Source organism: Arthrobacter crystallopoietes (genome assembly GCF_017603825.1).
Classification (GTDB): domain Bacteria; phylum Actinomycetota; class Actinomycetes; order Actinomycetales; family Micrococcaceae; genus Crystallibacter; species Crystallibacter crystallopoietes_B.
The window spans coordinates 1139576-1254918 of record NZ_CP072014.1 but is presented as its reverse complement, the minus strand read 5'-3'; the positions used below and the strand labels follow the sequence as shown (position 1 = coordinate 1254918).

102 protein-coding genes, 1 tRNA gene, 1 other RNA gene and 1 pseudogene (2 of these 105 running past the window's edge) are annotated in these 115343 nt (G+C 64.5%); 53 read left to right on the top strand and 52 right to left on the bottom strand.

Annotated elements, in window-relative coordinates; genetic code table 11:
• From J5251_RS05825 to J5251_RS05795, 7 genes are all read right to left on the bottom strand, one after another.
• Positions 1-123, bottom strand: partial view of an amidohydrolase gene (locus J5251_RS05825; protein WP_208575470.1) — the beginning only. 1545 nt of this gene lie to the left of the window's left edge; the window shows 123 of its 1668 coding nt (coding positions 1-123); it begins with the start codon at positions 121-123; the stop codon falls past the left edge of the window.
• A 13-nt stretch (positions 124-136) separates the two neighbouring features.
• Positions 137-970 (bottom strand): ATP-binding cassette domain-containing protein, encoded by an 834-nt coding sequence (locus tag J5251_RS05820; RefSeq protein WP_208575469.1) that lies wholly within the window; start codon positions 968-970, stop codon positions 137-139.
• Complete coding sequence (locus tag J5251_RS05815) at positions 967-2703, bottom strand: dipeptide/oligopeptide/nickel ABC transporter permease/ATP-binding protein (RefSeq protein ID WP_208575468.1); 1737 nt, start codon at positions 2701-2703, stop codon at positions 967-969. The genes J5251_RS05820 and J5251_RS05815 overlap by 4 nt, the downstream gene beginning before the upstream one ends.
• On the bottom strand, positions 2696-3727 hold the full coding sequence (locus J5251_RS05810; RefSeq protein WP_208575467.1) for an ABC transporter permease: 1032 nt from the start codon (positions 3725-3727) through the stop codon (positions 2696-2698). Before J5251_RS05810 ends, J5251_RS05815 begins: the two co-directional genes overlap by 8 nt.
• Positions 3728-3754: 27 nt before the next feature.
• Positions 3755-5161 carry an amidase gene (locus J5251_RS05805; RefSeq protein ID WP_208575466.1) on the bottom strand — a complete coding sequence of 469 codons (1407 nt, stop codon included), beginning with the start codon at positions 5159-5161 and terminating at the stop codon, positions 3755-3757.
• Positions 5162-5239: 78 nt separating this feature from the next.
• Complete coding sequence (locus J5251_RS05800) at positions 5240-6814, bottom strand: ABC transporter substrate-binding protein (protein WP_208575465.1); 1575 nt, start codon at positions 6812-6814, stop codon at positions 5240-5242.
• Between the two features lie 37 nt (positions 6815-6851).
• Positions 6852-7328: a DUF3237 domain-containing protein gene (locus J5251_RS05795; protein ID WP_208575464.1), complete on the bottom strand. Its 477-nt coding sequence runs from the start codon at positions 7326-7328 to the stop codon at positions 6852-6854.
• Between the two features lie 211 nt (positions 7329-7539).
• On the opposite strand from J5251_RS05795, the gene J5251_RS05790 reads away from it, so the two are divergent.
• The gene (locus tag J5251_RS05790) at positions 7540-8271 is read left to right on the top strand and encodes a TetR/AcrR family transcriptional regulator (RefSeq protein ID WP_208575463.1); all 732 of its coding nucleotides are present in this window, start codon (positions 7540-7542) and stop codon (positions 8269-8271) included.
• Between the two features lie 249 nt (positions 8272-8520).
• On the opposite strand, the pseudogene J5251_RS05785 reads toward J5251_RS05790, so the two are convergent.
• Positions 8521-9297: pseudogene (locus J5251_RS05785) on the bottom strand (type 1 glutamine amidotransferase domain-containing protein).
• A 208-nt stretch (positions 9298-9505) separates the two neighbouring features.
• Positions 9506-10396, bottom strand: a complete 891-nt coding sequence (locus J5251_RS05780; RefSeq protein WP_244250812.1) for a LysR family transcriptional regulator — start codon at positions 10394-10396, stop codon at positions 9506-9508.
• An 84-nt stretch (positions 10397-10480) separates the two neighbouring features.
• Between J5251_RS05780 and J5251_RS05775 the strand changes: the two genes are divergently transcribed.
• Positions 10481-11368, top strand: a complete 888-nt coding sequence (locus J5251_RS05775; protein WP_244250811.1) for an EamA family transporter — start codon at positions 10481-10483, stop codon at positions 11366-11368.
• A gap of 172 nt (positions 11369-11540) precedes the next feature.
• On the opposite strand, the gene J5251_RS05770 is transcribed toward J5251_RS05775, so the two are convergent.
• Entirely contained in the window at positions 11541-12524 is a 984-nt protein-coding gene (locus tag J5251_RS05770; protein ID WP_244250810.1) for an MBL fold metallo-hydrolase, read from the bottom strand.
• Between the two features lie 637 nt (positions 12525-13161).
• On the opposite strand from J5251_RS05770, the gene J5251_RS05765 reads away from it, so the two are divergent.
• Entirely contained in the window at positions 13162-13782 is a 621-nt protein-coding gene (locus J5251_RS05765; protein ID WP_208575461.1) for a recombinase family protein, read from the top strand.
• Positions 13783-13946: 164 nt separating this feature from the next.
• Here J5251_RS05765 and J5251_RS05760 read toward each other — a convergent pair whose 3' ends face one another.
• Positions 13947-15770, bottom strand: a complete 1824-nt coding sequence (locus tag J5251_RS05760; protein ID WP_208575460.1) for a hypothetical protein — start codon at positions 15768-15770, stop codon at positions 13947-13949.
• Positions 15771-16112: 342 nt separating this feature from the next.
• Between J5251_RS05760 and J5251_RS05755 the strand changes: the two genes are divergently transcribed.
• The 3 genes from J5251_RS05755 to J5251_RS05745 all read left to right on the top strand — a co-directional run bounded on the left by J5251_RS05755 (position 16113) and on the right by J5251_RS05745 (position 20433).
• Positions 16113-16406, top strand: a complete 294-nt coding sequence (locus tag J5251_RS05755) for a hypothetical protein (RefSeq protein ID WP_208575459.1) — start codon at positions 16113-16115, stop codon at positions 16404-16406.
• A gap of 139 nt (positions 16407-16545) precedes the next feature.
• Positions 16546-18663, top strand: coding sequence for a hypothetical protein (locus J5251_RS05750; protein ID WP_208575458.1), 2118 nt, complete (start codon positions 16546-16548; stop codon positions 18661-18663).
• 567 nt (positions 18664-19230) lie between these two features.
• Positions 19231-20433, top strand: coding sequence for a hypothetical protein (locus tag J5251_RS05745; protein WP_208575457.1), 1203 nt, complete (start codon positions 19231-19233; stop codon positions 20431-20433).
• Positions 20434-20657: 224 nt separating this feature from the next.
• Here the strand turns inward: J5251_RS05745 and J5251_RS05740 are convergent, their stop codons facing one another.
• On the bottom strand, positions 20658-21005 hold the full coding sequence (locus J5251_RS05740) for a hypothetical protein (protein WP_208575456.1): 348 nt from the start codon (positions 21003-21005) through the stop codon (positions 20658-20660).
• A 356-nt stretch (positions 21006-21361) separates the two neighbouring features.
• On the opposite strand from J5251_RS05740, the gene J5251_RS05735 reads away from it, so the two are divergent.
• Positions 21362-21811: a hypothetical protein gene (locus J5251_RS05735; protein WP_208575455.1), complete on the top strand. Its 450-nt coding sequence runs from the start codon at positions 21362-21364 to the stop codon at positions 21809-21811.
• Positions 21812-22093: 282 nt separating this feature from the next.
• Here J5251_RS05735 and J5251_RS05730 read toward each other — a convergent pair whose 3' ends face one another.
• Positions 22094-22270, bottom strand: a complete 177-nt coding sequence (locus J5251_RS05730) for a hypothetical protein (protein WP_208575454.1) — start codon at positions 22268-22270, stop codon at positions 22094-22096.
• Positions 22271-23454: 1184 nt separating this feature from the next.
• Here J5251_RS05730 and J5251_RS05725 point away from each other — a divergent pair.
• The 4 genes from J5251_RS05725 (at position 23455) to J5251_RS05710 (ending at position 28439) form a co-directional block, all read left to right on the top strand.
• A complete protein-coding gene (locus J5251_RS05725; RefSeq protein ID WP_208575453.1) occupies positions 23455-23874 on the top strand; it encodes a competence protein CoiA in 420 nt (139 codons plus the stop codon).
• A gap of 138 nt (positions 23875-24012) precedes the next feature.
• On the top strand, positions 24013-25143 hold the full coding sequence (locus tag J5251_RS05720) for a hypothetical protein (RefSeq protein ID WP_208575452.1): 1131 nt from the start codon (positions 24013-24015) through the stop codon (positions 25141-25143).
• Between the two features lie 129 nt (positions 25144-25272).
• A complete protein-coding gene (locus J5251_RS05715) occupies positions 25273-26040 on the top strand; it encodes a glycerophosphodiester phosphodiesterase (protein ID WP_208575451.1) in 768 nt (255 codons plus the stop codon).
• An 854-nt stretch (positions 26041-26894) separates the two neighbouring features.
• Positions 26895-28439 carry a GAF domain-containing sensor histidine kinase gene (locus J5251_RS05710; RefSeq protein WP_208575450.1) on the top strand — a complete coding sequence of 515 codons (1545 nt, stop codon included), beginning with the start codon at positions 26895-26897 and terminating at the stop codon, positions 28437-28439.
• A gap of 92 nt (positions 28440-28531) precedes the next feature.
• Here the strand turns inward: J5251_RS05710 and J5251_RS05705 are convergent, their stop codons facing one another.
• On the bottom strand, positions 28532-29155 hold the full coding sequence (locus J5251_RS05705) for a TetR/AcrR family transcriptional regulator (protein WP_208575449.1): 624 nt from the start codon (positions 29153-29155) through the stop codon (positions 28532-28534).
• A 35-nt stretch (positions 29156-29190) separates the two neighbouring features.
• Positions 29191-31509 (bottom strand): aminotransferase class III-fold pyridoxal phosphate-dependent enzyme, encoded by a 2319-nt coding sequence (locus J5251_RS05700; protein WP_208575448.1) that lies wholly within the window; start codon positions 31507-31509, stop codon positions 29191-29193.
• Positions 31510-31721: 212 nt separating this feature from the next.
• Here J5251_RS05700 and J5251_RS05695 point away from each other — a divergent pair, with 212 nt between their 5' ends.
• The gene (locus J5251_RS05695; RefSeq protein WP_208575447.1) at positions 31722-32498 is read left to right on the top strand and encodes an SDR family NAD(P)-dependent oxidoreductase; all 777 of its coding nucleotides are present in this window, start codon (positions 31722-31724) and stop codon (positions 32496-32498) included.
• A gap of 25 nt (positions 32499-32523) precedes the next feature.
• Positions 32524-33993 (top strand): APC family permease, encoded by a 1470-nt coding sequence (locus J5251_RS05690; RefSeq protein WP_208575446.1) that lies wholly within the window; start codon positions 32524-32526, stop codon positions 33991-33993.
• A 343-nt stretch (positions 33994-34336) separates the two neighbouring features.
• Here J5251_RS05690 and J5251_RS20565 read toward each other — a convergent pair whose 3' ends face one another.
• Positions 34337-34972 carry a hypothetical protein gene (locus J5251_RS20565; protein ID WP_348272967.1) on the bottom strand — a complete coding sequence of 212 codons (636 nt, stop codon included), beginning with the start codon at positions 34970-34972 and terminating at the stop codon, positions 34337-34339.
• A gap of 480 nt (positions 34973-35452) precedes the next feature.
• On the opposite strand from J5251_RS20565, the gene J5251_RS05680 reads away from it, so the two are divergent.
• The 4 genes from J5251_RS05680 (at position 35453) to J5251_RS05665 (ending at position 41058) form a co-directional block, all read left to right on the top strand.
• Complete coding sequence (locus J5251_RS05680) at positions 35453-36907, top strand: sodium:solute symporter family protein (RefSeq protein WP_208575445.1); 1455 nt, start codon at positions 35453-35455, stop codon at positions 36905-36907.
• A 67-nt stretch (positions 36908-36974) separates the two neighbouring features.
• The gene (locus J5251_RS05675; protein WP_208575444.1) at positions 36975-38654 is read left to right on the top strand and encodes an amidohydrolase; all 1680 of its coding nucleotides are present in this window, start codon (positions 36975-36977) and stop codon (positions 38652-38654) included.
• Complete coding sequence (locus tag J5251_RS05670) at positions 38651-39646, top strand: CobW family GTP-binding protein (protein ID WP_208575443.1); 996 nt, start codon at positions 38651-38653, stop codon at positions 39644-39646. The genes J5251_RS05675 and J5251_RS05670 overlap by 4 nt, the downstream gene beginning before the upstream one ends.
• A 113-nt stretch (positions 39647-39759) precedes the next feature.
• A complete protein-coding gene (locus J5251_RS05665) occupies positions 39760-41058 on the top strand; it encodes a M20 family metallo-hydrolase (protein ID WP_208575442.1) in 1299 nt (432 codons plus the stop codon).
• A 513-nt stretch (positions 41059-41571) separates the two neighbouring features.
• Here J5251_RS05665 and J5251_RS05660 read toward each other — a convergent pair.
• From J5251_RS05660 to xsc, 5 genes are all read right to left on the bottom strand, one after another.
• Positions 41572-42060 carry a class F sortase gene (locus tag J5251_RS05660; protein WP_244250809.1) on the bottom strand — a complete coding sequence of 163 codons (489 nt, stop codon included), beginning with the start codon at positions 42058-42060 and terminating at the stop codon, positions 41572-41574.
• Between the two features lie 258 nt (positions 42061-42318).
• Positions 42319-42732, bottom strand: a complete 414-nt coding sequence (locus tag J5251_RS05655) for an excalibur calcium-binding domain-containing protein (RefSeq protein WP_208575440.1) — start codon at positions 42730-42732, stop codon at positions 42319-42321.
• 589 nt (positions 42733-43321) lie between these two features.
• Positions 43322-43714, bottom strand: coding sequence for a RidA family protein (locus J5251_RS05650; protein WP_208575439.1), 393 nt, complete (start codon positions 43712-43714; stop codon positions 43322-43324).
• A 95-nt stretch (positions 43715-43809) separates the two neighbouring features.
• Positions 43810-45201 (bottom strand): NAD(P)/FAD-dependent oxidoreductase, encoded by a 1392-nt coding sequence (locus J5251_RS05645; RefSeq protein ID WP_208575438.1) that lies wholly within the window; start codon positions 45199-45201, stop codon positions 43810-43812.
• Between the two features lie 145 nt (positions 45202-45346).
• Positions 45347-47155 (bottom strand): sulfoacetaldehyde acetyltransferase, encoded by a 1809-nt coding sequence (xsc, locus tag J5251_RS05640; protein ID WP_208575437.1) that lies wholly within the window; start codon positions 47153-47155, stop codon positions 45347-45349.
• Positions 47156-47167: 12 nt separating this feature from the next.
• On the opposite strand from xsc, the gene J5251_RS05635 reads away from it, so the two are divergent.
• The 6 genes from J5251_RS05635 (at position 47168) to J5251_RS05610 (ending at position 52895) form a co-directional block, all read left to right on the top strand.
• On the top strand, positions 47168-47362 hold the full coding sequence (locus J5251_RS05635) for a hypothetical protein (RefSeq protein ID WP_208575436.1): 195 nt from the start codon (positions 47168-47170) through the stop codon (positions 47360-47362).
• Positions 47350-48189 carry an IclR family transcriptional regulator gene (locus J5251_RS05630; RefSeq protein WP_208575435.1) on the top strand — a complete coding sequence of 280 codons (840 nt, stop codon included), beginning with the start codon at positions 47350-47352 and terminating at the stop codon, positions 48187-48189. Before J5251_RS05635 ends, J5251_RS05630 begins: the two co-directional genes overlap by 13 nt.
• 2 nt (positions 48190-48191) lie before the next feature.
• Positions 48192-49160, top strand: coding sequence for an AAA family ATPase (locus tag J5251_RS05625; protein WP_205676771.1), 969 nt, complete (start codon positions 48192-48194; stop codon positions 49158-49160).
• A 14-nt stretch (positions 49161-49174) separates the two neighbouring features.
• Positions 49175-50905: a cobaltochelatase CobT-related protein gene (locus tag J5251_RS05620; RefSeq protein WP_139004224.1), complete on the top strand. Its 1731-nt coding sequence runs from the start codon at positions 49175-49177 to the stop codon at positions 50903-50905.
• Between the two features lie 260 nt (positions 50906-51165).
• On the top strand, positions 51166-52077 hold the full coding sequence (locus J5251_RS05615) for an Ltp family lipoprotein (protein ID WP_208575434.1): 912 nt from the start codon (positions 51166-51168) through the stop codon (positions 52075-52077).
• Between the two features lie 452 nt (positions 52078-52529).
• A complete protein-coding gene (locus J5251_RS05610) occupies positions 52530-52895 on the top strand; it encodes a PH domain-containing protein (RefSeq protein ID WP_139004004.1) in 366 nt (121 codons plus the stop codon).
• 2 nt (positions 52896-52897) lie between these two features.
• Here J5251_RS05610 and J5251_RS05605 read toward each other — a convergent pair whose 3' ends face one another.
• Together J5251_RS05605 and J5251_RS05600 are read right to left on the bottom strand one after the other, a co-directional pair.
• Positions 52898-53971 carry a DNA polymerase IV gene (locus J5251_RS05605; RefSeq protein ID WP_139004003.1) on the bottom strand — a complete coding sequence of 358 codons (1074 nt, stop codon included), beginning with the start codon at positions 53969-53971 and terminating at the stop codon, positions 52898-52900.
• A gap of 144 nt (positions 53972-54115) precedes the next feature.
• Positions 54116-54760: a TetR/AcrR family transcriptional regulator gene (locus J5251_RS05600; RefSeq protein ID WP_139004002.1), complete on the bottom strand. Its 645-nt coding sequence runs from the start codon at positions 54758-54760 to the stop codon at positions 54116-54118.
• A gap of 63 nt (positions 54761-54823) precedes the next feature.
• Here J5251_RS05600 and J5251_RS05595 point away from each other — a divergent pair, with 63 nt between their 5' ends.
• Positions 54824-56155 carry a glycosyltransferase gene (locus J5251_RS05595; RefSeq protein WP_208575433.1) on the top strand — a complete coding sequence of 444 codons (1332 nt, stop codon included), beginning with the start codon at positions 54824-54826 and terminating at the stop codon, positions 56153-56155.
• 40 nt (positions 56156-56195) lie between these two features.
• Here J5251_RS05595 and J5251_RS05590 read toward each other — a convergent pair whose 3' ends face one another.
• Entirely contained in the window at positions 56196-57323 is a 1128-nt protein-coding gene (locus tag J5251_RS05590) for a PLP-dependent cysteine synthase family protein (protein ID WP_139004000.1), read from the bottom strand.
• Positions 57324-57452: 129 nt separating this feature from the next.
• Here J5251_RS05590 and J5251_RS05585 point away from each other — a divergent pair, with 129 nt between their 5' ends.
• The 4 genes from J5251_RS05585 to J5251_RS05575 all read left to right on the top strand — a co-directional run bounded on the left by J5251_RS05585 (position 57453) and on the right by J5251_RS05575 (position 60987).
• A complete protein-coding gene (locus J5251_RS05585; RefSeq protein ID WP_244250808.1) occupies positions 57453-58073 on the top strand; it encodes a FadR/GntR family transcriptional regulator in 621 nt (206 codons plus the stop codon).
• Positions 58040-58132: a hypothetical protein gene (locus tag J5251_RS20560; RefSeq protein WP_348272979.1), complete on the top strand. Its 93-nt coding sequence runs from the start codon at positions 58040-58042 to the stop codon at positions 58130-58132. Before J5251_RS05585 ends, J5251_RS20560 begins: the two co-directional genes overlap by 34 nt.
• A gap of 232 nt (positions 58133-58364) precedes the next feature.
• On the top strand, positions 58365-59669 hold the full coding sequence (locus J5251_RS05580) for an MFS transporter (protein ID WP_205676770.1): 1305 nt from the start codon (positions 58365-58367) through the stop codon (positions 59667-59669).
• Positions 59670-59721: 52 nt separating this feature from the next.
• Positions 59722-60987 carry an alpha-hydroxy acid oxidase gene (locus tag J5251_RS05575; protein ID WP_139003999.1) on the top strand — a complete coding sequence of 422 codons (1266 nt, stop codon included), beginning with the start codon at positions 59722-59724 and terminating at the stop codon, positions 60985-60987.
• An 83-nt stretch (positions 60988-61070) separates the two neighbouring features.
• On the opposite strand, the gene J5251_RS05570 is transcribed toward J5251_RS05575, so the two are convergent.
• The 8 genes from J5251_RS05570 to J5251_RS05535 all read right to left on the bottom strand — a co-directional run bounded on the left by J5251_RS05570 (position 61071) and on the right by J5251_RS05535 (position 71889).
• Positions 61071-62147: a YeiH family protein gene (locus tag J5251_RS05570; protein ID WP_139003998.1), complete on the bottom strand. Its 1077-nt coding sequence runs from the start codon at positions 62145-62147 to the stop codon at positions 61071-61073.
• Between the two features lie 76 nt (positions 62148-62223).
• Entirely contained in the window at positions 62224-63801 is a 1578-nt protein-coding gene (locus tag J5251_RS05565) for an APC family permease (protein ID WP_139003997.1), read from the bottom strand.
• A 43-nt stretch (positions 63802-63844) separates the two neighbouring features.
• Positions 63845-64897, bottom strand: coding sequence for a phosphate acetyltransferase (pta, locus tag J5251_RS05560; RefSeq protein ID WP_139003996.1), 1053 nt, complete (start codon positions 64895-64897; stop codon positions 63845-63847).
• A gap of 50 nt (positions 64898-64947) precedes the next feature.
• Entirely contained in the window at positions 64948-66318 is a 1371-nt protein-coding gene (locus J5251_RS05555) for an aspartate aminotransferase family protein (protein ID WP_139003995.1), read from the bottom strand.
• A gap of 134 nt (positions 66319-66452) precedes the next feature.
• The gene (gene alr, locus J5251_RS05550; protein WP_139003994.1) at positions 66453-67634 is read right to left on the bottom strand and encodes an alanine racemase; all 1182 of its coding nucleotides are present in this window, start codon (positions 67632-67634) and stop codon (positions 66453-66455) included.
• Positions 67635-67805: 171 nt separating this feature from the next.
• Complete coding sequence (locus tag J5251_RS05545; protein WP_240792929.1) at positions 67806-69347, bottom strand: PLP-dependent aminotransferase family protein; 1542 nt, start codon at positions 69345-69347, stop codon at positions 67806-67808.
• Complete coding sequence (locus J5251_RS05540; RefSeq protein WP_208575432.1) at positions 69340-70233, bottom strand: universal stress protein; 894 nt, start codon at positions 70231-70233, stop codon at positions 69340-69342. The genes J5251_RS05545 and J5251_RS05540 overlap by 8 nt, the downstream gene beginning before the upstream one ends.
• 138 nt (positions 70234-70371) lie before the next feature.
• Entirely contained in the window at positions 70372-71889 is a 1518-nt protein-coding gene (locus tag J5251_RS05535) for a helix-turn-helix transcriptional regulator (RefSeq protein ID WP_139003991.1), read from the bottom strand.
• A gap of 131 nt (positions 71890-72020) precedes the next feature.
• Here J5251_RS05535 and aceA point away from each other — a divergent pair, with 131 nt between their 5' ends.
• Together aceA and aceB are read left to right on the top strand one after the other, a co-directional pair.
• Positions 72021-73337, top strand: coding sequence for an isocitrate lyase (aceA, locus tag J5251_RS05530; protein WP_208575431.1), 1317 nt, complete (start codon positions 72021-72023; stop codon positions 73335-73337).
• 83 nt (positions 73338-73420) lie between these two features.
• Positions 73421-75055, top strand: a complete 1635-nt coding sequence (gene aceB, locus J5251_RS05525) for a malate synthase A (protein WP_208575430.1) — start codon at positions 73421-73423, stop codon at positions 75053-75055.
• 209 nt (positions 75056-75264) lie between these two features.
• On the opposite strand, the gene J5251_RS05520 is transcribed toward aceB, so the two are convergent.
• The 3 genes from J5251_RS05520 to J5251_RS05510 form a co-directional block, all read right to left on the bottom strand.
• A complete protein-coding gene (locus tag J5251_RS05520; protein ID WP_139003988.1) occupies positions 75265-75762 on the bottom strand; it encodes an SRPBCC family protein in 498 nt (165 codons plus the stop codon).
• Positions 75763-75775: 13 nt separating this feature from the next.
• Positions 75776-76108: an ArsR/SmtB family transcription factor gene (locus tag J5251_RS05515; RefSeq protein ID WP_074700080.1), complete on the bottom strand. Its 333-nt coding sequence runs from the start codon at positions 76106-76108 to the stop codon at positions 75776-75778.
• A gap of 65 nt (positions 76109-76173) precedes the next feature.
• Positions 76174-76824 (bottom strand): CG0192-related protein, encoded by a 651-nt coding sequence (locus J5251_RS05510; protein WP_208575429.1) that lies wholly within the window; start codon positions 76822-76824, stop codon positions 76174-76176.
• Between the two features lie 147 nt (positions 76825-76971).
• Here J5251_RS05510 and J5251_RS05505 point away from each other — a divergent pair, with 147 nt between their 5' ends.
• The 3 genes from J5251_RS05505 (at position 76972) to J5251_RS05495 (ending at position 80428) form a co-directional block, all read left to right on the top strand.
• Positions 76972-78417 carry an amino acid permease gene (locus J5251_RS05505; RefSeq protein ID WP_139003986.1) on the top strand — a complete coding sequence of 482 codons (1446 nt, stop codon included), beginning with the start codon at positions 76972-76974 and terminating at the stop codon, positions 78415-78417.
• A 16-nt stretch (positions 78418-78433) separates the two neighbouring features.
• Positions 78434-79135: a DsbA family oxidoreductase gene (locus J5251_RS05500; protein WP_208576056.1), complete on the top strand. Its 702-nt coding sequence runs from the start codon at positions 78434-78436 to the stop codon at positions 79133-79135.
• Between the two features lie 78 nt (positions 79136-79213).
• Positions 79214-80428, top strand: a complete 1215-nt coding sequence (locus J5251_RS05495; protein WP_139003985.1) for an MFS transporter — start codon at positions 79214-79216, stop codon at positions 80426-80428.
• A 3-nt stretch (positions 80429-80431) separates the two neighbouring features.
• Here J5251_RS05495 and J5251_RS05490 read toward each other — a convergent pair whose 3' ends face one another.
• The 5 genes from J5251_RS05490 to J5251_RS20275 form a co-directional block, all read right to left on the bottom strand.
• Positions 80432-81106 carry a LytR C-terminal domain-containing protein gene (locus tag J5251_RS05490; RefSeq protein ID WP_208575428.1) on the bottom strand — a complete coding sequence of 225 codons (675 nt, stop codon included), beginning with the start codon at positions 81104-81106 and terminating at the stop codon, positions 80432-80434.
• Positions 81099-81398, bottom strand: a complete 300-nt coding sequence (locus J5251_RS05485) for a type II toxin-antitoxin system VapB family antitoxin (RefSeq protein WP_074700083.1) — start codon at positions 81396-81398, stop codon at positions 81099-81101. Before J5251_RS05485 ends, J5251_RS05490 begins: the two co-directional genes overlap by 8 nt.
• A 73-nt stretch (positions 81399-81471) precedes the next feature.
• Positions 81472-83139 carry a multicopper oxidase domain-containing protein gene (locus J5251_RS20280; protein WP_244250807.1) on the bottom strand — a complete coding sequence of 556 codons (1668 nt, stop codon included), beginning with the start codon at positions 83137-83139 and terminating at the stop codon, positions 81472-81474.
• Positions 83136-84719: a multicopper oxidase domain-containing protein gene (locus J5251_RS05475; protein ID WP_139003983.1), complete on the bottom strand. Its 1584-nt coding sequence runs from the start codon at positions 84717-84719 to the stop codon at positions 83136-83138. Before J5251_RS05475 ends, J5251_RS20280 begins: the two co-directional genes overlap by 4 nt.
• Positions 84712-85137, bottom strand: a complete 426-nt coding sequence (locus J5251_RS20275) for a hypothetical protein (RefSeq protein ID WP_244250806.1) — start codon at positions 85135-85137, stop codon at positions 84712-84714. The genes J5251_RS05475 and J5251_RS20275 overlap by 8 nt, the downstream gene beginning before the upstream one ends.
• Positions 85138-85502: 365 nt before the next feature.
• On the opposite strand from J5251_RS20275, the gene J5251_RS05465 reads away from it, so the two are divergent.
• The 3 genes from J5251_RS05465 (at position 85503) to J5251_RS05455 (ending at position 88603) form a co-directional block, all read left to right on the top strand.
• Positions 85503-86414, top strand: coding sequence for a hypothetical protein (locus J5251_RS05465; protein ID WP_139003982.1), 912 nt, complete (start codon positions 85503-85505; stop codon positions 86412-86414).
• 100 nt (positions 86415-86514) lie between these two features.
• Positions 86515-87543, top strand: a complete 1029-nt coding sequence (locus tag J5251_RS05460; RefSeq protein WP_139003981.1) for an isopenicillin N synthase family dioxygenase — start codon at positions 86515-86517, stop codon at positions 87541-87543.
• 154 nt (positions 87544-87697) lie between these two features.
• Complete coding sequence (locus J5251_RS05455) at positions 87698-88603, top strand: oxygenase MpaB family protein (RefSeq protein WP_139003980.1); 906 nt, start codon at positions 87698-87700, stop codon at positions 88601-88603.
• 23 nt (positions 88604-88626) lie between these two features.
• Here J5251_RS05455 and J5251_RS05450 read toward each other — a convergent pair whose 3' ends face one another.
• On the bottom strand, positions 88627-89121 hold the full coding sequence (locus J5251_RS05450; RefSeq protein ID WP_139003979.1) for a DUF4188 domain-containing protein: 495 nt from the start codon (positions 89119-89121) through the stop codon (positions 88627-88629).
• A gap of 76 nt (positions 89122-89197) precedes the next feature.
• Here J5251_RS05450 and J5251_RS05445 point away from each other — a divergent pair, with 76 nt between their 5' ends.
• The gene (locus tag J5251_RS05445; protein WP_139003978.1) at positions 89198-89761 is read left to right on the top strand and encodes a TetR/AcrR family transcriptional regulator; all 564 of its coding nucleotides are present in this window, start codon (positions 89198-89200) and stop codon (positions 89759-89761) included.
• Between the two features lie 65 nt (positions 89762-89826).
• On the opposite strand, the gene J5251_RS05440 is transcribed toward J5251_RS05445, so the two are convergent.
• Positions 89827-89911, bottom strand: a tRNA-Ser gene (locus tag J5251_RS05440).
• Positions 89912-90048: 137 nt separating this feature from the next.
• Between J5251_RS05440 and ffs the strand changes: the two genes are divergently transcribed.
• The 3 genes from ffs to recR all read left to right on the top strand — a co-directional run bounded on the left by ffs (position 90049) and on the right by recR (position 94255).
• An RNA gene (gene ffs / locus J5251_RS05435) (signal recognition particle sRNA small type) lies at positions 90049-90144 on the top strand.
• 63 nt (positions 90145-90207) lie between these two features.
• Positions 90208-93636, top strand: coding sequence for a DNA polymerase III subunit gamma and tau (locus J5251_RS05430; protein ID WP_208575427.1), 3429 nt, complete (start codon positions 90208-90210; stop codon positions 93634-93636).
• 22 nt (positions 93637-93658) lie between these two features.
• Positions 93659-94255 carry a recombination mediator RecR gene (gene recR / locus J5251_RS05425; RefSeq protein WP_139003976.1) on the top strand — a complete coding sequence of 199 codons (597 nt, stop codon included), beginning with the start codon at positions 93659-93661 and terminating at the stop codon, positions 94253-94255.
• 6 nt (positions 94256-94261) lie between these two features.
• On the opposite strand, the gene J5251_RS05420 is transcribed toward recR, so the two are convergent.
• On the bottom strand, positions 94262-95041 hold the full coding sequence (locus tag J5251_RS05420) for a GntR family transcriptional regulator (protein ID WP_208575426.1): 780 nt from the start codon (positions 95039-95041) through the stop codon (positions 94262-94264).
• A 329-nt stretch (positions 95042-95370) separates the two neighbouring features.
• On the opposite strand from J5251_RS05420, the gene ehuB reads away from it, so the two are divergent.
• The 5 genes from ehuB to J5251_RS05395 all read left to right on the top strand — a co-directional run bounded on the left by ehuB (position 95371) and on the right by J5251_RS05395 (position 100056).
• Positions 95371-96297: an ectoine/hydroxyectoine ABC transporter substrate-binding protein EhuB gene (gene ehuB, locus J5251_RS05415; RefSeq protein WP_139003974.1), complete on the top strand. Its 927-nt coding sequence runs from the start codon at positions 95371-95373 to the stop codon at positions 96295-96297.
• Positions 96298-96306: 9 nt separating this feature from the next.
• Positions 96307-97038 (top strand): ectoine/hydroxyectoine ABC transporter permease subunit EhuC, encoded by a 732-nt coding sequence (gene ehuC, locus J5251_RS05410; RefSeq protein ID WP_139003973.1) that lies wholly within the window; start codon positions 96307-96309, stop codon positions 97036-97038.
• Complete coding sequence (gene ehuD, locus J5251_RS05405) at positions 97035-97688, top strand: ectoine/hydroxyectoine ABC transporter permease subunit EhuD (protein ID WP_139003972.1); 654 nt, start codon at positions 97035-97037, stop codon at positions 97686-97688. Before ehuC ends, ehuD begins: the two co-directional genes overlap by 4 nt.
• Positions 97672-98517, top strand: coding sequence for an ectoine/hydroxyectoine ABC transporter ATP-binding protein EhuA (gene ehuA, locus J5251_RS05400; RefSeq protein ID WP_139003971.1), 846 nt, complete (start codon positions 97672-97674; stop codon positions 98515-98517). Before ehuD ends, ehuA begins: the two co-directional genes overlap by 17 nt.
• 252 nt (positions 98518-98769) lie before the next feature.
• A complete protein-coding gene (locus J5251_RS05395) occupies positions 98770-100056 on the top strand; it encodes an aspartate kinase (RefSeq protein WP_139003970.1) in 1287 nt (428 codons plus the stop codon).
• Positions 100057-100149: 93 nt separating this feature from the next.
• Here the strand turns inward: J5251_RS05395 and J5251_RS05390 are convergent, their stop codons facing one another.
• The gene (locus tag J5251_RS05390; protein ID WP_208575425.1) at positions 100150-100368 is read right to left on the bottom strand and encodes a hypothetical protein; all 219 of its coding nucleotides are present in this window, start codon (positions 100366-100368) and stop codon (positions 100150-100152) included.
• A gap of 51 nt (positions 100369-100419) precedes the next feature.
• Positions 100420-100629, bottom strand: coding sequence for a hypothetical protein (locus J5251_RS05385; RefSeq protein WP_074700100.1), 210 nt, complete (start codon positions 100627-100629; stop codon positions 100420-100422).
• 98 nt (positions 100630-100727) lie between these two features.
• On the opposite strand from J5251_RS05385, the gene J5251_RS05380 reads away from it, so the two are divergent.
• On the top strand, positions 100728-101171 hold the full coding sequence (locus tag J5251_RS05380; RefSeq protein ID WP_139003968.1) for a MarR family winged helix-turn-helix transcriptional regulator: 444 nt from the start codon (positions 100728-100730) through the stop codon (positions 101169-101171).
• 83 nt (positions 101172-101254) lie between these two features.
• On the opposite strand, the gene J5251_RS05375 is transcribed toward J5251_RS05380, so the two are convergent.
• On the bottom strand, positions 101255-104299 hold the full coding sequence (locus J5251_RS05375) for a S8 family serine peptidase (protein ID WP_244250805.1): 3045 nt from the start codon (positions 104297-104299) through the stop codon (positions 101255-101257).
• A gap of 334 nt (positions 104300-104633) precedes the next feature.
• Here J5251_RS05375 and J5251_RS05370 point away from each other — a divergent pair, with 334 nt between their 5' ends.
• Together J5251_RS05370 and J5251_RS05365 are read left to right on the top strand one after the other, a co-directional pair.
• Positions 104634-105593: a 3-methyladenine DNA glycosylase gene (locus tag J5251_RS05370; protein WP_208575424.1), complete on the top strand. Its 960-nt coding sequence runs from the start codon at positions 104634-104636 to the stop codon at positions 105591-105593.
• A 4-nt stretch (positions 105594-105597) separates the two neighbouring features.
• A complete protein-coding gene (locus tag J5251_RS05365) occupies positions 105598-106164 on the top strand; it encodes a hypothetical protein (RefSeq protein ID WP_139003966.1) in 567 nt (188 codons plus the stop codon).
• A 75-nt stretch (positions 106165-106239) separates the two neighbouring features.
• On the opposite strand, the gene J5251_RS05360 is transcribed toward J5251_RS05365, so the two are convergent.
• Complete coding sequence (locus tag J5251_RS05360; RefSeq protein ID WP_208575423.1) at positions 106240-106410, bottom strand: hypothetical protein; 171 nt, start codon at positions 106408-106410, stop codon at positions 106240-106242.
• 191 nt (positions 106411-106601) lie between these two features.
• Between J5251_RS05360 and purS the strand changes: the two genes are divergently transcribed.
• From purS to J5251_RS05340, 4 genes are all read left to right on the top strand, one after another.
• Positions 106602-106874, top strand: a complete 273-nt coding sequence (gene purS, locus J5251_RS05355; protein ID WP_139003965.1) for a phosphoribosylformylglycinamidine synthase subunit PurS — start codon at positions 106602-106604, stop codon at positions 106872-106874.
• A complete protein-coding gene (gene purQ, locus J5251_RS05350; RefSeq protein WP_208575422.1) occupies positions 106874-107656 on the top strand; it encodes a phosphoribosylformylglycinamidine synthase subunit PurQ in 783 nt (260 codons plus the stop codon). The genes purS and purQ overlap by 1 nt, the downstream gene beginning before the upstream one ends.
• Positions 107656-110046, top strand: coding sequence for a phosphoribosylformylglycinamidine synthase subunit PurL (gene purL, locus J5251_RS05345; RefSeq protein WP_244250804.1), 2391 nt, complete (start codon positions 107656-107658; stop codon positions 110044-110046). The genes purQ and purL overlap by 1 nt, the downstream gene beginning before the upstream one ends.
• Before the next feature lie 322 nt (positions 110047-110368).
• The gene (locus J5251_RS05340) at positions 110369-111580 is read left to right on the top strand and encodes a serine hydrolase domain-containing protein (RefSeq protein WP_244250802.1); all 1212 of its coding nucleotides are present in this window, start codon (positions 110369-110371) and stop codon (positions 111578-111580) included.
• A gap of 11 nt (positions 111581-111591) precedes the next feature.
• Here J5251_RS05340 and J5251_RS05335 read toward each other — a convergent pair whose 3' ends face one another.
• The 4 genes from J5251_RS05335 to J5251_RS05320 all read right to left on the bottom strand — a co-directional run bounded on the left by J5251_RS05335 (position 111592) and on the right by J5251_RS05320 (position 113463).
• Positions 111592-111912, bottom strand: a complete 321-nt coding sequence (locus J5251_RS05335) for a putative quinol monooxygenase (RefSeq protein WP_139003962.1) — start codon at positions 111910-111912, stop codon at positions 111592-111594.
• A gap of 65 nt (positions 111913-111977) precedes the next feature.
• Complete coding sequence (locus J5251_RS05330; RefSeq protein WP_244250801.1) at positions 111978-112529, bottom strand: DUF1990 family protein; 552 nt, start codon at positions 112527-112529, stop codon at positions 111978-111980.
• 2 nt (positions 112530-112531) lie between these two features.
• Positions 112532-113074: a hypothetical protein gene (locus J5251_RS05325; RefSeq protein ID WP_208575420.1), complete on the bottom strand. Its 543-nt coding sequence runs from the start codon at positions 113072-113074 to the stop codon at positions 112532-112534.
• The gene (locus J5251_RS05320; protein ID WP_208575419.1) at positions 113071-113463 is read right to left on the bottom strand and encodes an MmcQ/YjbR family DNA-binding protein; all 393 of its coding nucleotides are present in this window, start codon (positions 113461-113463) and stop codon (positions 113071-113073) included. The genes J5251_RS05325 and J5251_RS05320 overlap by 4 nt, the downstream gene beginning before the upstream one ends.
• A 184-nt stretch (positions 113464-113647) precedes the next feature.
• Between J5251_RS05320 and J5251_RS05315 the strand changes: the two genes are divergently transcribed.
• The gene (locus J5251_RS05315; protein WP_208575418.1) at positions 113648-114487 is read left to right on the top strand and encodes a DUF1206 domain-containing protein; all 840 of its coding nucleotides are present in this window, start codon (positions 113648-113650) and stop codon (positions 114485-114487) included.
• Positions 114488-114556: 69 nt separating this feature from the next.
• Here J5251_RS05315 and J5251_RS05310 read toward each other — a convergent pair whose 3' ends face one another.
• Positions 114557-115343, bottom strand: partial view of an LLM class flavin-dependent oxidoreductase gene (locus tag J5251_RS05310; RefSeq protein ID WP_208575417.1) — the 3' portion only. Its footprint extends 620 nt past the window's final position; the window shows 787 of its 1407 coding nt (coding positions 621-1407); its start codon lies beyond the right edge, outside the window; it ends in the stop codon at positions 114557-114559.

Sequence of the window (115343 nt, the reverse complement as noted above, 5' to 3'; positions counted from 1 at the left end):
GACCTCATCGTCGGTACCGACGGCGGTAATCCGTCCGCCGCTGACTGCGACTGCGGTGGCGTTGGGATGGAGCCGGAGGCCGTCAAAGACCCTGCCGGAGTGGAATATCCAGTCGGTGGACATGGTGGCCTTTCGCTTAGGCGTCGATGTTGAAGGCTGGTCCGCCGGGGACGGATGCGATCAGCTGCTGGGTGTACGGGTGCTGGGGGACGTCGTAGATGCGGTCGACGTCGCCGGATTCGACCACGACACCGCGGAAGAGGACGGTGACCTGGTCGCTGACGTGGCGGACGACGGCGAGGTTGTGGGAGATGAAAAGCATCGTCAGCCCCAGGTCCTCGCGCAGGTCGGCCAGCAGGTTGAGGATCTCGGCCTGTGTCGTCAGGTCCAGGGCCGAGGTGACCTCGTCCGCGATGATGAGTTCGGGCTCGACTGCTAGGGCACGAGCAATGGCGATGCGCTGACGCTGCCCGCCCGAGAACTCATGCGGGTACCGCTCGGCTGCTTCGCCTGGCAGGGAAACTTTTTCGAGCCAGTGCCGGATGGCGTTGCGGTGCTTCCGCTGGTCCGCCCGCCGCGGGTCGATCGCCTCGGCTAGTGTCTGGCCGATGGTGCGGCGGGGACTCAGCGAAGAGTACGGGTCCTGCGGGATGAGCTGGACCCGCCGGCGCATGGCGAGGCGCTCTGAGCGGGACAGGGCGCCGAGGTCTGTGCCCCCGACGCGGATTCTGCCAGCGGTGATCGGCATCTCGCCGACAAGGGCCTTGCCGAGGGTGGTTTTACCGGAACCGGACTCACCGACGAGGCCGACCGTCTGGCCCTGCCTGATCGTAAGGTCGACGTCGTCGAGAATCTGCAGGTAACGGGTCCCGGTCCCGACGCCGACCGAGAGCTTCTCGACCGAGAGCATGGTTCCTGTCAGTCCGGCGGGATCGGTCTCGCCCGCCATGTGGTTGCTGGTCTGGGTCATCGCGTGGTCTCCGGTTCCTCGTCAGGCGTCCAGTGGGCGGTACGAAGCCGGCCGCTTTCGCCGGTCATGCTGGGCGAAGCGGACAGCAGGGCTTTGGTATAGGGGTGCGCGGCGCGGCCCTCCTTGAGGTCGGTCCCCGTGAGCCGCTCCAGAATCCTGCCGCCGTGCATGACCAGGACGGTGTCGCAGAGCTCCTGCACTACGCCGATGTCGTGGGAGATGAACAGGATCGCGGTTCCATGCTCCTTGTTGTAGCGGCGGAACTTGCGCAGTACGTCCGCCTGGACGGTCACGTCCAGCGCGGTGGTGGGTTCGTCCGCGATCAGCAGCCTCGGTTCGGTGACCGTGGATGCGGCAATCATGGACCGCTGCAGCATGCCGCCGGAGAGCTCATGCGGGTGCTGGGTCATGCGCAGCTCGGGCTGCTGGATGCTGATTTCGTCGAGGGCGGCGACCATCGTGGTGTGGGCCTCTTGGCGGGACTGCTTCAGGTGGACCCGGGAGACCTCGGTCAACTGCGGCCCCATGCGCAGGGCTGGGTTGAACGTCGACCCGGGATCCTGGTAGACCAGCCCGACGTTCAGGGCAAGGGCGCGGGAATCCGAGGTGGTGAGCAGGTCGAGGTCCCCGAGGCGCAGCGTGTGTGCGGAAGGGGTTAGTCCCTCCGCTAGCAGGCCGGCGATGGACATTGCGGTCATGGACTTGCCGGAGCCAGATTCCCCCACGAGCCCGACGACCTCCCCGGGCTGCATGCTGAAGGACACGCCCTTAACGATCTCCGCGCCGGACGGAGCGATGACCTTGAGGTTGTCCACCTCGAGCAGGGCCTCAGGTGCTGGTGCTGCGGATTCTGGCTTGGACAGGCGCTTGCGGGTCGGGAACAGGCTGCGGGCGGTACGCCGCGGATTGGCGGCTGCGGCGAGCCCGTCGCCGATGAGGACGGCACCGAGCCCGGTGATCACGAGCATGATCGAGGGGGCCACGACCTGCAGCGGCTGGACAAAGATGGCGATGAGTCCCTCGTTGAGCAACCGGCCGAAGTCGTATTCGGGGCTTTGGACGCCGAGCCCGACGAACGACAGGCTGGAGATCTCCAGTAACGAGAGGGCAAACGCCGACGTCGACATCACGAACAACGGCTCGGCCATGTTCGGCAGCAGGTGGCGGGTGACGATCTTGTGGGACGGGGTGCCCAGCAGGCGCGCCGTGGCGATGTAGTTGCGGTGGGCGATCGAGGCGGCCAGGTTTGCGGTCAACCGGGCGAACGCGGGGATGCCGGCGAGGCCGATGGCAATGACGGCCGTCATGCTGCCGGGGCTGAGGATCGCCGCGATCAGCAATGCGAAGATCAGCGAAGGGTAGGCGACCGCGGCCTCGATTAGCCGCAGCGCGGGCTCGCGGATCCACCGCTGTGCCAGCCAGACGGACGAGCCGATGAGGATGCCGCCGATGACAGAGATGGCAGTGGCGCCAAGCGACATCAGCAGCGTCAGCCGGGTTGCCACGAGCGAGCGAGCCAGGATGTCCCGGCCAAATTCGTCGGTACCGAACCAGTGTGCGGCGCTGGGGCCGAGCCGGGAGTCCGCGGTGAGATTCTCCGCGGCCGGAGTGAGGAAAATGGGGGCCAGCACGGCGACAAGCACCATGGTCCCCATCAGTGCGAGGCCGGCGATGAGGCCGGCGTTCCAGCGGAAGCTGCGGCGCACGGCGCCGGAGGAGGTGGTCTTAGCCATGGGTTTTGGCCCCCAGAGTGCGTGGGTCGATGATGCCGAGGATAACGTCCACCAGCAAGTTCAGGAGAGTCGCGATGATGCCGACGACGATGATGATCCCCTGCACCAGCGGGTAGTCACGGTAGATGATGGCCTGGATGATTTCGTTGCCCAAGCCCGGGTAGCTGAAGACGGTCTCGATGATGATGGCGCCACCGAGCAGGCTGGCCAGGATCAGGCCGGTGAGGGTCAGCGTGCTGGTCAGGAGGTTGGGCAGCGCGTGCAGCAGGTGCAGGCGCAACGCCGGCAACCGGCGTCCGCGGGCCGTGCGCATAAAGTCCTGTTCCAGGACGACGGCGGTCTCCTGCCGCACTACGCGGGCGACCGCACAGGTCGGTCCGACGGCGAGGGCGGCGACCGGGAGGATCAGGGCCTCGAAGCTGTTGGCGCCGCCGGCGGGCAGGACACGCCAAATGATCGCGAATAGCACGATCAGCAGGGTGGCAGTGACGTACGGGGGTAGCGAGGCGAAGAACCCTGCGACGTTGCTGAAGCCCAGGTCGAGCCAGCGGCGGCGGCCGCCGCGTGTGAGGACGCCAACGGCCATGCCTGCGGGCACTGCCACGAGCAGGACGATGACGATCGCGGCGAAGGCGAGCTGGGCAGTGAACGGCAGCTTGCCGGCGATGATGCCGGTTACCGGGTCGCCGAACCGGAACGAGTTGCCCAAATCCAGCTGGAGCAACCCGCCCACGTAGTCCATGAAGCGGACCGGAAGCGGGTCATTGAGCCCGAGGTCCTGGCGCAGGCGTTCGACGGCGGCGGCGCTGGCGTCCGGACCGGCGATGGCCAGGGCCGGGTCACCGGGGATGAGCGGGACGACCATGAATGTCAGGACGACCAGTACGAACAGGGACAGCAGGAGCCCACCGGCGCGACGCAGGGCGAAGTCCAGCCAGGGCGAGGACGAGAGCCGGCGCCGCAACGGCGACCTATCGGCGGACCGGGCGCGCGGAGCACCCGGGATTTTGGCGGTAAGGGTCATGTCGGTAGTTCCTTCCGGGGGTGCCGCTTAGGCGTAGGCCGGGGCGATCGCGCCGGTCCAGCCGACGTGCCGTTCGACCGCGCTCCCGAGCCGGATGAGCGTCGCTTCCTGGTAGGGGCCAGCGACGATCTGGGCGCCAACGGGCAGTCCGGAGGCGGAGGTATGGACCGGGAGGCTGATGGCGGGCAGGCCGGTGATGTTGCAGAACGAGGTGAAGGAGATCATCTGCAGCTCGGTCTGTCGCGGGCCGGCGGGGTCATTGTTGGCCTCGTTGTAGACGGAACCGACGAGCGGAGTCTCGCAGGCCATGGTCGGGGTGACGAGGACGTCGAAGTCCCGCCCCCACTGTTCGATAATCTCCCGGGACTCGAGCTGCAGCAGGGCGGAGGCGCGCGCGTAGTCTCCGGCGCTGCGCCCGGCCGCGGTGGCCAGGCGGTGGGCAATGTACGGATCCACCCGCGACGGATCATCGTAATCGATAGCGGCGAGCGAGGCGCCGATGATCATCTGGAACCCGTCGATGGCCTCGCGGGAGAATAGTGTGGGTGTCACTGGGTAGACGTCATGGCCCATCCCCTCGAGGATCCCCGCGAGCCGCGTCGCGGCGGCCGCGCACTCGGCATCCACGGGCACGCCGGTGGGCGCCGTCAGCAGCAGTCCGACGCGCAGCCGGCCCGCGTCTGCGCCGACTTCGCGGGAAAAGGGCCGCTCGGGCGCCGGCGCCGAGTACCATGCCAGCGGATCCGGCCCCGCCATGACGTCGAGGATCGAGGCGGCGTCCTCCACGTGGCGCACAATGGCCCCTTCGGTGGTGGAGTGTTCCCAGCCGAAGACGCGCTGCGGCACGCGGCCGCGGCTGGGCTTGAGGCCGACCAGTCCGCACGCAGACGAGGGGACGCGGATGGAGCCTCCGCCGTCGGAAGCATGTGCGGCAGGTGCCAGCCCGGCGGCCACCGCGGCTGCGGCGCCGCCGCTGGAACCGCCGGGGGTGCGGCGCACGTCCCACGGGTTGCAGGTCGCGCCGTGGCGGGCGTTCTCCGTGACCGTCAGCGGACCGAGCTCCGGACTGTTAGTACGGCCCATAAACAGGAAACCGCCGGCGGTCAGCTTTTCGGCGCTCAGGTCGCTCTCCGTCTGGTGCGCATCCGACATGGCCAAGGACGAATGCGTGTTCGGCTGTCCGGCGACGCTGGTCAGATCCTTAATGGGCAGTGGCACTCCGTGGAACGGCGGCAGGTCGCCGCCATCCATGACGGCCTGCTCTGCGCGCTTGGCGGCAAGCCGCACATCCTCGTCGTTGCGCCACACGATAGCGTTGAGGGTCGGGTTGAGCGCCTCGATTCGGTTCAGGTAGAGGTCGGCGACCTCTACGGGGCTGACTTGGCGGGTGCGGATTTGGGCGGCCAGGCTGACCGCCGAGCTGAAGGGATCCATGGTGTTTCCTCAAGTTTTGGGGTGGCGCCGGCGCCCGCACACAGTCTTGCGGTGCGCCGGCGCCGGGCCTCGATGGGGCTACTGGGTGATTCGCAGGATGGGGTCGTCGATCGTGGTGCCACGGTGCGAGACTTCGAAGCCCTCGGCGGCGACGGTCAAACGCGGATTATTGCTCAGCGGGATGGCATCCGCGTTCGCGATGAGGCTGTGCATGCTCTCTTGCAGTGCCGCGCAAGCGGCAGCCTCATCCTCTGCGGTCCGGAAGTCCTCGAACGCCTGCTCTGCCTCGGCATTGTCTGTGGCCCCAACATTGGCGCCACCCTCCTGGATGGTGGGTCCGACGAAGGCCGTCAGGGGGTTCGCCATGGTGCCGGGGAAGTTCAGGTCAGCGTACATCGTCATGTCCCACGAACTGGGTTCGCCGAAGACCTGGCCGATCCAGCTCCCGACGTCCGAGTTCTTGAGGGTCACGTTTGCGCCGGCCGCGCGGAGCTGCTCCTGGATGTACACGTTGCCGGACCCCTGGGGGCCGGCGATGTTCGGCCCGACTAGCCGGATGTCGACACCCTTGAGGACCTTCTTAGCCGCCTCGGGGTTGCTCTTGATGACGGGTGCCTCCTCGGGTGCGGCGCAGGTGGTGCCCTCGGCGACGAGTGACCGGCTGGTCTGGCCGTGGCCGTTCGATGTGATGTCCTCGAAGGTCTTGGCGTCCAGGACCTGGGCCACGGCCTTTCGAATCTCGGGGTCTCGGAAGGGGCTGCCTTCGCGCTGGTTGAAGACGACGAAGAAGTCGCTGAAGGGCTGGGCAGCGACCGTGTAGGCCGGCTCGTTCTGGAAACGCTCCATGAGGGCGCCGTCGATCTGGATGATGTCGAGCTGGTCGCTCAGGAGGAGGTTGGCCTGGGTGTTGCGGTCGGCGACGACGTCGAACACCAGGTTCTTGGCCGGGACTCCGGCGACCTCGGAATTGTACTGGGGCCACGCGTCGTAGTCGTCGCGGAGGGTAAAGGTGTAGGAGACCCCGTGCTGGCGGTCGCTGAGGACGTAGGGGCCGGATTGGGCGCCCTCGGCCGTGCCGTCGGCAAGGGCCTTCGGGTCTTCGAGTCCCGCAGGGCAGATGACCCCGGCGCTGGACATGGCCAGGCCGGCGAGCAGGTCGGGCCACGGCTTCTCGAGGGTAACGTCGACGGTGCCGGCCTCGTCGTCAGCCTGGATCGTGGCGGTGTTTCCCGGCCCGAAGACCTGGCCAATGACCGGCGAGGCTGTCTTCGGGTCTGCCAGGTACTCGAGGGAGTCCTTGACTACGGTGGGCGTAATGGGCGTCCCGTCGGAGCACGTGATCCCGTCGCGGAGCGTGAATGTAGTGCCCGTCGGACGCACATCCCAGGATTCGGCGAGCCCGGCAGCGAACTCGCCGCCGTTGTCCTGGCGAACGAGGGTGTCAAAGCCCATCCGTGCCATCCAGAAGTCCGGCAGACCGAGGGTCTGGGTCGGATCGAAGGAAGTAGGCACTTCCAGCGTCGTGCGAATGGTGTCGGTGGACATCTCGCCGCCGGCGGCGGGCGACCCGCTCGAGGAGCCAGTGGTGCAGCCGGCAAGGGCCAGCGATCCGGCGGCCACGCAGGCTAGGGGCAGAAGGGTCTTGATTCGCATATGGGTCTCTTCCGTGGGTGGGTGGTCGCGGGGCGGGTCAGGCTGTGATCTCGTAGACGTCGATGCTGGTGTTCCCGTCGAAAACGCGGGCGCGGCCGACGAAAGCAGAGCGTGTGAGCCATTGCAGCTCGGGGGCGGCGGTGCGGAAGACCGGTGACGTCATGAAGTAACCCATGTGCTGTGAGTCGCCGGTCTCGCCGTCGAGGTGGCGCAGGATGCCGGTGTTCACCACGTCGACATAGTGTCCATCCTGCGTGCGGATGCCGTAGCGCGCCTCAACCTGGAATGCGTCGTCCGCCCGGGCGGTGCACCAGTCCGCGCCACCGGCCACGACGTCGCCGGCAAGTTCCCCACTCACGTGCCCACCGGTGATCGGGATCAGCTCGAGCTGTTCGGCGGCCCGGCCCATGAGCGGGATGTACGGATCCACCCGGGCCACGATGGTGAAGGCGTAACGGAGGGCGGGGACGGGTCCGGCGACGGCGGCAGCTGTCCGCGTACTTGTACTGGTCATGGCATTGTCCTTGGTTAGTTCCGGGCCGGAATAAGCTCCGGCGGCAGGGACTCCCGGCGAAGTGATCCGGGACACAAGCATGATCATGCCCTCCAGTGAATTGCGTTGTCAATGGCATTCACTAACTGTTACCGTGGAACTTCCACCGAGGAGGCTGTCCTAGAGACACCCGGCTTTAGACTCGGTACCAGAACATCCGCAGGGAGGCACCATGACCACCACCGAAGAAGAGCCGGCAGCCAAGGCCGCCCGGACGGCGCACCGGCTCAACCGCGGCTCCCTGACCCGCCAGTCAATCGTGGCGGCCGCCCTGCGGATCCTGGACGAAGACGGCAACCCGGGGCTGACGTTCACCCGGCTAGGCAAGGAGCTCGGCGCCTCGCCCACCGCGATGTACCGGCACTTCCCCAGCCGTGATGAGATCGTCATTGCCGTGGCCGACGAGCTCATTGGCATGTCTATCGAGGGATACGAGCCATCCGAGTCGTGGGCGGATTCGCTCCGAGACCTCGCCTACCGCGCCTGGCGGACATTCGCGGAGCATCCGGCGGCTGCTATGCAGACGTTCTTCCGGCTGACCCGTGGACCAAACGAGCTGCGAGCCGTCGATGCTGTCCTCGAAGCCATCCACCACGCCGGCTGGACCGGGCACGAAGCCGTAATTCAGTACCACGTATTCAGCAATCTGGTCCTCTCTGCCAGCGGCACACATGCCGCGCGCATCGCCGTGCGCGAAGAGTCCGAGGCCAACGGTGACGTCGAGTGGAACCAGGAGTATCAACCGGCGCGTCCAGAGGAATACCCCTACGTAGTGGCCGCACGTGAGGACCTGCGGACCATCAACTTCTTCGAGATCTACCGGGCCCAGGTCGAAGCGGTGCTTACCCAAATGGAACGGAAGGCACCTAGGGAAGAGTCACGCCCGGCAGCCAGCGACCGTTGACGAGTATGACTTTAACGCTTGGCCGCGGCATTCTGTGACCGCTCGGTGTCGCAACCCGAGGCTTTGAGTCTTCTTGCATGGCATGCGTTTCGAGCCGCTGCCTAAGGTTAGGAGGGGAACCGGCCGCCCGTTCGTTCGATACTCGATTTGTGAAGTGGCCGCAGATCGTAGAGCGCGGAACCTGAAGCAGGTCCGCGATGTGTTGGACAATGTGGTTGCCGGCACGTACGCCAACTGGCGCTGTGGGTGTTAGTGCTCCGCTTCTGCGGCAGCCCTCTTGGCGTTTTTCTCGGCGTCCTTCTCGGCGCGCAGAGTCTCCGTCTCGTGCTGTTTCTCGGCTTTTTCCTGGTGGATGACCTCCGCAAGGAGCTTCTCCATCTCCTTTGCCACGCCGGCGGCTGAAGCCGGGTTCTGGCCGGTCACCAACCGGTCGTCGACCGCAACCTTCTCCTGAAAGACATCAGCGGAGACGTGGGTGGCGCCCTGTTCCTCAAGTCGGTCTGCCAAAAAGAACGGGATGACCTTTTCCTTCCCTGCGGCGACCTCCTCCTCGTTGGTGAAGGCCGCTACCCTCCGGCCCTCGACGAGGCGAAGCCCGTTCTCCAATTCCACGTTCAGCAGGCCGGCTGGCCCATGACAGACCGCGCCCACCACGCCGCCGGCGTTGTAGACGCTGGCCACTAGATTCTGCAAGCCTTCGCTATCCGGGAAATCTCACATGGTGCCATGACCTCCCACGAGGAAGACTGCGTCGTACTGACCGGGATCAACAACGTCGACGCGTGCAGTGTTATAGAGCCCAGCGCGCGTGACCTCGTCCTTCGTGAAGGCAACCTGGATAGGATCTTCCGAGTCCACCTCGTCACGCGGTGGCTGGCCGCCTTGGATGGACGCGAAGTCGACGAAATGCCCGGAATCCTTGAAGACCTTCCAGGGATGTGCCGCCTCGGCCACGTTGTAACCGGTCTTCTCGCCAGTATCGCCGATCTCGGAAACGCTGGTCAGTACCATGAGGATTTTCTTCATGAAGTGCTCCTGTCGTCTAGATTCCACCCTACGCCTGGCCTAGATTCAGACCTTCCCTATGTCATAAAAATGTACGAGTTCGTTCGCGCGCGATGACCTTCTATGCCGTGGCAAGGGCACCTTGCTGGGAGGCGAAATGGCCAAACCTCGGTGATTGGAAAACCAAGGCTTGTAGCGGTACCCGTTCCTCACGGCGGCGGGAGGGCGTCTAGCGCGCTCCCGACTCCAGGCGGGCAAGCACGTAACGCAACGGCGGCCATGTGGTGCGCCCTTTCCTTGTATGGGCGTAGGCGCGTAGCCGGACTTCGGGCTGGGCGAGCGGGAGAATTACGACGCCGGGTGGCGGCTTCCTGTCCGCAGGCAGCAACCCGACGCCCATGCCGGCAAGGATCAGGTCTTCGACGAGGTCGAGGCTGTCTGCTTCGTGGCGCAGGCGGGGTTCGAAACCTGCAAGGGAACCGATAGAGCGCACCACCACTTCATCGGCCCGGTTGCGGGAGTTGCCTACCCAGTCACGGTCGCGGAACGCTTTGAAAACCTCCGGGGCGTTGCCTTGCACTGTTTGCTTGTCACGCGCGGGGACGCCGAGTCCCCAGGGCGTGGACCAGAGGGGAACCCTGTCGAGCCGGGGATCGTCGAGCTCCGGAGCGAGGTTGTAGTCGTAGGTCAGCGCGAGGTCGGTCCGGTCCGCCAAGAGCATTTCAATCGCCTCAGCGGGCTCGTGTTCCTGCACGGCAATCCTGAGCGCCGGATGACTGACCGCGGCCTCTTTGACGGCGGGGATGATGTTCCTGCGGATTGCGGTGGCGAAACCAGCCACCCGGAGGGTGCCCGACGGAGCCGCCTCCGGATCAAGATCCGCCCGCGCCGCCTCGACTGCAGCGAGGATAGTGGCCGCATGCTCGGACAGGCGCAGTCCAGCCGGCGTGAGGCGCACTCCCCTGCCCTCAGGTTCCAGAAGGACCGTGCCCGTTTCGCGGGCCAGCAGTGCGATCTGCTGCGAGACCGTCGAGGTCGTAGTGCCGAGCAGGTCCGCCACTTCCCGCATCGACCCACTGCGCGAGAGCTCAAGCAGCGTCCGCAACCGTCGAATATCCACGCTTCTGATTGTCCATGTTTTGTGAACGGTATGCACGCAATCATCACGTGGACGTAAATAGAGGATTCCGGTTCTACTAGTGGGATGACCACTGGGCTCCGCATCTCCGGCACGACCTCCGGCACCGCCATGGCGTTCGCCGCCATGTGCTGCGTTCAGATAGGTCTGGCCGTTTCCGTGGGACTCGTGGACCGGCTCGGCGCCGGAGGTGTCGCGTGGCTTCGCCTTGCGTGGGCCGCCGTGATCCTGGTTGCCATCGCACGCCCCTGGCGGATCCGCTTCAGCTCGACGGCGTTGCGCACCTGCGTCATGCTCGGCGTCGCCACGGCCGGCATGACCATCCTGTTCATGGCCGCGGCCGAACGGCTACCCTTGGGCACCGCTGTCGCGCTGGAGTTCCTCGGCCCGCTGGGCGTGGCCTTGGTGCGCGGCCGAGGGGTGTCGCGCCTGTGGGCGCTGGTAGCCGGCGCAGGCGTCGTCGCATTGACCGAGCCATGGCATGGCCAGACCGACGCCGTTGGCGTGCTCTTCGCACTGGGTGCGGCCCTTTGCTGGGCCGCCTATATCCTCCTGACCCAGCGGGCGGGCGACGCCGCCGAAGGACTGGGCGCCTTGGCTGTGTCCATGCCGGTCGCGGCGCTCGTCGCGACATTCACGGTGGGGCCGGAAGCGTTCGCCCATCTAGACTGGCGCCTGCTGCTGGCCGGCGTCGGACTTGCACTGTTGCTGCCGGTAGTGCCGTTCAGCCTCGAACTGCTGGCCCTGCGCCGGCTCACCGCCGCGGCCTTCGGCACGCTGATGTGCCTGGAGCCGGCCATCGGCATGGTCGTCGGCCTCACCTTCCTCGGTCAGGTTCCCAGTCCCTTCGCGATCCTCGGGATCGCCCTGGTCATCGCCGCCGGCATCGGCGCCACCCGCACCGGAAACCGCCCTCCGGTTACCACCAGCCCCGAAACCCTGCCCGTCATATAGCCGACTACAACTACGGAATCCGCTCGCAGCAGACGCCGTATACACGACACACTGCCGCCCCATAGGGTCGGCCTTGACCAGAGTCCTGCAATCGCTCAGCACAGAGCAGCGCCGGTGCTTTCAGGCCGTTGCAACGGAACCGAAAGCACCGGCATCCTTAGTTTGCGTGAGGTTACCGGGCCCGTGCCATCGCCCCGATGGGGATGGAATCCAGATCCTCGCCTACGATCAGCTTGCCAGAGAAGTTATCACCGGCCCGTTTGAATTCTTTGACCGGCCAGTTGCCCGGAACCATGTGGTTCAGGACCAGCGTGCTGACGCCGGCCTGCTCGGCAATCACACCGACCTCTTCGATGGTGGTGTGGGCGCCCTTGAGGTGTTGGTATTCCGCTTCTGCCGCTGCATCGCGGGGCTCCGGATGACGTTGAGCGATCCACTGCTCGGCGATGACCTCGTGCACCAGAACGTCCGCGCCGGCGGCCAATTCCACGAGATTCTCGCTGGGACCCGTGTCGCCGGAAAAGACGACTGTTCCAGTGTCAGTCTCGAACTTGAACGCGAACGCAGGGAACACGGGCGCGTGTTGGACCAGCGTTGCCGACACCTTGACCCGGTCATCCTCGTAGAAGCTGAACGGCGACATGCGCGGATGCGGGTTCCCGTTCGGGTCTTTGCCGTACCCCGCCGGCAACGCGATGTCGCGGCCGGCGAAGATCTTGTCCGGCGTCGGGTAACCGCTGTCAATCACCCGGTCGTTGAAGTCCGTCGCGAAAGTCCGGACCATCATGTCGATCGTTTCCCCAGTGCCCGGTGTCGGGTTCTCCGGCGCCACAACCTCAGTCATTTCCTCGCCCTTGTAGTTCACCGGCAGAGCGCCGCGGTTACCCGGGCCCCAGATCTCCACAATCCTGTCCCTCCGGGACAGGCCGTTCTGCAGACCCGTGCCTAAGATTCCGTACAGGTCCGCGATATGGTCCGAATGCAAGTGCGTGAGGAACACCGCCTCGAGTCCGTCGAGAGGGCCCTGCATGTCCTTGTCCCAGGTGCCCAGACGGGCGTCCTTGATCTGGCGTCCCACTCCGTGTCCAGCATCGATCAGGTAGTAGCGGTCTCCGACAACGACCGCGGAAGCCACACCTGCCCGGTCGGTTTCCATCCACCACGGGGGTCCGCCTGACGTTCCCAGCAAGATCAGTCTGTTCTTCGCATCCGAAGTCAGGGCCTTGCGGCGAGGGCCTATACGAGAGTTTCCGGACTGGGGCGGTTGGGCAGCACCGGCCAGGGCCGGCGCGAGCCCGGCTACGGATAAAGAACCAAGAATGGCGCGTCGTGACACGCGTTTAGTTTCTGGCGTCCTGGCCATGGTGGATCTCCTTGCATTCACGGGGCAGCGCCCGCGGCTCACTGGTTTGAAACTGCCGCCGTAAAAACATGCGCGGGCAGCAGTTAGGCCTATCCATATTAGGAGCAGGACACTAAGAATGTTAAAGACTCATTCCCCGCTCATTGATACGCCTTAGCTATATAAAGCCGATAGGGCGCTATCGCAGGCCTCTCCCTGCCAAACGACCGACTCATGGCGTGCGAATGGTCTGGTTATATTTCCTGAAGGAGAGCTGGAAGTGTGACCACACGGCAGGCGCCGACTCCGTTGCGTCCAATTGGAGTACACCTCAACCTGACGTCAGGCGCGCATCGAATAAAGCGTCAGAATAGAGTACAAAATAGCCTTTCTTGACGCTTGCTTCACAAACTCTTAGATTTCAAGCTGACAAATATGGGTTGGAGGCGCGGTGGCGGGGCAACGAGTCGGGTACGTGCGAGTCAGCACCTTAGAGCAAAACGAACAACGCCAGCTCGAAGGCCAGCCACTCGACCGGGTGTTCACCGATAAGGCCTCCGGCCGGGACACTGCCCGACCACAACTTGTCGAACTCGTCCGCTTCGCCCGCGACGGAGACACCGTCGTCGTACACAGCATGGACCGGCTCGCTCGAAACCTGGACGACCTGCGGTCCCTGGTTCAGAAACTGACCGCCAAGGGCGTCCGAGTCGAATTCGTCAAAGAAGGACTCGTCTTCACCGGCGAGGACTCCCCCATGGCCAACCTCATGCTTTCGGTCATGGGGGCCTTCGCCGAGTTCGAACGCTCCCTTATTAAGGAGCGCCAGCGCGAGGGAATCACCCTGGCTCGCCAGCGGGGCGCCTATCGCGGTCGGAAGAAGACCCTCTCCCCGGAACAGGCCGCCGAATTGGTGCGCCGTGCCGCGGCCGGCATCCCGAAGGCAACGCTGGCCAAGGACTACGGCATCAGCCGAGAAACGGTCTACCAGTACCTGCGTCAAGCCACCATAGCGACAGCTGATGATGCGTCGCCGGCCTCTGCCTCTGCCTCTCTCCTGCCTGAAGCATGATCGAAGGCGGCCGGAGGCGCATGTCCTCGCGCAACTCGCCCTAGCCGGCCCGCTGGGATCCTCCAAGGTTGCCCGTCATCTCCCCACCGTCAGGTCCGGCCATGAGCCGAACTGCGGCAGAACCGTGAACGAAAGTTAGCCCAGCTGTAACTCGAAATTGGAGGTTACGACTCTTCCTCGGTCCGGGCGTCCTCGTCCGCGCAGCTCATGCCTGAACTGATCCGATCCATACGTGCGGTCCAGGTCTTCTCTTCTCGCTGGATCAGAGCCGCGCCCGATTCGCCGTTTTTGAACCAGGTGAGGGCGATGTCCAAAGCGGTTTTCGAAGTGCACTCCGCATAATTGCGGATGCTGTTTAGGGTTGTCTCATCCAGCAGTAGGCCATGGTTGACCGCGTTCCGAACGCGTCGATGCCGAGCACGGAGCAAGCCTGTTTCGCGCCACGTCTCGTCAAGGAGCTGCCGCTCCCGGTCAGGAACAGTGCAGATTGCAAGCGCATCCTCCAGGTCTGCGCGCTTAAGTTCGGACATCGGAAGTGCGCGTATTTCATCTTGCAGTGCAACAGCCTTTGCGACGGACACCAAACGGATTCCACCTCGGCTGTATTTGGAAATTTTCCGTTCGAGCTCATCTCGGCCTGCGTTTGGTCCGCGTGACCATGCTTCCTCCAATGGAGCCATCAGTTGGCCAGCGATCCGACTGTCAGCGCGCCTGAGGGCTTCTCGACGCTGGAGGGAAGTAGCCAATTCTGACGCACGCACGTTTAGTACGGATGCGAAGAGTTCCATCGCGTGGTCCTCGAGCGCTGTTGCTACCCGGGGCGTGACGCGACGGGCCCCGTAAAAGGAAACGTCGCGATGATCAGTCATCCGTGCCTCACGTAGCGACGTCAGCGCCTCAACAAACTGCTCGGGCATGGGCTCTTTGGCCAGCACATCGGCAAACTGATCTGCGACAATACTGAGGATCTCGCTTGTGCCGCCAATCCCATAACTGTCATCGTCGAGGGACCTAGACTGGCGGACAGTGAGTCCGCCCGATGAGCTGCGAGACCTTCCGTCAAGGAGGATGGCAGTTGCACCCGCGCTTTGCCACGAGACGCCGCCTGCCTCGACAGCGATACTTATTAGCGCCTCAATTCGTCGCCTGGCTTCCTCCGCCGCGCCGGCCACCTGCCGTTCCCCGAGATCGACGCGTACAGGCGTGAGTCTGTTTTCCCGTTTCAGCGCTTCGCTATGGAGGTCGTCGAGCCAGTGGACGTCCTCGCGAAGTTCGCGCAACTCTGCGCGTTCCGGAAAGTCATGCCATTTGTGCTCAAAAGCGTTCGGAAGCGCCCAATCCGCTCGGAGGAACGTCATCGGGCCTATAACCTTCCGCATCCCCGAAAGAAGAGCGCGGGAATACACCGTCCATACGACTACCCGTCCTACCGGTGGGGCAACGAGGATTTCTCTCGCCATTTCAAGTCGGTGTTCTTCAGTCAGCGGTTCAAGAATCTGTACGTCGCGCTCCCAAGCCAATTGTTCCTCGGTGTTGACGAGTGCATCGGCTGCGTAACTGAGTAATGAGAAGGCGCCGTGGGCGGCAGGGCCAACTTGAGAAGCAACGATAGCCGACAGCTTGCGCAATGTATCGCTGGTCTTCCCAGGGACCTTCGCGGCTGCGCAAAGATCCCAGAACGCCTCCGCGATGGCTACTTCTGAGTGCCAAATCTCATTGAACTGATCGGCCGTAGCGATAATGGCCTCTTGGTTACCGTCGAGGCGCAGGTCGTGCAGCAAAGGGGCGACTAAAGTACCAAGCCGTCCCCCGACGGCTTCAGACTGTGCCTTGATCTCAGTTCGCAGAGAAGCGCGATGACTTGTCGAAGACCTCGAATTCCACGTCGAAACATCGCCAGTTTGAACGTAATCGCCGAGTTCGGCGACAGCTTCACCCAGGGTATATGGGCGGACAGTCCGATGCGGAAGGGGAAGAACTTCCGCCACCGATAGAAGCCAGTCATTGACCGTTGCAGTCGGCCGAACACGCACCACTTCATCTCCGATCGTTGAGTGGGTACATCTTGGCATCGATTCGGCGGCCTAAGCCAACGAGGATCCGACTGGCCCACGATCGCAGCATTCCCGGCTAGCTGCGAGACTCTAGAAAGAGGCCGGCGTGCCGATAAAATGCGCTGCCATCGCGTAGTCGCGTTCAGTCTCCTGAGCAAGCTCAGCCCCGTCGCAACCCTGTCATTGTGAGGGCTGCAAGTCTCGCCTACCTCCCGTTAGGGTTGATCGCAGGTACTCTGGCCATTTGTCAGAGCTTTCGACTTGCCAGCTGGGGTCATGATCCAAACGATTCATGAGTTCGTCTTTCGGAAACCCGCACTCGAGAAAGAGCCTCAGGAAGATCACGTTCTTGAGTCGCTTGTGGTGCGGGAAGAGTTTGCCAGTAGCCCAAGGAAGGGATTCCTGTGGATTGGTCGAGGTCAATCTGATCCAGAATCTCTACCCGACGGTCAGGACAGTTGGTTGAAGGACGGCCAGCCCTCGGCCGAGTGGGCGATGCCCAACTCCCATGATCGCGCCCATGCGCTACTCACAGGACTGCCGTCTTCACGCTCGGGTGAAAGCAGCTGAATCTTTGGGTCGGCTTGCTTCCGGAGTGATTCCTCCGTCATGACCGACCGTTAATAGTCGCATCCATTCCCAGCTACAATTTCGGCAGCAGTCCGAAGCTTTTTGGCCTGTATGGGTAAACCTTTCAGTTGGGGGAAACTTGAATAGCACTTTTGCACTGTCGCGCGCGCGGCAGTCTCTCTACGCAATGCTCGTCGCGGCCGTCCTTGCTGTCGGATCGCTGGCTGGAGCTATTCCCGCACACGCAGCCGATGCATTCCTGCAAGGGCGGGTCGTGGACGCGGAGGGTAAGCCACTTTATGGCATTCAGGTTTCGGCTTTCAGCGGCCCAGACGCCGGAGTCTCGGGAGTACCTGCCGATACGACTGGAACTACCAATACGCTCGGCCAGTACAGCCTCGCCCTGTCCAGCGACCGTTCCTACCGCCTCCGGTATGCCGACACCCAGACCCGTCTGGACGGTCCCTACATCACGGAGTGGCACCAGGACGCAGCTGGGCCCGAAACAGCCGTTCCAGTCGCCGTCACTTCCCCCGGCATAACGCTGCCGGACACGTCCTTGGCTGCACCTGTCCTCGAGCAGTTCACAGATGCCCCGGTGCCAGTCCTCAGCGGCACAGGCGCTCCAGGAACGGTACTCACCGTGGACCCCGGCACCTGGAGCCCCGAGCCGGTCCTGACCTACGCCTGGCACCGGAACGGAGCCTTTGTTGGCAGCGGAACCAGCCTGACCGTGAGCCCGTTTTACGGTGGCGGGAACATAACCGTGAAGGTCACGGCCAAGAAGTCGGGATATGCCACCACCACCCGTGAATCCGCTCCGGTGTCTGTGCCGCTGTCCGAATGGGATCCGCCTGCTCCAGCAATCACCGGCGCCCCACAAGGCGGAACAGTGCTCAACGCCGACATCGGCCTTGTGGCTTACCCGGCTACATATGAATTCCAGTGGTTCGCTGACGGAGCGCCAGTCACTCCGAAGGGATCCTACTACCGCTCCTATTCTCCTGAGACTGCGGACGCAGGCAAGCGCTTGACCGTCCAGGTCACTTGGTCACGCCCCGGATTTCACACGGTTACGCGCACCTCCGCGCCGACCCATCCCGTCGTGCTTGCGGTCTTTGAGCCGGGAATCCCGACGATCAGCGGAACCACGAAAGTCGGACACACGCTCACTATGGACCCAGGCATCTGGAAGCCGGCACTGGTTCAGAATAACTACAAGGTCGAATGGTTGCGCGACGGTGACGTGGTTGACATGCAGTGGATGGACCCCTGGTATTTCCACACTGCCGCTGGCAAGTACACATTGACCGCCGCCGATCTGGGCAAGACGATCAGTGTCAAAGTCACGTCCCGGCGGATCGGATACGAGACCACATCAAAGACATCAACTCCCACTGAGCCTGTTGCCATAGGCACATTTAACCCAGCATCTCCGACTATCAGCGGGGTCCCGACCGTCGGTCACCGTTGGGCCGTGAACTCCAAAGGGTGGGCTTCAGGCACAACCTTCAAGCACCAGTGGTACCGGGACGGACTAGCGGTTAAGGGAGCAACGAGGCCTGAGTTTTATCCGACTGTCTACGACCTCGGCAGGCACACCTACAGTGTCAAAGTGACCGGATCAAAGGCCGGCTACACCACTCTCACGAAGACGTCCGATCCCTTCACCGTAACGGTCGCTAAGGGAACGTTCGGGAACGCTGAACCTGTCGTCGTCGCACCTACCGGAACGAAGAAGGTCGGGTATACCTTGACCGCCCCGGAAAGTGCCGTCTACTGGTCCGGCCCGTCAGTTCCCTCGGACGAGACGCACACCATGCGCTATCAGTGGTACCGAGGCAGCACCGCGATCAAGAGTGCGACCGGCAAGACCTACAAGCTGACCGGTAGCGACGCGGGCAAGACGATCAAGGTACGACTGGCAACCAGCCTCCCAGGGTACAACACGTCCTACCGCTACTCGAAGGCCACCACGGCCGTTGCCAAGGGCACCCTGAAGGTGTCTAGCCCGACGGTCTCCGGCACGAAGAAGGTCGGCTACCGTCTGACGGCCAACCCGAGGACTTGGACGGCCGGCACAAAGTTCACCTACCAGTGGTACCGCTCAGGCAGGGCAATCAAGGGCGCCACCGGCCGTACCTACAAGCTGGTCACTGCCGACCGCTACGACACGATCAAGGTAAAGGTCACCGGTTACCAGACCGGGTACACCACTGTGGCGAAAACGTCGGCTGCAACCTCCAAAGTCCGGTAGCCCGCTCCTTGGACATTCTCCGGGCGTGGCATGGACGAGATGGTTCATGAACAAAAGGAAATACAGTGCCACAGCCCTGCAAGACATGAAGCCGCCAAATTGAGCTTCAAAGAACCGCCATTTTTAACTAACAGAAAGACGCTGGCGATGCCGCTCCCCCGGTCCCACCAAAGGTCTTCCTTTTAATTGTTGAGAATGGTCCGAGTGAGACATATTGATGAGACAAGCCGGCGCCAAAAAATTCGCGATGACCTGCCGAGAGGCAGCCCGTCTGTCCATACCTCAGCAAAGGGTCGTATTTGAGATGCCAGGGAGCAATCGACTGCCGGCCGGGCCGGAGGTCTTGGCCTAGAGGAACTCTCCCACGCCTGCAGCGCCCGGCGGGGCTTCCTCCCACCTAGGAGAGGCCAGGCCGGTACTTATCGCTCGGGGCAATTACTGGTTTCTGTCCCGAACACTACTCGAATGCCGCAGATCCGCTTCGATTCCATTGCCGCTGTCTGGCCAGCCTGCTAGTGTCGCCCTAATCCCGCGCGCGCGGGCCCATCCCGAAGAAGAGAGTTCATCATGCGTTTTTCTTCATTGGTGGCCGCGACGACGCTGGGACTCGTCGTCGCACTGGCACCAGCCGGTCCGGTATTCGCTGGTCCCGCCGAACGGCAGGCCAACTGTACGGCCCTGGGCGGAACGCTCACCGGCACCGGCAATAACCAGGTCTGCACGGTCACGACTGTTGTCGTGGGTCCTGATGTTCCATCAGGGGCTCCGACGACCACTTTCAGTGCCGACCGCCCCGTGGGTGATCCTGTCACCGTGGACACATCGCTTCCAGCCCGCCAGCCAAATCCCACGGTAACAACCGAGGAACGCAACGTCGGCGACGCGACTGTCGTGAGGACCGAGCGCGCCGGCACCCCGGTGGTGACCGAAGAAGAGCGCAATGCCGGCGAGGCTGTCAGCGAGGACGTTATTGTTCCCGGCACGCCAACGTCCACAACAAGGACGGAGCGGGGCACGCCGACGAGCACCGAGACGCCCACGACCACCAACTGCCGCAGGGTAAACAACGAGCGGGCCGCAAGGCCCGTGGAGAGATGCGAGCGGGCCGTCCTGACCACGACGACGACGCCCACAACGATCGTCACCACGACAACCACCCCGCAGGAACGGGTCACCACGACCACCCAGCCGCGGGAGACGCTGATCACCACGACGACGCCGTACACCGAGGTCTTCACCAGCACCCAGCAGCGTGAATTGTGCACCACCACGACATACCAGACGATGATCGCCACGATGACGACGCAGCAGACGGAGCGCACGGCGACCACCTCGCAGCCGACAACCCGGACCACGACCACCACGACCACCACGTTCAACTTCCCCCGCGGCACTGACATCCCCACCCCCACCGGCGCCCCGGTGGTGACGACCTCAACGGCTCCAGGGACTCCAGTGGTAACGGAAGCAGAGGTTCCGGGCACCCCGATCGTGACCACCGGAACCCGGCCCGGCGATGAGGAATCGGACACCGAGTGCGCGCCGATCGCCCCGATGGTAACGGTCACCGAGGGGGAAACGAGGCAGGAAGTCATGACGGAGACCGTGCCCGCCGAGCCGATTGTCACCGTGACCCGTGAGAACATCGAGCCGCTTGTCGCCGAGACCGAAGCCCCGGGAGCGCCAATCGTGACCACCGACGTCCGCAGCACAGGCGAGACCTGCTACAACAACCCCTCTAACGCAGAGCAGCGGGGCAACCGCTGCTAAGCGATAGCCCAAATCAAACCACCGACGGCCCGTCTTCCATTCAGGAGGGCGGCAGCCGTCATGATTATGCTCCGATTTCTCCGGGGTCTACACGAGCGAGTTTTCGGGGTCGGTAAAAGGACGTAGCTCGGCTTCAATGTTTTCCGTTATCTGGGCGACCGTCTCGAGCCGGGGCGGGCCGTTTCAGGTGATGTCGACTGCGGCCCAACCCACCCGACACAGCGTCATAAGCCACGGAGGACAACCTGACTGCAAGTAAGGAGACGGCGAACAGCCTTCGCTCTGAGGAAAGTAACTCCCTGACGCTGGAGATCCTCGAAGTCGAGGAGTACGAAGTCGTCACTAATGAGCTCAACGGCTGAGCGCATGGATTCAGCTGGTCGAATGCGGCACGTCCCGTAGCCGACCCGGTATGCAACTTCCGGCTCATCCAGCAGCTCTTCACTCAGATCAGACGCATCCGCGACATCAACCAGCTCACCGCCATCACCGCCGAAGTCGTCGAAGCCGCCAGCGAAACTCTGCTCATCGGCACCTGATCGCGCCATATCACGCCCCCAATTCAGCGCCATTTATCGCAGAAAGTTACATGCATGGACTTTGTGCCACTTCGAGAGACGGACGTTCGGGAGATCCCGCCGTCTCAATAGGCGGTCCTTTGCTAAGACGGAACACCTGACTGGACGCACCTCTCCACTTATGGGTGACTGACAAGTTCGTACACATTAGGAGTGCCGGGTCCCCAACCACCAGCAAAATCACGGCGGCTGCTATCAGGCATGCCAGGGCCGACCACAATGCCTACCGCACCCGTCAGGAGCGCCACCGCGAGGGCACCAATCCACGAACTGCAAAAGTCAGCATCCTGCACTGCTACGACATCGGGCAGTGGACAAGAAACGTCAGATGCGTGTGTAGAGGTGAAACTATGAAAAAACTCATCGCACCTCTTGCTCTTGCTGCCGCCCTTGCCTTGACGGGGTGCGGCGGAGCAGACACCAGCCCGACCGGTGCTGCCGATTCCAAGGCCGCTGAAGAAGCACCCCAGGCTCCTGACCTGACAGGCGTATGGAAGCAGAGCAACCCCGCCAGCGAGGACTCTTACCAGCAAGCAACAATCACCGCGGACACAATCACCGTCGAATGGGTTACCGACGGCGGCGATACGACCTCGATTTATTGGGTTGGAACGTTCGAAGCGCCAACCGACGCGAGCGAACCGTACACATGGACCTCAGAGAGGGATGCTTCGGCAACTGACTCCGCGATCCTGGCATCCACCGATGACACCAAAGAGTTCACGTACGAAGGTGACACCATCAGCTACAAGGTCAGCGCGCTTGGAACCACGACCACGGTTGATCTAAAGAAGAACTAACACCAGCGAGAGACGCCCCCGGCGAGCATTGCGCTCCTCGGGGGCATCCTGCTTACCATCCACGAACAGGACGCCGAGGGGCGCAAGCCAAGTAGTGCTAGCGAATGAACCTTAGCTTATATGGCAGCGCGCCCGTTCGAATGTCAGCCGAGATTGGAGCGGCCGCCGGCAAGAGGCGAGAAGAGTGTTGCAGGCTGATCCCTGTCCCAGGGGAAAGTCCCCCGGCATTGATACCGCTTCGATGCTCGCGGACTGATCCGGGCCGTCACTGGCGGTGAGCAATCAGAACTCTTCTCCCAGCATCCCCACGTATGCCCGGGGCAGCTCATCCTCTTGGCGGGACAGCTCGTCACCTAGCCGGCGTTCCGCAGCTGACAGCGCGTACGCCACATGGATGCCTTCACGTTTTAGACCCAAGAGAAACTTGCCGCCCGGGTTTACGGCGCCGTCATTAAGCACGAAGACAACTGTTAGGGAACCACTGTCGTGATGGTGTCTAACTTCCCAATCGGGTTCCCCTGCAGGTCCTTCACATCGACAGACTTGCGCGCAATGATCTTGTCACTCAGACGGATTCTTGCGTTTCCGGCCAGGGTGACTTTTCGGCCGTCCTGACGCGTCATGTGCACTGGAATCCACGTGAGTTTCTGGAGTTTCCTAGGCATTTAGCTTCTCCCTTTCCACCCCCGATCATATGAACCCATCCAGCTCGAAGTATGTAAGGAGCTCCTTCGTCAGCTAGTTATGTTTCGTGTCCTTTGCTGAGATTGCCGCGAGCGGGCCACCCCAACCGTCGCGATCGCCCAACTCTTCAAGGTCGCCAGCAGTACGGTGAACCGCCTTGTCCAAGGAAGTCCATTGCCCGTGACGTTTTGAGCTACGGCCCGCCATTTACAGCGCTAACCAGCTTCTCGAGCGAATCGGAACTAGCAGCGATCTCCACCTCGCCCTTTTCCGTCACCAAGATCATTGCTTGGATCCCTACGCCTGTGATGTACTTCCTGTCCTTGCCCCTGATCGGACGACGTCCGGGAAGCACCTCCAGTGCACACATCGTTGTGGGGCGCCCGGACGGTTCCAAGGTGTCATACACGGCCGGCTGAAAGTCTAGCCACTTGGGTTCGATCGCAAAATTTGTCACTGAGTTGTGGATCTGTGATGAGCTGAAGTTACGTAATGCATACAGTCATAAACGGTGGTTAAAGACGATTGGTAACTTTGCAGGCTTGGGCGGGCTCGGATCAGTCGGAACAAGGTGAGCAATCCGGCTACGGAATCAAACCAGGTCGAGACGGACGTCTGAGGTTTTTGAAAGCTCAGCTGCTTAGGATGACCGGCATGAGGGAGTGGATACGCCGACATCCCAAGTTGGCAGTGACATTTGCACTGCTATAACGGCGCGTATGACACGCGGGCACTGCATCGGTTCATGCCATAGCAATATTGGGTTCCCAGAAATGGCCCACGAGGAAGCTGCCGCCCCTGCTGGACGGGTTCTCCGCATTCCTCCAGCGCCATGGGAAAGTCTCGGTGATTCTGTCAGTAGTGGATGAGACAGTGTTGTCAGCTAGGTTAAGTGCCTGTCGTCCACGCTGATCAAAGGAAACCAGCCTGGGTGATGTTTGACGTTGGGGGAAAGCGTTATGCCATTGGCGGCGGAGTTTAACGGTCAGAGAATCGAAGCGAATCAGCTCTCGGTTGATGAATGGGCGGCTCTAAAGTCCAGGTATAAACAAGGCACTCTTGTGATGACCTGTGGGCAGCCCGGCATACCAAAGAACTCGAAACTGCAGTTTCAGTATTTCGCACACAAGCCCGGAGCGGACTGCACACTCCACACCGGCGGCCCGGAAAGTCCTGAACATCTTGCCCTCAAAGCGGCGGTTGCCTCAGCGGCGAAAGCAGCCGGATGGGTTGCCATCATCGAATACCCTGGCCCCGATCGCAACTGGATTGCTGACGTCTTAGCAGAAAAAGACGGAAGACGAGTCGCTGTAGAAATTCAGCTTTCCGGACAACAGCCGCAGGAATTCCACCGGCGGCAAGAACGCTACGAGGCCTGAGGGATTGAGTGCATCTGGCTAGTAGCACCCCACAACCAACAGAACGCAGCCTCAGTTCCATCCTTCGTGATCAAAACTGCCCCGAATGACGTCCTCATCGAATTGCCCCCAACTGACCTTGGAGATGCGGGTGGGGACTTGGAGCTGACCGCAGCTGTCCGCAAAATATTGACTGGGCGGTACAAATCGTTCATTGAGGCCACCGTTGCCGCCTTTAGCATCTCGACCGGCATGAAGAAGTGCTTCCGTCCTGAGTGCCGGGCATGGATGACTATCTGCTATCTCGAGCGTCTACAAGTTGAAACACGCTGTGGTCTGAGAGGCACAATCGGCGCAGAATACTTCGGCCGGCTGCACCTGGAAGACAGGGTTGAGAAGGCGGCTTGGCCGGCTATTATCAAGGCGCTCTATGCAGACAGTGACTTGGCCAGACCCGCACCGCTGCGGCATAAGAACAGCACAATGGCTGGGCACCCTTACCTCGGCTATACCTGTCCCAGCTGCGGATATCTTCAGGGCGACGTTCCCATGATGGATGAAATTCGAAACTGGTACGAGTACGTCATTCCAGAGACTGCCACTATTCCGATCAAGAAGACGGCGTTACGGGGTGCGCATTTGTGTCAAGACAAGGGCGCCGGTTTATGCAGCCAGACTCCTACAGACCCAACTGCTGCGTCATTTCCTGATGGGCAGATAGGGAGAATCTGGCTCAGCCGGAAGCTTCTGACCGATGTTCTTGCCCCCATTCCTCCCAGAGGGACCAGAGCGGCGGCTAAGGCAGCGGAATCCGGCTCACGGTCTGGCAATACTAAACGCAGGGAAGACAGTCTCCCTACAGCGGCGGCGCCGATCAGGGAGACCCCTGGCCTGGTGCGGAACCAAGCACTCGAGACTGACCCAAGCACCGCTCCGCAAGGGGCCGTGCCAGAAGCGGCAGATACAAGTAAACAGCTCGACGAGCTTAACCTTGCCCAAGTGCCTTCCGTCCAGCAGGAGGGCTGGGCTGAAGTTCGCGTCCGGACCTTGGCCTCCAGAACTCGTTCAACGCAGGAAGTTGCGGACATAACTGGAATCAAGCCCGTAAACTACATGACCCGCGAAGAGTTGTCCCATGCCGTACTCATCGCACTTACCCTCCTGGAAAACGGCAATGTACTAGATGTTTCGGCTGCTCGCCGAAGACAGGGTCTGCATGACAACCTTCCCGATTTGCTGGGGGAACGTTACCCAAGAGGAAAAGTCCCCCCGAGCGATCCTCCGACGTAGCATCCACTGCGGCTCGAGAGCTCCAACGCCGATAACGGCGCATATGTCTGGCTGGGATCTATTCATAGGTCTCATAGGTCGTCAGGATCGGTGTGCCGGCTCCGGTTCACTGGACTATAGGCTTATGCGGTGAAACGAACTTCCATCCTCGTGCTCGTGCTTGCGGTGCTTCTTTCCTCCTGTACACCAGCGCCGGAGCCCGTTCTGGTAGCGCATCGGGGCGGCGCTGTCGCTTATCCGGAGTCCTCGATGGAGGCATTCGCGGCGGCGGCGGAATCCGGGTACCCCCTCGAGTTCGATCTCCGGGCGCTGAAAGACGGAACACTCGTCCCGTTACACGACCGGACGGTTGACCGCACTATGACAGGGGTATCAGGGACGCCAGCGACAATCACCGCGAAGGCCTGGGAGAAAGCGTCCATCCGCTCTGCCGTGAACGGAAAACCCGGTACGCCCACAACATGGGACAAGATTCTGCAAACCTATGGTCAGGACAACATTCTCGTGCCGGAGCTCAAAGACCCCAGCGTTGATGTCGAGAGATTCGCCGGCACTGTTCACGAACACGGCCTCAAGGACAACGTGATTGTCCAGACGTTCGACTACAGCACCGCCAGGAAGTTAGCCGCCACCGGACTCAATACGCTGTACCTGACGACAGAATCGACCGAGATAAACCCGAAAGCCGTGGTCGCAGACGGCATCGAATACATCGGGCCAAGCAAAGACACCCCTTCGGACGAAATTAGCGCAATGAAGGACGCGGGCCTGAGCGTATGGGCATGGACTGTCAATGACCCCAGCGTCGCTCATGCGCTTTTCGAGACAGGAATCGACGGGGTTTTCACGGATGACCCCTGGGCAATGTCCGATTATTTGGAATCCGTAGGCCAGTAGCACCCCTGCTCTCGGGGCTGACAATATACAGATAACAGCATTTCCGACGACGGCCAATGCTTTGTCCGCTTTTTCACCGATAGTTCGCTTCTTGACCAAGCCACAACAACGGACGAGACGATGGATGTGTCGCTGGAGTCAAGTAATCGGCTTCAGCGCTTCATTCTGCTGCCAGTTCCAACCCCTCACACCGATAACAGTGCATAAAACTACGCGATAATGATTTCAGTGACTCGTTCTCCAGATCGCTCACACTCATCGAGGTCGCTGGACTGAATGTCGCAGGCCCCAGGCCAGGGGGCATCACACCGGCTCTACTCCAGTACCAGGGCACTGATGAGGCCGCCGCCCCACGAAATCCCGGCCATCGTGGTCAGTCACTTCTTCGGACAGGCGTTGTCGCAGTAATTCCTTTTTCAATACCCAGGAGACAGCAGTAGCCGTCCTGTGCTGCTGTGGCCGACGAAGCAATGGATTGTCCCGCCCCAGCATCTGCCATCGACAGCTCTAACCGCTTCATCGGCATGGATGCGACCGTAGCGGACTTTTGGCGGTTCGCAATTAGCGACCTATCGCTGAGACAGGGACCCCAAGCCTGAATGTGAGCTGAATAAGTCCGCCGGGAATAGAGCGCCGCTTCGAAGCAATCAAATAGACCTTTGGGCAACGTCTAAGGCCGTGCTGCTAGCCCTGGATCTGGTTGGTCAGGCGCTTCTATCCGCTTCTAACCAGTTGAGTTGTCCGAGGTATGGGTTCTTGAAGCGGGTACCTGGCCCGTTACGACGGCCGGGCGTGAATAACGGCAAGGTGGAACGCAGTCAGCTGGCTGTGGCGGAGGAGTTTAGGGTGGGTAGATGAATGTTGAGGATCCCGCACGCAGGAAGAGCCGTTTGGAGGATCTGCAGGCCGCTACCGCCTTGGGTGCACAGGACCGTACGCTGACCGTCGCCCTGGAACGGATGGTCGAATTTTGTAGCAAGACGGTCGGCGCCGATTTCGGTGCACTGGAGATTGCCGACGAAAGCGCCGACGCATCAGGGCGGTTCATCGCTGTCGACGCGGCTAACGGCAGTCCTGCCCGCCTGCCGGGAGCCAGCGCCGCTAATGCGGATGCGGACCGGATCGCTGGGGGCCGGTTGAGCCTGAACGTACCCATCCGCGCCCAAGACATCATTTACGCTCACCTGCGCCTCAGCCGGCACGAGGGCAGCCCTGGCTTCACCCCAAGAGACGAAGCACTGGTGGCTTCCTTCGCCGAGCTAGCCGGTCTCGCCATCGACAACGCCTGGCGGCGCCGCCACTGGTTGCGAATCTCCTTGAACCTCACCCGGGACCTTCCGGCCGCCCCCGAAGGCGAAGCCGGGCTGATCGTCCAACACGCGTTGGCGGCCTCCGGTGCCGACTTGGTGCTGCTGGCCTCGCCGGCCTCCGATGACAGCGGACCGCGCTGCCGAGCGGTGGCAGGACCCCATGCCGCCTCCGGTGACTGGCCGAACCTTGCGATCAATCCCGGCCCGTTGCAGCAGGCTCTGGAGATGGACACGCCACTGCTCTGCGCGGCCGCGGACCTGTTGAACAGTGGAGGCGAGGGTCTGGCGGCGGCCGTCATCGCTCCGGTGAACCGCCACAGCCCCAACCCGGGCCTGCTCATCCTGTGCCGCAGCGCGGAGGCAGACCAGTTCCCGCCGGTCGACGTCGACATGACAGGAGTTTTCTGCGAACACGTTTCGTTGGCTCTGGAACTCGCCCAGGGCCAGCGGTCCCGGGAACAACTGATGCTTTTCACCGACCGGGACCGCATCGCGCGCGACCTTAACGATCTGGTGATTCAGCGGCTATTCGCCGCCGGACTGGAAATGCAAAGCCTGCGCCGCTTCACGCCGGACGAAACCGTGCAGCGGCGGATAACAGACCTGACAGCCGCGGTGGACGACATCATCAGGCAGGTCAGGGACTCCATCTATGCCCTCAGCCCCGATCCCGACGTTCAAGAGAGCCTCAGCGCCCGGATCGTCCGCGTAGTCCACGAAGCCACCAGCACTTCCGGCTGTGTACCCCACCTGCAATTCGAGGGCCTGGTCGATAGCGCCCTGCTCGGACCGGCCGGACGGCATTTGCTCGCAGTCCTGACCGAGGGCCTGAACAACGCGGTCCACCATTCACGGGCACAAACCATTAGTATCTGTGTCTCGGCAACAGACGACCTGATCAGTCTAACCATCGACGACGACGGCCGAGGAGTTACCGTGCCCGGAAACAGCGGCAGGCTTGGCACCCTCGAACAGCAGGCCCGCGCGCTCGACGCGACACTGACCGTCAGCAGCAACCCGGGACAGGGCACCCATCTGCGATGGGAAGCTCCTGCGGCAGCAAACAACCGGCGAACCCGGCCTCGATAACGGTGCTTCCGTCGCGCTGAACGGGAAGACAAATGTGTACCTGCCGCCGTCAGGCAGGAGTTGGTAAAAGGGCTGCTGGAAATCCTGGTCGTTCAGATGCGGATTGCTTCCAGCAGTTGCCGGAACGCGGCAAGGCGGCGTGGAGCGGTCGAGGGATCGCGGGAGGTATCGATTCCTGCTTCGCGAATCGCGCCGACGAGGAGGGCCGCGATCGCTTCTACATCGAGTTGTGGTGACACTTCGCCGGACTCCTGGGCCTGTAGCAGTCCGGCAATCAGGGCGTCGAGGGTGCGCTGGGATCCGGTGCCGCGGCGTTGCATGCCGACGAGTTGGGGGCCCGAGACGTTGTAAAAGAGGCCGAGCTCGCGTTGAGCGGAGAGTCCGAGCATGGCCCGCGGGTACGCGCAGAGCCGGTCGATCCAGTCGCTGTGCCGGGCGGCGTCGCGTTCGGCTGCCTCGATCAGGTCCCGTCCGACCGCTTGGTACGCCTCGGCGATGAGATCGGCACGGCCGCCGGGAAAGTGCGCATACAGGGTAGCCCGTGAAGCCCCTGCCCGTTTGGTGATGCGCTCGATGGTCGCGGCGCCGAGTCCCCCGGCGCTGATGACGGTAATGACAGCGCGGACCAGGTCCTGGCGGGTGCGCAGCTGCTGGCGTTTCCGCAGCGAGACCGAAGGTCCCGCATGTTCATCATCGAGCCCGGGCTCATCAGACATGTTTTGGCTCTGCGCCGCTGACGGGTAGGTGGTGTTCATGCCCGTCCCGCCAGGCTGTGGGTCTCGGCGACGAGCGCTGAATCGAGGGCGTCGATGACCCGGTCGAGTTCCACCTTTTCGATGACGAGGGGCGGGCGGATCTTCAGGACGTTTTCGTGAGGCCCAATGCGGCTGATCAGGATGTGTTCGCGCAAGAGCGCCTCGACGATGCGTTTGGCCAGTGCGCCGTCGGGCTGACCGTGTTCGTCGACGAGGGCCAGGCCGAAGAACAGGCCGCGGCCCTTCGCGGCGGCTGCGTGCCGGTGGCCTGCCACGAGCGCATCCAGGCGTTCTGCCACGTGGCGTCCGAGATCGCCGGTGCGGGAGATGAGGTCCCGGTCCCTGATCTCGTTCAGGACAGTGTGTCCGGCTGCTGCTGCGGCAGGGGTGCCGGCGAAGGTGTTGAAGTACAGGTTGGCGCTGCTGAAGTCCTCGAGGATCGCGTTGCTGGTGACGACACCTCCAAGGGGGTATCCGTTGCCCAGCGGTTTGCCGAGGGTGACCAGGTCCGGGTTGATTCCGGTGGCCTGGTGGCCCCACCAGACGTCGCCGAGGCGTCCGAGGCCGACCTGGACCTCGTCGGAGATGACGAGGCCGCCGGCGGCGTGGACACGTTCGACGAGCCCGGCAAGATAGCCTTCAGGGAGCCGCGGCAGGCCTTCGGTGGTGAAGGCCGGTTCGATGAGCAGGGCTGCTATGCCGTGCCCGGCCTGCTCGAGCGAGGCGATCGCCGCGTCGATCTCGGCGAACGCTGTCTCCAGCCGCCGATCGGGATCTGTGGACCGGGGATCGTCGAGGTCGGGAATGCTGATGGCGCGGACGTGCTCGCCGAACGGTTCGGAGACCGGCAGTCCGGTCGTCAGCGCGGCCAGCGTGATCGTGTTGCCGTGGTAGCTGTGGTCGGTGACCATGATGCCGCTGCGGTTAGTCCGGTGTCGCGCGATGCGCAGCGCCAGTTCGTTCGCTTCGGATCCGCTGTTGGTGAAGTAGACGCGGTCCAGCGGAGCGTCGAAGGTCGCGAGCAATTGTTCGGCGTACTCGACGACCGGCTCGCTCAGGTAGCGGGTGTGGACGTTATAGGTGCGCATTCGCGCCCATACGGCATCCGCAACGCGGGGATTGGCATGCCCGACCTGCGGCACGTTGTTGTAGGCATCGAGGTAGCGGTGGCCGTCGGCGTCGGTCAGCCAGACGCCTTCACCGGCGACGAAGTGCCGCGGCCGGTCGTAGAAGAGCGGGGAGTAGGGGCCGATGGTCTCCGCGCGCCTCGCGAGCAGGAGCCGGTCACGGTCGGGCAAGGGATCCCCTTCAGGCGTCGTGGGATTGCTGGTGAATTCGCGGCATAGTTCCAGGACGACCGGCAGGACTTCGGCACGCAGGAACGCGCTGGTCTCGTCCTCGGGGCGTTCGGCGGCCCATCCCAGGTAGGTGAGGCCGCGGGCGAGGATGAGGGCATCGAGAGCCGTCCGGGCCTGCTCCGGGATGACCAGATGCCGTTCATAGCCCGCGAGCAGGGCGTTCCGGTACTCCTGCGCGCGCGGATGGCGGTGGTACCAGAACAGCACGGTGGCGAGGTCGAACAGCCACCACCCCTCACCGAAGTCGTCAAAATCAATGAGGGTGAGTTCCCCTCGGGCGAGGAGGATGTTCTCCGGGGTGAAATCCGAATGAATGACACCGTAGACGTCGGGGCCAGTACCAAGGTTCTTCAGGGTCCGTCGGATCCCGTCCATGGCCTCCCCGATCACTGCACGGTCATCCTCCATCTCCGCCAGCCTGCGCGGGTCACCCCACAGCGGAGCCTGCCCCACCAGGCCATCAGCATCCCAGGCCGGGCGCGCGTAGCCCGGGACAGCTCCCAGCTCCCGGGACACGAGGTGGAAGCGGGCGCAGAAATCCCCGAGCTTTTCGAACGCCCCGGTTTCCAATTGCTCCGTCCCCGTCCACGCTTCAATGGCGTCCCCCAGCGGTGCCGAATCTTCGACCCACCGCTGGACATCCACCTGGTGATTCCGGCCTTGCCCGTCGGCAACGACCGCGAAGAGTTCACCATTGGCGGCGGGGACGACCTCGGAAACCCGTACGCCGGCTTCGCGCAGGGCAAGCATGTACGCATTCTCCGTGCGCACTTCAGCGTTACTGCGATGCCCATGCCGGTGGACACGCAGCGCATATGAACTCCGGGCATCCGCTACACGGAAGACCACGTTCTCCCGGCGCTTCACGAAATCGACCGACGCATCGGCGCCGATTCCAAAGGACGGCAGGGCCGCCCGGGCGACGGACAGCGCGGCCTCGCGGGACAGGTTCGTCATGGTGATCCTTTCGATAATGCCCCTCACGGGCCGAGCTTTGCTTCTGGAATTAATACTGGCATCGCAGACCGCTTCTCGAAATACCATTCTGATTTCCATACTTCGATTCTGGAAATTAGACATGTATTCCCATGACCTGAATCACACGGGTAAATTCGCTGCACGGCGGTCCAATCGGGCCGGTACGGAGCGAACAGAGCGGAGTAGAAAGCATGACGGCCCAACCCACTGACAACGGACTTCCCCGGCGGGTAGTCGTTACGGGCGGATCCTCGGGGATCGGCCTGGCCGTCGCGCGGCACTTCCTCAACGCCGGTGCCAGCGTCGGTATCATCGGACGAAACCAGCATCGATTGGACGCTGCCGTGACGGAACTGGGCCCGGCAGCGGGAAGCCGGCTTGCCGCAGTCTGCGCCGACGTTAGTGACGAACTCCGGATCCAAGCGGCCATCGACGAACTGGCCGGAAAAGTGGGCGGAATCGACGCCCTGGTCACGGCTGCCGGCGCGGAAGGGGAGATCGGGGCGGCCTGCGAGGACGTCACAACCGCTTCCTTCCGCGAAGTGCTTGATATCAATGTCACGGGCACTTTCCTGGCGGTCCGGCATGCCCTGCCCCACCTCAAGCGCGCCGAGAATGCCAGCATCGTGATCATCGGTTCGGATTCCGGCTTCGTTGCCGTACCGGGAATGCTGGCCTACAACGCGTCCAAGGGGGCGCTGGTCCAGCTCACCCGCGCCCTGGCCGTTGAGCTTTTCGACGCCCACGGCATCCGGGCCAACAGCGTGTGCCCATCCATCGTCGACACGCCGATGGCCCGCCGCGGCCTGGGCGTCGACACCTTCGCCGACGCCGCCTACCCCGTCCAGACAGCAGAAGACATCGCATGGACCGTGGGATACCTGGCCTCCCGCCACTCCCGCGCGGTCAACGGGGTGAACCTGCTCTCCGACTTCGGCTATACCGGCCGATCCTCCTTCCCTGCCTAAACCACCAGAAATGAAAGGCCGGCCCATGACCGTCCCTACCACCAACACCCAGCAAGACGCCCTGTCAACGAACTCCTTGGGCGTCTTCGGCGTCGCCTTCCTCGTTTTGGCCGCCGTGGCCCCCTTGACCGGCATCGTCGTCGTGACCGCAATCGGGATCGCCCTCGGCAACGGCGGCGGTATGGTCGCCTCGTTCATCGCCGTGACGGCAATACTGCTGCTCTTCGGAACCGGGTACGCCCGCATGTCAAGCGAGCTTGTCAACGCGGGCGGATTCTATGCCTTCGTGCTCAAGGGACTCGGCCGGCCGGCGGCGCTTGTCACCGGCCTCATTGCCATGATCGGCTACAACTTCTTCGTTGCCGGCGCTGTAGGCACCATCGGCTTCTTCGCGCAGATCGTCATCGCGCAGCTGACCGGATTCGACCTCCACTGGTACCTCTGGGCGATCATCTCCGTCGTCGCGGCCTTCGCCCTCAGCCGGAAGGGCATCGGCTTCAGCGCCAAAGTGCTCGGTGTCGCCCTTGTGTGCGAAGTGCTCATCCTCCTCGTCTTCGACTTCGCGGTGCTTTTCACCCACGGCTTCGACCTTGGCGTATTCAAGCCCGAAATCGCCTTCACCGGCGCCGTCGGCATCGGCTTCCTCTTCGCTGCCAACGCCTTCGTCGGCGTGGAAGCAACCGGACTGTTCAGCGAAGAAGCCCGCGACCCCAAACGAACCATTCCCCGCGCCACCTTCACGGCCATCGGTTTCATCGGAGTCTTCGCGGCGTTCACCACCTGGGCCATCGTCAGCGCAACCGGTGCCGCCCAGGCCCAAACGACCGCCCTCGACCACTTGGAGGCGGGCGACCTCGTCTTCTCGCTTTCCAGCACCTACCTCGGAACAACACTCACCACCATGATGATGGCGCTTCTGCTGGTCAGCCTCTTCGCCGCGCTCATGGCCCTGCACAACTCGGCGACACGGTACATTTACTCCCTCAGCCGTGCAGGTATCCTGACGCGGAGCCTGAGCCGCACCCGGGCCAACGGGGTTCCGGAGCGCGCGTCGATCGTGCAGTTCATTTTCGCCACCGCCGTGGCCGGGCTCTTCGCCCTGGCCGGACTCGATCCAATCATCTCCCTGGTCCCGAGCATGACCGGCTTCGGCACTTTGGGCATCATCACCCTCCAGCTGCTCGCAGCGCTGGCCATCGTCGTCCACTTCCGCCGCACCCGCGACCCCCGGATGTTCTCCACTTTCGTCGCTCCGGGCATCGGCCTTCTCGGACTCACGGTGATCGTCGTACTGGCCATCATCAACTTCCCGACCCTCGCCGGCTCCGACGCACCCGTCATCGCGGCCCTCCCGCTCCTGTTGCTTGCCGCACTGGCCGGCGGGCTCCTTCACGCGGCGTACCTCCGCAGGAAACGGCCCGACGTCTACGAAGGGCTCAACCACGACCTCGAACGCTTCGACGAAACCGAACACGCGCAGACAACCAGCAGATAGCAGACGCAGCGAAAGGAGTTAGCCGAGGCAATAATGCGCTCAATGAAGCGGTGTTGCAACGCCCGATAACGGCGCATATGACACCAGTAGGCGCTTCGTGGGATTGCGGAGAGGTGGACCTTCTGGAAGTGGCAGCGGACGCCCCGTTAGTGCGCGGCGGTGACAAGGTGCTGGCTCCGGTTCCAGGGAACGTCGGTGGTGAAGGCTCATACGGCGCCGACGGCAGTCACTTCTCCCTTCATCCCTTCGACCGCGAGGGCGGACAACTCGACGGCACATCGCGAGGGAAATGACCGCGACAGCACGTTGATAGATTTGGTTGAAGACTTCACGGGCCGCTATATCAGTCAGATAGATGGTCTGATGCACCAGCCAGACCAGTGATGATCATTGACGTTGCCAGTCTCGATGCTGCCATCCTCGCGGCGGGGAATGACGGTGGCGTACACCAGGCCGCCGGCAACCACAGCACGCGAGGCGAGGGCGTCTGTAGCAGCGGGGCCCGCCGGCGCTTGGTGGGCTCGCGGACCGGGCCGTCGGCAGTGGGCGCGGCGGTCATAGTGGTGGTGCCGGCGCGGGTGGTGGTTGTGGTGGTGCCGGAGGCTGCGCTGCTCCCGACGGTGCCGGCCGCCGTCGTCGTTGTTTGATGTGAAGTGTTGAGGAGGTTGCCGCCTTCGGCGAGTTCATCGTAGGCGTCCATACCGGTGCGGTTGACCTCGGTGAAGACCTCCATCGCCTCACGCCATTTACCGGGCGTGCAGTGTCGGGCGAAGCCGACCAGGAAACGCAGCAGCTGCGGGTTGGCGGACAGCGGGATGTAGAGCGGGGAGGACGGATCGAGCATGGCCTTGAGGCCGTAGCGCAGGACCGCCGGTTCGCTCAGGGGCAGGGTCAACGCGGGGGTCAGCCAGCCGGCGTTGCCCCAGGAAGATCCGGCGGCGACGCCGCGATGCGCAGACGAGGAGGCCTGACCTGTCAACCGCTCCGATGGCGTCCTCCAATCGGTGGCAGTTGGTGAGCGTCGGGTTTATTTCACGGCGCAATCCATCCGGGCTGAGAGGGCACCGGCCCACTACGAAGTCGGGTTTCCCTAAGCATCGTGGCGCACATCCTGCCCCGATCGATGAGCTAGCGGTCCCTGAAAACGGCGGTTCAAAGGTGCTGGTCCCCAATAAACCCAGGCAATCTGGATCTTTCCCCCGCCCAGAAACACCGCGAAGGTGATTTACAACACATGGTGGATGGCTTGGTGGTGAGCCGCGGCACCTACACAGGGACTCCGTAACCCTCATCAAGAGACTCCGCATCAACTGTGCGAATTTAGTAAGGTCGAGCTCCGATTGGAACGGCGGTACTGCCCGTGAACTGGTATCTGGTATGGATTGTTGGATTTCTGCTCCTTTTGTTTGCCGTTAGCTTGAGGTCGTCGAAGACCGTCAAGACGGCAGACGACTATGCGATGGCTGACTTCAAGCTCGGTTTCTTCCCGATTTGCGGCTCCATCATCGCCACGGTGACAGGCTCTGCTGCGCTTATCGGCGGGGCCGGCAAGGGCTTCGAGATGGGGATCTCGTACTTCGTGACGGTCATCAGCTTCGTGCTGTTCACGATCGTTGGGATGCTGGTCCTGGGGCCGGTGATCCGGAAGCTGCGCCTTTACACCGTCCCGGAGCTGTTTGCCCGCAGATTCGGTAAAATCTCCGCCCTGATCCCGGCGCTGATCATCGGTTTCCTCTATATGACCCCCACCTTCGGGATGCAGTTGGTGGGCATGAGCTCGATTCTCTCCTCCATCACCGACCTGCCGTTCTTCTGGGGCATTGTCCTCGGCTTCGCCGTGACCCTCGTCTTCACCCTCATCGGCGGGATGCCCTCCGTGGCGTGGACGGACGCCATCCAGACCATAGTCATCCTGGCCGGCGTGGTGCTCACGCTAGTCATCGGCATCGCCTACGTAGGCGGTCCCGGGGTCGTCGCCGCAGCGACCCCGCAGCACCTGGTCAGCTTCGGCAGCATCGGCTTCATGGAGCTGATGAATTGGTTCCTGATCTTCGGCCCCTTCTACCTCGTCTGGCAGACAACGTGGCAGCGCCTCACTGCCGCGAAGTCCACCAAGGTGGGTGTCTCCGCCGTCGTCGTCGGCTTTATCATCTCGGGAGTGATCGGCCTCCTAGCAATCTTCATCGGCATCACTGCGGTCCAGGCGTTCCCGGCAGGCACCGCGCCGGACGCCATCTACACGTCATTCATCGCGGAGATCTTCCCGGGCTCCATTGGCGGTCTGCTCATGGTCTCGCTGCTGGCGGCGCTGCTCACCGGCGCCACCTCGTTCCTGCTCAGCGGCGCCATCAACATCTCGAAGGACATCTACGAGGGGTGGATCAACCCTAAGGCCGGCGACGCCCAGATCCTCAAGGTCTCCCGCCTGTCCGTCGGCTTCATGGCCGTCTTCGGCCTGGTGATCGCATTGTTGGTCAAGGACATCATCGCCATCTACCAGATAGCCCTCGCGTTCACGGCATCTGCGCTGGTCGCACCCGTGCTGGCCGCCATGTTCTGGGAGCGCGCCACCAAGGCCGGCGTCATCGTCAGCACCATCGGTGCCCTGGTCGCCTCCTTGGCGTGGCGCCTCGCCGGCACGCCGTTCGGCATCCATGAGATCGCCCCGGGGCTCGTGGCCTCCGCCGTGTTGCTCGTCGTGGTCAGCCTCGCTACGCGCCACTCCGACGACGAAACCGTCATCGCGTACTTCCACGCCTTCCGGCGTGGCCGCCTTACGAGCGACAAGACCCCGGCGGAAGGCCAAGTCGCATCAGCCGCCGAAGCCCTCCTAGCAGAGGCCGACTCTGCTCCGGATGCCGCGGCCCCGCGCGATTCCGCATCAACAACGATCAATTCCAAGCCCCGGGGATGAGACGGCCACACTAGCTTCACAGTTCACGGACCGCTCTTGAAAGAGGAAACCAACCGATAGGACTATCTTGGAACACACCACTGTCTACCCTGCCCGCATCGTCCGGACCATGGACCCGGCCCGCCCTGCGGCGGAAGCCGTCGCCGTGCGCGGCGAGCGGATCCGCGCCGTCGGCTCCGTTGCCGAACTCATGGCCTACCCGGGCGCGGTGATGGACGAGCGCTACGCTGACGCCGTCCTGCTGCCCGGATTCGTTGAGGCCCACAGTCACGCGGGCTCGGGCAACGTTTGGGCCAACACCTACGTGGGCCTCGTGGACCGGATCGACCCGGACGGCCGTCGCTGGCCCGGCTGCCGCACCATCGACGAGGTTCTGGACCGGCTGCGCGCGGCCGAGGCCGAGCTGCAAGACCCGGACGAGGTGCTGATGGCGTGGGGCCTTGACCCGATCTACTTCCCGGGCCAGCCACTGGCCGCAGCGGAGCTGGACCGGGTCTCCACCACGCGACCTATCCACGTCTCACACACCAACGGGCACGTGTGCGCCGTAAATTCGGCGGTGCTTCGCCGGTTCGGGATCGACGCGTCCACGCGCGTCGCCGGCGTGGTCAAGGACGGCACCGGCGAGCCCACTGGGGAGCTGCAGGAGTTCGCGGCGATGGGGCTCGTCGGCGAGCTCGTCGAAGGCTCGGGTCTGCTGAACATCGGTCCCGAGGCCCTGCGCCGGTTCGCGCAGGAAGGCGTGAACACGGGCACCACGACGCTGACGGATCTGGGCTCGAGCCTGCTGATGGACGACGACGGCGTCGCCCTCTACCGCTCGGTCGTCGACGACGACTTTCCTGCCCGCCTGAATGTGTTCCACTTCGGCGCAGGCATTGGCCCAGTCGCGCTGTCCCTGCCGGAGGCCGCGGATCGGCTCGTGCGGCTGCGCGAGCTATCCACGGACAAGCTGCGCTTCGGCAACGTTAAGCTCATGCTGGACGGCTCCATCCAGGGCTTCACCGCGCGCCTGCTGGAGCCGGGTTACCACGGCGGACAGCCGAACGGGATCTGGAACGTCAGCCCGGAGGAGTTCCTCGAGGCGTTCGAGACGTTCCACCGGGCCGGGCTGCTGGCGCACGTGCACTGCAACGGCGACCAGGCCACCCAGCTGTTCCTGGAAACGCTCGAGGCCATCCTGACTGCGTACCCTCGTCCCGACCACCGCCACACCTGCACGCACTCGCAGATGAGCACTGCGGCGCAGTACCGGCGCATGGCGGCGTTGGGCGTGTGCGCCAACATTTTCGCTAACCACATCTGGGCCTGGGGTGACCAGCACATCGATATCACGGTGGGCCCGGACCGGGCCCACCGCATGAACGCGGCCGCCACGGCGCTGCGCCTCGGGGTGCCGATCTCCCTGCATTCGGACACTCCGGTCACGCCCCTCGGCCCGCTGCACTCCGTGAAGCACGCAGTAACGCGGCTGACGGTCTCCGGGCGGGTCATGGGCGAGCATGAGCGGATCGGCGTGCAGGAGGCGCTGGAGGCCGTGACGATCGGCGGAGCGTACATGCTGAAGATGGATCACGAGGTCGGCTCGCTCGAGGCGGGGAAGCTCGCGGACCTGGCCGTCCTGGCCGAGGACCCGCTCGCCGTCGAGCCCGAACGCATCGGCGACATCCATGTCCTTGGCACCGTAGTCGGCGGCCGACACCACGCTACGAAGGTTGCGGCCCTCTCGGGGGTGCTCGCTCTGTGACCGCCCGGCTGGGAATCATCGGCGGCTACCTTGGCTCGGGAAAGTCCACTCTGGTGAACCGGCTGCTGGCGGGCGTGCTGCCGGGGCGCACTGCCGTCGTTGTCAACGATTTCGGAAGCGTCAACATCGACGCGGACCTCATCGCCTCGGCGTCCGGGGACACGATAGAGCTGACGAACGGGTGCATCTGCTGCCAGATCAGCGACGATGCGTCCCGCACGATGACCGCTCTGGCCGCCCGCGGAGACCTTGACCATGTGCTCTGCGAAGTCAGCGGCGTCGGTGACCCCGGCCAGCTCGCAATGTGGCGGGACTTCCCGGGCTTCTCCCCCGGCCCGGTGCTGGTGTGCGCAGACGCGACCGCCATCCGGCGGCTCCTGCGCGACGAGTACGTCGGCGACACAGTGGCACGGCAACTCACCGCGGCGGAGGTGGTGCTGGTGACGAAGACCGATTTGGCCCTGACCGCCGAAACCGAGGACGCCGCGGAGGCGTGCCATGCAGCGGCGCCGCAGGCGCGTCTGATCCTGCAGAATTTCACTGATCCGGGGGCGACTGCAGCTGAAGCCCTCGCCGCACCGGCACGGGAGGCGGTCGACGACGAGGCCAGCGCTGATTGGGTGACGCACCGCCACGACGGGACGGATCACGCGGAGACTCACGCGACCACCACACTCGAGTGCCCGGAGCCCGTTGACGTGGACGCACTCACCCGCGCGCTAGCCTCACAATCTGCGTGCTTGGTCCGGGCCAAGGGCGTTGTCCAGGACTACGACGGGACCTGGCATGTTATCCAGCTAGCCGGCGGACGAGTAGACGTGCGCACACGGCCCGACGACCGGCTGCCCCCCGAACGACAGGCGCTGGTGCTGATCGCCGCGGGACCGGACGCCAGTCGGGTGGTCAGTGAGGCTGCGGCAGTGCTAGAGCAGGTGCCGGGGTGCGCACCGTATCGCTTGGCGGCCCCCAGCCTCAGCAGTCCGGAAGCCTGAGGAGGAGACGGCCTCACAGGCTTTAGAACTCCGGGACCGCCCTCGAAAGGGCTCCCTGACAACGACTTCTTGCCATAAACCTAACTAGATAAACGACGAAAGGTTTGCACCCCATGAACGCTCACTCCTTCCTGCAAGACTTTCATTACGTAGCGACCATCGGCGCGACCGCCAAGAATGGCGTGGACCGCCAGGCCGCGACGGCCAACGACGCGGCCACCCGAACCTGGTTCGCCCAGTGGATCCAGAACACAGGATACGAGCTGCGCGTGGACGGCATCGGCAACATGTTTGGACTCATCGAATGGATTCCGGGCGCCCCCTATGTCCTCATCGGTTCCCACCTAGACAGCCAGCCCCTGGCTGGACGGTTCGACGGGGCCTACGGCGTAGTCGCGGCGATGCACGCTGCCCAGGAGATCAACCGTCGCATCAAAAGCACGGAACAGGCGCCTAAATTCAACCTCGCCGTCGTCAACTGGTTCAACGAGGAAGGCAGCCGGTTCGCCCCTTCACTCATGGGAAGCTCGGTCTTCGCAGGACTCTTCGACGAGGACGAGACGCTCGCCATTGTCGACCCGGACAACATCAGCGTTCAGCAGGCCCTGTCCGAAATCGGGTTCCTCGGGACGGACCCGCGTCCGATACCCGCGGCGTATGCCGAGATCCACATCGAGCAGGGACGGATCCTCGAGCGCGAAGGCATCGACATCGGGCTGGTCGAACACAGCTGGTACACCCAGAAACTCGATATCGAGGTACTGGGCGAGCAGTCCCACACCGGCGCCACCGCCATGGCCGACCGCCACGACGCACTTATTGCCGCGTCCAAGATTGTCTTGATGGTCCACGACGTAACCAAGGACTACGAGGAGGAGGCCCTGGTCTCCTCCATCGGCCGGCTCTTCGTAGAACCGAACTCACCCATCGTCGTCGCGCGCCGCGTCCATCTCGTCGCTGACCTGCGCTCCGGCGACCCCGTGATTGTCCGATCAGCCAGGGAAAAATTGCTGCGCGACATCGAAGCACTGGCCCGCGAGCACGACATCGAAATCCGGGTCAATGACTTCGACGTCCGCCAGATTCAGCACTACCCCGAGTCCGGGCTGGAGCTGACCGCCAAAACCGCCGCCAATCTCGGTCTCTCCACCCGGCGCCTTGCAACCATGGCCGGCCACGACTCTGTCGCCATGAACTCCATCGTCCCCACGGTCATGCTGTTCATCCCGAGCGTCGACGGCGTCTCCCACTGCGAACGGGAACTGTCCACAGACAATGACATGGTTAAGGGCCTGCATATGCTCACCGAAGTAGCCCAGCAACTTATCTACGGAAAACTGACAGAAGGCAATGAAGAAGATGCTTCGTTTCCCTCTCCTGAACGAGCTGTCGTAGGCCCTTCCTCGTCTTAGGCTCCGGCAAAGTTGCAGTACCTGACCGAAATGCCAACTGGAGATCGTTTCAGGGCAAGAAGGTCGCACGTGTTGCGGCCCAACTGGCCAAGTTTCCAGACAGAACCACCTCGCGCCATCCCGCGGGTGATCGAGCAGCTTATCCAGCTCTGACTGGTTGCCCTCGTACTGCTAACGCCATGATCCGTGAAGATCCACTTGCGGCCCGCGGCCATAAACGCACGCTGATTTCATTATCCTGATCGGCGTAGCGATGAGCTTCACGGTCCTTGGTTTTTTGGCGTGGCAGATGAAGTCTTGAAGTCCATCGCTGCCGGCCTGCTCGGCGCTCTACTAACAGCTGCCGACCCGAGCATGGTTCAATCACTATGAAGCCCAGATACAACGATTGCGGGACTGCGGCAAGCCTTACGCACCCTGATCTAACCGTCCGGGGGGGGTGATGAATCCGAACCCCTTGTCACGCGTAATCCGTATGACGGGACTCCCGATCCAAGTACGCCCGCTGCGATATCAAGTGAGAAGTTTGGCATAGACCACGTAGTTGTCGTCGAATCGGCCGGTGGCGGAATCGTATCCGTCGCAAGTGATCAGACGGAGTTCGGAGCCGGCCGTATTCCCGTACACCGTCTGAGTGGGAAAAGCGTCCTTGGAATAGGCCTCAGCGCGGTCGACCGTGAAGATGGCAGTGGTGCCGTCCTCACGGTCGACTTCGATGGTGTCTCCGGCTTTCAGCTCGCGCAGGCCGGCGAAGACGCCGGGGCCGTTGCCGTAGGCGTTGACGTGGCCCAGGAGCACGGCTGGCCCGCGTTCCCCTGGTGTGGGGGAATGGATGTACCAGCCGGCGGGCGAGCCCGGATCTCCCGGCGGCACTTCAAGGGTGCCGTTGTTCTGCAGACCAAGTCTGAGCAGCTGGGACTGCATGCCAAGCGACGGGATGGCCACGGTGACCGGCGCTGATTCCGGCAGGATCGGTTCTTGAACCTTCTCCAGCTTGGGCACGACAGAAGGTGCTGACTTCGGCTGTTCTGTTGCAGCTGCGGCGGAGCTTGTCGTTTGTGTTGGTTCTGGGGCCGGGTGTTCTGCCCGGGCAGCTGCCGTCGAGGCTGGGCTGGTCGGGGCGGCTTGGACGGCTGGTTCCGTTGCGGGAGCGGCGCAGCCCGCCAAGAGAATCAAAGCGGCCGCCGCGGCAGCCAAATGGCTTCCGCGGCGGCCGAGTAGTGAATCAGTCATGCCTTGGTGGTTACGACCGAGGTGGTGTTAGGCCCGTACTGCCGCGCGACGGCGCAGCAGGTAGGTTCCGCCGCCTGCCGCTGCCAGGACGAGGCCGCCAGTCAGGGCGATTGCACTGATGTCGGCGGGGTTTTCGGCTGGCACACCGGTGTCGACGCCGCCGACGGGCACTTGGGTGACCTGCTGCCCGGAATCGGCCTGGTTCGGCACTGGTGTAACCGCTTCGCCGCCGGCGCCGCCCTCTTCGCAGGCGATGCCGTCAAGGTCGCGGTCCAAGTGGGTGCCGTATCCCGGTGCTCCCGCGGGGATGTTGGACATGCCGGCGGCGGCTGCGTCGGCGCAGCTGTCGAAGGCGGTACCCACGGCCATGGCAGGTGTTGCGGACAGGACAGAGACCCCGACAACGGCGGCGAGTGAAAGAACTGCGGTCTTCTTCTTCATGCTTACCCCTCAATTGCAAAGAGACATTGTCATGCAGCAAACGGACAAAACTGGCGCTGCTGACATTAATGTATAGATTTATCGATCAACTACAAGAGCAATGCTCATTTTGGATGAGATATATCAGCGCGCCCGTCCTTGCCAGTGCACCGGGACCATCACGAACAACGGTCGTCCCCGCATCTGCCGGGCATCGGGCCTCAGGGGAAGCCAGCAGCCCCCAACACATCTCCTGGTCATTAGTAACTGGCCGGACTCCCTCGCGTCTTGGCTGCCGCCGCCGTCCTGCTGCTGGCCGGACGGGCTGCCTGCGGAGGATCGGAAAACGTAGGCACGCTAGACGCTCGCCACCGGCCGCCGCCTCAACGGCAACACCGCCTCAGGAGCCGGCGAGACCCAGGATCCGTCTAGAACCGGCGCACGGGACGGCCTTCAATGGCGCCCTCATGGTCCCACCTCGTCGTTCGTGGACGCTTCATGGGTGATTGCGGAGAGGTAGACCTTCTGGAAGTGGCAGCCGATGCCTAGTTAGTGTGCGGCGGCGACAAGGTCCTGGCTCCGGTTCCAGGGAACGTCGGTGCGTGATGACTCATACAGCACCGACGGCTGTCACTTCTACCTTCATCCCTTCGACTGCGAGGGCAGACACCTCGATGGCGCATCGTGAGGGAAAGGGCCGCGGAACAATGCGTTCATAGACGTGATTGAAAGCCACGCGATCCGCCATGTCGGTCAAGTAGATCGTGAGATGGACCAGCCGATCCATTGAGGATCCGGCCTGACTGAGGACAGCCTCCAGGTTGGCGAAGACTTGCTCTGTCTGGTCACTGATGTCGCCAGTCTCGATGCTGCCGTCCTCCCGGCGGGAAATGACGGTGGCGTACACCAGGCCGCCGGCAACCACCGCACGCGAGGCGAGGGCGCCCGTGGCAGCGGGGCCCGCCGGCAGGACATGGATGAGGTCGGTATCTTGGACGTTCATTCTCTTGCCTCCTGGAAATTGGCATAGGGCGACGCTGGCGACTGGGCCCGGGAATGGGCGCCCAGTCGCCAGCGGCATCGGCAGTACAGGGTTGGTCAGCGGAGCGGGTCGAAGCGGCGCATGATGGCGGGAGTGGTGTCGCCTGCGATGGAGGCGGCGAGCATCTTGCCGGTTAGCGGGCCGAGGGCGACGCCCCACATGCCGTGGCCGCCGGCCACATGGACGCGGCTAGACTTGGTGGCGCCGATGAGAGGCAGTCCATCCGTGGTGCAGGGGCGGGAGCCAACCCATTCCTCCTTGCGGTCCTGCCAGTCGATGCCCTTGAACATCGGGGTGGCGGCGTCGATGATGGCCTTGATCCGGCGCGGGTCCAGCGGTGCGTCCGCGTCGCGGAATTCCATCATGCCGGCCACACGGAAGCGGTCCCCCAATGGGGTGCAGGCCACGCGCTGGGTCGGGAAGTAGATGGGGTGGGTGGGCATGACTTCGGGGACCACGGTGAAGCTGTAGCCGCGGCCGGCCTGCACCACACGCTTGACGCCGAAGCGGCGGGCAAGCTTGCCCATCCAGGCTCCGCTGGCGATGACCACGTTGTCGGCTTGAAGCAGGCGGCTGTCCGCGGCGATCACACGCACTCCGGTTCCGTCGTCCCGGATGTCCACGACGTCGAAGCCACTGACGATTTCGCCGCCGCGGGCCTTGACCGACTCGGCGAGGGACTCCATGAACTGAGGCGGGTTGATGAAGCGCTGGTCGCGGATCTGCACGCCCGCGCGCACGCCGGAGCCAAGCGTCGGCTCCAGTGCACGGAGCTCGTCGCCGTCCACCAGGTTGTAGTCCACCGTGCCGCCGGCGCGGCGTACGGCGTCGAACTCGTGCACCAGGGCGTCGCGGTGCTTGTGCGAGACGAAGCCCGCGAGGAAGGGATCAGCGACCCTGGTAGGCTCCCGGACCGCGCCGTCGGTAGTGGCCGCGGCGGTCATAGTGGTGGTGCCGGCGCGGGGCGCGGTTGTGGTGGTGCCGGAGGCTGCGCTGCTCCCGACGGTGCCGGCCGCCGTCGTCGTTGTTTGATGTGAAGTGTTGAGGAGGTTGCCGCCTTCGGCGAGTTCATCGTAGGCGTCCATACCGGTGCGGTTGACCTCGGTGAAGACCTCCATCGCCTCACGCCATTTACCGGGCGTGCAGTGTCGGGCGAAGCCGACCAGGAAACGCAGCAGCTGCGGGTTGGCGGACAGCGGGATGTAGAGCGGGGAGGACGGATCGAGCATGGCCTTGAGGCCGTAGCGCAGGACCGCCGGTTCGCTCAGGGGCAGGGTCAACGCGGGGGTCAGCCAGCCGGCGTTGCCCCAGGAGGATCCGGCGGCGACGCCTTGTTTGTCGACGACGGTGACGTGCACGCCGCGTTCCTGCAGGTACCAGGCGGTGGAGAGTCCCACCATGCCCGCGCCTACCACCACTACTTGCTCAGGCGCCTTCGAGTTGCCCATTGTGTTCTCCGATCAGTGCTTCAGTTGGTGCCAATCCTGTGTTGTGGGTGCGGCAGGCCGGTGCCACCCCATGGGGCACCGGCCTGCCTGTCCTGCTACGTGGAGCTGCTTCGAGCTGCGCGCCGGGGTTCAGGCGCGCTGGGGTTTAGACATAGTCCTTGTACTTCTCGAGCATCCGGACCGGCTTCTTCAGCGCGTCGCGGCGGAACGGGTCGCCGAGTTCGCGGGTGCACATGACCTCGATGACCGTGGTGACGCCGTCGTTCATTTGGGCGTTCAGGGCGTCCTTCAGCGCGGCGCCAACGTTCTCCAGCTGGTCCACCACAATGCCCTCGGCCCCCATGGAGCGGGCCATCTCGGCGAAGCTTTCGCCGTCGTTATCCAGCTCGCCGGCGACGAAGCGGCGGTTGTAGAACTCCACCTGGTTCTTCTTCTCCGCGCCCCACTGCCGGTTGCGGAAGACGACCGCGGTGACCGGGATGTTGTGCCGGACGGCGGTGAGGACTTCACCCATGCTCATGGCCCAGGCGCCGTCGCCGGCGTAGGCCACGGCGGGGCGCTCGGGGGCGGCGGCCTTGGCGCCGATGATGGTGGGCAGCGCGTAGCCGCAGTTGCCGAAGCTCATCGGGGCGAAGAAGCTGCGCGGCTTCTCGAAGCGCAGGTAGCTGTGCGCCACCGAGTTGATATTGCCGATGTCGGTGGAGATCATGACGTCCTGGGGCATGGCCAGCTCCAGCTCGCGCAGGACCTGGCGCGGGTGCAGCCAGTTGCCCTCCTCGTGCTTGGCCTCCTCGATGACGTCCAGGCTGTACTCGTCCTGCTCGTGGGTCCAGGCGCTGAGTTCCTGCTCCCACGCCTCCTTCTCCGCCTTGATCCGCGCGGCGCGCTCAGCCTTGGTAGCGTCGCTGGTCAGCGTGCGGTCGGCGAGGAGCTGGGTGAGTTCGGTGGCGACGGCCTTCGCATCGCCGCAGATGCCGACGTCGATCTTCTTGACCAGGCCGAGCATGGTGTGGTCCGCGTCCACCTGGATGATCTTGGCGTTCTCGGGCCAGTAGGCCTGGCCGTACTGGGGCAGCGTGCCGAACGGGCCCAGCCGGGTGCCGAGGGCAATAACGACGTCGGCCTCGGAGATGAGCTTCATGCCCGCCTTTGATCCCTGGTAGCCCAGCGGGCCGCACCACAGCGGGTGGCTGGCGGGGAAGGAATCGTTGTGCTGGTAGCTGTTGACCACCGGGGCGCCGAGGCGTTCGGCGAGCGCCTTGCACTCCTCCACCCCGTCGGCCATGACCACGCCGCCGCCGGAGACAATGACCGGGGCCTTCGCCGTGGCGATCAGCTCCGCCGCCGCCACCAGGCTTTCCTTGCCGCCGGCGCCGCGGTCCACCCTGCGGGGCTTGGGGATTTCGGTAGTGATCTCGCCGTAGAAGTAGTCGCGCGGGATGTTCAGCTGGGTGGGGCCGTTCTCGCTCATGGCACGGTCGAAGCAGCGGGCGGTGAATTCGGCCATGCGGGCGGGGTTGACCACGTGGCCCTGGTACTTGGTGAACTCCTGGAACATGGGCAGCTGGTTGGCTTCCTGGAAGCCGCCCAGGCCGATGCCGTTGGTACCGGCCTCCGGGGTCACGATGACCACCGGGCTGTGCGCCCAGTAGGCGGCGGCGATGCCGGTCACGCAGTTGCTGATGCCGGGACCGTTCTGGCCGATGACCACGCCGTGGCGGCCGCTGGCCCGGGCGTAACCGTCCGCCATGTGGGCGGCGCCCTGCTCGTGGACCACGGGAACCAGCCGGATGCCGGCGGGGGCGAAGATGTCCATGGCGTCCATGAAGGCCGAGCCCATGATCCCGAAAATGTCCGTGACATCGTTGGCGACCATGGTCTCGACGAAGGCCTCCGACGGGGTCATCTTCTGGACGCCCTGGACGACCTCCCGGCCCGTGTTCTGCTCGCTCATAACAACTCTCCTTTGAATCGTGCCGCCGCGCTGGGCGATAAGAAGTTCCAAAAAATGATTCGGATTGCTCCCGAAAACGGGACTGGCAACAACATATGCGGTCTGGATCACATTGGTCAACACATATTCCGTTTTTTCTTCCCGATGGTACTATTTTTTGAAACAGCGGAACATTTTCTCGGCAAGGAGGCACCATGGAAGGCTTGACGGAGCCGGACCTCGGTCCGGTAGGCAGCGTCCAGGGCGAGACGCCGGCACTGCGGCTGTTCGCCCTGCTGGAGTTCATCACCACGCGCGACCAGCTCTTCACCTTGCAGTCCCTGGTGGACCAGACCGGGATCCCGAAACCCACCCTGCACCGGATGCTGCAGCAGCTGGAAGGCGCGGACCTGCTGATGCGCCAGAGCGACGGCAAGCACTACGGCACCGGCGCCCGGATGCGCCGGATGGCCGAGGACGTGCTGCTCAACGACACCCGGCATGGCTCCCGGCACGCGGTGCTGAAGAGCCTGGTGGACGAGATCGGCGAAAGCTGCAACATCACCGCGCTCTCCGGCAACGAAGTGATCTACCTGGACCGGGTAGAAACCACCGAGCCGCTGCGCATCCACTTGGGCCCGGGCTCCCGCGTGCCGGTGCACTGCTCGGCCAGCGGCAAGATGATCCTGTCCCAGTTCGGCCCCGCCCAACGCGAGCGCGTGATTGCGATGCAGCCGCTGAAGGTCTTCACCCGGCACACGCAGACCAATCCGGCGCTCCTGGAGGAAGAACTGCGGCAGATCCGGCTGGACGGCTACGCGCTGGACCGCGAGGAATTCCTCGACGGTCTGGTGTGCATCGCCGTCCTCGTCCCGAACGCGACCACGCGTTCCAACATGTGCGTGGCCGTGCAGGCGCCCATTGTCCGGATGTCCTCGGAGGACCTGGTCCGCCTGCTGCCCTCGTTGCGCGCCGCGGCGGAAACCCTAGGCCGGATCGAAGAACAGCAGATGTCCGATGGGCCCTCACTCGCCCTCTCACTGGCAGGAGGATGAGCATGGAGTTCCGCCCCGGCCTGATGGTCTCGGCCCGAGACGCCTTCGGCATCGACAGCGGCCTGATGGTACCGATGTTCCCCGAACCGAACGAGCACGTGCCGGAGATCGACCCGGCATACCGCTTCAACCACGACGTGACGCTGGCCCTGCTGGCCGGCTTCGCACACAACCGCCGTGTGCTGCTCCAGGGGCTGCACGGGACCGGCAAATCCACGCACATTGAGCAGGTGGCCGCGCGGCTGAACTGGCCGTGCATCCGGGTGAACCTGGACGGGCACATCAGCCGCCTGGACCTGGTGGGCAAGGACACCGTGGTGATCGAGGACGGCCGGCAGGTCACCCGCTTCCAGGAGGGCGTGGTGCCGTGGGCACTGCAACAGCCCATGGCCCTGATCTTCGATGAGTACGACGCCGGGCGGCCGGACGTCATGTTCGTCATCCAGCGACTGCTCGAGCGCGACGGCAGCTTCACACTGACGGACCAGAACCGCGTGCTGCGCCCACACCCCGGCTTCCGGCTCTTCGCCACCTCCAACACCGTGGGGCTGGGCAACCTGAACGGGATGTACCACGGGGTCCAGCGGCTCAACCACGCGCAGATGGACCGCTGGAACATCGTGGCCTCGCTGAACTATCTGCCCGCCGCGGAGGAGATCGCCATTGTCCAGTCCCGGGTTCCATCTCTGGCGGACGGACCGGGCACGGCGCTGGTGGCCTCGATGGTGGAGGTGGCCAACCTGACCCGGCAAGGCTTCCTTGCCGGCGACGTGTCCACGCTGATGTCCCCGCGGACCGTGATCAGCTGGGCCGAGAACGTGGCGGTCTTCCGCGACCCGGCGCTGGCCTTCCGGCTCTCCTTCGTCAACAAATGCGACGAGTCGGAGCGGACCGTGGTGGCCGAATACTTCCAGCGCTGCTTCGACGCCGAACTCGAGGAATCCTTCGAGCGCGCCCCCGCGTACGCCTGAGTGTCATCGTGACGATGGATAGCACGGCGACGGCAGATCGCACGGTGACGCCGGATACCGCTGCCCGGCGCCGGCAGCAGCAAATCCGGCAGCTGTGCGCGGCGAGCATCCGCGCGCTGGCCGCGGACCCGGCGCTCGATTTCCGCGGCGACCACCTCTACCGGGGCCGCACAGTGCTCCCGCTGAATGCGCCGCACCTCTACCCGGATGATGCGGCAGATTTCGGTTCCTCCCGCGGCGCCGCAGACGGGATGGCGCTGCGGCTGCTGCACTCCGACGCTTCGCTCCATGCCCGGCTGCGGCCTGCCGGGCAGACCGCCCGGCTGGTGTTCGAACTGCTCGAGCAGTTCCGGACGGAGTCACTCGCCGGCCAGCCCGGCGTGGTGCGCAACCTGCGGGTGCGCCACGAGGCCTGGTCCACTCAGTTCCACCGCTCCGGCCTGACCGAGACATCCCTGGGCCTGCTGCTCTACACGGTGGCCCAGGTCTGCCGGTCGCGCGTGACCGGCGAGCCAGTGGTCGCCGAGACCGAGGACCTGATCGAGCAGACCCGCGGCCGGCTCTCGGCCCTGCTCGGCTCGGACCTGGCCCTCCTGCGGCGGCTGCGCACCCGCCAGGCGGACTACGCCGAACCGGCGCTGGCGATCGCCGTCGTTGTTGAATCACTGGCCGATTCCGCGCAGGCGAATAACGACGGCGGCGCCGAACGCTCCGCGCGCAAGACCCGCGAGCAGTTCAGCCTGCTCGTGGATGCAGAAGAGGATGCCTGGCTGCCAGAGACCGCGGCCTCGGGTACCAGTCCCACGCTGGCGGACGACGGCGGAGCCTACCGCGCCTTCACCACCGCTTATGACCGCGTGCAACGCGCCGACTCGCTGGTGCGGGTCGAGCTGCTGCACGACTACCGGCGCCGGCTGGATAAACGGATCGTGGACAGCGGCGTGAACGTGGCCCTGCTGGCGCGGCGGCTCGAGCCGCTGCTGTGCGTGCCGGTGACCTCGGGCTGGAACAGCGGGCAGGAGGAAGGCATGATCGACGGCTCCCGGCTCAGCCAGCTAGTTTGCTCCCCCGCCGAACGCCGGCTCTTCCAGACCGAACGGCACGAGGCCAGGCCCGCCACCGTGGTCACCTTTTTGATCGACTGCTCCGGCTCCATGAAGCAGCACGGCGAGGGCATCGCGGCCTACGTGGACGTGTTCCTGCGCGCGCTGGAGCGGATCGGGGTGGCCAGCGAGGTCCTGGGCTTCACCACCGGGGCGTGGAACGGAGGCAAGGCCGCGCGCGACTGGAAGCGTGCCCGCTCCCCGCGCCGCCCCGGCCGGCTCAACGAGGTCAACCACCTCCTCTTCAAGGATGCGGACACCAACTGGCGCAAGGCCCGGCCCGGCATCGCGGCACTGCTGAAGACCACGCTGTACCGCGAAGGGATCGACGGCGAAGCGGTCCAGTGGGCTGCGCGCAGGCTGGCCGACAGGCCCGAACAGCGCCGGATCCTGATTGTCCTCTCCGACGGCAGCCCGGCCGACGGCGCCACCGCCCTGGCCAACGACGAGCATTACCTGCAGCAGCACCTCGCCACCGTAGTCCGGGAACTGGAGGACTCCGGGGCGGTCAACGTCTTCGGCGTCGGGCTCGGCCTGGACATGAGCCCGTACTTCTCCCGCTCGCTGATCCTCGACACCGAGCGGCTCGGACAGCCCGAAGGCGTGCGCGAACTGACCTGCCTGCTGGAGCGGTCGCTGTAAGCAGCGTCGACGCCTGATAAGTCACTTCCAATTCGATTGATTTGCATAGATGTATCGATTAAGCTGTAGCAGACGTTTACGGGCATCTACGCCCGTGTCGCTATTGGGGGAAGCGATTTGTTTTTAACTGTCTGTTGGCGCAATCAACCGCCTTTGCGGCCCGCGCTCCATGCTGAGTTCCCTCTATGCGCGTCCATCACCGCACCCACCTCGCACACTTCGCATCGCACGTCGGTCAAGTGTCCTCTGGAAGGACTCTCATGAGCCAAAACCCCTACACTGCCCCATATCCTCCAACCCACGGCTATGGACAGCCGCAGCTGAGCAATAAATCGTTCCTTGTGACTTGGTTGCTCTCCCTCCTCCTCGGCGTTTTGGGCGTGGATCGGTTCTACCTGGGCAAAATCGGAACCGGTGTCCTCAAGCTGGTCACCTTCGGCGGTCTGGGCGTATGGGCGCTCGTCGACCTTATTCTCGTTCTGGCGAACAAGACCCGCGATAAGCGGGGCTTTCCGCTGGAGGGTTACGACAAACACAAGAAAATGGCCTGGATCGTCACAGGTGTTTTCATCGTCCTGAGCATCATTTTCAACGCCACCCGCGGCGAGTCGGCTCCCACAACGTCCGTCTCGGCCGTTTCCGCCCCGGAAAGCTCCGCTGTTGCTACCGCGGCAGAGCCAACAGAGGATCCTGCCGATGCTAAAGCCGACGCTGAGACTGAGGCCGCTGCTAAGGAGAAAGCTGAGGCGGATGCTGCCGCCAAGGCAGAAGCTGATGCTGCTGCCAAGGAGAAAGCTGAGGCGGATGCTGCCGCTAAGGCAGAAGCTGAGGCGGCTGCTGCCGCCAAGGCAGAAGCTGAGGCTGCTGCCAAGGCCAATGCCGGGACAATCAGTCAGCAGAATGCTCTGCGGAAAGCTGCTGATTACCTCGACTACACCGCCTTCTCACGCACCGGTCTGATCGGTCAACTGGAGTTCGAGGAGTTTTCGACCGAGGATGCGACTTGGGCAGTAGACCGCGTGACAGTCGACTGGAACGAGCAGGCTGCCAACAAAGCCAAGGACTACCTCGACTACACTTCCTTCTCTCGCGGCGGGCTGTACGACCAGCTGATATTCGAGGGCTTCACCCCCGAGCAGGCCGAGTACGGAGTGAGCCAGACGGGTCTATAGGGGTCTGCATCAGCTCTTCTGGTGGTGTCGAGGCCGAGGCTCACTGAAGCTGAGCAACTGTGATACCCCGAGCCATCTACACCGCGACCGTTCCGGGAGAACCAGTCATCGGCGATGCCGCCGCGATCATCGAGTTGATCCGGGGCCCCGCCTTTTAACCAGCGCCGGCTGGTTGGCACACTCCGATGCTGCAGAATCGGTCCTTTGTACGGCCGTTACGCGATGTCGAAGGCCACCGGAGACTTGGTCTCGGCCTTCCGGGCGATGAGGTGGCAGGCACTCACCTAAGACACTCGTGAAATGTCGCCCGCCCGGCAGCGGAAGCAGAAGCGGCGACGCGCCGCCCCGCCGGCTCCACGAGCACCGGCTTACGAAGCGCCGAAACAGAACAACGTTGCGCCGGCTCCGGCCCCTGCCCAACAGAATCCCTACCCGGGGTACACCGGTCCGCGTTGCTATGCTCCGGGCGGCAAGAGCTGGAGACCCTGCTAGCGGATAACCTCCACCTGTTGGACCAACCACTGCTCATTCAGGGCGAAAATGCGATTGCCGCTTTTCGTGGCATCCGCGATTTCGTGGTCTTCACCGATAAGCGCTTGATCGCCGTTAATATCCAGGGCATGACGGGCAAGAAGCGCGACTTTACCTCACTTCCCTACTCGAAGGTCCAGGCGTTCTCCGTGGAAACCGCCGGTACCTTTGACCTCGACGGCGAGCTTGACCTATGGTTCAGCGGGCTTGGCAAGATCCGCCTTGAGTTCAAGGGAAACGTCAATGTGCAGGGGCTCTCGCAACTCATAGCCCAGTTCGTCCTGTAGCTTCACCAACCGCCGCGGGTTGGCGTATGTCCCTTTCGGGCGTCGTCCGGCATTGTCATTTCGGCCCGCAGGCCCAGGAGTCGGATGGGCCGGCCCGGTTCGATTGCGGTTGCGAGGTCCAGGGCCCGCGCGAGGATTTCGTTCCGGTCGAAGGTCTCGGGAATCTTCCTCGCGTGGGTCTTGGTGAAGAACGGTGCGTACCGAACCTTGAGGGTCAGGCCTACGACCGGCCGCCCTTCGGAGACAACGTCCTCGAGGACTCGCGCTGTCAGATCCCGCACGGCGTCGTCCACCTGGGCGGGCTCGGTCAGGTTGCGCTGGAAGGTGGTCTCCCGGCTATGCCCGCGGGCGACCCACGGAGTGTCGTCCACAACGCGGGCGCCGTCCCCGCGTCCAAGCTCGGCGTACCAAGGACCCATCTTGGGGCCGAACTCCGGGACCAGGTCCCGTGGGTCGGCCGCGGCGAGCTCGGCGACGGTGTTGATGCCGAGCTTGGCCAGCCGCGCCGACACTTTGGTACCGACGCCCCACAGGTCCTTGGTGGGACGGCCGCCCATGATGTCCAGCCAGTTTTTGGCAGTAAGGCGAAAGACGCCGGCCGGCTTGCCGAACCCGGTGGCGTTCTTGGCCCGGACCAAGGTGTCGCCGATGCCCACGCTGCAGTGCAGCTGCGTTCGCTCCAGCACAGCGGCCTGCACCTGCCGGGCGTAGGCTTCCGGATTCTCTGTCTCGGTCCCCACAAAGGCTTCATCCCACCCCAGCACCTGCACGGTCGCTCCGGGCTGCGCGCGCAGAGTCGCCATCACCGTTTCAGAGACCGCGAGGTAAGCCTCCTGATCGACGGGCAGGATCACGGCGTCGGGCACTTTCCGGGCCGCAATGCGTAAGGGCATTCCGGAACCCACGCCGAACGCCCTGGCTTCGTAGGATGCGGTCGAAACCACCGCTCGTTCCGTGGGGTCGCCCCGGCCTCCGACAATGATCGGCTTGCCTGCAAGCTCCGGCCGTCGGAGTACTTCGACGGCAGCGATGAACTGGTCGAGATCGACGTGCAGTACCCATGGGATTCCGCTCACGCCACCAGTCTGCCCTAAACATCACGGCCACGCACCGGCTCTCCGCTTCCTGTCGCCAGCGGGCCCGGCTCCTCGAGTTCAAGAGAAATGTGAATGTGCAGGGCGCCCAGACTCACTGCGCAGTTTGCGCTGCAACCAGCCCAGTCAGGACAGCACCGCTTCGGAAACCATCCGCGCCAGCCAGGCTCGGTAGCGTTCCTGCGTCCATTCCGATTGAACGACCAGCAGTTCATACTGATACGGCGACGTCAGAACCCACAGGGTAGCTGCCACATCTTCGGTGTCCAGATCCGGCCGCAGCCCCCCGCGCTGCCCAAGCACCTGGGCGACCTGCACAAAATCCGCACGGATTCGCGTCTGCAATGCGGAATGCGCCGCTGCGATGTCCGGATCGCCTTGGGCAGCGGACACTACCGCTTGCCAAAGCCGGCCCACCCGCGCATTCAGATCCGCTGCAAAATGGGCGAGCCCGGTCAAAGCTTCCCTGACGTTCTCCTCCGCCATCACCGCCTTTGCCGCCGGCACCTCCAGAATGGAACGGCCACCATCCACGCCTGCCGACGCCGTCTCCAGGGCAGCCAGCAGGAGCCGGCGTTTGGGTCCGTGCGACTGGACCGTCTCCACCGAGACTCCAGCCTCGGCCGCGATGGCACCAAGAGTGGTCGCTGTGAACCCTTTTGCGGCGAAGCAATGGCCGGCCGCTTCCAACACGCGATGCCGCGTCGCGTTGGCCTGCTCGGTCCGGAGCACCGACTTGTACCTGCGGGGCGGAGAATCTTGCCTTTCCATATTGACTACTGTCTCACAGTAATGAAAACTGATTCAACGTAACCAACTTCATAGGAGAACATCATGGCCGCGGTCCTCGTCTGCTCCAGTCCCCTGATCGGCCATGTCACACCGATGCTCGCGGTCGCTGCCGGCCTCGTCGAACGCGGACATGATGTCCGCTTCCTCACCGGCAAACGGTACAAGGACCGTGTTGCCGATACCGGTGCAACCTTCGTCCAACTCCCGTCGGAGGCAGACTTCGACGACAGCAATCTCGATGGAGCCTTTCCCGGAAGGGTAGGGCTTAAGGGCCCCAAGGGAATCCGGTTCGACATCAAAGAGATCTTCATGCGTCCGGGGAAGGCGCAGTATGAAGCAATCCAAGCCGCCCTTTCCGAGCGTCCGGCGGACGCCGTCCTGGCGGAATCGCTGTTTATGGGCGCCGCGCTGCTGCTGGCCGGGCGGAAGTCCGCGTATCCAGCCGTCATCAACTGCGGCATTGTCCCGCTCAGCCTCGCCAGCCGGGACACCGCACCCTACGGACTGGGTATTCAACCGTCGGCCGGACACGCCGGGCGGCTGCGGAACCGCGCGCTGAAGACCTTCACGGAGAAGGTGGTCTTTGGCCCGGTTCAGAAGTATGCCGACGAAGTTGCGCTGGAAGTCAGAGGAACTCCTTTCCCGACGTTCTTCATGGATTGGCCCCGCGCCGCGGACCGGATTGCCCAGTTCACCGTTGCCGAATTCGAGTATCCGCGCACAGACCTTCCATCGACAGTGCACTTCGTGGGACCGGTGTCCCAAAGCGGAACGCAAGCAACGGAATCGGCTGCGAGCGCCGCCGTGCCTGAATGGTGGGGAGATCTCGACGCCGGCCGCCCGACTGTACATGTAACCCAGGGAACGGTTGCTAACAGGGATTTTGGCGATCTCGTCCGGCCGACAATCGATGGCCTGGCTGACGACGACGTCCTCGTCGTCGTTAGCACCGGTGGACGGCCGGTGGAGGATCTCGCTGGTCCGCTGCCCGAGAACGTACGGGTGGCCTCTTATCTGCCCTATGACGAACTGTTGTCCAAGACCGATGTCTTGGTGACCAATGGCGGTTACGGTGGCGTACAGTTCGCGCTGCGGCATGGCGTTCCGCTGGTCGTTGCCGGGCAAACCGAGGACAAGCCCGAGGTCTGTGCGCGGGTGGCTTGGTCAGGCGCCGGCATCAACTTGCGCACCAACCGAGCCAAACCAGCAGCCGTGGCGAAGGCCGTCCGCAGGGTCCTCTCCAACGGTTCCTACCGCGAAGCAAGCACCCGGATCGGCCGCGCAATCCAGGCCTCCCGGGGCGTGGACGAGCTGGCCGACCTGGTGGAAAGCATTTCCGCAACCAACAACCCGCTGTTCGGCAGGCCTGAGTAGCGCGCAGACGCTTCAAGCAGGCGACAGTCTTGCCCGTCGTTTAGGAAAGGGTGCCCGTATTCATGAAAGTCTCCAACCGGCGGTAGTACGGTCCGACGTCGATCTTGTTTTCGACCAGCCATTCGTCGGAGTAGTACTTGTCGAGGTACCTGTCCCCAGGATCGCAGATCAACGACACAACGCTGCCCTGCTGGCCGGTGTTGATCATTTCGGAAATGATCCGGAACGCCGACCACAGGCCTGTTCCGGTCGACGCGCCGGTCCGCCGGCCCAGCAGTTCTGCCAGCAGACGGATCGAGGCCATTGCGGCGGCATCGGGCACACGCATCATCCGGTCGATCGCGGATCCGATGAAGCTGGCTTCGACGCGTTGGCGGCCGATCCCCTCGATCCGGGAACCGGTGGCCGTAGTGACGCTGGCATCCTGCTCCCGCCAGGCCGGGAAGAACGCCGAGTTTTCCGGATCTGCGACGCAGATTCCCGTGGCCCGCCCGGTATAGCGGATGTAGCGGGCGAGCGTGGCCGAGGTTCCGCCGGTGCCGGCGGTAGCGACGATCCAGGCAGGCTCCGGGTGCCGCTCCTGCGACATCTGGTCGAAAATCGATTCGGCGATGTTGTTGTTGCCCCGCCAGTCGGTGGCCCGCTCGGCATAAGTGAACTGGTCCATGTAATGGCCGCCGGTTTGCCGGGCCAGGGCTGCGGCGGCCTCGTACACCTCGTTCGGGTTCTCCACGGAGTGGCACTGGCCCCCGTAGAACTCGATCAGCTGGACCTTCTGCTGGCTGGTGGACCGGGCCATGACCGCGATGAAGGGTACCCCGATCAGGCGCGCGAAGTACGCCTCGGAGATGGCGGTGGAGCCGCTCGAGGCTTCGATGACCGGCTTGCCCGGCCGGATCCAGCCGTTGCACAAGGCGTGCAGGAAAAGCGAACGGGCCAGCCGGTGCTTCAGCGAACCGGTGGGATGGGTGGACTCGTCCTTCAGGTAGAGGTCCACGCCCCACTGTTCCGGCAGCGGCACGGCGAGCAAGTGCGTGTCGGAAGAGCGGTTGGCGTCCGCCTGGACCTTCGCCAGCGCCTCGGCCAGCCAACTGCGGTAGCCGGCGTCGTACCGGTCGACATCCTCTTCGGCGTGGACCTGCGGGGTGGCTGGGGTGGGGACGGTCATCGCTTCCTTCCAGAGTGTTGCTCGGCGAAAGAAGCTTACTGCAGCATCATCTACGCCGGCCCCACCTCACGCACCGCATACAGTCGCCAAAGCGGATGTGCCGTCACTGACCTGCAATAATCGGTGGCGATGAAAGCCCACGAGACAGTGATGAATTGGGTGACCGGAGAACTTTCCAGTGGTCGCCTGAAAATAGGCGACCACCTCCCGAGCGAACGGGCCCTTGCTGAGACGCTAAAAGTGTCTCGAAGCTCGCTACGCGAGGCATTGCGCGTTCTTGAGGCGCTCGGAACGATTCGGGCCGCCACCGGCTCCGGGCCGCGTTCGGGAACTGTTGTCACCGCCGCACCCGAGCAGGCGCTGACGCTCGCGCTCAACATGCAGCTGGCGACCAGCCATGTCGAACACTCGCACGTGTATGAGGTTCGCCTACTGCTTGAAACATGGGCCGCTGAACACTCAGACCCCAGCGTGGGAGACTGGGACTCAGTTGAGCGGCTGCTGACGCTCATGGACGACCCGGAGATCCTCGTCGCAGATTTCCTTCATCTCGACGCCGAGTTTCACGTGACAGTTTCACGGGCTGCTGGAAACCCCCTCATCAGCACCCTCATGGACGCCATGCGCACTTCCATTGCGGATCACACGCTTGCCCGCGCCAGGCACTCAGCAATTGGGAGGCAACCGCCGAACGACTGCGTACCGAGCATCGCGCAATCTTCGATGCCCTTCGCCGCGGCGACCGCGTGAGAGCCGCAGAAATCGTGCGCCAACACATTCGTGGGTACTACGTGGAGACGGCGAACTAGGCATTCTGCCCGCCTGCCAAACTGATTCGCTCGCGTCCGGCACGCCAGCAGCGCACTGACACCCTAACAAGGCGGGCCCTCATGGGTACCCAACTCCCCTGACTTTGCTGAATGGCATACCTGCCATAGGCAACTTCCATGAAACCTTGACGTGTCGACCGTCACAGCCTAAAGTTTTCTGTGGTCGGACCATGTGGTAGGGCCACACCTTCGATCCTGAAAGGAGTGATCCTTGGCGATCACTACATCCTTAGACAAGACAAAGAGCGAAGACAGGCTGAACTACCGGGTGCTGCTGGGCAGTCTCAGCGGCAGCGTCATCGAGTGGTTCGACTTCCTCGTATACGGCACCGTTGCCGCCCTGGTCTTCAACAAGCTTTTCTTCCCGAGCGACAGCGAATTCGTGTCGACTCTGCTCGCCTACATCTCGTTCTCACTCACCTTCTTCTTCCGCCCCTTAGGCGGCGTCATCTTCGCTCATATCGGCGACCGCATCGGACGAAAGAAGACTCTCTTCATCACCTTGATGCTGATGGGCGGCGGAACGGTCGCAATCGGGTTGCTGCCTGACTACGCCGCAATCGGCATCGCAGCGCCAATCCTGCTCATCCTGTGCCGTATTCTTCAAGGTCTCGGCATCGGCGGCGAATGGGGCGGGGCTCTCCTTCTCGCCTACGAGTACGCACCCAAGAACCGCCGGGGACTTTATGGCGCAGTACCGCAGATGGGAATCAGTCTGGGCATGCTGCTCGCTGCCGGCGCCGTCGCTCTCCTTACCCTCCTTCCGGACGGCCAGTTCCTGACGTGGGGCTGGCGCGTGCCGTTCATCGCGAGCGTCGTGCTGGTGCTCGTTGGCCTTTGGATCCGCAACGGCCTCGACGAGACACCCGAATTCAAGCGCGTGCGCGAGGCGGGTGCCCAGCTGCGCCTGCCGATCAAGGAGGTCCTCACAAAGCACCGCGGTGCCGTACTGGTGTCAATCGGCGCGAAGGCCGCCGAAACAGGCCCGTTCTACATCTTCGGCACCTACGTCATCGCCTACGCCACCGGTGTGCTTGGTGCACGTGAGAATACCGTCCTGCTCGCCGTTGCCGCTGCCGCGCTCGTGGCCACTATCTGGATGCCCATCTTCGGCCGCATCTCCGACAGCATTCCCCGCGCCCTGCTCTACCGCTGGTCGGCCACGGCAACAATCCTTCTCGTGGTGCCCTACTACCTCGTGATCAACACGGGCGCGACCTGGGCGCTGTTCGCCGCGACCGTCGTAGGTTTCGGCATCCTATGGGGTAGCGTCAACGCAATCCTTGGCACGCTAATCGCAGAAAACTTCGCACCCGAGGTCCGCTACACCGGGGCCTCGCTCGGCTACCAGCTCGGTGCGGCGATCTTCGGCGGCACCGCCCCGATTGTCGCTGCGTGGCTCTTCGAAATCAGCGGCGGAGAATGGTGGCCCATCGCCGTCTATGTCGCCGGCTGCGCATCGATTTCCATCATCGCTTCCTTCTTCATCAAGCGCGTTGCGCACCAGGACCACTGAAGCCGCGGCAGTTCCGTTTCGGATCGAGCCGTTTCCAGAGAGGATCAGTAGTATGAACCGCCAGCTTCCCAAACCCGCCGAACTCTTTGAGCTAATGCAGTTCAAGAAGCCCGAGCTGAACGGCAAAAAGCGCCGGCTCGAGGCAGCGCTCACCGTCGATGACCTGCGGCGTATTGCCAAGCGGCGCACTCCGGCGGCAGCCTTCGATTACACCGACGGCGGCGCCGAGGGTGAGATTTCGATACAGCGTGCCCGCCAGGCCTTCGAGGACATCGAGTTCCACCCCGACATCCTCCGGCCCGCACAGCACGTCGACACCTCGACCACGGTGCTCGGCGGACTCTCCGCCTTGCCGTTCGGCATCGCTCCCACAGGATTCACCCGCCTCATGCAGACCGAAGGCGAAGTGGCTGGAGCCGGCGCCGCCGGAGCCGCGGGCATCCCGTTTACGCTCTCCACTCTTGGCACCACATCGATCGAGCAGGTCAAGGCCACAAACCCCGGCGGCCGCAACTGGTTCCAGCTCTATGTGATGCGGGAACGGGAGATCTCGTACGGTCTGGTGGAACGCGCCGCGCGGGCCGGATTCGACACCCTCATGTTCACGGTCGACACTCCCGTCGCCGGGCACCGGATGCGCGACAAGCGGAACGGCTTCTCCATCCCGCCGCAGCTCACGGCCAGTACCGTCCTGAACGCGATCCCGCGCCCCTGGTGGTGGATCGACTTCCTGACCACACCCAAGCTCGAATTCGCCTCGCTGTCCTCGACCGGCGGCACCGTGGGGGACCTGCTGAACTCCGCAATGGATCCGACGATCTCGTACGAAGACCTCGAGATGATCCGCGCGATGTGGCCGGGCAAGCTCGTCGTCAAGGGCGTGCAGAATGTGCCGGACGCGGTCAAGCTGATCGAGCTCGGCGTCGACGGCATTGTGCTCTCCAACCACGGCGGCCGCCAGCTCGACCGCGCCCCCGTGCCATTCCATCTGCTACCTAAAGTGGTGCGCGAGGTCGGCCGGGACGCGACCGTCATGATCGACACCGGCATCACAAACGGCGCGGACATCGTCGCCGCCGTGGCACTCGGCGCGAAATTCACATTGGTCGGCCGCGCCTACCTCTACGGCCTGATGGCCGGCGGCCGCGACGGCGTCGACCGTATGATCGAGATCCTTCGCAGTGAAATAGAACGCACGATGAGCTTGCTCGGTGTCTCCTCACTTGAAGAACTTGAACCACGCCACGTCACACAGCTAAGTCGGCTTATCCCAATGCCGGAAGCAAGTGTAGCCGTCGCTGAGAGCCTGGCGCCGTAGCTGACAGGAGACCGCAGCCGGTGTTCCTTTGCCATTCGGCGAGGGGACACCGGCTTATCCACGTCTGGCGTCCGAATACCCGACTACAACTGCAGCAGCAGGATCCCGCCGTAGGCCAGGCCTGCGATCAGCGCCCAGGAACACAGCGCCATCAGCACGGCGCTGCCGCGGGAACTGAACAGTTCGCGCATGCGCACGGCCGAGCCCAGCCCGAAGAGCGCGGCGGCCAGCAGCACGTCCTGGACAATGGTCGCCGCCTCCAGCACGCCCTCGGGCACGGGCAGCAGGGAGCGCACGGCCACCAGCGCGACGAACCCGAGGATGAAGGCCGGCACGATCGGCGGCAGCTTCAGGTGCTCCGCGCCTGCCTGTCCCTTCCGGCCGCGGTGGCTGATGATCCCGGTGACGGCCACCATGGGCGCCAGTGTCAGCACGCGGGTCAGCTTGATGACGATGGCGACGGCGAGCGCGGCGGTTCCCGCGGTCTGCGCGGTGGCAACCACCTGGCCGACGTCGTGCACTGAAGCACCCACCCACTGGCCGAAGGCCAGCGGGCCCAAGCCGAGCGGCTGCATGAGCAGCGGCAGCACCGCGATGGCCAGCGTGCCGCACAGGGTCACCAGCGCCACCGGGATGACGGTGTCCTGCTGTTTGGACTGGCGCACCGCGCTCATCGCGCCGATGGCGGAGGCGCCGCAGATGGAGAAGCCGGTGGCGATCAGCAGCGGCTGGTCGCCCGGCAGCCGGAACGCCTTGCCCAGCAGGTACGTACCGCCGAAGGCCAGCAGCACGACGGCGACAATCACCGCGAACGTGGCCCAGCCCAGTTCCAGCACGTCCACCACACTGAGCTTCAGGCCCAGCAGGACAATTCCGGCACGCATCAGGCGCTTGCCGGCAAAATCCAGCCCTTTCCGCCACGGACCTATCGTGAGGCGGGAGATCCCGGGGATGTTGGCTGCCAGCACGCCCATGATCACGGCCAGGGTCATCACCGGCACGGCCGGCATCAGCAGGTGCAGGGCGAACGCCGCCGGTACGGCAACGGCGCAGGCAGCGAGGCCGGGCCAGTCGCGCCGCAGCCAGGCCGCCAGCCTGCGCAGCCGCGATTGCTTCCCGGCCGGGCCGCCCTTTACCGTCTGTGTCACGGTGTTCACCATAGTCGTTTTCCTTTCCGTTCATGGCGGCCGGTGCGCCGCGGGGCATCCCCGCGGCGCACCGGCCTGGCAGCGTTGGCTAGACCGATGTGGCGTCGCCCTGGGCCCGCTGCGCGTTCTTGTCCTTGATGGCGAATCCTTCCGGCCGGGGCTTGCCCAGCACCAGCAGATCCACCTGCTCGTTGGTCAGCGTCCTGTTGTGCTTGCGCCGCAGCAGGAAGAAGACCACCCCCACCACGATCCAGATCAGCAGAGCCGTCATGGACTCCGGACCGAGCATGGCGGGCGAGCCGGGCATCAGCAGCAGCGCCATGAAGGACACCGAGATGACGGCGCCGACCATGCTGAGCACCTTCTTCGTCGTCGAACGTGTGCCTTCCAAGTCCCCCGGACGGGGTGCCGAGCCGGAGCTGCGGAAGAGCTTGAAGGCGCACAGGCAGGTGTACAGGTAGGCCACGGTGACGCCGACGGCGGACATGTTGACCACCCATTCCAGCGCGGCCCGGCCGAACCACGGGGTCACCAGGCAGAAGGCGCCGACAAACAGGATGCCCACATACGGCGTCTTGTGCTTCGGATGCAGCTTGGCGAAGACCTGCGGGACCATCTGGGCCCGGCCCATGGCCAGCAGGATGCGGCTGGCGGAGACGTAGAAACCGTTCAGGCCGGTGGTCACGCCCATGGTGATGCCGATGGCCAGCAGCAGCATGCCGCCGCCGCCCAGCAGACCAGTCACCGCGTCGGCCGTACCCCAGGCCGACTGGCCCGAAACGAGCGCTTCCCACGGCTCGGCAACAGCGACGGCGGCAATCATGGCCGCGTACAGCAGGGCCGCGGCGAGCAGCGCCAGCACAATCAACTTCATGGCCTTGCTCGGCGGGAAGTCGAACTCCTCGGCGGCCTGCGGCACGTTGTCGAAGCCGATGTAGGCCCAGGGGGCAATGGCGACGATGGCCAGGATCGCGGTCAGCGGCGAGACGCCCTCGGGGAAGGCGGGCGCGGCGTTGCTGACCAGGCTGCTGGGGTGGATCAGCACGGCGGCCAGGATGCAGCCGACGGCGATCAGCATGATCACACAGGCGATGAACTGGACCCGGCCGGACAGGGCCGTACCGCGGATATTCAGGTAGGCGAAGACCGCCAGCGCGGTGATCGAGATAAGCACTTCCACGATGTATACGTCGAAGCCGGCGATGGTGTAGAGGTAGCCCTGCTGGACCACGCCCGGCAGCAGTTTCCGGAACAGCAGCGCCAGCGCCGAAGCGTTCAGCGCCACGATGCAGGTGTAGCCCAGGGTCAGGAACCAGCCGCAGAAAAAGGCGTGGGTCCGGCCGAAGCCAACCAGCGCGAACGCCAGCTCGCCGCCCGAGACGGGGAAGCTGCGGATCAGGAAGCCGTAGCTGACGGCGATCAGCACCATCAGCCCGCCGCCGATCAGGAAGCCGCTCATGGCGCCCACCGGTCCCGCCGCGGCGATCCAGTCGGTGGGCAGGATGAACGCGCCCCAGCCAACGGCCGAGCCGAGGGCGATGGCCCAGACCCAGCTGGGCTTGAGGGTTTTGGCCAGCCGCTCGGGCTGGTCGGGGCCGGGGGTTGCCGCCGGACCGGCCGAAGCTCCGCGGCCGGCCACGTTGCCGGTCTCAGTTGTTGCTTTCATGTAAACCTCATTCTCCAGGGGCAGAGTTCTCTGCCCGTGCGGGCTACAGTCCGGAGGGACCGAGCCTGGTGACGCTGGTTTGGGATTGCAAAACGCTGATGATCGCTACATTCACGACGTCGGCCGCGGTGCAGCCGCGGGAGAGATCGTTGACGGGCAGGGCGAGCCCCTGCAGGATCGGCCCGTAGGCCGCCGCTCCGCCGAGCCGCTGGGTGATCTTGTAGCCGATGTTGCCCGCGGCGAGATTGGGAAAGATGAAAACGTTGGCGTGCCCGGCGACGCCGGAGTCCGGCGCCTTGCTGCGGGCGACCGATTCGAGCAGGGCGGCGTCGAACTGCAGTTCGCCGTCGACGGCAAGCCCCGGCTCCCGCTCCCGCACGATGGCGGTGGCCTCGCGGACCCGGGACACGCTCGCATGGTCGGCGCTGCCCATGGTGCTGAAGGACAGCATGGCCACCTGCGGCTCCTCGCCGGTGAGGGCCGCGAACGTGCGGCTGGTGGCGACCGCCACCTCGGCGAGCTGCCCGGCGTCGGGCTCCGGCAGAACGGCGCAGTCGCCGTAGCCGAACGTCCGGCCGTCCTGCAGATGCATCAGGAAGCTGCTGCTCACGCAGTCCGACCCCTCCGCCGTGCCGACCACGCGCAACGCCGCGCGTAGTACGTCGGCGGTGGGCCTGCTGGCGCCGGCCACGCAGGCATCGGCGCCGCCCGCGGCCAGCGCCGCCATGGACAGATACAGCGGATCCGCCAGCCAACCCTCGGCCGTTCCGGGTTTGCGTCCGGCCGCGCGCTCGGCGAGCAGTTCCCCCGCCCCGGAGCGGCGCACCTGCTCCGGGGCCAGGATTACGACGTCGGCAGGCAGCTTCACGCCGGCGGCTGCGGCAGAGCGGCGGATTTCGGCTGGCTCGTCGACCAGCACGGTCACGATGCCCAGGCCCGCAAGCTCGGCGGCAGCGGCGAGGACGCGTTCGTCCCGCCCGTCCGCCAGCACCACCCGGTTCCGGTCTCCCGCGAGCCGGGCGCACCAGCCGGCCTGCAGCTGGCTGTCCGCCAGTTGGATGCCGTCAAGCTGGGTGCCGGCCATCTGCGTGGTCATCCCGGGCACCGCCCCGCCGCCGGTCCGGACCTGATGAGCTGCTTCATTGCCTAGAGCCCCAGATGCTTGTCCGTGGCGGACATGACGTGGTCCACCTTGGCCAGCAGGTCATCGAGCACGGCCTGGTCCGCGACCAGTGGCGGCGAGAGCACCAGCATGGTGGCGCCGCGGTTGTCCGGTCGGGTGATGAGGTTGACCTCGCGCATGGCCTTGGGCATCACGCTGCCGAGTAGCTCCTTGGACTGCTCGGGCGTCAGGGTGCGTTCGCTCTCGCGGTCGCCGGTGAGCTCGATGGCGTAGAAGAAGCCGGTGCCGCGCCACTCCAGCACGCTGCGGTGCGCGTCGCGGATCTGGTTAAGCCCGGCTTGGAAGTACGGTTCGAGGCTGCGCACGTTGCCCGGGATGTTCTCTTCCTGCAGGGCGCCGAGGTTCGCCACCGCCACCGCCGTCGATACCGGGTGCCCGCCCCAGGTGGCGCCATGGGTGAAGATGCCGGCGGCCGGGGAATCCAGCAGCGCGTTGGCCAGCGGGGTGCGGATCAGGACTCCGCCCAGCGGGGCGTAGCCGGAGGTGGAACCCTTGGCGAAGGTCAGCAAGTCCGGAACGACGTCGTACTTTGTGCTGCCGAACCACTCGCCCAAGCGGCCGAAGCCGCAGATGACCTCGTCGGCGACCAGCAGGATGCCGAAGCGGTCGCAGATGGCGCGCAGTTCCTGCCAGTAGCCCGGCGGCGGGACCAGTGCGCCGCGGGAGTTCTGCACCGGCTCGGCGAACAGGGCGGCGATGGTATCCGCGCCCTCTTCCTCGATGACCTGCAGGATGGCCTGGATGCTGGGCAGGTCCGCCGCCGTTCCGCCCTCGGGGATGGTCTCGCCGAGCGTGTTGGGCACGTGCCGCACGCCGGGCATGAGGTCGCCGAACGGTTCCTTGTAGGCAGGGATGCCGGTGACGGCGAGCGCGCCCAGGGTGGTGCCGTGGTAGGCCATGTTGCGGGCGATGATCTTGGTCCGCTCGGGCTGGCCCTGGCTGCGGTGGTACTGGCGGGCAAACTTGATCGCGGACTCTACGGCCTCGGAACCGGAGTTGACGAAGAACGTCACGTCCAGGTCGCCCGGAGCCAGGCTGGCGATGGTGGTCGCGGCCTCGACGGCTGCCGGGTGGGCGGAGCCCCAGTTGGTCCAGTAGGCCAGCTTGGACATCTGCTTGGTGGCGGCAGCGGGGATGTCGGTGCGGCCGTGGCCCATGTTCACGCAGAACAGCCCGGCCAGGCCATCCAGGAAGCGGTTGCCGTCCTCGTCAATGAGGTAGCACCCCTCGCCGCTGACGATGATGGGCAGGTTAGGGTCCCGCCAGACCTTACCGGTGGTGAAGTGCGGAAACAGGTGCCGCTGGGCAAGCGTGCGGTTCTCTGAGTTAGTCACGGGACCCTCCAGTCGAATTCTTTTTCAGGCGTCAGCACTGGGCTGATCGGACCACCATGACCGGATCATGGTGTGGTGTGTATCACTCTGGACTATTGCCAGGACCCACCAAAGACCCAGAATGGGATGACTTTTTAGGTACCAGATCCGCGGTAGACGCGCGGCACCCGCGCCGCGATGCGGGTCAGCACCTCGTACGGAATGGTTCCGGCCGCGTCAGCCCAGTCATCGGCGGTCGGCTCGCCGTCGTCGCCCGGGCCGAACAGGATCACCCGGTCCCCCGCGGTAACCGGGTCATCGCCGACGTCGATGATGAACTGGTCCATGCAGACGCGCCCGGTGACGCGGTACCGCCCGCCGCCCACCTGCACCTGACCGGTCCCGCTGGCGCTGCGGAAAACGCCGTCGGCGTAACCCAAGGGCACGACGGCGAGGGTGGTTTCCTGTTGCAGGACCTCGGTGTGGCCGTAGGAGACGCCGGAGCCGGCCGGGGCCCGCTTGGTCTGGACGATCGCTCCGGCCAGGGTCATCGCCGGCCGCAGGCGCGGCATGCCCGCGCGATGTTCCACGGGAATCGGATTGATGCCGTAGGTCGCGATGCCGGGCCGGACCATGTCGAAATGGCTCTCGGGCAGGGCCAGCGTCGCTGCCGAATTGGCGATATGCCGCAGTGTCGGGCGGAGGCCGGCAGCACGGGCAATCTCGGCGGCCTCCTCGAAGACGCTCAGCTGGGCTGTGAGGGACGGATGTCCGGGCTCGTCGGCACAGGCCAGATGGGACCAGAGCCCCACCACCCGGACCAGCCCGTCCGTTTCCGCTCTTCGGGCGGCCGCCACCAGCTCCGGCCAGTCCGTCGGGGCGGCACCGCCGCGCCACATCCCGGTATCCGCCTTCAGATGAACGACGGCGGGCGTGCCTGCTGCCTCGGCTCCTCGGACGATCTCGGCCAGCTGGTCCGTGCCGTAGGCCGCCAGTTCGATGTCTTGCCGGATGGCCGCAGCATAGTCCGTCCCGGGTGAGGCAAGCCACGAAAAGACCGGCGCGGTGACGCCGGCGTCACGCAGGGCGAAGGCCTCTTCGAGCACGGCCGTTCCCAAACGGGTGGCGCCGCCGGCCAACGCCGCCTGTGCCACGGGCACCAGGCCGTGGGCGTACCCGTCCGCCTTCACCACGGTCATCAGCTCGCCGGACCGGGCGACCGCTCGCAGCGTTGCGACGTTCTCGCTGATGGCATCCAGGTCAATGATGGCGACGCGCTGCGGGTGCGGCGGCGAAGCGATTTCAGCAGGGGGCCGGCCGGCCAGTGTTTCCGTCATGACTGCTCCTTTTAGGGATGGAGGTTCGGGTGGATAAGTGCGTCGGTTGAGGGTGGGCCGGGCGCGCAGGGGTGCACCCGGTATCAACACTGTGGGTCACGGAGATCGGCCACGGACAGGGCCAGTACGGCCCCATTGTTCAGGTACCAGCGCTGCGGGAGCCCGCTCGCTTCACTCCGTCAGTTCGGCGATGACCTTGCCGAGCCGTTCGACACCCGGCCGGATGTCGGCGATGTCGATGGCGGCGAAGCCGAGCCGGAAGCATTCGCGGTTGGCCAGCGGATCGGCGAAGAACACGTCGCCGCGCTCGATCACCACGCCGGCTTCGAGGGCTTTTTCGGCGAGCTGGACACAGTCGAGCCCCTCGGGACCGCGGAGCCACACGCTCACGCCGCCCGGCGGGGCGTTGACGTTCCACGGCAGCACTTCGTCGAGAGCCTCGGTGAGGACGGCCCATTTGCGCTGCAGCTGCGTCCGCCGTCGTCGGATGGTCCGGCGGTACTGGCCGGATTCGATGAGCAGGGCCATCGCCCGCTGCAGGTGTCCGGAGATATGCCGCAGCCGGTAGCGGCGCTGGTTCCGCAGCTCGGCCACCAGCTCCGCGTCGCCCACCAGATAGCCCAGCCGCAGGCCCGGGGCGAGGAACTTGGTGAAGGAGCCAAGGTAGATGACCCGCTCGCTGTTGGGCAGCGCCTTCAGCGCCGGCGTCGGTTTTCCGCGGTACCGGAACTCGCTGTCGTAGTCGTCCTCGATGATCAGGGCATCGGCGGCACGGGCGTCGGCGAGGATCTGGTGCCGGCGCGCGCCGGACAGCGTCACGTTGGTGGGGCTGTGGTGGCTGGGCGTCAGGTACAGCAGTCCGATGCCGTCCAGCCGCTCCGGAGGCACCAGGCCGGCGTCGTCCACCGGCAGCGGCCGCAGCTGGGCGCCGGCGCGGACAAAGGTGTGCCGGGCGTCCGTGTAGCCCGGATCCTCCACCCCGACGACGGTCCCGGGCTCCATGATTGTGTGGGCCAGCAGGTCCAGCCCCTGCTGAGACCCCGAGGTGATCAGGACATTCTCCGGAGCTGCTTCGATGCCGCGGGCGGGCAGGACCTGCTGGCAAAGCATCCGGACCAGCAGCGGATCGTCCTCGTCGACGCCGTCGCGCAGGCTGAAGTGCAGGTGCGGCGGATCCAATGCGTCGCGCAGCGCCTTGGCCCAGCCGAGCCGCGGAAAGTCCTTCTCGTCCACCTGGCCGGCCACAAACGGATACGGATAGGAGACCCAGTCGCGCACCTTCGTGATCTCCGGCATCCCCGCATCCAAGCGGCGGCCCAAATGCCGCGACCAGTCCACCTGCTCGGAGCGCGCAGCCGCGCCGCCATGGGCAGGAGCAGCGCCCTGCAGCATCTGCAGGTTGACGAAAAAGCCGCGGCGGGCGTGCGGCTCGATGATGCCCTGCGCCTGCAGTTCCTGGTACGCCGCATTGACCGTATTGCGCGAAAGTCCCAGTTCACGCGCCAGCTCCCGCGAGGAGGGCAGTGGCAGCTCCGGGTTCAGGCCGCCGCTGATGATCTGGTGCTCCAGCGCCTCGCGCAACTGCCGGTAGAGCGGCGCGGTGCTGTCTTCGTTGATGGAGATCGGCGTTCGCACGACGGCGGACGCGACCGCGAATACCTGTGCCTGCGCCTGCGTCTGCCGGTCCGTCTCCCGGCCGCCGGCGCTAATCACTGTCGGCCGGCAGCCCGGGATCCTCATCCAGCCGGACGTGGTCGCGGGGCACCACTACCATCGGCACCGGCAGAGCGCGCAGCATCTTGTTCGCCGTCGTGCCCAGGAAAATCCTGCTGCGGGCCGCCAGCCTGCTGGAACCGATCACCACCACTTCGCTCTCGTCCCAGTCCAGCCGCTCGATGGCATCTTCGATCGAGTCGCCGCTGGCCACCGCGGCTGTTACCAGGGTCCGTTTGGCCACGCCCTCCACGGCTTTGGCCAGCGTGATCTCTGCATGGCTCTTTGCCCAGCTCTCCACCTCGGCCGCCGAACGGCCATGTCCGGCGTCGAGCGTCACCAGCGAAATCACCCGCAGCGGGACGTGGCGCATCGCCGCCGCCTCCACCGCCACGTCTAGCAAGGTCTCGGCACCGGGCCGGGTCCCGAGCGCGCACGTGAGCCTGGTGATATCGCGGGGCGGCCGGTAACCGGACGGAGCCAGCGCCACCGGAACGTGGGAGGCGTGCAGCAGCGCGTTGGCCACCGACCCGACCGTGAAGCGCTTGAACAGACCCTTGCTCGCGGCACCGACCACGATCAGCCTCGCGCCGAATTCCTCCGCCGCCTCGATCAGGCCCTCCGCGAAGGAATCCGCGGTCCGGATGTGCTTGCGCGCGGTGACGTCCGGCGGCACGAGCGCCAGCGCTTTGTCCAGCCAGGCGTCGGCCTGTCCGGCAAGGTACTGCTGGTATTCGCGCTCCTGCGCCAGCCGGAGCTGGCCCCCTGGGCCGGGGAGGACATGCACCAAATCGAGCTCTGCGCCGGGCGCCCGGGCCAGGGCACGCGCCAAGGCAATGGCTTCGCGGCCGCGTTCGTCCTCGGTACAGCCGACCACGTATCGCATCTATCCAGCCTCCATTGGCTCAGGCCGCGCGCGACGGCACCATTGCTTCGTGTCCGCCCATCACTACCAGCCGAGGTCCGGGTTGGAAACACCAGCACCCATTATGACGTACGTCACGGCAACCAACGACGGCGGGCGTCAGTCCTCCGGCGAGTGCTGGGCGAGGAAGGAATACACTTCCGTCTCGTCCACGCCGGGGAACGCGCCCTGGGGCATGGCGGCGAGCAGGTGGGTTTGGGCACGGGCGCTGGGCCAGGCATGGCCGGCCCACTGCTCCCGCAGCGACTTCGGTGGGCGGCGGCAGCACTGCTCGTCCGGGCAGGTGGAGGTGGAGCGCTCCGTGGTGTCCCGGCCGCGGAACCACTTCACGTGGACGTAGGGCACCCCGATGCTCAGCGAGAACTTGCCGGCGGCGGACCGCTCGGTGCGGGCGGTGCACCAGAACGTTCCTACCGACGTGTCCGTGTACTGGTTGTACGCACTGAACTGATCCGGCACCTCGAACACCGCGCGCGAAGTCCAGTAGCGGCAGATGCTCTGCCCCTCAATCGCGCCAATGTGATCCGAGGGGAAGTTCACGCCGTCGTTCTCATAAGCCTTGTGGATGATGCCGCTTTCATGGACCTTCTGAAAATGGACCGAAATGCCCAGATGCTCGGTGGCGAGGTTGGTGAAGCGGTGCGCAGCGGTTTCATAGGAAACGGCGAACGCGTCCCGGATGTCCTCCACGGCCAGTTCCTTGGCGTTTTTGGCCTGCTGCAGGAAGTCCACCGTGGCCTTCTCCGGCATCATCAGCGACGCCGCAAAATAGTTGGTCGCTACACGCTGCCGGAGAAATTCCGCATAACTTTCCGGCGTCTCGTGGCCGAGCACATAGTGGCCCAGGGCCTGCAGGAGGATGGACCGGGTGCTGTGCTCGGAACGCTGCGACTGCGTCAGGTAGATCCGCATGTTCTTCAAATCCGTCACCGAACGGGTCGAATGCGGCAGGTCGGACACGTCGTGCAGGCTGAAGCCCAGATGGGCCGCGATGTCTGCCACGAGGTGGTGGGACAGCGGGCCGGTGGTGTGGCCCACGGCCTTGAGCACCCGCTCGGCTTCCTGCTCAATCTCGGGGAAGTAGTTGTTCTGCTCGCGCATTTTCTTCCGCAGCTCGGCGTTGGCGCGGCGGGCTTCCTCCGGCGTTGCGAGCTGTTCGTTGAGCCGGCGCTCCAGCTCGCTTTGCAGGCCCAGGAGCGACTCGAGCACGTCCATGGGCAGCCTTGAGCTGATGCGGACTTTGGGCAGGCCGAGCGACTGGTAGAGCGGCCCGCGCTGGGCACGTTCCAGCTCGATTTCCAGGGCAGCGCGGCGGCTGGGCGGTTCGGTGCCGAGCAGTTGGTCCATGCTGACTTCGAGGGCCTTGGCGAGCGACTGCAGCATACCGAGTTTGGGCTCGCGCTTGCCGTTCTCGATCAGCGACAGCTGCGACGGGGCGGTGCCGACGGCGGCGCCGAGGTCGTCAAGCGTCTTGCCTTGCGACTTACGCAAGTGGCGGACACGGCGACCGAGGCTGATCAGGTCGATGTCGCCGTCGTTGGTTGGCTCAACAGAGGCCTTCGCGGGGCGGTGCCAGCTGGTAGAAGTCATTTCTTGAGGATACGCGAAGAAATGCAAATCTTTCCAGTATTTTGGTCTAGAAAACCCCTTGCAAGGTACGGAATAGTCGTTTTCACGAAGAAGTTCGGCATTCGAGCCGTAACTGAAGTCACCCGGCAGGGACGTCGGGGAAACCAAGGAGAAGCGCAATGACAGCATCATTTGAGCCGGCACCGCAGACAGCTGAAGAAGCAGCCAAGGCACTGGAGCTCGAGTGGTCCGCCAATCCCCGCTGGGAGGGCATCACACGTGACTATTCCGCAGCGGATGTCGTCCGCCTCCGTGGCCGTGTGCAGGAAGAGCACACGCTGGCCAAGCGCGGTTCCGAGAAGCTGTGGAAGCAGCTGACCGAGGAAGCCAAGACCGGGCAGTACACCAACGCCCTGGGCGCCCTGACCGGAAACCAGGCTGTGCAGCAGGTCAAGGCCGGGCTGCGCGCCATCTACCTTTCCGGCTGGCAGGTCGCCGCCGACGCCAACCTTTCCGGCCACACCTACCCGGACCAGAGCCTGTACCCGGCGAACTCGGTGCCGCAGGTTGTCCGCCGGATCAACAACGCGCTGCTGCGCGCCGACCAGATCGAATACTCCGAGGGCATCCAGAGCGTTGAGGACTGGCTGGTCCCGATTGTGGCCGACGCGGAAGCCGGCTTCGGCGGCCCGCTGAACGCCTACGAGCTAATGAAGTCGATGATTTCCTCCGGCGCCTCCGGCGTGCACTGGGAAGACCAGCTCGCCTCGGAGAAGAAGTGCGGCCACCTCGGCGGCAAGGTCCTCATCCCGACGGCGCAGCACATCCGCACGCTGAACGCGGCCCGCCTGGCCGCCGACGTCGCCGGCACGCCGAGCGTCATCATCGCCCGGACGGACGCCGAAGCCGCCACGCTGATCACCTCGGACGTGGACGAGCGCGACCGCGAGTTCATCACCGGCGAGCGCACCCCGGAAGGCTTCTACAAGGTCCGCAACGGCATCGAGCCCTGCATCGCCCGCGCCAAGGCCTACGCCCCGTACTCCGACCTCATCTGGATGGAGACCGGAACGCCGGACCTGGAGCTGGCCCGCAAGTTCGCCGAGTCCGTCAAGGCGGAGTTCCCGGACCAGATGCTCTCCTACAACTGCTCCCCGTCCTTCAACTGGAAGAAGCACCTGGACGACGCCACCATTGCCAAGTTCCAGCGCGAACTCGGCGCCATGGGCTTCACCTTCCAGTTCATCACGCTTGCCGGTTTCCACGCCCTGAACTACTCGATGTTCGATCTGGCCCACGGTTACGCCCGTGACGGCATGAGCGCCTACGTCGAGCTGCAGGAAAAGGAATTCGGTGCAGAAGACCGCGGCTACACCGCAACCAAGCACCAGCGCGAAGTAGGCACCGGCTACTTCGACCAGATCGCAACTGCCCTCAACCCCAATGGCAGCACCCTGGCTTTGGTGGGTTCCACCGAAGAAGGCCAGTTCCACTAAAAATTTCGACGACGACGGCGGTGCGGTGCGCCGCCAAGGCTTGCACCGCCGTCGTTGTCCCCCAGCTTTGAGGAGTAAGTGCCATGAACGATCCGATCACCTTGAACGGCATCACGCTGACCGCTACGCCCGTGCGGCGCCAGGAGGAAATCCTGACCCCGCAGGCACTGGACTTCGTCGCCCGCCTGCACAAGGCCACCGCCGGCCGCCGTGAGGAACTGCTGCAGCTGCGCAAGGACCGCCGCCGCTGCATCGCCAAGGGCCACGACCCGAAGTTCCTGCCCGGCACGCGCGGCATCCGCGAGGACGAGTCCTGGCAGGTTGCCCCGCCCGCACCGGGGCTGGAGGACCGTCGGGTGGAAATCACCGGGCCGGTGGAGAAGAAGATGACCATCAACGCGCTTAACTCGGGTGCGAAGGTCTGGCTCGCGGACATGGAAGACTCCTCTACCCCGTCCTGGGCCAACGTCATCAACGGACAGCTGAACCTCACCGATGTGCTGGATAAGAAGATCGACTTCACCTCGCCGGAGGGCAAGGAGTACAAGGTGCACGGCACGCAGCTGACCGACTTGCCTACCATTGTGGTCCGGCCGCGCGGCTGGCACCTGCCGGAGAAGCACATGCTGGTCAACGGCCAGCCGGTGGCCGGCGGGATCGTGGACTTCGGCCTCTACTTCTTCCACAACGCCCAGCGGCTGATCAGTCAGGGCCGTGGCCCCTACTTCTACCTGCCGAAGATCGAGAACCACCTCGAGGCACGGCTGTGGAACGACATCTTCATCCTGGCCCAGGACATGCTGGACATCCCCCAGGGCACCATCCGCGCCACCGTGCTGATCGAAACCATCACGGCCGCGTTCGAGATGGAGGAGATCCTCTACGAACTGCGCGAGCACGCTTCGGGCCTGAACGCCGGCCGCTGGGACTACATCTTCTCGGTGATCAAGAACTTCCGCACCCGCGGCGCCCGGTACGTGATGCCGGACCGCACGCAGGTAACCATGACCGCTCCGTTCATGCGCTCCTACACCGAGCAGCTGGTGCGCGCCTGCCACCGCCGCGGCGCCATGGCGATCGGCGGCATGGCGGCCTTCATCCCGAACCGCCGCGACCCGGAAGCCAACTCCATCGCGATGGAAAAGGTCCGCGCGGACAAGACCCGCGAGGCCAACGACGGTTTCGACGGCTCCTGGGTGGCGCACCCGGACCTGGTGCCGGTGGCCCGCGACGTGTTCGACTCCGTGCTCGGCGAACGGCCCAACCAGATCGACCGCCGGCGCGACGACGTCACGCCCGATGACCGCGGCCTGCTGAACATCGCCGGCACGGAGGGAAAGATCACCGAGCGCGGCATCCGCACCAACATCGAGGTGGGCATCCGCTACATCGAGTCCTGGCTGCGGGGCAACGGCGCAGTAGCCATCCATAACCTGATGGAGGACGCCGCTACCGCGGAGATCTCCCGCTCGCAGATCTGGCAGTGGATCCGCCAGTCCGCGATCACCGATGAGGGCGAGATCGTGAGCCTGGACTGGGTGCAGCGGTTGCTGGAGGAAGAGTTCGCCAAGCTGCCGCGTTTCGAAGACGACCTCTTCGACGACGCACGCGAGATCTTCGAGGAAGTGGCACTGGGCGAAGAGTTCCCGGCCTTCCTCACCGTCCCGGCGTACGAGCGCTACCTGCACGAAAAGCGCGAAGAGCTCGTCGCCGCCTAATCCGTCCGGCGGCCGGGGAGGACCATCGGCCAGCAACTGCCTCCCCGCCGCCGGCCTGAACTTTCCGCAGAGCCGTCCGGTCCTTCATTCGCCACAGTTCGCCCGAAATCCGGGCGGGCCGGATGGCTGTGCGGAAGCAGTAACTCACTCAAATAGAGCGATGCCCCGGGCCAAGCTGGTCCGGGGCATCGCTTTCTGCGCTCTTCGGGTCAGGCCGGGGCGGGCGCGGCGATGACGGCGTCAATCTGGCCCATGGCCTCCTTCATTCCTTCTTCCATGCCCATGGCGAGCATCTTCTGCAGCTGCTCGGCGGACTCGAAACCAGAAACCGTAGTCATTCGGGTTTTGCCGTCGATATTTTCCAGGGTCACGGAGGCGTGGGTGATGCCCATGTCGTCCACAGGGGCCCAGTTCTCGTCGGCGAATCCGTCGTCGAACTCGAGCCGGTTCGGCGCTTCGATGGCGGTGAACTTCCACCACCCGCGGGCCTTTTCCCCTTCGGGTCCGGTCATGTAGTAGTTGGCCTTGCCGCCGGCCTTGAACTCGTGCTTTTCGAAGGTGGCGGGCCAGGTGGGCGGGCCCCACCAGCGCTCGAGCTGGCGCGGATCCTCCCAGATCTGCCAGACGCGCTCAACACTTGCGTCGAACTCCGCGACGATGGTGAAGCGCAACGCTTCGACGTCCTTTTCCGAACTGATAACCGGCATGATGGTGCCCTTTCTATCCCTCAGCGAGAATGTCGTCGATCCGGGCAACACGCTGCTGCCAGATCTCCTCATAGTCATCGAGCAGCCGCCGCGCCCTTCTCAACCCTTCGAGATGAATCCGCACCATCTGCTCTCTTCCGCGCTTCTCCTTGGTGACAAGGGAAGCCCGTTCCAGCACCGCCACATGTTTCTGGACGGCGGCAAAACTCATGGCGTATTCGGCAGCCAGCCCCGAGACGGAATACTCGCCGGTGAGGACCCGGGCGACAATGTCGCGGCGGGTGGCGTCGGCGAGCGCCTGGAACAGGCGGTCCAACTCGGCATCGGAAACTTGATCTACAACCATTTGGTTGTAGATTAGTCCTCCCTGGCAGCAGGGTCAATAGGCAGTGTCTGCCGAAAATTGGGGAGTTACGGAATGGAGGCCAGAACAACCGGAGGATGATCGCCCCAGCTGCCGGTGAGGGTGTTCCCGTGCGTGCCTGGTTCATCAGCTACGGGGATGCGGTACAGGGAAAGGGCCAGCAGTCCGGCAGTGATGGTGGTAACCGCACCCACGGTAGCGGGCACCGCCGTCGTAATTTGCGGGACCTCGGTGCCGGGAGCGCCGCTGCCGCGCACGGTGACCGTGCGCTCGAGGGGGTCGAGCTTGCCGTCCACATCGAGGAACTGTTCGGCCTCGGTGCCGCCCTGCAGGATCGCCGTGGCGAGCGCTGCCGCGAAGACCGGGTCGCCGCAGCCGTCGTAGACCCAGCGCTTACCGAGCACAGAGTGTTCCATGGTGCCGGCGAGCCACGGTTCGGCGCCGTCCAGCGGCGTACCTCGGTAGGTCAGCGGCACTTGCAGGATGGTGCCGTCCTCGAGGCGCAGCAGGTGGACTTCCATGCCGACGTCGCCGGTCGGGTCGTCGAAGCGGTACGCACCGATGGGCTGCAACGCCGGCTGCTCCCCTGGCTCCGAACGCTGCTCCCCTAGCTGCGGGAACCACGGCTGATCCGGCAACCATGATGCCAGGAGGTCGATTTTTGAGGGATTCAGGACTGCGTCGTAAATAATGGCCATTCCAGAAGCGTACGAGACTTCCTTTGCGCTGTGGGGTTGGCCACTGGAACCGCTCAGTGTGAGATTGGCCCGACCGCGCGGGCGTAAGATTAACCGGCCGCTTTTTCTTTCCGGCCCTTCCCTTTCGTGAAACTAGGTACGTTTCCCATGGCACAATTTGCCCAGGCACTTGCGCGCGGCCTGACGGTCCGCCACATCCGGTTCATGGCCCTCGGTTCGGCCATCGGCACCGGACTGTTCTACGGCTCAGCGGCCGCCATCCAGGCTGCCGGTCCGGCCGTCCTGCTGGCCTACGCGATCGGCGGAGCCGCGGTCTTCCTGGTCATGCGGGCCTTGGGCGAGATGGCCGTGCGGCACCCGGTTTCCGGTTCCTTCGGACAGTATGCGAGCCGTTACCTCGGCCCGTTCGCCGGCTTCATCACCGGTTGGACCTTCGCGTTCGAGATGGCGATCGTGGCGATCGCGGACGTGACAGCGTTCGGCATCTACATGGGTTTCTGGTTCCCGGACGTGCCGCGCTGGATCTGGATCCTCGCCGTCGTCTGCCTCATCGCGGCGCTGAACCTGATGCGGGTCAAAGTGTTCGGCGAAACCGAATTCTGGCTCTCGATCATCAAGGTTGCCGCCATTATCGCGATGATCGCCGGCGGCGCCGCGATTGTCGTGTTCGGCTTCGGGCTGCCGGACGCGGCCAACCCGGGACTGGGGACGATGCTCGCCTCCGGCGGTTTCTTCGCCAACGGGTTCTGGGGCCTGCTGGCCTCCTTCTCCATTGTGATGTTCGCGTTCGGCGGGATCGAGACCATCGGCATTACCGCGGGCGAGGCGGAGAACCCGAAGAAGGCCATCCCGGCGGCGATCAACACCGTGCCGGTGCGCATCCTGCTCTTCTACGTCTGCACGCTCGGTGTGCTGATGATGATCTTCCCATGGAACCAGATCGACGGCGAGACCAGCCCGTTCGTGCAGATCTTCGACGCGCTGGGCATTCCGGCCGCCGCGCACATCCTGAACGCCGTGGTCATCACTGCCGCGATTTCGGCCATCAACTCGGACACCTTCGGGGCCGGCAGGATGATGTACGGGCTGGCGCAGCAGGGCCACGCGCCGGCGTCGTTCGCGAAGATCTCCCGTCACGGCGTGCCGTGGATGACGGTGGCGACGATGACAGCGGTGCTGCTGGTCGGCGTCGTACTCAATGCGTTGCTGCCCGAGTCCCTGTTCCTGATCATCGCCTCGATCGCCACCTTCGCCACCGTGTGGGTGTGGCTGATGATCCTGCTCTCGCACATCGCCATGAAGCGCGAGATTGCGCGGAAGAAGCTACCGGCCTCCGAGTTTGCGGTGCCGTTCTGGCCGGTGGCGTCCTACGCTGCACTGGCATTCATGGTGTTCGTGGTGGTGCTGCTGGGCATCATGCCGGGCACCCGCGTGGCGCTGGTTGTCGGGGTGGCATGGATCGCGGTGCTGTTCGTGGCGTACCACGTCGGGATCAAGGGCAAGGGACATGTGCGGGCCGAGCTGGTGGACGAGACCGGGACGGGAACCGGGCCCGCCACCGGCACCGTCCAGCCGGAATACATCGACCGCTAGGAATGTTGACGTGTCCATGAAGATTGAGATCTGGTCCGACATTGCCTGCCCCTGGTGCTTCATCGGAAAGCGCCGTTTCGAGAAAGCCCTCGAGAAGTTCGAGCACAAGGACCAGATTGACGTCCAGTGGCGCAGCTACCAGCTGGACCCCACCCTGCAGGCGCACTATGACGGCACGGAGACCGAGTACCTGAGCCAGATGAAGGGCATGCCGCAGGAGCAGGTCCGCCAGATGTTCGCGCATGTCACGGAGCAGGCTGCGGGTGAAGGCCTGGACTACGATTTCGACAAGATCGTGGTAGCCAACAGCTTCACCGCGCACCGCTTCCTGCACCTGGCCAAGGCCCACAACCTGGACGCACAGGCCAAGGAAGCGCTGCTCTCCGGCCATTTCGAACACGGCGAAGACATCGGCGACGTGGAGTATCTGGTGCGCACCGGCGTCGTACTTGGTCTGGATGAGGCGGAAATCCGCGCGGCGCTCGAGGGCGACCGCTACGCCGAGGACGTGCAGGCGGACATCGCCGAGGCCCGTGCGCTCGGCGTGACCGGCGTGCCGTTCTTCGTGCTGGACCGCAAGTACGGCATCTCGGGCGCCCAGCCCACCGAAAGCTTCAGCCAGGCGCTGGCGCAGGCCTGGGCGGAACGCAATCCGCTCACCGTGCTCTCCGGAAACAACGACGACGGCGCCACCTGCGGCCCGGACGGCTGCAACTAACCGCATCTGACCGGGAATAATTGCTGATGGGCCGGGAGCTTTCCCGGCCCATCAGCGTGTGGGCGAAGGGAACAGTTCATGAGCGGGAGCGGCCGGCAATCCGGAAGGCTCTGGACCAAGGACTTCGTTCTCGCGATCGCCGTCAACCTGTTCATCTCGATGGTCTTCTACCTGCTGATGACCTCGATGGCGCTTTACGCGGTGGAGCGCTTCCGCGCCTCGGACACGCTGGCCGGCCTGGCCTCCAGCTCTTTCATTATCGGTTCCGTGTTCGCCCGGATTTTCGCCGGCTGGCTGCTCGATGTGGTGGGCCGGCGCCGGTTGCTGCTGGCGGCCCTGCTGGTCTTCGTAGCCGCCTCCCTGCTCTACATTCCGGCGGGCTCGCTGCCCTTGCTGCTGGCGCTGCGCATCATCCACGGCATGGCGTTCGGCGCGGGCAGCACCGCCGTGGCGGCCTCGGTGCAGGCGCTGATCCCACCGGCCCGGCGGAGCGAGGGGACCGGCTACTTCGGCTTGTCCACCACATTGTCCATTGCGCTGGGACCGTTCCTGGCCGTGCTGCTTTCGGCCGGCGGCAATTACGCTGGACTGTTCTTCTTCTGCGCGGCGTGCTCGGTGGCCGCGTTCCTGATCGCCCTCGCCATGCGATTGCCGGAGCTACCCAGGAGGCGCGCCGGGTCCGCGCGGAAACGGGGAACCGGCCGGCGACGGATCTCGCTGGCAGCGGTACTCGAGCCGGGCGCACTGCCCGTCTCGACGGTCATTCTGGTCTGCGGCGTGGCCTACTCCGGCTTCCTGGCCTTCCTCACTTCATACGCGCTGGAGCAGGGAATCGCCTCCGCAGCGAGCATGTTCTTCCTGGTCTACGCGGTGGCCGTGCTGGTCTCCCGCCTGTTCGTGGGCCGGATCCACGACCGCCGGGGCGACAACGCCATTATCTATCCGGCGCTGGCGGTCTTCGCGGTGGGCCTCGGATTGCTCGCCCTCGAGCCAGCCGTTTGGTCCATCGCCGCGGCCGGAGTGCTTAGCGGCTTAGGCTTCGGCTCCCTCACGCCCAGTATCCAGGCCGTCGCGGTCACCGAGGCACCCGAAATGCGCCTCGGCACGGCAACATCTACGTTCTACCTGATGCTCGACCTGGGGGTCGGCGTGGGCCCGGTGGTCCTCGGCGCCCTCCTGCCGCTGACGGGCTACCCCGGAATGTTCGGTTCGCTGGGCGCTCTGGTGCTGGCCGCCGTCGTACTTTATTACGTGGTCCACGGCCGCAAACATCGACCGCCGCGCGCCGCCTAGAACCTACTTGGCGACTTCATCGGGTTCGGGCGAGAGCCGCGGGCAGCTCAAGGTCCCCGGAGTCTGGTCCACGCTGTCCGGGGGCACGAACTGCTTGAACTTCGACCCGAGCACGACGTCCACGCTGGCATCGGCGCGTTGGTCCGCCACGTATTCCGTTTCCGGAATGTTCCGTTGCAGATTGAACGCGTTGGCCTCCCCGGCGGGCCCCGAAATGATGACGGCGGTGAGCCCGGTACGGCTCATGCGCTTCGAGGCTACTTCGCCGATCTCGTAACCGCGTTTGGCAAGCAGGCCGGAAGTCTGGCCGGCCAGGCCTTCCTCCTGCGTGCCGTTATATACGTTGACAGTAATGGAATCGTTCGGCGGATACTCATGCACGGCTACAGGGCACGTCGCCTCCGGCGCAGGAGTGTGGGACCACCCCGGGATCTTAAGGTCGCCGCGGACCACAGCCAGGGCGGTAAGGACGGCGGCAATGATGAGAGCCACCAGCAGCGTCAGGACAACACCGTGCAAAATCTTCCGGTGGCTGTAGATCTCCGGCTTCTCCACGTTGCCGTCGTCGGGGAAGACTTCGTCCAAGTCGTCCTCCGTGATGATGTTGCGGCCCTGCAAGCGTAGCGTTTCCGCTGGTTTCCGTTTCGGCTTCTGCGGCAGGTTCGAGGGCTTAGTCATCGATCACGAGCACCCGGGCGTGCAGGACCGCGCGCTGGTGCAGGGCGGTGCGGACCGCCCGGTGGAGGCCGTCTTCGAGGTACAGCTTGCCCTGCCACTGGACCACATGCGGGAACAGGTCGCCGAAGAACGTGGAGTCCTCGGCCAGCAGCGCTTCCAGATCGAGCGTGCTCTTAGTGGTGATGAGCTCGTCGAGCCGGACCTGGCGCGGAGGTACGCTGGCCCAGTCCTTGGGGCTCTCGTAACCATGGTCAGGATATGGGCGGCTGTCGCCTACGGCTTTGAAGATCACCAATCCAGCGTAGAGAAGACACGCGCCGAACGAAACATTTCATCCGGCGCGTGCCCTTCTTGTACCCAAAAGGTTACGAGGCGGTCAGCGGGATAATGCGCTGGCCGATCACCTCGTCGGTGATCCAGTCCTTGAAGTCCAGCACCACCTGGTACTCCCCCGCGGCCGGTGGAAGGAGCAGCAGGTCATACCGCTCGGCGGAACCGGACGCCAGCACGCTGGTCATCATCGGATATCCGGCAGCCCCGCAGGGCGGGGAGGACCCGTCCTTCGCGTGCGTATCGCGGTACGGCCTGCCGTCATGGGCGATGACCTCGGCCATGGCCACAGGGTTGCCCGACTTGTCCTGGAACCGCAGCATCGTGGGCAGGTAGTTGGCGTTCAGAAGCCGCAGCAGGGTCGGCTTGCGAGTATCACCGGCTTTGTACACGTTGGCGCGCAGTGACTTCATTGACCAGACCTTTTCCTTCCCGCTGGGACGGCGCGCCAGCTCCCCTCCCAGCGCATAGAAATGTTTGGGCTGGAAGTGGTTCAGGCCCGCGTCCTCGCCCGACAAACCGGCGGCGTGATTCATGCCGTGCCAGCGCGTATCCATGCTGTACGGGATCAGGAGCGCTTCGGTGTCGATGTCGTATTCCGGTCCGTCCACAAATGCCCGCCGGGCGCCAGGCGTGACGGGGAAGTCCGGATGCTCGACCGGATCGATGATGAGTGGTCCGAACATGCCCATCTGGACATGGAGCGTGGTGTTCACATGGCAGTGGTAGAAGTAGGTTCCGGCCGTCCCACAGTCTGCGTCGCCCGGCGTGCCCTTCTGGGGCTGCCACTGGTAGGTGTAGTCTCCGGCGATCTCGAAGGAGGTGTGCCCCACGCCGTCGTTCCGGGGGTCCGGTTCCATGCCGTGCCAGTGGATGGTGTGGTTGCCTTTGCTCGGGCTGAAACTGGCATGGAAAATCTGGCCTTCCTTCGGCCTGATCAGCGGGCCGGGGAAGCACTTGCGCTGATCGTCGGTTTCGAAGCTCCACATCTCTACTTCGGCGCCATCGTCGAACTTCAGATCGGTCCCGTAGAAGTCGAGCTTGTAGCTGATGTTTGGGGTCATCTTGTATTCGGTGACCGGTTGATCCTGCTCGTTCTGATTCGAGCTGAAGTCCACCTGGCTGTCAAAGATGTGCCGTGCTTCCGCCTCCACGACGGGAAGCTCCGGCACCGGCTCAGGCTCGGGGTCCGGCGCGGGATCCGGTTCCGCCCCATCCGTCGGATCTTCGTCCGGTTCGGTCGGCTCAGTGTTCTCTTCCGGATCGGTCCCGGTGTTGTCCCCCGGGTCCTTGGGCTCGGTCGGCTCCGTGGGCTTGTCTACTGGAGGCGGCGTGGTCGAAGTCGGTGGCGGCTTGGGCTTGCTGGCTTCTTCTTCCTCGCGGCGGCGCTTTTCCTCGGCCTCCTGCTTCCGGCGTGCATCCTCCTCGCGACGCCGCTTAGCCTCTTCTGCACGCTTCTTGGCTTCCGCCTCGCGCCGCTTTTTCGCCTCGTCCGCCTTGCGCTTTGCTTCGGCAGCACGCTTCTTCGCTTCAGCTTCCCGCTTCTTCTTCGCCTCCGCGGCCCGCTTCTTCGCCTCGGCCTCGCGCTTACGCCGAGCCTCCTGTTCCCGCTTCTTCTTCGCCGCGGCTTCCTTCCGCTTCTTTTCGGCGGCCTTCCGCTCCTGGAAGCTCAGCCTTCTGCCCGGGAGCAATGTTTCCATCATGATGTCGCTCCTTCGAGAGGCGCTTTAATGATCCAGTGGGAAGTCAGACCGCCCGGGTACATGCCGCCAGCGGCGGTCTGGGAAGATTCGGAGTGGCAGTGCATGGGGTACGCCCAGTCTGTTTTCCTGTTGTCCCAGACCTTGTCGACCGCGTCCGGCGGCCGCTTGATCGGGATGATGGCATCCTTGGATTCCATCCCCCTGACCTTGATGACGTCTTCCCACTGCTGGATGCAGACGTAGCCGTCCTCACCCACATGGCCTTCGTCGCGGCTCCAGTCCTCGTTATCGCAGCGCACGGTCCACAAATGGTTGCCGTGGAAGTGCATCTGATGGAAGACAATCCCGCAGTTGACGACGCGGACCAACTGCCCGCCGCGCAGTGAGCCGATGACCGAGCCCTGGGCGAACTCCCGGGCGTCGAACTGCCGCGGGTACCCGGAAATGGTGGTCTCCTCATCGGCGGCCCGGTTCAATGCCTCGTTGCGGGTCATGCCCATAGACTCGTAGCCGCTGCGGCCGTTGAGCGTGAAGTAGCGCGGCACGGCCTTCTGCCGGACCGGGTCCACGGTGCCGCCCTTGGCCTCGATGTTTGCCCACACCGGATCGATAGAGTGGCAAAGCCAGACCCACTGGCGTTCGAACTCGGCGCCGTCCGTCGAGATGCACCAGGCGTCCGAAGGGTCCATGACAACCAGCGCGCCGTACAGGCCCAGGGTCCGTTCCACCGGCTGGTTGCCCGGATCGCTGTAGATGTAGACCCCCGGTTCCGGCGCTTTCAGTTCCAGCGTTCCCACCGCACCTGGCGCGATTTTGCCCGTACTGACGTCTTCGCCGTCATCGCCGGCCCCGTGGATGGCCAGCTCGTGATCCTTGGCCAGCCGGTTGTGGACCCGCAGCTTGATCTTGCTGCCCTTTTCGGCAACGATGACCCGCTCCGGCATGAAGCTGCCCCAGTAGGCCCTGCGGACCAAGTACTGGCCGGCATTCTCGGGATCCGGCTGCAGCGGCGTCGGCGTACCACGTGGCGGTTCCGGCGCACCTACGGGGTAGATCCGGCTGTCCACCCAGGTGTCGTCCTTCAGGAAGACCTTTGGCTTGATGGTGAGGCTGGGATTGGCGTCGTTCTTCTCCGTGGGGCGGTCGCCGAACCCGCGGAAGTAGACCAGCGAGTCATCCACCATCTTGAGGTAGCCCTCGTTGATATAGACATCCAGCACTTCCCGGTCCGATTCCAGCAGCTTTGCGTCCGGAGCTTCCGCTTCGTCGGTCGCCTCGTCGGTGGGCTCCAGGTCCTCAGCTTCGTCGGTCGCCCCGTCGGTCGGCTCCAGCTCCTCAGCCTCTTCAGTAGCCACGCCGGTCGCCAGACCTGTCGCTAGCTCGGTGGGCTCGGGTGCCACAGCCTCTTCGGTCGGCGTCGCGGTCCGCGCATAGGCCGGCTGCGCACCGGCCAGCGCCAGCGCGCCAAGCCCCGCGGCAGCCCCGTATTTCACAAAGCTCCAGCGGCTCACCGGCGCGTCCTCGCCCAGGAGGGCCCCGCCGTCGTCGTTTTGCTGGCCGTTGTTTTCGAACTCAGCCATGATTGTTCTCCAGCCATCCGGGCCGGCGAAGGACGGTGGGCAGTTCCAGGGCCAGCGGCGCGCCGTCAGACCAGGGATCCGTGAATTCGGCCGAGAGCTGCTCCATGTCGGAGGGCACCAGGAAGCTGATCCAGAAGTTGTTCGTGGCGCCCGGATCCAGGGCACCCTTGCCGGCGCCGGATGACCTGTTAGTGACAGTGGGTCCGTCAGGGCCCACCTTCAGCCGCAGCTGGCCGGGCGAGAAGAGGACCGGCCGGTCCAGGCCGTTGTGGACTTCCAGCTGCAGCACCACATGGTCGCCCCATGTGAAGTTGGCCGGTTGGGTGCCGGACGCGGCTGCGCCGCCATGGTCGTGGCCGGATGATGCTGCACCGGTAGCGGCCGCGGTAGAACCCCCCGCGCCGGGCGTCTGCGGCATCCGCGACTGTCTTTCCGCGGCTACGATGCGGACACTCCCGAAGGATGTCCAAACACCGGAGCCGCGGGAGATCCCTCCCGTATCCGCAGCGTTCTTCGAGGCTGAGAGAAGGCTGCCTCCGCCGATAATGCCAGCCACGCCGGCGCCTACAAGTACTCCAAAAACTCTGCGCGTCAAGCCCGTTGGAACCTCGGTTCCTTCGGACTCCGGCGCGACAGTATGTTCCCCAACTACTGTCATCATTTCCGTATCCCCAACTACGTCTGGATGGTGTGGTTCCAACAGCTTGCCGTCAAAACCTTGGAGAAAACGTAGGGTCGCCCGGCTGCCTTCGACTCAGCGAGGCGGATTGAGATAATGAGAGCATGACTCTCACCGCCGGCACACCGCACCGCCCTGCCCAGCCACCCATCGGTCTCCTGCTTGATGTAGACGGTCCGATTGCCAGCCCGGTCAGCCGTACAGTGCCGACGAGCATTCTTGAGGCCCTGCTGACCATGGCATCGAAAGGCTGGCCGGTGGTCTTCAATACCGGCCGCTCGGATGCCTTCATCCGCGAGCAGGTCATGGAGCCGATGCTGGCCGCCGGCATCCCCAGTGGCGTCCGTTTCCATGCCGTGTGCGAGAAGGGCGCGGTCTGGTTCAGTTTCGGCGCAGAGGGCCCTGGCACCATCCACGTTGACCGCTCGCTGTCCGTCCCGCAGGACTACGCCGCGGAGATCCGGCAGCTGGTAGCAACCCGCTACTCCAGCCACATGTTCTTTGACGAGACCAAGCACGCCATGGTCTCCGTGGAACAGGTCGTCGAGGCGGACAACCTCGAATACCGGCAGCTGCAGGAAGAGTTCGACGCCGAGGCACTGGCTTTGATGGGCAAGTTCAACTTGGGTGCCAGCCGGCTGGACCACCATGCGCCGGACAGCGATGACCAGGTGGACTACCGGCTGGATCCAACCATTATCTCTACCGATATCGAATCGATCCGGCTGGGCAAGGACCTCGGCGCCCAGCGTGCCCTGGAAATGCTCGCGGCGGAGGGCGTCATCCCGCACGCGTGGCGGACCATGGGCGATTCCCGCACCGACTACGCGATGGCTGACACCCTGCACCACAACGGACACGCGGTGGTCCACGTGGACGTGCGCCCCGCAGACGGCATCCCGCAGAAGCCGTACCCGGTGCTGACCGCCGCGCACCTGGGCTTTCCGGAATCCATCCACGAGTATTCCGGCGGCGCTTTCCTGCGCACCTGGGCCGCCATTGCCAAGACGCTCTAAAGCCCGCCCAACGGCGGAGACTGGGCCCGGACTGGGACAGAAAAACACATTTCGTAACCGACGCGCGGATGTCAAGTATGACGAGTGCTAGTCTGCGAGCATGTCAAACAACCAGGGGACCATACCTGTTCTAGACCTCCGAACTGCACGCCTCGAGGACGGCTCTTTCAACCCCGTCTTCGTCGACCAGCTGCGCGACGCCGCCCACCGGGTCGGCTTCTTCCAGATCACCGGCTACGGCGCCGGCGAGCACCAGGTGGCGGAGCTCTTCGACGCCATGAAGCGCTTCTTCAACCTGCCGCTCGAGGAACGGTTGAAGCTGGACAACCGCAACTCGCCGCATTTCCGCGGCTACACGCGGATGGGCACCGAGCGCACCCAGGGCAAAGCGGATGCCCGCGAGCAGCTGGACTACTCGCCGGAGTCCGAACCTGTTACCGACTACTCCGAGGACCAGAAGTACTGGCTGCTGCGCGGCCCGAACCAGTGGCCGGACCAGGTACAGCCGGATCTGCGCGAGAGGGCCATGGCTTGGGCGGACCTGATGTCCACCGTGGGCCGGGAACTGCTCTCCGGCATCGGCGTAGGCCTCGGCCTGCCCGAGGACTATTTCGACGCAGCGTATTCCGGCAGCCCGCACTGGATGGGCAAGCTGGTGCACTACGTCGGCGGCGTCGTGGAGGATGCCGGGGACCAAGGCGTGGGCATCCACGCCGACTACGGCTTCATCACGCTGCTGCTGCAGGACCAGGTCGGCGGCCTTGAGGTCCAGCCTCCCGGCACCACCGAATGGCTGCCGGTCGAGCCGATCGAAGGCGCGCTGGTGGTTAACCTGGGCGAGATGCTGGAGGTGGCCACGGAAGGCTACATCACCGCCACGATCCACCGCGTGCAGGCCCCGCCGCCCGGCGTGGACCGCTACTCGGTACCGTTCTTCTGGTCCCCGCGCCTGGACGCCGTGATCGACCCGATCCCGCTGCCGGACGAGCTGAAGTCCGAATCCCGCGGCCTCTCGGACGATCCGAACAACCCGATGCTGGCCCAGTTCGGTGCCAACATGCTCAAGGGACGCGCGCGCGCCCATCCGGACGTGACGGAAAAGTACTACCCCGAGCTGCTCGCCAAGTAGCTTCCCGCGCCGTCTTCCCGGCGCTTCGATAACCTGCGTACGACGCCGGGTGCCCGGCTCAGATTCGCCGGTCACCCGGCGTCGTGCTTTTGTTATCCAGGCCAATCCGCCCGACGGCGATGACAGTTGCTGCCGCCCGTTCAATAATGAAGTCATGGGCGCACTCAAGGCACTGCGGCGTGAGCTCCGGCGGACGTTGTCGGCCACCAACGGGGAGGTGCCGCAGTGGGCCCTGGATCTCGCCGCGGGGAAGGACGAAGGTTTCTTTGCCCCGGGTTCGGCCGTCTGGGCTGTACACGGCTCCGTGACCACGCTGGTCGGAGGGATCAGGGCGCTGCTCGTGCAATCTCTGCATCCGGGCGCGTTGGCCGGCGTGGACGATTTCTCCATGTACCGCGAACGGCCGCTGGTCCGGCTGGCATCCACCAGCCGCTGGATCATGACGGTCACCTATGGCGACAAGACCTCGGCGTATACAGCCTGCGAGCGCATCCTGAAACTGCACGAAAGGGTCCGCGGCACCTACACGGATGCCCGCGGAGAAACGCGCAGCTACTACGCCAATGATCCTGACCTGCTCAGCTGGGTACATCTGGCCTTCGTCGAGGCCTTCCTCGCCGCACACACCGCATATGGAAAACCGATACCGGGTGGCCACGACCAGTACGTCGCCGAGTGGGCCAAGGCCGGAGAGCTGATGCAGGTTCCCCATCCACCCCGAAACCGAGCGGAACTGGATGAGCGGCTGGCCGCCTTCCGCCCGGAACTGCTGCATGACGCCAAGGTGGCGGAGGCGGTGGAGTTCATCCGCCGCCCGCCGCTCCCCCGCTCCCAACGGCTCGGCTACCGGATCCTGTTCGCCGGCGCGGTCGACACGCTGGAACCGTACTATTTGGAACTGCTCGGCCTGAAGAAATCTTCGCTTGGGCCCTTCCCGCTTCCGGTGCGTGCGGCCACCCGGTTGGTGCTGGCATTCGTGCGGCTGGGGCTCGGACGGAAACCACCGAGCGAAATTTCTGCCCGCCACCGGATCTCCCGGCTGTCCCAGCAGAATGCCTAAGTCCCAGTCCGGTTCGCAAAGCCTCAGACCTTGGCCGGCTTCTGCCTGCCCAGCCGCTGCCGCGCGGTATTGCTGCCGCGCCCGATCGGTGCGCTCTTGGTCGCTGCGCCCAAGCCGAACGGCGGCATATCGCTGTAAACGGACTCCTGGTCGCGCACGGCGACTTGGTAGGTCTCATGCCACACGCCGATGTCGCCGCTGCCGGCCGATTCCCGCATGAACTTCCGCCAGGGTTCAAGATGCGGGGCCGTCCGATCCGTGGCGAAGCGCTGGATGTGCTCGGGACTTTCCCAGTAGCTGAGCATGATGGTGGTCCTGCCGAACCACGAATGGAAGCCCAGCAGCCCCGCTTCCGGCGTGGCCACCAGATGGTTGAGCATGCGCGCCATGGCCGTAGACATGGGCAGCAGTTTGCCGAATTTCCACCAGCGGTTGGCCCGCATACCGATCAGGAAAACTGTCACGGTCTCTGTCTCCGGGACCGCGGTAAATCTTCCGGGAATGATGCCCTGGCCCATGGCCTTCTCCTACGTTCTTGTTGCCGATTTATTTAATAACGACGTTATAAAACAATGTTATGGAACAATGGGAGCTATGGCAAGACCTACTGTTTATGATTCCGACCTGCGGCAGCGGCTCATCGAAACGACGGCAAACCTCATGGCCGAACAGGGCCCCAGCCGGGTGGCGTTGCGCGATGTCGCAGCCGCAGCCGCCACATCGACGACGGCGGTCTACTCCCTTTTCGGCGGTAAGTCGCAGTTGCTGACGGCGGTGGTCGACGACGCCTTCCGCTCCTTCGGGGATTCCCAGCGCGCCGCCTCCCCCGGGGGCTTGGCGGCATTGGGCAGGGCTTACCGCCAATGGGCGCTGGAGCACCCGGCGTTCTACACGCTGATGTTCGGCTCCACAGCCGCGCAGATCCCTTGCGAACCAAGTCCGGACGCATCCTCGAATGCCATACAGCCCCTGTACGAGGCAGTGGGCAAAGCTCTCGCCGCGGCCGGCTCCGAGGAGTCCGTACCGCTGGTTGCCGCCGCCATCTGGGGTCAGGTCCACGGACTCGTCAGCTTGGAACTCGCAAACGTCCCCGGCACCGACTGGGCCGCCGCCTACGAAACAGCCCTGCGCGCCATCGAGCGCACCTACCCCGTCTAACCTGGCCGGCGGCTGGGAGTTAAAGAAAAAAGCCCCGCCACAGGGGCGGGACTTTTTCCTATCCGCGGAGGATGGGGGATTTGAACCCCCGAGGGCGTGAACCCAACACGCGTTCCAGGCGTGCGCCATAGGCCGCTAGGCGAATCCTCCAGATGTTTGCTCAACAAGAGCAGGTACAAGACTACCTGACGGCTTCCGAAAGTGGCGAATCGCGCGATGCACATCACTACCGGCCCTTCCGCGCAGGACCGATTTTCGGCCACCCGTCCATCTCGGGTAGACTATTGGACGGCCCCTCATGTGGTGTCATCCTGTGAACTCCCCCAGGACCGGAAGGTAGCAAGGGTAAGCGGGCTCTGGCAGGTGCATGAGGGGTCTTTTACGTCCATCCCCAGCGCCGGGATGCCTGATGCAAAGTACGAGCCGCAACCGATAGGGTTCTTATCGTGAGTACAGCCCTCTACCGTCGTTACCGCCCCGATTCCTTCGCGGACGTTATTGGGCAGGAGCATGTCACCAATCCCTTGATGGCCGCTCTGCAGAAGAACCGCGTCAACCACGCCTACCTGTTCTCCGGCCCGCGCGGCTGCGGCAAGACCACCTCCGCCAGGATCCTGGCCCGTTGCCTCAACTGCGCCCAAGGCCCGACGCCGACCCCTTGCGGACAATGCGATTCCTGCGTCGAGCTCGGCCGCGGCGGCCCGGGCAGCCTGGACGTCATCGAGATCGACGCTGCTTCCCACGGTGGCGTGGACGACGCCCGCGACCTGCGCGAACGCGCCACCTTTGCCCCGGTCCGGGACCGCTACAAGATCTTCATCATCGACGAGGCCCACATGGTCACCTCGGCCGGCTTCAACGCCCTGTTGAAGATCGTCGAAGAGCCGCCGGAACACATCAAGTTCATCTTCGCCACCACCGAGCCGGACAAGGTCATCGGGACCATCCGCTCGCGCACGCACCACTACCCGTTCCGGCTGGTGCCGCCGGAGCCGCTGATGCAGTACCTGGAACTGCTGTGCAACCAGGAAAACGTGCCGGTAGCCCCCGGCGTGCTCTCGCTCGTCGTCCGAGCCGGCGGCGGCTCGGTGCGCGATTCGCTCTCCGTGCTGGACCAGCTCATGGCCGGCGCCGGACCGGAAGGGCTGGATTACGAACTGGCCGTCTCGCTGCTCGGCTACACCCACGCCTCGCTGCTCGACGACGTCGTCGACGCCTTTGCCGCCCAGGACGCCTCCACCGTATTCAGCGCCGTGGACCGAGTGGTGCAGACCGGCCACGATCCGCGTCGCTTCGTCGAGGACCTGCTCGAGCGCTTCCGCGACCTGATCATCGTCAAGGCCATGCCGGAGAGCGCCCACGCCATCCTCCGTGGTGTGCCCGAAGACCAGATCGCGCGGATGCAGACCCAGGCCAACCAGCTCGGCTCCTCCGAACTCTCCCGCGCCGCCGACATCACCAACCAGGCGCTCACCGAGATGACCGGTGCCACGTCGCCGCGCCTGCACCTGGAACTTCTCTGCGCCCGCATCCTGCTGCCAGTCGCCGACCAGGCCGAACGAGGCGTCGCGGCCCGCGTGGACCGGATCGAACGCCGGCTCGCGTATGCCGGCGAGCTTCCCGCCGGAGCGCCCAACCATGCTCCGCCCGCCGCGGAAACCAATTACGACGCCGGGTCCGCGCCTTCCGTATCAAGTGCCGAAGGCGTCAGCGGGGCGGCCCAGGTCCGGGAAGCGCTTCGCGCCGCCCGCACCCAACCAGCGCCATCAGCGGAACCGGCACCGGAATCGCAGCCCTCGCCGGCCCCCGTCCAGCCCTCGATCCAAAACGCTCCCACTCCTATCCAGCCCTCGGAGGAACCGCGGCAGCAGCCGCAACCAACGGCCGAGGAAACTGCGCAGGCTGGTCCTCAGTCGACACCCGCCGCCTCCCCGGCTCCTGCCGCGCCGCAGCCAGAAGAGCGGCCGGCCTCGCGTGATTGGGGCGGCACCTGGGGCGCGGCTCCCGAGCCCGAACCGGCAAAACCCGCCACCCCCGCGCCTGCCGTTCCTACGGTTCCTACAGAGGAGGCAGCAGCAGGCCAGCCAGCTCCGGCACCGGCACCGGCACAACAACCTGCGCCAGGCCAGCCAGCTGTACCCGCGGCAGCACAAGCAGGCCCCTCTTCCCCAGCGCAGTCAGGCCCGCGACCCGCGGCACAGCCGGGTGCACCGACAGCCCACCAAGCTCCCGCGCCGGCACAATCGGGTTCCCCGGCCGCTGCATCCCAACAGCGCCCTGCTGCTTCTGGCGCTACCGGATCAGTGGAGATGTTCCGCCGTGCGTGGCCGGAAATCATGGATGTCCTGAAAACCGAGAAGAAGTTCCTCTGGATGACAGTCGAACCGCACACCTCGCTTGCCGGTTTCGATGGCCGGACGCTGACAGTGGCCTTCTCGAACTCCGGCGCGATGAATGCCTTCAGCAGCAAGCAGGAGAACGCCGGAATCCTCAGGCAATGCATCTTCAAGGTGCTCGGCGTCGATTGTGCAATCGACGTTACGGCCGGAGGCTCAGCCCGGGCAGCGGGTGAACCCGCCCCAAAAGTACCTACTAGCTGGCAGCCGCCGGCAGACGGTGCGGCACCACGGAGCATGAACGCGCCCGCACCGGCCATGCCCGCCGCCGCCTCCCCTGCCGCGCCGGCTGTGGCCCCTGCCCCGGCGCAGAATGCCGACCAGAACAGGGCTGTTACTGCCACCGGCCCTGCCCAGAACGGTCAGGCAGTTCCTGCGCAGAACGCCGGCAATGTGTGGGGACCCGTGGCTCCCATTCCGGACGCGCACTCCGCCTCCGCCGGTATTCAGTCAGCGAGTGCGGCTACCGCAACCACCACACTCCCCGCCAGGACTCCATCGGCGCTCAGCGAACCTTTTGCTCAGAGCGCGGCCTCCGCCAGCAGCATGGCATCGGGGCAAAGTGCGCCATCGGCGGGCAGCGTACCGTCGGGGGTCAGTGCAACGTCCGCCCAGAGCGCCCCGTCCCCCGCCAGCAGTCCGTCTGGAACCAGTGCCGCGTCCGCACAAAGCGCACCGTCAATCCAGAGCAGTACGTCGGCTACCAGCAGCGCCTCCGCGCAGAGCGCCCCGTCCGCCGCAAGCGCACCGTCCGCTGCGTCATCCCGTCCAGTTGCAGCAGCGGAACCGGTGGCCGTACCGCCGCCGGCGCCCGGGGAACGGCCGGTATTCGGCCACCTTGCCCAGGGGCAGCCTGAAGCCGCCAGGCCAACGGTATGGGAACCGCCCCGGGCATACGGCGCGGCATCTGCGCCGCAAGCCCCCGCCCACAACGGACAGCATCCTGCAACCAGTGGGCCGCAGCCTGAAAAGCCTGCTGCGCCGAATGTGCCTCAGTCTCCCTACGACGACATTCCCTTCTCGGATGAGGAACCGCCGTCGGAAGAATGGGACGCCAGCCCGGACTTCGAGCCAAGGCGGCCGCAGGTCCCCGCGCAGCCATCGCCGCCTGCCGCGGCCCAAGCATCCCCGCAGGCCCCGGCAGCGTCCCGAGCCCCCGCGCCGTCGCCGGCTGCTGTTCCAACTTCAGCCCAGACGCCTGACACGGCTGCTGCACCGGATCCCAACAAACCCATGAGCCGGTACCAGCGGTTGCTGAACCAGGCCAGAGCTGCCGAAGCGCAGAGCCGGCCCGCCGGCGCTCCCGCCGGGCCCGGCTTCGGCAGCAGGGGCGGCAGTGGCCTAAACTTGAGTCACGTCGAGGACATTCCCAGTGAAGATGACTTAGCCATCGAAGACTCGGGCTTGGTAGGCCGCGCCGCCATTGAACGGATACTGGGCGGGCGGTTGATTGAGGAGCAGAGCCTCGACGGTTCCTAAACTGTTTGGAGATTGAGGTTCAGTGTACGAAGGTGCCGTCCAGGAGCTAATCGACGAGCTTGGCCGGCTCCCCGGTATTGGACCAAAGTCGGCCCAGCGCATCGCTTTCCACATCCTGGAAGCCGATCCGGCCGATATGCAGCAACTGGTGCAGGCCATCACCAACGTCAAGGAGCGGGTGAAGTTCTGTTCGATCTGCGGCAACGTCTCCGAGGAGGAGACCTGCAACATCTGCCGTGATCCCCGACGGGATCCCACCCAAATCTGTGTGGTGGAAGAGTCGAAGGACGTCGTCGCCATTGAGCGCACCCGGTCCTTCCGGGGCCGCTACCATGTGCTCGGCGGAGCCATCAATCCGATCGGCGGCGTCGGCCCTAATCAGCTGCGGATGCGGGAACTGCTGACCCGGCTCACCGATGGCCGGGTTCAGGAAATCATCATCGCCACGGATCCGAATCTGGAGGGCGAGGCGACAGCAACCTACGTCGCGCGGCTGCTCAAGGACTTCGATATCAAGGTAACCCGGCTGGCTTCAGGACTTCCCGTCGGCGGAGACCTGGAATACGCCGACGAAGTGACGCTGGGCCGTGCCTTCGAAGGCCGGCGCCAGCTCAGTTAGCCAAGTTTAGGAAAGCTCCGTCAGCGGCTGGGTGATCGGCCCCAGCGCGTAGGCTCCTGCGGGAGCGGGTTCCTCGGTGACCGTTTCCACGTGAACACCCCGCTCTTCGAGCACGCCGGTCAGCCGGTCCACTGCTTCCACCATGTGTTCCCTGATGGCATCGGCCGCGGCCTCGGCGTCCCAGTCCTGCAGGGCCGCCATGATGCCATGGTGCGATTGGGTAATGTCCTTACGCACGATATAGCCGCGCTTGCTGCTGAAGGCCGCCAGCCGGGTCTCCGCGACGAGCGTTGACATGTAGCGGCTCAAATGCGCGTTGCCCGCGGCGTCGACAAGGGCAAAGTGGAAATCCAGGTCCGCGTCGCCGATGGCCCGGGCATCATTGCCTTCCGCCGCCTGCAGCAGGTGCTCGAAAGCGCGCTGCACCTTGGCGACGGCGGCGTCGTCGTGCTTATCGATGATCATCCTGGCCGCGTGGCTCTCCACCGCGACCCGGGCCTCGAACAGGTCATCCAGCCGGTCTTCGCCGACCACCGCCACGCGCATCCCCTGCCCCGGCTTGGCCGTCAGCAGCCCTTCCTGGACCAAACGCTGGGCGGCTTCCCGCAAGGGGCTGCGGCTTACGCCAAGCTGCCGGGCAATCTCTACTTCGCGCAGCGGCGAACGCACGGCCAGCGCACCGGAATAGATGGCGTTACGCAGTTCCGTGGCGATCAGGTCCACGGTCGAGGGACGATGCACTCTCAGGACGGCCGGCGCGTTGCGGTGTGCAGAGGGATGGGGCATCTGGGTCCTTACGTGTCTTGCGTTTGGCGCCGGATTACTCCTGCACAGTGCACAGGTTGGGGATGAATCCGCATCGTGGCCAAATCGTAATCAGTATAAGTGTGAGGGCCGACATCCGCGGAAGTACGCGGATTTTAGCCCGTAACCGGGGCGAAATACTCCGGATCGCACTGCTGTCGACAATCATACATGCAGACTTGCAGATTGTATGTGGTGGCGAAAATTACTAGCGTTGACCTCAGTCATCCCAAATTCGGGTCGGGTCGGCTGGGTGCGCACGTGCGTAGACCGGGTGGCTTCGCCCATTTCACGACCGAAAGAGGAACATGATGAACGCTCGTACTACTAAGTCCCGGGCGGCAATGGCCGCGGGGAGCGTGCTGGCGCTGGTGCTGATGGCCGGCTGCGGCGACGGACAGATCGAGCAGGGCGGCGGCGGCGGGGAAAGCCCGGCTGCAGGCAACACGCTGGCGGAAATCCAGGAGTCGGGCACGGTCACCGTTGGCATCGCGGGCGAGGCCCCGTATTCCTTCCAGGAAGGCGGCAAGCCCACAGGCGCGACCATTGCCATGCACGAGAAGATTTTCAGCGAGCTCGGCGTCGAGAACGTTGAAGCACTCCTGGTGGACTGGGACGCACTGATCCCGGGTCTGAATGCAGGCCGGTTCGACGTTGTCAGTGCCGGCATGTCCATCCTGCCGGAGCGCTGCGAGCAGGCCGCTTTCAGCGACCCGGAAATCATGTACACCACTGCGCTGATGGTCCAGGAGGGTAACCCGAAGAACCTGACGGACCTGGATTCGGTTGTCGCGGCTGAAGAAGGCGGCGAGGATATCAAGCTGGCAGTGCTCTCCGGCGGCATCGAAGCCGGTTACGCCGACAAGCTGGGCCTGGATGTCCAGTCCGTTGGCAATGCCCAGGACGGCATGGACACCGTCGCGGCGGGCCGCGCTGACGCCTTCGCCATGACGGCTATCTCCCTGAACTGGCTGGCCGACAAGAACCCGGATGCCGGAGTGGAAGTGACGCAGCCATTTGTCCAGGTCATCGACGGCGTGGAGCAGATCGGCGCCGGTGCCACGGTCTTCCGCCAAGGCGACACGGAACTGCTGGAAGCCTACAACGCCGAGCTGGCCAAGATCACCGAGTCCGAAGAGACCTACGTGGACGTAGTCGGCGACTTCGGCTTCACCGCCGAGAACCTGCCGCCAAAGGATCTGACCACCGAGCAGCTCTGCTCCGGAGAACTGGGCTAGTCCACTTCCATGGAAAGCAATTTCGAAGCGCTGGCAGAGGCGTGGCCAAGAATCCTGGACGGGTTGTGGATTACCCTCCAGCTGACCCTCGGCGGCGCCCTGCTGGCCATGGTTATCGCCGTGATCCTCGGCCTGGGCTCGCGGCTGCGCAACATTGTGCTCCGCGGCCTGTGCCGGGCGATCATGGAATTTTTCCGCGGCACTTCGCTGGTAGTCCAGCTGTTCTTCTTCTTCTTCGTTCTGCCGCAGCTGGGGCTGGAGCTGCCGGCCATGGTCTGCGGCATCCTCGGCCTCGGGCTGAACTACGGCGCCTACGCGGCCGAGGTAGTGCGCGGATCCATCAATTCGGTTCCGACAGGGCAATGGGAAGCCACCACGGCGTTGAGCATGTCCAAGTCGCAGCAGATGATCCGTGTCATCTTCCCGCAGGCGTGGGCCCTGATGATTCCCTCCCTGACCAACTACCTCATCCACATGCTCAAGGGCACGGCGATCGTCAGCTTCATCACCCTTGCGGACTTGACCTACCACACCGAGCAACTGCGCGAGCAGACGGACACCTTCTTCGCGTACGGCGTGAGCCTGGTGATCTACTTCGTCATCGCGTACATCCTGACGCTGATCATGAACGCTCTTGAGGTACGGGCCAAGCACCGCCTCGGCCGCGGCGAATCGCTGCGCGAGGCGCTGACCCCGAAGACCCCGGAGACCGCCGCAGCGGAAGGAGGCCTGAAAGCATGAACGGCTTATGGGATTGGGACGCCGCCTGGGCGGTACTGCCCGAACTGCTCCTGGCCTTCGTCCAGGTCACCTTGATTGTCACTGTGCTGAGCACCGCCATCGCGGCCGTGCTCGGACTCTTCATCGCGATCCTGCGCATGTCGGTGCCGAAACCGATTGCCGCCGTCATCACTTTCATCGGCGACTTCATCCGGATGACGCCGATCGTGGTGCAGCTGCTGTTCGCGTATTGGACCTTCCTGACCGTCGAACCGCTGACCATCGGCATCGTGGTCTTCGGCATCCACTACTCCACCTACATGGCCGAGGTCTACCGGGCCGGCATCGACTCGGTACCCAAGGGCCAGTGGGAGGCAACCACCGCGCTGTCCATGTCCAAGCGGCGAACCTGGACTGCCGTTATCGTTCCGCAGGCCCTGCGGGCAACGATCCCGGCGTTGGGAAACTACGCCATCTCGATGTTCAAGGACACCCCGTTCCTGCTAACCATCGGCGTGGTGGAAATGGTCCGGGCCGGGCTCACGTTCGGCGGCAACAACTTCAGATATATGGAGGCAATCACCCTGGCCGGCGTGATTTTCCTCCTCGCCAGCTACCCGACCTCCCTGCTCATCTCCAGATTGGAAAAGCGCCTTGCCTACAACTACTGATCCCCACACCGCGGCCGGTAACGGCTCCGCGGCCGCCGTTCCGGCCATCAGGTTCGAGAATGTGGAGAAGCGGTTCGGCGACAACGTGGTCCTCAAGGACCTCAATTTCGAGGTGGCCAAGGGCGACCGCGTCACCCTGATCGGGCCCAGCGGCTCGGGCAAGACCACAATCCTGCGCCTGGTCATGACGCTGGAAAGCCTCAGTGACGGCTACATCTACATCAACGGCGAGCCGCTTACGCACGAGCTGCGCGACGGCAAGCGGGTAGCCCGCAGCGACAAGGCCCAGAAGCAGATCCGCAAGCGCATCGGCATGGTCTTCCAGCAGTTCAACCTGTTTCCCAACATGACAGTGCTGGAAAACATCATCGAGGCGCCGGTCCACGTGCTCGGCCAGTCCAAGGCTGACGCCACCAAGCGCGCCATGGAACTGCTCGAAAGCGTGGGGCTACCGGGCAAGGCCAACGCCCATCCGCTGCAGCTTTCCGGCGGCCAGCAGCAGCGCGTTGCCATCGCCCGAGCACTGGCCATGGATCCGGACATCCTGCTGCTGGACGAGGTCACCTCGGCGCTGGACCCGGAAATCGTCGGCGAAGTGCTCGGCATCCTGAAGCACATCGCCGACACCACCGACATCACCATGCTCATAGTCACGCATGAGATGCAGTTCGCCCGCGATGTGTCCAACCGCGTCATGATGTTCGACGGGGGCCGGGTTGTGGAGGAAGCGCCGCCGGAAGTCATGTTCACGCGCCCCGAACACGAGCGCACCAAGGCCTTCCTACGCGCCGTACTCGGCACCGGTGAAGGCCAGATCGGCACGCACTGACACCGATACAACCCAACCAACGACGGCGGCGACTGCAGTGCGTAAGCCAGCTTGCCGCCGTCGTTGTTCCTGATTTTCCGAAGGTCACACTGGCCTGTTTGTTCAAATCTATTCACCGCGGATAGCTCCGCGGCGCTAGACTTTCCTTGCCGAGTGCGTCTGCAGCCGACGTGTATGCATCGGCAGATTTCCCAATTGCCTACCGTGCCAGGCTGCCGGTGGGCCCCAATCCAGGAGTTGTTTAGAGAGCGCATGAGCTTGATAGTGCAGAAGTTTGGTGGTTCCTCAGTATCGGACGCCGAAGGCATCAAGCGGGTTGCCCAGCGCGTGGTCGACACGCAGGCTGCCGGCAACGAAGTTGTGGTTGTTGTGTCCGCGATGGGCGACACCACCGACGAGCTGCTTGATCTTGCTGACCAGGTTACCTCCGCCCCCAGCGCACGCGAGATGGATATGCTGCTGAGCGCCGGCGAACGAATTTCCATGTCCCTGCTGGCCATGGCCATCCAGGAGCAGGGCGCCACGGCGCAGTCCTTCACCGGCAGCCAGGCCGGCATGATTACCGATGCCATCCACGGCAAAGCCCGCATCATCGATGTCTCCCCGCACCGGGTGAAGACGGCGCTGGAAAAGGGCGACATCGCCATCGTTGCCGGGTTCCAGGGCATGAGCCGCGAAAGCCAGGACATCACCACGCTGGGACGCGGCGGTTCCGACACCACCGCAGTGGCACTGGCCGCGGCGCTGAACGCCGATTCCTGCGAGATCTACACGGACGTCGACGGCATCTACACCGCGGATCCCCGCGTTGTCACCAATGCGCAGAAGATCGACGAGATCTCCAGCGAGGAAATGCTGGAAATGGCGGCCTCCGGCTCCAAGATCCTGCACCTGCGCTGCGTGGAATACGCCCGCCGCTTTGGTGTCCCGTTGCACGTTCGCTCGTCGTTCAGCACTAATGAAGGGACCTGGGTGCTGCCCAACCCCGACGACAAGATCAAGATCCAAGAGGGAGAACCCATGGAACAGCCCATCATTTCCGGAGTGGCCCATGACCGTTCCGAAGCCAAGGTCACCATCATCGGCGTGCCCGACATCCCCGGCAAGGCGGCAGAGCTGTTCGGCATTGTCGCCGGCGCCCACTCCAACATCGACATGATCGTGCAGAACGTTTCCACCAAGGGAACCGGCAAGACGGACATCTCGTTCACGCTTCCCATGGTGGAAGGGAAGGAAGCCCTGGAAGCGCTCCGGGCCTCCCAGGACATAGTCGGGTTCGACAGCATCGACTACAACGACCAGGTGGGCAAGCTCTCCCTGATCGGTGCGGGCATGCGCTCCAACCCCGGCGTTTCCTACAAGTTCTTCGATGCCCTGCACAAAGCGGGCGTGAATGTGGACATGATCTCCACCTCCGAAATCCGTATCTCGATCGTCACCCACGCCGACCTGCTGGACACCGCCGTGCGCGCCGTCCATGCGGCCTTCGGCCTGGACTCCGAGGACGAGGCCACCGTGTACGGCGGCACCGGGCGCTAATCCGGCACTGACCAAAAAGAAAGACCGACGGCTGTCCCGCATGCACGGGAACCACCGTCGGTCTTTCTTTTTGGCTATTTGGCAGATTTGGCCTCAGGCCACGTTGTGGCGTTTGCGGATTGCATAGGCATGGCCTTCCGCGTCCCGCTCCACTTCGATTTCCGCAAGCTGCTCTTCCGAGGCCTTCTCGGCGTCGTCGTGCCTGTGGACCACTGGGGTATCAGAATCGATCCGGTCTGCTGGACCCCACACTTTGGCGGCCTCCGCGGTTATACGCATGAATGTGCGGAGGAAGCGCGAATTCTCAGCCATCTGAATCACCTTCTTGACGAGGCTGTTATCCGTATGACCAGTGTACGACTTCTACTGCTTTTTGGGCACGATGTAGGTACTGCCGTCCGCCCGGCGGACGGTTTCCCACTGCGCCGCATCCGCTTCACGTTCCTGGAGCAGGCGCCGGTTGTCCTCGGTCATGGGATGGTCCACGCCGCTCTTTTGCGCGGGGCCGAAGATCACACGAAGTTTGCCGGTGATGTTCATGAACCTCTGCACCGAGTTCTTCTTGCCGGCCATGTGGGCCCCCTTACGTCTGCACTGCGGATTGGAACGATTCCTGCTTCCAGCATAGGCTAACACTTAGTGCGCTAACTATTTGAAGGGGTGTGATCCGGATGACCGCAGCCGTACAGCGGGACGAGGACCTGCTGCTCGAACACCAGCTCTGCTTCGCTTTGTCGGTAGCCTCGCGCAGTGTGATCGGCGCATACAAGCCGGTCCTCGAAAAACTCGGCATCACCCATCCGCAGTACCTGGTGATGCTGGCACTGTGGGAAGAGAGCCCCCGGATGGTCAAGGATCTGGGCGAAGTCCTGGCCCAGGAGCCCGCCACGCTCTCGCCGATGCTCAAGCGGCTCGAAGCAGCCGGACTGATCACCCGCGACCGGGTACCGGGAAACGAACGCGCCCTGGCCATTGGACTGACAGTCAAAGGTAAAGCCCTGCGGGAAGATGCCCTGGCGGTGCCGGGCACCATGTTGCAGCGGCTCGGCCTGGACCGCGAGAAGCTGGTGGCGCTCAACGAGTCCATGCGGGATCTGATTGCCGCCGCGCACTAACACTGCAGGTGGAGGCCGGCGGTTTCCCGCGGGCCTCCACCTGCTTTGTTGTTGGTACCGCTTTATCGGTACGGCCGCTGCCCTTACGGGACGTTCACCGTCAGTGCAGTGCTGGCACTGTCGCCGAACCGGATTAGGCCAACCCAACTGCCTGCTCCCAGGCCAGCCCAGCTGGCCTCAACAGAACCTGTTTCCCCGTTGGGCAGTTCCAACGGGTCCGGGCTTACTGTTAGGTTGCCCGCATCGCCGGACAGGGCCACCGTATTAACTGTTCCGGTACTTGTAGTAGCACCATCGGAGGTGCCCCAAAGATGCCCGATCACCCGGTATGTGCCGGGTTTCGGCTGGTTCAGCACCAAGGTCTCGCTGGAATTGGCCGTGGCCTGGGTCAACTGTTCACCGGCGGGAGTGATCACGTAGAGGTCCCAGTCCGCGGTGGGAACCGCCGCGTTGATGGACATCTGGGCCATGGTGGCGCCCTCGGGGACCACCAGACTGGCGACAATCGCGCTCTTGGCGGTGACTGCATTCGGATCCGCCGTCCGCTCAGCGGTGATTGCATTGGCCTTCGCCATGCCCTCCACCGCGACGTCGATGGGCTGGTCGGTTCCGGAGGTGACCTCAATGGACGCCGAGCCTTCGCCCGCGACCGAATCGACCACCACGGTCTCGGGCGACAGCACGGCCACGGGCCGGATGGCGATCGGCGACGCCACCGAATGCCTGCCGTCCTGCCACGCCAACTCGCCCATTGCGAACTCGCCGTACGCTGCGCCGTCGTTCTTGAAGGTCACGGTGAAGGAGGCCTCCTGGCCCTTCCGCAGCCTCAGCACCGAGGGCTCCACCGTGGCTTCGATACCCGGCAGCTCCACGCTGGCCCGGTAGGTCCCGGACTTCAGGGCCGTCACCGAGCGGGTCACGGAAACTTCACCGGTCAGCGACCCCAGCGCAATCGAGGGCACGTTCAGGTCCTTGGCCTCGATGGCGAGGTCTTCGTCCAGCCCGATGTCGCCCACCGCACCCTGCAGGAAGCCGTACCAGTCTTCGACGCCCGAGTCATAGACCAGCCCCGGATCCGCCATCCGACGGACGTCCACCTGACCGGCACCGGTGGCGAAGTTGTCCGTATTCGTTGTGCCGTCCTCGTTCACGAGATCGCCGGCCGTGGTCATCAGCGCGGACTTGATCGTGGAGGGCGACCACAGCGGATTCTTGCCCAGCAGCAGGGCACCGAAACCGGCAACGTGTGGTGCGGCCATCGAGGTTCCGGACATGAAGCCGAAATTCTCCTCGCCCTCAACAGGCGAGACGCCGGCGAGCACGTTGACGCCCGGAGCCGCGACGTCCGGCTTGAGCAGATCCGATCCGACGGCTGTGGAGGGGCCGCGCGATGAGAAGGCCGCCACCTGCGGCACCGGGCTGTCCGGCAGGCCGGTGGTATCCGAATCAACCAGAGCGGCAGTAAGTGACGGGTCCTGGGCAACCTTGTCCTTGATGCCCGGGTCTCCGATATGGACCGTCGGCACGGCATGGAGATCGAGGTCCAGGGAACCGGGCACTGTGTTGACCAGGACCATGCCCACACCTTCGGCCTGCTTCACCGCCACCGACTTCTCGGCGCGGGCGATGACGCCGCGGTCGCAGATGACGATCTTGCCGCGGACCTTGGCCGGGTCCAGGGAACCGGGGGTACACAAGGCCGCGTCCTCCGGTTTGGCCGCGGCCGTTCCGGCGTCCTTGGACAGGACCAGCGCGGTCTGCCCCAGTTCGGAGCTCATGATCGAAGTACCGCGGTACTTGGTGCCGTCGGAGAGTTCCACCGTGCCCTGCAGCTCGTTGGAGAACGTGCTGGCCGCGACGGTGGTCAGCCACGGGGCACTATGGTTCACGGTGGTGTCGGCCGGGCCGGCGTTGCCGGCCGCAGCGGAGACGAAGATGCCGACTTCCGCCGCACTCAGGAAGGCCATCGACACCGGGTCGATCACCGAGTTGTTGTTGCCGGAAATGGAGTAGTTCAGCACATCCACGCCGTCTTTGATGGCCTGCTCGATGGCGGCAATGGCGGCCGAGGAGTAGCAGCCGCCGGTCGCCGTGTTGTTGTCCTGCCAGCAGATTTTATAGACGGAGACCTTAGCTGCCGGCGCCACACCGGAGCCGGTGCCGAAGTCCCGGCCGTCCACCTCGGTTTTCACACCGCTGTTGCCGGCGGCCGTTGAGGCCGTGTGGGTGCCGTGGCTGTCAAGGTCCAGAGGTGAAATGCTCTCCTTCGGATGCCGGTTTTCCGGCGGCACCAACTTGAGGAAATCATCGGCGTAGTAGCGCGCGCTCAGGACCTTGCTGTTGCATTCGGTGCCGGTGAACCCCGAGCCGGCCGCACCCGGCTGGCATTCGCCGATGAAGGTGGAGCCGTCCGACTTGAGCATGGCGATCTTGCCCTCGACGTCCAGGTAGGGCACCCCAACCTTCGGCTTGCCCCTGAGCGGCGCGACTTCCCCGCCGGCAAGGAATTCGTTCTGCGGGTGGTAGCCGGTATCGATCACGCCGACCACGGTGCCCCTGCCCGCGTTCTTCTCCGACCCGTACTGCTCGTTCCAGACGCCCTTCTCCCCGGACAGCCCCAGATAATCCACGCTGGAGTAGACCGGATGGTGCTGCTCGTCTTCGGCGACGGCCAGTACGCCGGGAGTCTTGGCGAGCGCGGCCGCCTGCACGCCGGTCAGGTCCGCAGCGAATCCGTTTACCGCGGTAGTGAAGCTCTTGCGGATCTCTACGCCCTCCTCGGCCGCTACCGCCTGCTGCCTCTTCTTCAGGTGCTGTTGGTATTTCTTCGCGTTGGCGTTGCCTACGTCAAGCTTGCGGCCCTTCTCCGGTTTGGTGGGAGCGATACCCGCCACCCCGCCGTCGTACGTTGCCACTGGCTGCGCTTCGAGCATGACGATGTAGTGCCCGTCCTGGTAGAGCTCGGGCACTTCCGCCAGCGGGGAGTTTTGAATCGTGGTGGATATGGCGGGTGGCGCTGCTGCGGCCGGTCCGGCCAAGCCGGAAAGTAGCAGAGGCAGCCCCAGTGCGAGTGCTGTGGCGGCGCGGATGCTGCGCCGCCGCACAAAGCTGTTGCTTTGCATGGTCATGAGAAGGAACGCCTTTCATCCTGTGGACCGAACCAACTTGATCCGCTCCGCAGGCCCGCCAGGCTGCCCGCCCTCCGATAAACAAACGATTCACCGGACGGCGTGCGATCCGGCTCTGAAGCCGGCCCCCTTCCCCCAACGGCGTGACCGGAGTCACTTTGGCGGGCCCGTGAGCTCAAAATACAGCAGAAATTTTTCTCAAAGAAGCCTTTCAGGTATTTCCGAATTACTTCCTTCACGGCGCCACCAATCCGTGATCTGAGTGTAGCGCCGCGCCCGGGATAGTGATATAGGCGTAGTGATACAGGCGGCGCACACCTGCGAGAATGGATACATGTGGCAAAGGCAGTTGGTCCGGCCGGAAGTCCTCGCGCCGGAGGAGTGGCTGCTCCGGGCGAAGGAGCACCAGCGCAGGGCTGCCCGCTTTACGGAGCCGTACCTTCAGCGGCGTTCGGCCGGGCGCAAACATCCCGTGGAGGACTTCCTCTTCACCTACTACAGCCACAAACCCGGGCAGCTGCTGCGCTGGCACCCGGGCGCCGGCGTCGTCGTGACCGGTGACGCAGCAATGGAACGGCAGGGCTGGAAGTACTACCGCCCGCTGTCCCCGGCGGAACGCGGGGTCCTGGGGCTGCCAACCGAGGACCTGGCTAACGACGCCGGCGCAGTCACCTTCGATCACGAAAAGTTCCGCCGGGAGCGGGCCGAGATCGTCGCCTTCGCGCGGGTCATCCTGGCCGGTACCGCCGCCCGTCCGGCGCGGTTCGCCTGCTTCGGGCTGCACGAATGGGCCATGGTCTACAAGTCCCGGCTCAACGGGGTGCGGCACGAATACCTGGACCTGCGGCTCGGCGCCGAGGGGACGGACACCGTGGTGGAACAAAGCCGGATCGGCTGCTCGCACTTCGACGCCTACCGCTTCTACACACCCCAGGCCGCGCCGTTGAACACGCTGCGGCCCAGCCGCGAGAACCAGCGCGACATGGAACAGCCCGGTTGCCTGCACGCCAACATGGACCTGTACAAGTGGGCCTACAAACTCAGCCCCGCCCTGCCGAGCGAACTGGTGATGGACTGCTTTGAACTGTCCTGGCGGATCCGCGAAATGGATATGCAGGCCTCGCCGTACGATCTGACCGCCTGGGGCTACGAGCCGATCCGGATCGAAACGGCCGAGGGCCGGGCCCAGTACGCCGCCGCCCAGCGCGGCTTCTCGGAAGAGTCACAAAAACTGCGTGGCCGGCTGCTGGCCGCGCTGGACAACTTGGACAGTCTGGACCGTATGGACAGGTGAGATCATGAACGGCAATTGCGCTGCAACAAGGGCAACGCGGGCTCTGCTGGCCGTGCCGCTGGCACTGGCCCTGCTGCTGGGCGGGTGCACACCGCCGGAAGAGGAACCTCCTCCGACCACGTCCCCGCCGCAAACGACGGCGCCCGCCTCGCCTTCGGAGCCGGGTTCGCCATCCCCCTCGGAGCCGGGAAGCGCTCCGCCGACCAGCCCAGAGGAAGGAACAGCCATGGTCGATGCCGCCTTGAGGATCGAGTTGACCTCTGCGGGGTCCGATGCCGTGCAGGAACGGACCCTTGAGTGCGCAGACTCGCAGCCGCTTGAAAGTTCCACGGTGCGGGAGCCGGAAGCCGCCTGCGAAGCCCTGGCGAATGCCGGCGAGAAAGTGTTCTTCGGACTGCCGGATCCGAATCTGATCTGCACCCAGGAGTACGGCGGGCCGCAGCAGGCGCACGTTACGGGAACGCTCAACGGGAAGCCGGTGGATAAGCACTTCTCCCTCACCGACGGCTGCAAGATCTCCGAGTGGCACGCCATGGAGGCGCTGCTCGGCGGGATCGGCGGAGCGGTCTAGGCTGCCAGCCGAAGAGCAAGGAGGACGACGGCGGCAGCCGGGTTGCGGCGTCGTTGTTGGCTGTGCGGGCGCCGGCTAGCGGCGGGGGTTGCGCACGGCCTCGCTGACTCTGCGGGCAAGATCCTCGTGGGCGGCACGCTCGGCCTGCTTGTCCGCGCGGTACTTTTGGACCACCGTGCGGGCCAGGCCGCCGGCAATGGCCGCCGCCATGATGGGCAGGAGCAGGGACTTGGGTTTCTCGGCCATGGCGCAATCGTACGGGCACGTGCGCGTTTTTGGCACCGGTTTGGGGCCGCGGTCACGTAGAATTTGCGGTTTGCCAAAGCCGGTAGAATGAAGGATGCAAGCTCGCGGAGCGCTGGATCAGCGTGAGACGGCACGGTTTCCGCGCGCCTCGCTTCGTTGAAGAGCCAGATTCCAAGCACAGGAGTTACCGGATGCCCCGGATCGTTGTTGATGTCATGCCCAAGCCCGAAATTCTTGATCCGCAGGGCAAAGCCATTGCCGGCGCGCTGAAACGACTGGGCCAGACCGGCTTCAGCGAGGTCCGCCAGGGCAAGCGCTTTGAGCTCACCGTCGACGGCGAAGTGACCGCGGAGATCCTGGAGCAGGCCCGCCACGCGGCCACCACCCTGCTGTCAAACCCCGTGATTGAAGACGTCACCCGCGTTGAGGTCATTGTCGAGGCCACCATCGGAGCCGGCGAGTAATGACTGAAACTCCCCTGATCGGCGACTTCTCGCCCGTGCCCGACAGCGGCTTGTCCGGTGCCCGCATTGGCGTCATCACCTTCCCCGGCACGCTGGATGACCGGGATGCTTCCCGCGCGGTCCGCATCGCCGGCGGTACGGCCGTCAGCCTCTGGCACGGCGACCATGACCTGAAGGGCGTTGACGCCGTCGTAATTCCCGGCGGTTTCTCCTACGGCGACTATTTGCGCGCCGGCGCCATTTCCCGCTTCGCCCCGCTGATGGAGCAGGTTGCCGAGGCTTCGAAGGCGAAGCAGAACCCGCTGCCCGTGTTGGGCATCTGCAACGGTTTCCAGGTCCTGACCGAGGCACACCTGCTGCCCGGTTCCATGATCAAGAACAACCACCTGCACTTCCTTTGCCGCGACCAGAAGCTGCGCGTGGAAAACAGCAACACCGCGTGGACCTCCGAGTACGCGGCGGGCTCCGAGATTGTGGTGCCGCTGAAGAACCAGGACGGCCAGTACGTCGCGGACGAAAAGACGCTGGACGAGCTCGAGGGCGAAGGCCGCGTGGTCTTCCGCTACGTCGACGTAAACCCGAACGGTTCGCGCCGGGACATCGCCGGCATCTCCAACGCGGCCGGGAACGTTGTGGGCCTCATGCCGCACCCCGAGCACGCCGTGGAAGCCGGCTTCGGCCCGGACTCCTCCGCATTCGGCGATGTTGAGCTCGGCGGCGGCACGGACGGACTGGGAATTTTCACCTCTGTACTGACGAAGATTGTGGCAGGTGCCAAGTAATGAGTGAACGAGTGGACGCCCGCTTGGAATCCGCCGACGAGGCGAGGAACGAGCACGCGGAATTCGGCGACATCGCGCACGCCGTCGAGAATATTGAAGGACGCAAGTTCAACATCGACACCGTCAAGCACGCGGAGGAGACCCCTGACACCGCGCTGCCTTGGGCCGAACTGGGCCTGAAGGAAGACGAGTACAACCGGGTTGTCGAGATCCTGGGCCGCCGCCCCACCGCGGCAGAGCTCGCCATGTACTCGGTGATGTGGAGTGAGCACTGCTCCTACAAGTCCTCCAAGGTCCACCTGCGCCAGTTCGGCGAGAAGGTCACCGAGGACATGAAGCAGCACCTGATGGTGGGCATCGGCGAGAACGCCGGCGTCGTGGACATCGGTGACGGCTGGGCCGTGACCTACAAGATTGAGTCCCACAACCACCCGTCCTTCGTGGAGCCGTACCAGGGCGCCGCGACCGGTGTGGGCGGCATTGTCCGCGACATCATCTCCATGGGTGCCCGCCCGGTAGCCGTGATGGATCCGCTGCGTTTCGGCGCGATCGACCACCCGGACACCGCGCGTCTGGTCCACGGGATCGTGGCCGGCATCGGTGGATACGGCAACTCGCTGGGCCTGCCGAACATCGGCGGCGAGGTGGTCTTCGACTCCGTTTACCAGGGCAACCCGCTGGTCAACGCGCTGGCCGTGGGCGTGATGCGCCACGAGGACATCCGCCTGGCCAACGCGTCCGGCGTCGGCAACAAGGTGGTCCTCTTCGGTGCACGCACCGGCGGCGACGGCATTGGCGGCGCCTCGGTGCTGGCGTCCGAGTCCTTCGAGGACGACGGCAAGCCGGCCAAGCGCCCCGCCGTGCAGGTGGGCGATCCGTTCGCGGAGAAGGTGCTCATCGAGTGCTGCCTCGAACTCTTCAAGTCCTCCGTAGTGGAGGGCATCCAGGACCTCGGCGCCGCAGGCATCTCCTGCGCCACCTCGGAGCTGGCTTCCAATGGCGACGGCGGCATGCATGTTGAACTGACCTCGGTGCTGCTGCGGGATCCGTCCCTGACCCCGGGCGAGATCCTCATGTCCGAGTCGCAGGAGCGCATGATGGCCGTGGTGACGCCGGAGAACGTCGCCGCGTTCGAGGCAATCATGGACAAGTGGAACGTCGAGTACTCCTGGCTGGGCGAGGTCACCGATACCGGCCGCCTGATCATCGAGTGGGACGGCGAAAAAATTGTCGACGTCGACCCCCGCACCGTGGCGCACGAAGGCCCGGTCTACGACCGCCCGTACCACCGCCCCGAGTGGCTGGACGGCGTACAGGCCGACACGTTCAACAGCAGCGCCGCCGAGCGCCCCGCCTCCGGTGAGGAACTCAAGGCCGCCGTGCTGGAGCTGATGGCTTCGCCGAACATGTGCTCCAAGGACTGGGTCACCAACCAGTACGACCGCTACGTCCAGGGCAACACCGCGCTGGCCATGCCGGACGACGCCGGTGTGATCCGCGTGGACGAAGAGACAGGTCTGGGTGTCGCCGTCTCCACCGATGCCAACGGCCGCTACACCTACCTGGATCCGTACCAGGGCGCGCAGCTGGCGCTGGCCGAGTCCTACCGCAACGTCGCCACCACCGGCGCTGTGCCGATGGCCGTCTCGGACTGCCTGAACTTCGGCTCCCCCGAGGACCCTGAGGTCATGTGGCAGTTCGCCGAGGCCGTCCGCGGCCTGGCCGACGGCTGCCAGGAACTGGGCATCCCGGTGACCGGCGGCAACGTCTCGCTGTACAACCAGACCGGCGGCGTGGCCATCCACCCCACCCCAGTGGTGGGCGTGCTGGGCCGCTTCGACGACGTCGCCCGGCGCACTCCCTCCGGCTGGCGTGAAGACGGACAGGCCATCTACCTGATGGGCGTCACCAAGGACGAGCTGGATGGTTCCGAATGGGCCAACCTGCGCGGCCACCTGGGCGGCAAGCCGCCGGCACTGGATCTGGCTGCCGAGAAGCTGCTGGCTGAACTGCTGATCAACGCTTCCCGTGACGGCATGATCGATGCCGCGCACGATCTCTCCGAGGGCGGCCTCGCCGCTGCCCTGTCCGACATGGCCCTGCGCTTCGGCGTCGGCGCCCGCATCGGTCTGGGCGAGGTCTGCGAGCGCGATGGTGTGGACCTGTTTACCGCACTGTTCTCCGAAAGCCAGGCACGCGCCGTCGTTAGCGTGGCCCGCAGCGAAGAGGTCCGCTTCAAGGACATGTGCAGCGCCCGCGGTTTCGCGCACATCCGTATCGGCGTGGTGGACACCGAGAACCAGGCACTGGACTTCCAGGACCAGTTCTCCCTTCCGCTGGCCGAGCTGAAGGAAGCCCACGAGGGCACCCTGCCGAAGTACTTCGCGTAGGTTCTCCTCCTTCCGATCCGCTGATCAGCTGATGTCCTTCCCGCTTCCGGGGAGGGCATCAGCTGCTTCTTCGGTGTTTTCGCCAGGGCCGGGCTCCCAGCTATTCTGCCCGGCGGCCAAAGGGAGTATCTTGGCGGTAGCGCTTGGCGCGCTTTGCGGCCAAGCCGAAGCGGGGGCGGAAAACTTCAACCCGGAGTCTGTCATGCCCCGATCATCCAGCCCCAGAAACCGTTCCCGCGGTAAGTTGTTTCCCGCCCTTTGCCTTGCAGCGGCCGCCCTCCTCTGCGCCACTGGGTGCACGTCGGGAGGCCCGCCGCAGTCGATGGAGACGGTGGAGGCTGAGCCGGTGACGCCGGCGGAAGCATCAGGCGGGGCGACGTCGAAGACCCAGTCGGTGGAAGTTGCCGCTACCACCCTGCGGCCGGTGGATGGGGAAAGGCTTCGCGGGATCTTCGAGAGCATGGCCGGTGAACTGCTGGTTCCGGGCGCCGTAATGCTGCTGCGGACGCCGGAGGACGAGCTCACCTTCACCTACGGCACGGACGCACTGGACGGCAGCGAACCTGTCATGCTGGAGGACCACGTCAGGATCGGCTCAATCACCAAGACCTGGACGGGAACGGTCATCCTGCAGTTGGTCCAGGAAGGCAAGCTCAAGCTGGATGACCCGGTATCTAAGTACAGGGATGACGTGCCGAACGGCGAGAACATCACCATCGAGCAGTTGCTCAACATGCGCAGCGGCCTCTACAACTACTCGGAGTCCTACGAACTCAACCTGGCCCTCGACGAGACCCCGGAGCGAGTCTGGACACCGGAAGAACTGCTGGACATCGCGCTGCCGCTGCCGGTGTATTTCCCTCCGGGCGAGGGCTACCACTACTCGAATACCAACACCGTGCTGCTCGGCCTGATTGCCGAGGAGCTCGACGGCAAACCACTGGCGGAGATCGTCCAGGACCGCATCCTCGAACCGCTTGATCTGACTGAATCGACCTTTCCGCCGTCGGACTCCACACCCATCCCTTCACCGCACCCGCGCGGCTACATGTTCATGAACAACGTGATGACCATCGCGAGCACCAAGCTGCCGGCGGACCTGATCGCGCAGGCGCAGGAGGGAACGCTGGAACCGCAGGATGTCACAGACGAGAACGCCTCGTGGACGTGGGCTGCCGGACAGGGAACGTCAACGGCGGGCGACCTGGCGGATTGGGCAGAAGCCCTCGCCGGTGGCGGCATTCTGAACGAGGAAATGCAGAAGACCCGGCTGGACAGCCTCCAGCCGGTGAACCCGGACGACCCGAACTCGCTGCTGTACGGCCTGGCGATAGCGAAGTTCGGCGAGCTGTACGGCCACACCGGCGAGCTGCCAGGCTTCAACTCATTCGCGGGGCATGATCCGGGCAACGATCTGACCCTGGTGGTGTGGACGAACCTGGCACCCGCAGCGGATGGGCGGGATCCGGCCGCGGCCATTGCCCGCGAATTGATTGGGGAACTATACGCCCCGGCCGGAACCCCTGACCCGTAGTTCAGCCTGGATCAGGCGACGGTCATTTCGCCCATCTGGTCCCAGTCGTCGCCGTCGATCTGGCGGCTGATGATCCGCGGGGTTTCCTGCAGGTACTGCGGTTGTTCGGCCATCGCCTTCTTGAAATGCTCGCTGTTGACGTGCGTGCCGGCTGCGTCATCCTGGAAAGCTTCCACCAGGACGTACTCGTTGGCATCGTCTACGCTACGGGACCAGTCGAACCACAGATTGCCCGGCTCCGCCCGCGTAGCTTCAGTGAACTCCCGGACGAGCTCCGGCCACTGGTCTGCAAACTCGGGCTTGACCTTGAACTTGACCACAATAAAGATCACGGATTGTTGCCTTCCTGTTGGGCGAAGCCGGCCACGGCTCCGATCAGAACTGTCCTTTCATCCTTTCACGCATCCTTCGACATGCCGGAAGCCAGTTTTCGTGCCGCTGCCAGATACCGGCCGGTGACCAATCGCTGGCAGGCCGAGGCAACCGCTCCGCCGAGCTTGTAGAACCAGTTAGAGTGCCGGCTGAAGGCGAACAACTCGAAATACACCTGGCCGTCCGGGTCGAGCACCGCCACGAAACTCTCTTCTCCCGTTTCCGGATGGCCGGGCAATGTACCGTAGCCAAACCCGGCACGTGTGGTGCCTTCCTCTACCCAGACAACCCTGCACGGCGCCGCCAGCCGCAATTTCCCGAAACCGAAGCCGGGCACCACTTGAACGTCCGCCGCTGCCCGGGGAGCCTCGGCCCTGACGCTGAGCCCGGCCAGCCGGTGCAGCTCCCACCCCAGAATGCCCTCAGCCAGCCGGTTGAACGCGTCCTGTCCCGCGCCCACGGCCACACGATGCCGGGCAATCCGGTAGCCCCCTGGCGCTCGGCTGCTCTGCGTCCAGCCGTGCTCGGGGTAGGTCAGTTCTGCATCCACGTCGAACCTGTCGTCCTTCATCGTCATTGTCAGCTGTCCCGACGCTGCTGGGAGCGGCCGGGCGCACCTTGGCCAGCACCGCCGTCGTACATTGCATCACCCAGATCCGTGTGGAAGTCCCTGGCCCAGCGTTCCAGCCGCGCATCCTGGCTGCGGGCGATCACTGCCAGCCCGCTTTCCGCCCATTCCTCGGCCAGCGAGGGGTCCGCCTGACCGACCATCCGCATGGCGTCCACGGCGATGAAGTCCTGTCCGATCTCGGCGGCCAAGTGCGCTGCGTCTTCGAACAGGCCCACGGCCTCCGCCCGGTGTCCGCTTGCGTTCAGGATCCTTCCGCGTTCCAGCAGGATCCGGGCCAGGACCACCGGTTCGCCGTCGTCAATCCGCTCCAGCAGGTGCAGCGCTTCCGCGAACCGGGACTGCATCCCGAGGGCCCGGGCGATCTGGGTGGCCAGCTCGTTGCGGTCGGTACGCAGCGCAAACCTGTTGGTGTCCGCCGCCCGCAGCCGCTGTTCCGACCCCTTCGGATCCGAGAAGTCCCACAGTTCATCGAGCAGGTCCTGGGAGATCACGCTTCCTCCCGCGCGAGTCTGGTCCAGCCCAGGGATTCCCGGTCACGGCGGGGCATACCTGCCACCACCAGGTCATAGGAGTCCTCGATCATGTCGCGGATCATGTCATCCGGCAGGTCGCCGTCGCAGCGGACGCCATTCCAGTGCGTTTTGTTCATGTGGTACGCGCCGGTGATCTCCGGATGGGCGGCGCGCAGCTGCTCGGCCAGCGCCGGTTCGCACTTGAGACTGATGCTCAGCGGGTCCGCGCCCAGGTCCGAGAGCGCAAACATCTTCGCGGGGCCGCTGCGGGCGCGCACTTTGAACACCGAGGCCTCGGGCCCGAAGGGAAAGTCCTCGAAGGCGCCCGGCAGGTCCAGGCACATGCCGCGCAGCGTTGATCCGTCCACCCCATCGAGCCTACCGCCGGCGGCCGGGGTCAGGAAGATTGACGGACCGCCTATGGAGAAGTCCGGCTTTCCAAGTCCGGTCCAAGTCTTTGATGGGAGGATGGTTGACAAGAGTACGACGGCGGCACGCCCTGTTGGGGGCGCGTTGCCCTTTGGCAACGCGAGGCAGGCGGAGGTGCGGCGCATGAGCGGCGGAGTGGAGAAGGCGAAGCACCAGGCGAAAAGGGCGAAAGACGGCGCGGAGGAAGCCTCCGAGTCGAAGACTTTGGAAGTGGTGGCGCGCTTTGGCTGGGCCGCCAACGGGTTGATGCATCTGCTGATCGGCTATATTGCCTTTCGGCTGGGCCTCGGGGCATCGGGGGAAGCAGACCAGGCCGGTGCGATCTCCCAGCTGGCCAGCACACCGGGAGGAGTTTTCCTGCTCTGGGCCGGGCTCATCGCCTGCGCCGCCTTGGCGCTCTGGCAACTAGCCGACGCCGCATTCGGCTACCGCGGGTTGGAAACCAAAAAGAAGTGGGGCAAACGGTTCAAGGCAGCCGGTCTGGCAATCGTCTTCGCCGCCATCGGTTTCACGTTCGGCATCTATGCCCTTGGCGGCAAGAGCGACAGCAGTCAATCCTCACAGGACGCCAGCGCGCAATTGATGGCGTTTCCCGGCGGAACGCTGGTTCTGTTCCTGATCGGCGCCGGCATAGCCATCGCCGGAGTCTTTTACATCTACAAGGGCATTACGCAGAAGTTCCTGGACGATCTGAAATCCCTGCCGCCGGGCGGCGCGAGGATCGGCATCAGCTGGGCCGGTTCTTTCGGCTACGTGGGCAAGGGTGCCGCACTGCTGGTGCTCGGCATCCTGTTCTCGGTTGCAGCGTTCCAGCAGGATCCCCAGGAAGCCAAGGGCCTCGACGGCGCATTGAAGGCGCTGAAAGAACAGCCCTTCGGCGACGCCGCGCTGATTGTGGTGGCCCTCGGCCTCATTTGCTACGGACTGTACCTGGGCGCCCGTGCCCGCTACGGCAAAATGTAGCGGGCACGGGCCGGGCCTATGCGGATCGGTTTTCTCCAGCCGCCTTGGTCTGCGTCAGTTTGGCCCGCGTCAGGACGCGGCGACGGCTGCGCCGAGGCGGTAGCCGGCACCTCGGTGCTGCTCAGGCAGCCGGTCACCCTTGCCGAACAGTTTGTTGCGCAGCGTTCCTTCCGCGTACTTGGTCGGGTAGGCGCCGCGCTTCTGCAGTTCCGGCACGACGAATTCGACGATGTCCTCAAAGGTGCCCGGCGTGATGGCGTAGGCCAGGTTGAAGCCGTCCACATCGGTCTCGTCCACCCACTCAATGAGCTTCTTGGCAACTTCTTCGCCGGAACCCACGGTGATCGGGCCAAAACCGCCGACGCCGACCCATTCGGCCAGCTGCCGGATGGTCCACGGCTTGCCGTCGTCGCCCGAGGCCTTCTGGAACGTCTCCACGGAGGACTGGATGGCGTTGGACTTCACGTTCTCGCCGATCACATCGTCCGGCCCATAGCTGGACAGGTCCACACCCATCCAGCCCGAGATCAGGGCCAGCGCACCGTTGACGTCGGCGTAGGACTTGTAGTCCTCGAACTTGGCCTGCGCGGTGGCGTTGTCCGGACCGGTCACAACGGTCTGCATCGCGTAGATGCGGACGTCGTAACGGCCGCGGCCTGCTGCCTCCACCGCGTCGCGGATCTTCTTGACCGAAGCGGCCAGCATTTCCTTGGTCGGGCACGTGACGAAAACGGCTTCGGCATTCGTTGCCGCGAACTCGGTTCCGCGCTTGGACGCGCCGGCCTGGAAGATCACCGGGGTGCGCTGCGGGCTCGGCTCGGTAATGGCAATGCCGGGGACCTTGAAGTACTTGCCC

Excerpts from the sequence above, each read along its gene's own strand:
- J5251_RS05625 (WP_205676771.1), top strand. The coding sequence starts at position 48,192 with ATGGAGTTCCGCCCCGGCCTGATGGTCTCGGCCCGAGACGCCTTCGGC.
- J5251_RS05390 (WP_208575425.1), bottom strand. The coding sequence starts at position 100,368 with ATGGCTGAGAATTCGCGCTTCCTCCGCACATTCATGCGTATAACCGCG.
- J5251_RS05740 (WP_208575456.1), bottom strand. The coding sequence starts at position 21,005 with ATGGCGCTGAATTGGGGGCGTGATATGGCGCGATCAGGTGCCGATGAG.
- J5251_RS05505 (WP_139003986.1), top strand. The coding sequence starts at position 76,972 with ATGGCACAATTTGCCCAGGCACTTGCGCGCGGCCTGACGGTCCGCCAC.
- J5251_RS05475 (WP_139003983.1), bottom strand. The coding sequence starts at position 84,719 with ATGGCTGAGTTCGAAAACAACGGCCAGCAAAACGACGACGGCGGGGCC.
- J5251_RS05615 (WP_208575434.1), top strand. The coding sequence starts at position 51,166 with ATGAGCCAAAACCCCTACACTGCCCCATATCCTCCAACCCACGGCTAT.
- J5251_RS05810 (WP_208575467.1), bottom strand. The coding sequence starts at position 3,727 with ATGACCCTTACCGCCAAAATCCCGGGTGCTCCGCGCGCCCGGTCCGCC.
- J5251_RS05500 (WP_208576056.1), top strand. The coding sequence starts at position 78,434 with ATGAAGATTGAGATCTGGTCCGACATTGCCTGCCCCTGGTGCTTCATC.
- J5251_RS05445 (WP_139003978.1), top strand. The coding sequence starts at position 89,198 with ATGGCAAGACCTACTGTTTATGATTCCGACCTGCGGCAGCGGCTCATC.
- J5251_RS20280 (WP_244250807.1), bottom strand. The coding sequence starts at position 83,139 with ATGATGGAAACATTGCTCCCGGGCAGAAGGCTGAGCTTCCAGGAGCGG.
- J5251_RS05595 (WP_208575433.1), top strand. The coding sequence starts at position 54,824 with ATGGCCGCGGTCCTCGTCTGCTCCAGTCCCCTGATCGGCCATGTCACA.
- purS (WP_139003965.1), top strand. The coding sequence starts at position 106,602 with ATGCCCCGGATCGTTGTTGATGTCATGCCCAAGCCCGAAATTCTTGAT.
- J5251_RS05770 (WP_244250810.1), bottom strand. The coding sequence starts at position 12,524 with ATGGAAACCGACCGGGCAGGTGTGGCTTCCGCGGTCGTTGTCGGAGAC.
- J5251_RS20275 (WP_244250806.1), bottom strand. The coding sequence starts at position 85,137 with ATGCCGCAGACGCCCGGCGCGGGGGGTTCTACCGCGGCCGCTACCGGT.
- J5251_RS05315 (WP_208575418.1), top strand. The coding sequence starts at position 113,648 with ATGAGCGGCGGAGTGGAGAAGGCGAAGCACCAGGCGAAAAGGGCGAAA.
- J5251_RS05540 (WP_208575432.1), bottom strand. The coding sequence starts at position 70,233 with ATGCGATACGTGGTCGGCTGTACCGAGGACGAACGCGGCCGCGAAGCC.
- J5251_RS05420 (WP_208575426.1), bottom strand. The coding sequence starts at position 95,041 with ATGCCCCATCCCTCTGCACACCGCAACGCGCCGGCCGTCCTGAGAGTG.
- J5251_RS05330 (WP_244250801.1), bottom strand. The coding sequence starts at position 112,529 with ATGACGATGAAGGACGACAGGTTCGACGTGGATGCAGAACTGACCTAC.
- purL (WP_244250804.1), top strand. The coding sequence starts at position 107,656 with ATGAGTGAACGAGTGGACGCCCGCTTGGAATCCGCCGACGAGGCGAGG.
- J5251_RS05395 (WP_139003970.1), top strand. The coding sequence starts at position 98,770 with ATGAGCTTGATAGTGCAGAAGTTTGGTGGTTCCTCAGTATCGGACGCC.
- J5251_RS05495 (WP_139003985.1), top strand. The coding sequence starts at position 79,214 with ATGAGCGGGAGCGGCCGGCAATCCGGAAGGCTCTGGACCAAGGACTTC.
- J5251_RS05710 (WP_208575450.1), top strand. The coding sequence starts at position 26,895 with ATGAATGTTGAGGATCCCGCACGCAGGAAGAGCCGTTTGGAGGATCTG.
- J5251_RS05695 (WP_208575447.1), top strand. The coding sequence starts at position 31,722 with ATGACGGCCCAACCCACTGACAACGGACTTCCCCGGCGGGTAGTCGTT.
- J5251_RS05735 (WP_208575455.1), top strand. The coding sequence starts at position 21,362 with ATGAAAAAACTCATCGCACCTCTTGCTCTTGCTGCCGCCCTTGCCTTG.
- purQ (WP_208575422.1), top strand. The coding sequence starts at position 106,874 with ATGACTGAAACTCCCCTGATCGGCGACTTCTCGCCCGTGCCCGACAGC.
- J5251_RS05645 (WP_208575438.1), bottom strand. The coding sequence starts at position 45,201 with ATGGGCAACTCGAAGGCGCCTGAGCAAGTAGTGGTGGTAGGCGCGGGC.
- J5251_RS05655 (WP_208575440.1), bottom strand. The coding sequence starts at position 42,732 with ATGAAGAAGAAGACCGCAGTTCTTTCACTCGCCGCCGTTGTCGGGGTC.
- aceA (WP_208575431.1), top strand. The coding sequence starts at position 72,021 with ATGACAGCATCATTTGAGCCGGCACCGCAGACAGCTGAAGAAGCAGCC.
- xsc (WP_208575437.1), bottom strand. The coding sequence starts at position 47,155 with ATGAGCGAGCAGAACACGGGCCGGGAGGTCGTCCAGGGCGTCCAGAAG.
- J5251_RS05575 (WP_139003999.1), top strand. The coding sequence starts at position 59,722 with ATGAACCGCCAGCTTCCCAAACCCGCCGAACTCTTTGAGCTAATGCAG.
- J5251_RS05490 (WP_208575428.1), bottom strand. The coding sequence starts at position 81,106 with ATGACTAAGCCCTCGAACCTGCCGCAGAAGCCGAAACGGAAACCAGCG.
- J5251_RS05725 (WP_208575453.1), top strand. The coding sequence starts at position 23,455 with ATGCCATTGGCGGCGGAGTTTAACGGTCAGAGAATCGAAGCGAATCAG.
- ehuB (WP_139003974.1), top strand. The coding sequence starts at position 95,371 with ATGAACGCTCGTACTACTAAGTCCCGGGCGGCAATGGCCGCGGGGAGC.
- J5251_RS05585 (WP_244250808.1), top strand. The coding sequence starts at position 57,453 with ATGAAAGCCCACGAGACAGTGATGAATTGGGTGACCGGAGAACTTTCC.
- J5251_RS05775 (WP_244250811.1), top strand. The coding sequence starts at position 10,481 with ATGACCACTGGGCTCCGCATCTCCGGCACGACCTCCGGCACCGCCATG.
- J5251_RS05630 (WP_208575435.1), top strand. The coding sequence starts at position 47,350 with ATGGAAGGCTTGACGGAGCCGGACCTCGGTCCGGTAGGCAGCGTCCAG.
- J5251_RS05700 (WP_208575448.1), bottom strand. The coding sequence starts at position 31,509 with ATGACGAACCTGTCCCGCGAGGCCGCGCTGTCCGTCGCCCGGGCGGCC.
- J5251_RS05815 (WP_208575468.1), bottom strand. The coding sequence starts at position 2,703 with ATGGCTAAGACCACCTCCTCCGGCGCCGTGCGCCGCAGCTTCCGCTGG.
- J5251_RS05755 (WP_208575459.1), top strand. The coding sequence starts at position 16,113 with ATGATCCAAACGATTCATGAGTTCGTCTTTCGGAAACCCGCACTCGAG.
- J5251_RS05805 (WP_208575466.1), bottom strand. The coding sequence starts at position 5,161 with ATGGATCCCTTCAGCTCGGCGGTCAGCCTGGCCGCCCAAATCCGCACC.
- J5251_RS05620 (WP_139004224.1), top strand. The coding sequence starts at position 49,175 with ATGGATAGCACGGCGACGGCAGATCGCACGGTGACGCCGGATACCGCT.
- J5251_RS05570 (WP_139003998.1), bottom strand. The coding sequence starts at position 62,147 with ATGGTGAACACCGTGACACAGACGGTAAAGGGCGGCCCGGCCGGGAAG.
- J5251_RS05705 (WP_208575449.1), bottom strand. The coding sequence starts at position 29,155 with ATGTCTGATGAGCCCGGGCTCGATGATGAACATGCGGGACCTTCGGTC.
- J5251_RS05380 (WP_139003968.1), top strand. The coding sequence starts at position 100,728 with ATGACCGCAGCCGTACAGCGGGACGAGGACCTGCTGCTCGAACACCAG.
- J5251_RS05745 (WP_208575457.1), top strand. The coding sequence starts at position 19,231 with ATGCGTTTTTCTTCATTGGTGGCCGCGACGACGCTGGGACTCGTCGTC.
- J5251_RS05565 (WP_139003997.1), bottom strand. The coding sequence starts at position 63,801 with ATGAAAGCAACAACTGAGACCGGCAACGTGGCCGGCCGCGGAGCTTCG.
- J5251_RS05680 (WP_208575445.1), top strand. The coding sequence starts at position 35,453 with ATGGCTGACTTCAAGCTCGGTTTCTTCCCGATTTGCGGCTCCATCATC.
- J5251_RS05465 (WP_139003982.1), top strand. The coding sequence starts at position 85,503 with ATGACTCTCACCGCCGGCACACCGCACCGCCCTGCCCAGCCACCCATC.
- J5251_RS05520 (WP_139003988.1), bottom strand. The coding sequence starts at position 75,762 with ATGCCGGTTATCAGTTCGGAAAAGGACGTCGAAGCGTTGCGCTTCACC.
- J5251_RS05375 (WP_244250805.1), bottom strand. The coding sequence starts at position 104,299 with ATGACCATGCAAAGCAACAGCTTTGTGCGGCGGCGCAGCATCCGCGCC.
- J5251_RS05450 (WP_139003979.1), bottom strand. The coding sequence starts at position 89,121 with ATGGGCCAGGGCATCATTCCCGGAAGATTTACCGCGGTCCCGGAGACA.
- J5251_RS05510 (WP_208575429.1), bottom strand. The coding sequence starts at position 76,824 with ATGGCCATTATTTACGACGCAGTCCTGAATCCCTCAAAAATCGACCTC.
- J5251_RS05795 (WP_208575464.1), bottom strand. The coding sequence starts at position 7,328 with ATGACCAGTACAAGTACGCGGACAGCTGCCGCCGTCGCCGGACCCGTC.
- ehuC (WP_139003973.1), top strand. The coding sequence starts at position 96,307 with ATGGAAAGCAATTTCGAAGCGCTGGCAGAGGCGTGGCCAAGAATCCTG.
- J5251_RS05455 (WP_139003980.1), top strand. The coding sequence starts at position 87,698 with ATGGGCGCACTCAAGGCACTGCGGCGTGAGCTCCGGCGGACGTTGTCG.
- J5251_RS05665 (WP_208575442.1), top strand. The coding sequence starts at position 39,760 with ATGAACGCTCACTCCTTCCTGCAAGACTTTCATTACGTAGCGACCATC.
- J5251_RS05600 (WP_139004002.1), bottom strand. The coding sequence starts at position 54,760 with ATGGAAAGGCAAGATTCTCCGCCCCGCAGGTACAAGTCGGTGCTCCGG.
- J5251_RS05370 (WP_208575424.1), top strand. The coding sequence starts at position 104,634 with ATGTGGCAAAGGCAGTTGGTCCGGCCGGAAGTCCTCGCGCCGGAGGAG.
- pta (WP_139003996.1), bottom strand. The coding sequence starts at position 64,897 with ATGACCACGCAGATGGCCGGCACCCAGCTTGACGGCATCCAACTGGCG.
- J5251_RS05650 (WP_208575439.1), bottom strand. The coding sequence starts at position 43,714 with ATGAACGTCCAAGATACCGACCTCATCCATGTCCTGCCGGCGGGCCCC.
- J5251_RS05365 (WP_139003966.1), top strand. The coding sequence starts at position 105,598 with ATGAACGGCAATTGCGCTGCAACAAGGGCAACGCGGGCTCTGCTGGCC.
- J5251_RS05590 (WP_139004000.1), bottom strand. The coding sequence starts at position 57,323 with ATGACCGTCCCCACCCCAGCCACCCCGCAGGTCCACGCCGAAGAGGAT.
- alr (WP_139003994.1), bottom strand. The coding sequence starts at position 67,634 with ATGACGGAAACACTGGCCGGCCGGCCCCCTGCTGAAATCGCTTCGCCG.
- J5251_RS05690 (WP_208575446.1), top strand. The coding sequence starts at position 32,524 with ATGACCGTCCCTACCACCAACACCCAGCAAGACGCCCTGTCAACGAAC.
- J5251_RS05790 (WP_208575463.1), top strand. The coding sequence starts at position 7,540 with ATGACCACCACCGAAGAAGAGCCGGCAGCCAAGGCCGCCCGGACGGCG.
- J5251_RS05385 (WP_074700100.1), bottom strand. The coding sequence starts at position 100,629 with ATGGCCGGCAAGAAGAACTCGGTGCAGAGGTTCATGAACATCACCGGC.
- J5251_RS05360 (WP_208575423.1), bottom strand. The coding sequence starts at position 106,410 with ATGGCCGAGAAACCCAAGTCCCTGCTCCTGCCCATCATGGCGGCGGCC.
- J5251_RS05800 (WP_208575465.1), bottom strand. The coding sequence starts at position 6,814 with ATGCGAATCAAGACCCTTCTGCCCCTAGCCTGCGTGGCCGCCGGATCG.
- J5251_RS05820 (WP_208575469.1), bottom strand. The coding sequence starts at position 970 with ATGACCCAGACCAGCAACCACATGGCGGGCGAGACCGATCCCGCCGGA.
- ehuD (WP_139003972.1), top strand. The coding sequence starts at position 97,035 with ATGAACGGCTTATGGGATTGGGACGCCGCCTGGGCGGTACTGCCCGAA.
- J5251_RS05515 (WP_074700080.1), bottom strand. The coding sequence starts at position 76,108 with ATGGTTGTAGATCAAGTTTCCGATGCCGAGTTGGACCGCCTGTTCCAG.
- J5251_RS05460 (WP_139003981.1), top strand. The coding sequence starts at position 86,515 with ATGTCAAACAACCAGGGGACCATACCTGTTCTAGACCTCCGAACTGCA.
- aceB (WP_208575430.1), top strand. The coding sequence starts at position 73,421 with ATGAACGATCCGATCACCTTGAACGGCATCACGCTGACCGCTACGCCC.
- J5251_RS05340 (WP_244250802.1), top strand. The coding sequence starts at position 110,369 with ATGGAGACGGTGGAGGCTGAGCCGGTGACGCCGGCGGAAGCATCAGGC.